This is a genomic window from Spirosoma luteum DSM 19990 (assembly GCF_000374065.1).
GTDB lineage: Bacteria > Bacteroidota > Bacteroidia > Cytophagales > Spirosomataceae > Spirosoma > Spirosoma luteum.
Genome location: NZ_KB893245.1, coordinates 115,344 through 230,686 on the forward strand (window position 1 = coordinate 115,344; position 115,343 = coordinate 230,686).

100 protein-coding genes and 2 tRNA genes (2 of these 102 cut by a window edge) are annotated in these 115,343 nt (G+C 47.8%); 57 read left to right on the forward strand and 45 right to left on the reverse strand.

Annotation, left to right across the window (positions count from 1 at the left end; translation table 11 throughout):
* Positions 1-544, forward strand: partial view of a class I SAM-dependent methyltransferase gene (locus B156_RS0100485; protein WP_018617638.1) — the 3' portion only. The gene continues 191 nt to the left of window position 1, outside the view; the window shows 544 of its 735 coding nt (coding positions 192-735); its start codon lies off the left edge, out of view; it ends in the stop codon at positions 542-544.
* A gap of 207 nt (positions 545-751) precedes the next feature.
* Entirely contained in the window at positions 752-2,251 is a 1,500-nt protein-coding gene (locus B156_RS0100490; protein ID WP_018617639.1) for an oligosaccharide flippase family protein, read from the forward strand.
* On the opposite strand, the gene B156_RS0100495 is transcribed toward B156_RS0100490, so the two are convergent.
* On the reverse strand, positions 2,231-3,040 hold the full coding sequence (locus tag B156_RS0100495; RefSeq protein WP_157626882.1) for a glycosyltransferase family 2 protein: 810 nt from the start codon (positions 3,038-3,040) through the stop codon (positions 2,231-2,233). The genes B156_RS0100490 and B156_RS0100495 overlap by 21 nt on opposite strands.
* Positions 3,041-3,380: 340 nt before the next feature.
* On the opposite strand from B156_RS0100495, the gene B156_RS0100500 reads away from it, so the two are divergent.
* The 7 genes from B156_RS0100500 to B156_RS0100530 all read left to right on the forward strand — a co-directional run bounded on the left by B156_RS0100500 (position 3,381) and on the right by B156_RS0100530 (position 11,531).
* The gene (locus B156_RS0100500) at positions 3,381-4,223 is read left to right on the forward strand and encodes a glycosyltransferase family 2 protein (protein WP_157626883.1); all 843 of its coding nucleotides are present in this window, start codon (positions 3,381-3,383) and stop codon (positions 4,221-4,223) included.
* The gene (locus B156_RS0100505) at positions 4,216-5,109 is read left to right on the forward strand and encodes a glycosyltransferase family protein (RefSeq protein ID WP_018617642.1); all 894 of its coding nucleotides are present in this window, start codon (positions 4,216-4,218) and stop codon (positions 5,107-5,109) included. Before B156_RS0100500 ends, B156_RS0100505 begins: the two co-directional genes overlap by 8 nt.
* Positions 5,110-5,123: 14 nt before the next feature.
* Positions 5,124-6,413: a hypothetical protein gene (locus tag B156_RS0100510; protein WP_018617643.1), complete on the forward strand. Its 1,290-nt coding sequence runs from the start codon at positions 5,124-5,126 to the stop codon at positions 6,411-6,413.
* Positions 6,414-6,445: 32 nt separating this feature from the next.
* Positions 6,446-7,147 carry a glycosyltransferase family 2 protein gene (locus B156_RS0100515; RefSeq protein WP_018617644.1) on the forward strand — a complete coding sequence of 234 codons (702 nt, stop codon included), beginning with the start codon at positions 6,446-6,448 and terminating at the stop codon, positions 7,145-7,147.
* 4 nt (positions 7,148-7,151) lie between these two features.
* Positions 7,152-8,075 carry a glycosyltransferase family 2 protein gene (locus tag B156_RS0100520; protein ID WP_018617645.1) on the forward strand — a complete coding sequence of 308 codons (924 nt, stop codon included), beginning with the start codon at positions 7,152-7,154 and terminating at the stop codon, positions 8,073-8,075.
* A gap of 5 nt (positions 8,076-8,080) precedes the next feature.
* A complete protein-coding gene (locus tag B156_RS28685) occupies positions 8,081-9,097 on the forward strand; it encodes an acyltransferase family protein (RefSeq protein WP_157626884.1) in 1,017 nt (338 codons plus the stop codon).
* Positions 9,098-9,497: 400 nt separating this feature from the next.
* Positions 9,498-11,531: a hypothetical protein gene (locus B156_RS0100530; protein ID WP_157626885.1), complete on the forward strand. Its 2,034-nt coding sequence runs from the start codon at positions 9,498-9,500 to the stop codon at positions 11,529-11,531.
* Positions 11,532-12,129: 598 nt separating this feature from the next.
* Here the strand turns inward: B156_RS0100530 and B156_RS32535 are convergent.
* Complete coding sequence (locus B156_RS32535; protein WP_018617648.1) at positions 12,130-13,215, reverse strand: acyltransferase family protein; 1,086 nt, start codon at positions 13,213-13,215, stop codon at positions 12,130-12,132.
* 339 nt (positions 13,216-13,554) lie between these two features.
* Positions 13,555-15,186 (reverse strand): glycosyl hydrolase family 28-related protein, encoded by a 1,632-nt coding sequence (locus B156_RS0100540; protein ID WP_018617649.1) that lies wholly within the window; start codon positions 15,184-15,186, stop codon positions 13,555-13,557.
* A 940-nt stretch (positions 15,187-16,126) separates the two neighbouring features.
* Here B156_RS0100540 and B156_RS0100545 point away from each other — a divergent pair.
* The 7 genes from B156_RS0100545 to B156_RS0100575 all read left to right on the forward strand — a co-directional run bounded on the left by B156_RS0100545 (position 16,127) and on the right by B156_RS0100575 (position 25,827).
* On the forward strand, positions 16,127-18,073 hold the full coding sequence (locus B156_RS0100545) for a cell division protein ZapB (RefSeq protein WP_018617650.1): 1,947 nt from the start codon (positions 16,127-16,129) through the stop codon (positions 18,071-18,073).
* A 1-nt stretch (position 18,074) separates the two neighbouring features.
* Complete coding sequence (locus B156_RS0100550; RefSeq protein ID WP_018617651.1) at positions 18,075-18,608, forward strand: T9SS type A sorting domain-containing protein; 534 nt, start codon at positions 18,075-18,077, stop codon at positions 18,606-18,608.
* 181 nt (positions 18,609-18,789) lie between these two features.
* Positions 18,790-20,322 carry a capsule assembly Wzi family protein gene (locus B156_RS0100555; RefSeq protein WP_018617652.1) on the forward strand — a complete coding sequence of 511 codons (1,533 nt, stop codon included), beginning with the start codon at positions 18,790-18,792 and terminating at the stop codon, positions 20,320-20,322.
* A 183-nt stretch (positions 20,323-20,505) separates the two neighbouring features.
* The gene (locus B156_RS0100560; RefSeq protein WP_018617653.1) at positions 20,506-21,885 is read left to right on the forward strand and encodes a sugar transferase; all 1,380 of its coding nucleotides are present in this window, start codon (positions 20,506-20,508) and stop codon (positions 21,883-21,885) included.
* Between the two features lie 37 nt (positions 21,886-21,922).
* Entirely contained in the window at positions 21,923-23,443 is a 1,521-nt protein-coding gene (locus tag B156_RS0100565; RefSeq protein WP_018617654.1) for a capsule assembly Wzi family protein, read from the forward strand.
* 141 nt (positions 23,444-23,584) lie between these two features.
* Positions 23,585-24,835, forward strand: a complete 1,251-nt coding sequence (locus tag B156_RS0100570) for a serine hydrolase domain-containing protein (protein WP_026260499.1) — start codon at positions 23,585-23,587, stop codon at positions 24,833-24,835.
* A gap of 68 nt (positions 24,836-24,903) precedes the next feature.
* Positions 24,904-25,827, forward strand: a complete 924-nt coding sequence (locus B156_RS0100575; RefSeq protein WP_026260500.1) for an alpha/beta hydrolase — start codon at positions 24,904-24,906, stop codon at positions 25,825-25,827.
* A 141-nt stretch (positions 25,828-25,968) separates the two neighbouring features.
* Here B156_RS0100575 and B156_RS0100580 read toward each other — a convergent pair whose 3' ends face one another.
* From B156_RS0100580 to B156_RS0100590, 3 genes are all read right to left on the reverse strand, one after another.
* Positions 25,969-26,331 (reverse strand): hypothetical protein, encoded by a 363-nt coding sequence (locus tag B156_RS0100580; RefSeq protein ID WP_018617657.1) that lies wholly within the window; start codon positions 26,329-26,331, stop codon positions 25,969-25,971.
* A gap of 224 nt (positions 26,332-26,555) precedes the next feature.
* The gene (locus tag B156_RS0100585; RefSeq protein WP_018617658.1) at positions 26,556-27,461 is read right to left on the reverse strand and encodes a prohibitin family protein; all 906 of its coding nucleotides are present in this window, start codon (positions 27,459-27,461) and stop codon (positions 26,556-26,558) included.
* A gap of 280 nt (positions 27,462-27,741) precedes the next feature.
* Positions 27,742-28,191: a DUF1573 domain-containing protein gene (locus tag B156_RS0100590; protein WP_018617660.1), complete on the reverse strand. Its 450-nt coding sequence runs from the start codon at positions 28,189-28,191 to the stop codon at positions 27,742-27,744.
* A 242-nt stretch (positions 28,192-28,433) separates the two neighbouring features.
* On the opposite strand from B156_RS0100590, the gene B156_RS0100595 reads away from it, so the two are divergent.
* The 6 genes from B156_RS0100595 (at position 28,434) to B156_RS0100620 (ending at position 36,763) form a co-directional block, all read left to right on the forward strand.
* Positions 28,434-30,854, forward strand: coding sequence for an alpha-ketoacid dehydrogenase subunit alpha/beta (locus B156_RS0100595; protein ID WP_026260501.1), 2,421 nt, complete (start codon positions 28,434-28,436; stop codon positions 30,852-30,854).
* 50 nt (positions 30,855-30,904) lie between these two features.
* Positions 30,905-32,158, forward strand: a complete 1,254-nt coding sequence (locus B156_RS0100600; RefSeq protein ID WP_026260502.1) for a 4Fe-4S dicluster domain-containing protein — start codon at positions 30,905-30,907, stop codon at positions 32,156-32,158.
* Positions 32,159-32,716: an NADH-quinone oxidoreductase subunit J family protein gene (locus tag B156_RS0100605; protein ID WP_018617663.1), complete on the forward strand. Its 558-nt coding sequence runs from the start codon at positions 32,159-32,161 to the stop codon at positions 32,714-32,716.
* Positions 32,703-33,014: an NADH-quinone oxidoreductase subunit NuoK gene (nuoK, locus tag B156_RS0100610; protein WP_018617664.1), complete on the forward strand. Its 312-nt coding sequence runs from the start codon at positions 32,703-32,705 to the stop codon at positions 33,012-33,014. Before B156_RS0100605 ends, nuoK begins: the two co-directional genes overlap by 14 nt.
* A 134-nt stretch (positions 33,015-33,148) precedes the next feature.
* Positions 33,149-35,056, forward strand: a complete 1,908-nt coding sequence (locus tag B156_RS0100615) for an NADH-quinone oxidoreductase subunit 5 family protein (RefSeq protein ID WP_018617665.1) — start codon at positions 33,149-33,151, stop codon at positions 35,054-35,056.
* Between the two features lie 42 nt (positions 35,057-35,098).
* Complete coding sequence (locus B156_RS0100620) at positions 35,099-36,763, forward strand: complex I subunit 4 family protein (RefSeq protein ID WP_018617666.1); 1,665 nt, start codon at positions 35,099-35,101, stop codon at positions 36,761-36,763.
* A 3-nt stretch (positions 36,764-36,766) separates the two neighbouring features.
* On the opposite strand, the gene gldG is transcribed toward B156_RS0100620, so the two are convergent.
* From gldG to B156_RS28695, 3 genes are all read right to left on the reverse strand, one after another.
* A complete protein-coding gene (gene gldG / locus B156_RS0100625) occupies positions 36,767-38,464 on the reverse strand; it encodes a gliding motility-associated ABC transporter substrate-binding protein GldG (protein WP_018617667.1) in 1,698 nt (565 codons plus the stop codon).
* Positions 38,465-38,517: 53 nt separating this feature from the next.
* Complete coding sequence (locus B156_RS0100630; protein ID WP_018617668.1) at positions 38,518-38,766, reverse strand: hypothetical protein; 249 nt, start codon at positions 38,764-38,766, stop codon at positions 38,518-38,520.
* A 109-nt stretch (positions 38,767-38,875) separates the two neighbouring features.
* On the reverse strand, positions 38,876-42,436 hold the full coding sequence (locus B156_RS28695) for a putative LPS assembly protein LptD (RefSeq protein WP_018617669.1): 3,561 nt from the start codon (positions 42,434-42,436) through the stop codon (positions 38,876-38,878).
* Positions 42,437-42,962: 526 nt separating this feature from the next.
* On the opposite strand from B156_RS28695, the gene B156_RS0100640 reads away from it, so the two are divergent.
* The 3 genes from B156_RS0100640 (at position 42,963) to B156_RS0100650 (ending at position 46,613) form a co-directional block, all read left to right on the forward strand.
* Positions 42,963-43,802, forward strand: coding sequence for an N-acetylmuramoyl-L-alanine amidase family protein (locus B156_RS0100640; RefSeq protein WP_018617670.1), 840 nt, complete (start codon positions 42,963-42,965; stop codon positions 43,800-43,802).
* Between the two features lie 164 nt (positions 43,803-43,966).
* Positions 43,967-44,965, forward strand: a complete 999-nt coding sequence (locus B156_RS0100645; protein WP_018617671.1) for an MlaD family protein — start codon at positions 43,967-43,969, stop codon at positions 44,963-44,965.
* 37 nt (positions 44,966-45,002) lie between these two features.
* Positions 45,003-46,613: an acyl-CoA carboxylase subunit beta gene (locus B156_RS0100650; protein WP_018617672.1), complete on the forward strand. Its 1,611-nt coding sequence runs from the start codon at positions 45,003-45,005 to the stop codon at positions 46,611-46,613.
* Here the strand turns inward: B156_RS0100650 and B156_RS0100655 are convergent.
* From B156_RS0100655 to B156_RS0100670, 4 genes are all read right to left on the reverse strand, one after another.
* Entirely contained in the window at positions 46,610-46,828 is a 219-nt protein-coding gene (locus tag B156_RS0100655; RefSeq protein WP_157626908.1) for a Kazal-type serine protease inhibitor family protein, read from the reverse strand. The genes B156_RS0100650 and B156_RS0100655 overlap by 4 nt on opposite strands.
* Positions 46,829-46,891: 63 nt before the next feature.
* A complete protein-coding gene (locus B156_RS0100660) occupies positions 46,892-47,308 on the reverse strand; it encodes a c-type cytochrome (protein WP_018617674.1) in 417 nt (138 codons plus the stop codon).
* 4 nt (positions 47,309-47,312) lie between these two features.
* On the reverse strand, positions 47,313-47,906 hold the full coding sequence (gldD, locus tag B156_RS0100665) for a gliding motility lipoprotein GldD (protein ID WP_018617675.1): 594 nt from the start codon (positions 47,904-47,906) through the stop codon (positions 47,313-47,315).
* Positions 47,907-48,042: 136 nt separating this feature from the next.
* On the reverse strand, positions 48,043-48,333 hold the full coding sequence (locus tag B156_RS0100670) for a hypothetical protein (RefSeq protein ID WP_018617676.1): 291 nt from the start codon (positions 48,331-48,333) through the stop codon (positions 48,043-48,045).
* Positions 48,334-48,678: 345 nt separating this feature from the next.
* Between B156_RS0100670 and B156_RS0100675 the strand changes: the two genes are divergently transcribed.
* Genes B156_RS0100675 through B156_RS0100685 form a run of 3 tightly spaced genes read left to right on the forward strand, consistent with a single transcriptional unit; the run spans position 48,679 to position 51,671 of the window.
* Positions 48,679-50,166, forward strand: a complete 1,488-nt coding sequence (locus B156_RS0100675; protein ID WP_018617677.1) for a flavin-containing monooxygenase — start codon at positions 48,679-48,681, stop codon at positions 50,164-50,166.
* The gene (locus tag B156_RS0100680; RefSeq protein ID WP_018617678.1) at positions 50,163-50,972 is read left to right on the forward strand and encodes an SDR family NAD(P)-dependent oxidoreductase; all 810 of its coding nucleotides are present in this window, start codon (positions 50,163-50,165) and stop codon (positions 50,970-50,972) included. Before B156_RS0100675 ends, B156_RS0100680 begins: the two co-directional genes overlap by 4 nt.
* Before the next feature lie 36 nt (positions 50,973-51,008).
* Positions 51,009-51,671 (forward strand): alpha/beta fold hydrolase, encoded by a 663-nt coding sequence (locus tag B156_RS0100685; protein WP_018617679.1) that lies wholly within the window; start codon positions 51,009-51,011, stop codon positions 51,669-51,671.
* A gap of 159 nt (positions 51,672-51,830) precedes the next feature.
* On the opposite strand, the gene B156_RS0100690 is transcribed toward B156_RS0100685, so the two are convergent.
* The 4 genes from B156_RS0100690 to B156_RS0100705 all read right to left on the reverse strand — a co-directional run bounded on the left by B156_RS0100690 (position 51,831) and on the right by B156_RS0100705 (position 55,120).
* Positions 51,831-52,610 (reverse strand): TIGR00266 family protein, encoded by a 780-nt coding sequence (locus B156_RS0100690; RefSeq protein ID WP_018617680.1) that lies wholly within the window; start codon positions 52,608-52,610, stop codon positions 51,831-51,833.
* 142 nt (positions 52,611-52,752) lie between these two features.
* The gene (locus tag B156_RS0100695; RefSeq protein ID WP_018617681.1) at positions 52,753-53,040 is read right to left on the reverse strand and encodes a hypothetical protein; all 288 of its coding nucleotides are present in this window, start codon (positions 53,038-53,040) and stop codon (positions 52,753-52,755) included.
* 59 nt (positions 53,041-53,099) lie between these two features.
* Positions 53,100-54,641: a glutamate--tRNA ligase gene (gene gltX, locus B156_RS0100700; RefSeq protein ID WP_018617682.1), complete on the reverse strand. Its 1,542-nt coding sequence runs from the start codon at positions 54,639-54,641 to the stop codon at positions 53,100-53,102.
* Between the two features lie 95 nt (positions 54,642-54,736).
* Positions 54,737-55,120, reverse strand: coding sequence for a Rid family detoxifying hydrolase (locus tag B156_RS0100705; RefSeq protein ID WP_018617683.1), 384 nt, complete (start codon positions 55,118-55,120; stop codon positions 54,737-54,739).
* 107 nt (positions 55,121-55,227) lie between these two features.
* On the opposite strand from B156_RS0100705, the gene B156_RS0100715 reads away from it, so the two are divergent.
* From B156_RS0100715 to B156_RS0100745, 7 genes are all read left to right on the forward strand, one after another.
* Positions 55,228-56,376, forward strand: a complete 1,149-nt coding sequence (locus B156_RS0100715) for an App1 family protein phosphatidate phosphatase (RefSeq protein ID WP_018617684.1) — start codon at positions 55,228-55,230, stop codon at positions 56,374-56,376.
* Between the two features lie 100 nt (positions 56,377-56,476).
* A complete protein-coding gene (locus B156_RS0100720; protein WP_018617685.1) occupies positions 56,477-57,328 on the forward strand; it encodes a hypothetical protein in 852 nt (283 codons plus the stop codon).
* A gap of 74 nt (positions 57,329-57,402) precedes the next feature.
* A complete protein-coding gene (locus B156_RS0100725) occupies positions 57,403-57,978 on the forward strand; it encodes an RNA polymerase sigma factor (protein WP_026260504.1) in 576 nt (191 codons plus the stop codon).
* Positions 57,959-59,563, forward strand: coding sequence for a porin family protein (locus B156_RS0100730; protein WP_018617687.1), 1,605 nt, complete (start codon positions 57,959-57,961; stop codon positions 59,561-59,563). The genes B156_RS0100725 and B156_RS0100730 overlap by 20 nt, the downstream gene beginning before the upstream one ends.
* A 44-nt stretch (positions 59,564-59,607) precedes the next feature.
* Positions 59,608-60,138 (forward strand): Rieske 2Fe-2S domain-containing protein, encoded by a 531-nt coding sequence (locus B156_RS0100735; protein WP_018617688.1) that lies wholly within the window; start codon positions 59,608-59,610, stop codon positions 60,136-60,138.
* An 81-nt stretch (positions 60,139-60,219) separates the two neighbouring features.
* Positions 60,220-60,867: a hypothetical protein gene (locus B156_RS0100740; RefSeq protein WP_018617689.1), complete on the forward strand. Its 648-nt coding sequence runs from the start codon at positions 60,220-60,222 to the stop codon at positions 60,865-60,867.
* Between the two features lie 4 nt (positions 60,868-60,871).
* The gene (locus B156_RS0100745) at positions 60,872-61,432 is read left to right on the forward strand and encodes a YceI family protein (protein ID WP_018617690.1); all 561 of its coding nucleotides are present in this window, start codon (positions 60,872-60,874) and stop codon (positions 61,430-61,432) included.
* Here the strand turns inward: B156_RS0100745 and B156_RS0100750 are convergent.
* Together B156_RS0100750 and dnaN are read right to left on the reverse strand one after the other, a co-directional pair.
* Positions 61,429-62,682, reverse strand: coding sequence for a TCR/Tet family MFS transporter (locus B156_RS0100750; protein ID WP_018617691.1), 1,254 nt, complete (start codon positions 62,680-62,682; stop codon positions 61,429-61,431). The genes B156_RS0100745 and B156_RS0100750 overlap by 4 nt on opposite strands.
* A 112-nt stretch (positions 62,683-62,794) precedes the next feature.
* Positions 62,795-63,934, reverse strand: coding sequence for a DNA polymerase III subunit beta (gene dnaN, locus B156_RS0100755; RefSeq protein WP_018617692.1), 1,140 nt, complete (start codon positions 63,932-63,934; stop codon positions 62,795-62,797).
* 159 nt (positions 63,935-64,093) lie between these two features.
* On the opposite strand from dnaN, the gene B156_RS0100760 reads away from it, so the two are divergent.
* Positions 64,094-64,606 carry a DUF2480 family protein gene (locus tag B156_RS0100760; RefSeq protein WP_018617693.1) on the forward strand — a complete coding sequence of 171 codons (513 nt, stop codon included), beginning with the start codon at positions 64,094-64,096 and terminating at the stop codon, positions 64,604-64,606.
* A 115-nt stretch (positions 64,607-64,721) separates the two neighbouring features.
* Here the strand turns inward: B156_RS0100760 and B156_RS0100765 are convergent, their stop codons facing one another.
* Complete coding sequence (locus B156_RS0100765) at positions 64,722-66,971, reverse strand: DEAD/DEAH box helicase (protein ID WP_018617694.1); 2,250 nt, start codon at positions 66,969-66,971, stop codon at positions 64,722-64,724.
* Positions 66,972-67,454: 483 nt separating this feature from the next.
* Here B156_RS0100765 and B156_RS0100770 point away from each other — a divergent pair, with 483 nt between their 5' ends.
* Complete coding sequence (locus B156_RS0100770; protein WP_018617695.1) at positions 67,455-67,688, forward strand: DUF2905 domain-containing protein; 234 nt, start codon at positions 67,455-67,457, stop codon at positions 67,686-67,688.
* On the opposite strand, the gene B156_RS0100775 is transcribed toward B156_RS0100770, so the two are convergent.
* Positions 67,654-69,222 (reverse strand): hypothetical protein, encoded by a 1,569-nt coding sequence (locus tag B156_RS0100775; protein WP_018617696.1) that lies wholly within the window; start codon positions 69,220-69,222, stop codon positions 67,654-67,656. The genes B156_RS0100770 and B156_RS0100775 overlap by 35 nt on opposite strands.
* A 331-nt stretch (positions 69,223-69,553) precedes the next feature.
* Between B156_RS0100775 and B156_RS0100785 the strand changes: the two genes are divergently transcribed.
* Positions 69,554-71,254 carry an amidohydrolase gene (locus B156_RS0100785; protein WP_026260506.1) on the forward strand — a complete coding sequence of 567 codons (1,701 nt, stop codon included), beginning with the start codon at positions 69,554-69,556 and terminating at the stop codon, positions 71,252-71,254.
* A 71-nt stretch (positions 71,255-71,325) separates the two neighbouring features.
* Here the strand turns inward: B156_RS0100785 and rdgB are convergent, their stop codons facing one another.
* From rdgB to B156_RS0100800, 3 genes are all read right to left on the reverse strand, one after another.
* Positions 71,326-71,922, reverse strand: coding sequence for an RdgB/HAM1 family non-canonical purine NTP pyrophosphatase (gene rdgB, locus B156_RS0100790; RefSeq protein WP_018617699.1), 597 nt, complete (start codon positions 71,920-71,922; stop codon positions 71,326-71,328).
* A 61-nt stretch (positions 71,923-71,983) separates the two neighbouring features.
* Positions 71,984-72,910 (reverse strand): FKBP-type peptidyl-prolyl cis-trans isomerase, encoded by a 927-nt coding sequence (locus B156_RS0100795; protein ID WP_018617700.1) that lies wholly within the window; start codon positions 72,908-72,910, stop codon positions 71,984-71,986.
* A 107-nt stretch (positions 72,911-73,017) separates the two neighbouring features.
* Positions 73,018-74,049: a DHH family phosphoesterase gene (locus B156_RS0100800; protein ID WP_211211209.1), complete on the reverse strand. Its 1,032-nt coding sequence runs from the start codon at positions 74,047-74,049 to the stop codon at positions 73,018-73,020.
* A 228-nt stretch (positions 74,050-74,277) separates the two neighbouring features.
* On the opposite strand from B156_RS0100800, the gene B156_RS0100805 reads away from it, so the two are divergent.
* Positions 74,278-74,697 carry a nucleoside-diphosphate kinase gene (locus B156_RS0100805; protein WP_026260507.1) on the forward strand — a complete coding sequence of 140 codons (420 nt, stop codon included), beginning with the start codon at positions 74,278-74,280 and terminating at the stop codon, positions 74,695-74,697.
* Between the two features lie 27 nt (positions 74,698-74,724).
* Here B156_RS0100805 and nth read toward each other — a convergent pair whose 3' ends face one another.
* From nth to B156_RS0100825, 4 genes are all read right to left on the reverse strand, one after another.
* Positions 74,725-75,414 (reverse strand): endonuclease III, encoded by a 690-nt coding sequence (gene nth / locus B156_RS0100810; protein WP_018617703.1) that lies wholly within the window; start codon positions 75,412-75,414, stop codon positions 74,725-74,727.
* A gap of 132 nt (positions 75,415-75,546) precedes the next feature.
* Entirely contained in the window at positions 75,547-75,798 is a 252-nt protein-coding gene (locus tag B156_RS0100815) for a hypothetical protein (RefSeq protein ID WP_018617704.1), read from the reverse strand.
* Positions 75,773-76,372, reverse strand: a complete 600-nt coding sequence (locus tag B156_RS0100820; protein ID WP_018617705.1) for an RNA polymerase sigma factor — start codon at positions 76,370-76,372, stop codon at positions 75,773-75,775. The genes B156_RS0100815 and B156_RS0100820 overlap by 26 nt, the downstream gene beginning before the upstream one ends.
* A gap of 588 nt (positions 76,373-76,960) precedes the next feature.
* Positions 76,961-77,527, reverse strand: a complete 567-nt coding sequence (locus tag B156_RS0100825; RefSeq protein ID WP_018617706.1) for a hypothetical protein — start codon at positions 77,525-77,527, stop codon at positions 76,961-76,963.
* A 206-nt stretch (positions 77,528-77,733) separates the two neighbouring features.
* Here B156_RS0100825 and lpdA point away from each other — a divergent pair, with 206 nt between their 5' ends.
* Both lpdA and B156_RS0100835 read left to right on the forward strand, forming a co-directional pair.
* Entirely contained in the window at positions 77,734-79,134 is a 1,401-nt protein-coding gene (gene lpdA / locus B156_RS0100830; RefSeq protein ID WP_018617707.1) for a dihydrolipoyl dehydrogenase, read from the forward strand.
* An 88-nt stretch (positions 79,135-79,222) separates the two neighbouring features.
* Positions 79,223-80,590 carry a M28 family peptidase gene (locus B156_RS0100835; protein WP_018617708.1) on the forward strand — a complete coding sequence of 456 codons (1,368 nt, stop codon included), beginning with the start codon at positions 79,223-79,225 and terminating at the stop codon, positions 80,588-80,590.
* Positions 80,591-80,597: 7 nt separating this feature from the next.
* Here the strand turns inward: B156_RS0100835 and B156_RS0100840 are convergent, their stop codons facing one another.
* From B156_RS0100840 to B156_RS0100850, 3 genes are all read right to left on the reverse strand, one after another.
* Positions 80,598-82,259 carry a hypothetical protein gene (locus tag B156_RS0100840; RefSeq protein WP_018617709.1) on the reverse strand — a complete coding sequence of 554 codons (1,662 nt, stop codon included), beginning with the start codon at positions 82,257-82,259 and terminating at the stop codon, positions 80,598-80,600.
* Positions 82,260-82,335: 76 nt separating this feature from the next.
* Complete coding sequence (locus tag B156_RS0100845) at positions 82,336-82,827, reverse strand: NADH-quinone oxidoreductase subunit C (protein ID WP_018617710.1); 492 nt, start codon at positions 82,825-82,827, stop codon at positions 82,336-82,338.
* A 119-nt stretch (positions 82,828-82,946) separates the two neighbouring features.
* Positions 82,947-84,911 carry a M1 family metallopeptidase gene (locus B156_RS0100850; protein WP_018617711.1) on the reverse strand — a complete coding sequence of 655 codons (1,965 nt, stop codon included), beginning with the start codon at positions 84,909-84,911 and terminating at the stop codon, positions 82,947-82,949.
* Between the two features lie 177 nt (positions 84,912-85,088).
* Between B156_RS0100850 and B156_RS0100860 the strand changes: the two genes are divergently transcribed.
* Complete coding sequence (locus tag B156_RS0100860) at positions 85,089-85,580, forward strand: DinB family protein (protein ID WP_018617713.1); 492 nt, start codon at positions 85,089-85,091, stop codon at positions 85,578-85,580.
* Positions 85,581-85,657: 77 nt separating this feature from the next.
* Here the strand turns inward: B156_RS0100860 and B156_RS0100865 are convergent, their stop codons facing one another.
* Positions 85,658-87,133, reverse strand: coding sequence for a nicotinate phosphoribosyltransferase (locus tag B156_RS0100865; protein ID WP_026260509.1), 1,476 nt, complete (start codon positions 87,131-87,133; stop codon positions 85,658-85,660).
* A 154-nt stretch (positions 87,134-87,287) separates the two neighbouring features.
* On the opposite strand from B156_RS0100865, the gene rpoN reads away from it, so the two are divergent.
* The 4 genes from rpoN to B156_RS0100885 all read left to right on the forward strand — a co-directional run bounded on the left by rpoN (position 87,288) and on the right by B156_RS0100885 (position 90,583).
* The gene (gene rpoN, locus B156_RS0100870) at positions 87,288-88,736 is read left to right on the forward strand and encodes an RNA polymerase factor sigma-54 (protein ID WP_018617715.1); all 1,449 of its coding nucleotides are present in this window, start codon (positions 87,288-87,290) and stop codon (positions 88,734-88,736) included.
* Between the two features lie 193 nt (positions 88,737-88,929).
* Positions 88,930-89,517, forward strand: a complete 588-nt coding sequence (locus tag B156_RS0100875; RefSeq protein WP_018617716.1) for a hypothetical protein — start codon at positions 88,930-88,932, stop codon at positions 89,515-89,517.
* Between the two features lie 128 nt (positions 89,518-89,645).
* Complete coding sequence (locus tag B156_RS0100880) at positions 89,646-90,443, forward strand: enoyl-CoA hydratase/isomerase family protein (protein WP_018617717.1); 798 nt, start codon at positions 89,646-89,648, stop codon at positions 90,441-90,443.
* A 66-nt stretch (positions 90,444-90,509) separates the two neighbouring features.
* Positions 90,510-90,583: transfer RNA gene (locus tag B156_RS0100885), tRNA-Arg, on the forward strand.
* Positions 90,584-90,921: 338 nt separating this feature from the next.
* Here B156_RS0100885 and B156_RS0100890 read toward each other — a convergent pair.
* A complete protein-coding gene (locus B156_RS0100890) occupies positions 90,922-91,251 on the reverse strand; it encodes a nucleotidyltransferase family protein (RefSeq protein WP_018617718.1) in 330 nt (109 codons plus the stop codon).
* 390 nt (positions 91,252-91,641) lie between these two features.
* Between B156_RS0100890 and B156_RS0100895 the strand changes: the two genes are divergently transcribed.
* On the forward strand, positions 91,642-92,808 hold the full coding sequence (locus B156_RS0100895; RefSeq protein ID WP_040584996.1) for a glycoside hydrolase family 43 protein: 1,167 nt from the start codon (positions 91,642-91,644) through the stop codon (positions 92,806-92,808).
* A 21-nt stretch (positions 92,809-92,829) separates the two neighbouring features.
* Here the strand turns inward: B156_RS0100895 and B156_RS0100900 are convergent, their stop codons facing one another.
* The 7 genes from B156_RS0100900 to ubiE all read right to left on the reverse strand — a co-directional run bounded on the left by B156_RS0100900 (position 92,830) and on the right by ubiE (position 101,201).
* Positions 92,830-93,876 (reverse strand): glycoside hydrolase family 43 protein, encoded by a 1,047-nt coding sequence (locus tag B156_RS0100900; RefSeq protein ID WP_018617720.1) that lies wholly within the window; start codon positions 93,874-93,876, stop codon positions 92,830-92,832.
* Positions 93,877-93,941: 65 nt separating this feature from the next.
* Entirely contained in the window at positions 93,942-95,465 is a 1,524-nt protein-coding gene (locus tag B156_RS0100905; RefSeq protein ID WP_018617721.1) for a RagB/SusD family nutrient uptake outer membrane protein, read from the reverse strand.
* 19 nt (positions 95,466-95,484) lie between these two features.
* The gene (locus B156_RS32030) at positions 95,485-97,347 is read right to left on the reverse strand and encodes a SusC/RagA family TonB-linked outer membrane protein (RefSeq protein ID WP_342664399.1); all 1,863 of its coding nucleotides are present in this window, start codon (positions 97,345-97,347) and stop codon (positions 95,485-95,487) included.
* A 30-nt stretch (positions 97,348-97,377) separates the two neighbouring features.
* Positions 97,378-98,703 (reverse strand): TonB-dependent receptor plug domain-containing protein, encoded by a 1,326-nt coding sequence (locus B156_RS32035; RefSeq protein WP_018617723.1) that lies wholly within the window; start codon positions 98,701-98,703, stop codon positions 97,378-97,380.
* Between the two features lie 829 nt (positions 98,704-99,532).
* Positions 99,533-99,610 (reverse strand) — tRNA-Val (locus B156_RS0100930).
* A 125-nt stretch (positions 99,611-99,735) separates the two neighbouring features.
* The gene (porT, locus tag B156_RS0100935) at positions 99,736-100,458 is read right to left on the reverse strand and encodes a type IX secretion/gliding motility protein PorT/SprT (protein WP_018617727.1); all 723 of its coding nucleotides are present in this window, start codon (positions 100,456-100,458) and stop codon (positions 99,736-99,738) included.
* A complete protein-coding gene (ubiE, locus tag B156_RS0100940) occupies positions 100,455-101,201 on the reverse strand; it encodes a bifunctional demethylmenaquinone methyltransferase/2-methoxy-6-polyprenyl-1,4-benzoquinol methylase UbiE (RefSeq protein WP_018617728.1) in 747 nt (248 codons plus the stop codon). The genes porT and ubiE overlap by 4 nt, the downstream gene beginning before the upstream one ends.
* 211 nt (positions 101,202-101,412) lie before the next feature.
* On the opposite strand from ubiE, the gene B156_RS0100945 reads away from it, so the two are divergent.
* The 4 genes from B156_RS0100945 to B156_RS0100960 all read left to right on the forward strand — a co-directional run bounded on the left by B156_RS0100945 (position 101,413) and on the right by B156_RS0100960 (position 105,377).
* Positions 101,413-102,621 carry a dipeptidase gene (locus B156_RS0100945; RefSeq protein ID WP_018617729.1) on the forward strand — a complete coding sequence of 403 codons (1,209 nt, stop codon included), beginning with the start codon at positions 101,413-101,415 and terminating at the stop codon, positions 102,619-102,621.
* A gap of 133 nt (positions 102,622-102,754) precedes the next feature.
* Positions 102,755-103,186 (forward strand): ABA4-like family protein, encoded by a 432-nt coding sequence (locus B156_RS0100950; protein ID WP_018617730.1) that lies wholly within the window; start codon positions 102,755-102,757, stop codon positions 103,184-103,186.
* 22 nt (positions 103,187-103,208) lie between these two features.
* Positions 103,209-103,985, forward strand: coding sequence for a hypothetical protein (locus tag B156_RS0100955; RefSeq protein ID WP_018617731.1), 777 nt, complete (start codon positions 103,209-103,211; stop codon positions 103,983-103,985).
* 84 nt (positions 103,986-104,069) lie between these two features.
* Positions 104,070-105,377, forward strand: coding sequence for a Gfo/Idh/MocA family protein (locus B156_RS0100960; RefSeq protein ID WP_018617732.1), 1,308 nt, complete (start codon positions 104,070-104,072; stop codon positions 105,375-105,377).
* A 75-nt stretch (positions 105,378-105,452) separates the two neighbouring features.
* On the opposite strand, the gene B156_RS0100965 is transcribed toward B156_RS0100960, so the two are convergent.
* Positions 105,453-105,866, reverse strand: coding sequence for a c-type cytochrome (locus B156_RS0100965; RefSeq protein WP_018617733.1), 414 nt, complete (start codon positions 105,864-105,866; stop codon positions 105,453-105,455).
* Between the two features lie 169 nt (positions 105,867-106,035).
* Between B156_RS0100965 and B156_RS0100970 the strand changes: the two genes are divergently transcribed.
* Entirely contained in the window at positions 106,036-106,773 is a 738-nt protein-coding gene (locus B156_RS0100970; RefSeq protein WP_018617734.1) for a class I SAM-dependent methyltransferase, read from the forward strand.
* An 88-nt stretch (positions 106,774-106,861) separates the two neighbouring features.
* On the opposite strand, the gene B156_RS0100975 is transcribed toward B156_RS0100970, so the two are convergent.
* A complete protein-coding gene (locus B156_RS0100975) occupies positions 106,862-108,550 on the reverse strand; it encodes a VRR-NUC domain-containing protein (protein WP_018617735.1) in 1,689 nt (562 codons plus the stop codon).
* 30 nt (positions 108,551-108,580) lie between these two features.
* On the opposite strand from B156_RS0100975, the gene B156_RS0100980 reads away from it, so the two are divergent.
* The 5 genes from B156_RS0100980 (at position 108,581) to B156_RS0101000 (ending at position 112,655) form a co-directional block, all read left to right on the forward strand.
* Positions 108,581-109,558, forward strand: a complete 978-nt coding sequence (locus B156_RS0100980; protein ID WP_018617736.1) for a DUF2157 domain-containing protein — start codon at positions 108,581-108,583, stop codon at positions 109,556-109,558.
* On the forward strand, positions 109,545-110,735 hold the full coding sequence (locus tag B156_RS0100985; RefSeq protein WP_018617737.1) for a hypothetical protein: 1,191 nt from the start codon (positions 109,545-109,547) through the stop codon (positions 110,733-110,735). Before B156_RS0100980 ends, B156_RS0100985 begins: the two co-directional genes overlap by 14 nt.
* 42 nt (positions 110,736-110,777) lie before the next feature.
* Complete coding sequence (locus B156_RS0100990) at positions 110,778-110,972, forward strand: type II toxin-antitoxin system VapB family antitoxin (RefSeq protein WP_018617738.1); 195 nt, start codon at positions 110,778-110,780, stop codon at positions 110,970-110,972.
* A 206-nt stretch (positions 110,973-111,178) separates the two neighbouring features.
* Positions 111,179-111,382: a PIN domain-containing protein gene (locus B156_RS32040; RefSeq protein ID WP_245563654.1), complete on the forward strand. Its 204-nt coding sequence runs from the start codon at positions 111,179-111,181 to the stop codon at positions 111,380-111,382.
* Between the two features lie 82 nt (positions 111,383-111,464).
* Complete coding sequence (locus tag B156_RS0101000; RefSeq protein WP_018617740.1) at positions 111,465-112,655, forward strand: phosphoglycerate kinase; 1,191 nt, start codon at positions 111,465-111,467, stop codon at positions 112,653-112,655.
* 6 nt (positions 112,656-112,661) lie between these two features.
* Here B156_RS0101000 and B156_RS0101005 read toward each other — a convergent pair whose 3' ends face one another.
* The 3 genes from B156_RS0101005 to B156_RS0101015 form a co-directional block, all read right to left on the reverse strand.
* A complete protein-coding gene (locus tag B156_RS0101005; RefSeq protein ID WP_157626887.1) occupies positions 112,662-114,137 on the reverse strand; it encodes a tetratricopeptide repeat protein in 1,476 nt (491 codons plus the stop codon).
* 89 nt (positions 114,138-114,226) lie between these two features.
* Complete coding sequence (locus B156_RS0101010; RefSeq protein ID WP_018617742.1) at positions 114,227-114,982, reverse strand: zinc ribbon domain-containing protein; 756 nt, start codon at positions 114,980-114,982, stop codon at positions 114,227-114,229.
* A 17-nt stretch (positions 114,983-114,999) separates the two neighbouring features.
* On the reverse strand, positions 115,000-115,343 hold the final stretch of the coding sequence (locus B156_RS0101015) for a Nif3-like dinuclear metal center hexameric protein (RefSeq protein WP_018617743.1). The gene runs 757 nt beyond the window's last position; the window shows 344 of its 1,101 coding nt (coding positions 758-1,101); its start codon lies beyond the right edge, outside the window; the stop codon is at positions 115,000-115,002.

Consider the following 115,343-nt stretch of genomic DNA (forward strand, 5'->3'; position numbering starts at 1 on the left):
GCCAATCCCTTGGCTAACGTATCCATTCATTAACTTCATTGAACCACGGCTGAAAAAAAGCATGACAATGTATGAGTTTGGTTGCGGAAATTCAACGCTGTGGTTTGCAGAACGGGTAGGTAGTGTGCAATCGGTCGAGCACGATAAAGAATGGTATGAAGCAATAGCCCCAAAATTACCCTCGAATGTGAAACTTACTCTCGAAGAAATTGTCAGTGACGAAACCTACTCGTCCATTACTTTTATGGCTGTTTCCGATGAGACTTCCTATTCTTCGGTAGTCTCGCATACAGGTCAATTGTACGACATTATTTTGGTAGATGGGGTATACCGAGCCAACTCGATTGCGCATTCAGTCCATTCCCTTAAAGAAGGTGGCGTTATTATATTAGATAATGTAGATTACGTAGAGTCGCAGGAATGCAAAAATTACATGGAAAAAGATGGCTTTAAAAGACTGGATTTTTGGGGAATGTGCCCTATAGTTCATCACGACTCTTGTACTGCAATCTTTTACAAGGAAAATAATTGCCTGAATATATAGAAGGGTAATAACTGTTATTCAACATATTTACTTTGACCTGAGCAATCTTAGGTTTGAAAATTGCAGGCCTAAATTTTCAAACCTAAGATTGCTTATGTTGGCATTTGCCAAGTGCAGTATTTTAAGTTATATCGATAGTTAGCGTGACCTGTAAATTAATTATTTACTCGCTTTCCCGTTAACGTTTGAACTAACTCAGGTTGGGATATGTGGAAGAATAGTTTTTATAATACAGTGGGTGGAATACTAAAATTGATTTTAGGCCTACTGAGCGTGCCCATTTTAACAAAGACACTTGGCCTTGAAATGTATGGATTATATATTTCAACTAATGCTATACTAAATATTGCTCTATTCGCGGAATGGAGCATTGCCGCTACAATTACTGTATTTTTATCCAAAGAGATACGACCAATTTCTTCGCCGGCAATTGCAGAAGTGAAATATAGTGTGTTTACAAATGCAGCCATTTTTGCTCTTTTTCTGGCTGTTACTGCGGGCTTTATTATGGGTTTCAATGCTGAATGGATTGCTCAACTTTTTGAAAATCTCACGACGAAAGAGCGACTATTACTTAAAAATGCCCTACAGGTTAGCAGTGTGATAGTGGTTTCCCGGCTTATACACCAGTTTTTCTTAGGAATTCTTCAAGCAAACAGCAAGTATGGACTTTTAAACATAATTTCTACTACTTATACCATTATCAGTGTTGCCACCGCCTTAGTCTTAGGTGCTTTAACTGGAGATATTATTTTAATTCAGATATTTCAGAGTGTTTTTGCCATCTTAATGATTGGTGTATATTATAGAAGTTGCCAGAGATCTGGTTTATTCTCTATTCGTTATTTTACAAGGCCTGATTTAGTCCAATTTAAAGAGTTTACTGCTTATGGTACCCGTTTATGGATGCTGGCGATTGGTACGTCTTTTTTTTCACAAGGAGACCGGCTAATTATACTACGTTTATTCGGTACCGAATTGTCGGGTATCTACTCGGCTATTACGACGCTATGTAACCAAATAAACGTTATTTCAGCTATGCCTGTACAACCTTTGCTACCGCTAATGAGTGAAAGTTACGAGAAAATGGCAGAAGGTAACGCGGAAAAAATGCGGTCTTTTTTCATAAGATCTTTTACTGTTATCGTTTGTATTATTGTCCCTGCGGGCGCAGGAGTTATATTTTTTTCAACCCAAATTTCTCAAATACTTTTTAGCGATAGACGGATAGTAGATGCATCTACTATCCGTCTATCGCTCATTATAACTGCCTTTGCCTATGCACTTTACTCGTTTAACGCAGTGGGATATTTTACTTTGCTAGGCATCAAAAAAGAAAAATTTACTACTCAAATTGTATTAGTATCTGGATTCACAGCGCTTAGCTTAATTTATTATTTATCGACTAAATTTGGTATTATCGGTGCTTGTTTAGGAAATCTTGGTTATAGTATTACACTTTTATTAAATTATAAAGCGTCAAGCAAATTGAATATACCGAAATATAGCCTTTTCAAAGAAGAAAGTCTGGTTCTTATGGCTGGCTTGTTGCTATCTTTTATATGCGTAATTTATGATAATTTATTTATAAGTATAGGACTATATATGATTTTACTTATTATTACTTTTTTGTCTTTGAAAAAACGACTAAACATATCTATTCTCTCAATAGATGGCAAAATGAATTCAATTTTTAAACGCTTTTAAGGACTGTTCTATAAAAACTCTTACTTTGTCAATATTCTTCAGCAAATTTCCTTTTATGGAACTAACTAAACCGTTTTTTATTTTAGCCTGATATGTTTCATTAATGGCTTGGTATAACCTAGTGCTACTAACTCCTCCTGAGCGCATTCTGACGGTTGTTTTATCAACGAAGGAAGCAATCAACTGATCTTTGGGGCGCATAAGTAATTCATAGTCCCCACATATTTTATAATGAGGATCAAAAACTCCATACTTGTCAAATAAAATTTTGGCATGAAAGCAGCCAACGTGCCATGTAATCATATTCTTTTTAAATAGGTCCCACTGCCACAAAGCACCTACCGTGCGAATGTATGAAAGGTCGTCATGAACTAATTCAATGCGAGAAGAAACATACTCTAACTGCTTACGATTCGGATGCTGACAAATATGATTCATATACACTTCTATCGTTTCTGGATATAGAATATCATCAGCACCAACGAACGCAATCCAATTGCCTTTAGCCACCGCCAGCCCTTTGTTCCAGGCATCGTAAATACCCATATCGGGCTCGCTAACCCAGTAAGCCAGCTGATCCTGATATTGCATAATGATGTCAACAGTACCGTCGGACGAGCCACCATCAATAATGATGTACTCAAAGCTGGAGTATGTCTGTGATAAGATGCTAAGAATGCAGTCGTTTAAGTAAAGATGTGCGTTATACACCGCTGTAATGACACTTACTTGAGGTCTGTTATCTGGTGTTGAAGATTTGGACATACTGATACTGGTTGGCTTCTTCATGTATATAGCCAAGTTTTATAATTAAATTTGAAATATAAATTATCCTTGTTAAGGCTTAAAATCTTGCTAGGTTGGACCGCTGTTGCGATGTCACTTTATAAAGAAGAGAACCTCCCTACTCTATTGATAACTATATAAGAGTGATATCTTTGCCTCCTAAATGGTTATATGAGGAGGCAAAGACCCGTATCTACAAAGGTTTCTTGCGGAATTGAACTACAACGGCGTACTATTTCAGGCTGTAACATTTTTTAGAAATCTCTAATGTGAGAACATGTATTTTTTGTAAAAATACATGTTCTATTCTATATTGTCAGAAAAGCTATTTAGATTGTATAGTATGCCTGAAAGTCAATCATTAGAATTTCAAACTAACAGAAATCTGGAACTTTTGCCACATACCGTCGGAAAAGAAACAGCAGGCTCTGAACCTGAACCTATTTTGTCTATTGTAATACCAGTATATAATGGAGTCCAGTTTATTGAAGCAGCTATTCAGAGTGTTATCAATCAATGCTATAAAGTTGAATTAATTATTATCGATGGAGGTAGTACTGATGGTTCTCTAGACGTAATAAAACGGTATGCCAACTGGATTACCTACGCTATTAGTGAACCAGATGCAGGTATTTACGATGCAATGAATAAAGGTATTGACAAGGCAACAGGTAAATGGGTATTCTTTCTGGGAGCAGATGACGTTTTACAACCTGGTGTCCTGAAAGAGGTAGCTCCATACCTTTCTAAGGATAAAGTCTTAATTTTTGGAGATGTATTATTTGAAAATGGCTTGAGATTTCCTTCCTTCTTCAGTGCAAGAACAGTTTTTCAGAATACGATTCATCACCAAGGTGCATTTTATCGGTATTCGTTGTTCGATGGGTTTCGGTACAATACTAATCTTCGGATATTATCAGACTATGAATTAAACCTAATTATATACCAACATAAACTACCTGTTCAAAAAGTACCTCTAATAATCGCTTGTTGTAGAGAAGGTGGAGCCAGTAGCCAGATACAATTATCAATCAGTGAAACAAATTATATACGATCATTATATCTGCCAAATAAGACATTAAATTGGGCCCTTGCTAAACTATTAAAAACATATTACGCTCAAAAAAGATTACGCTCATGGTTGATTGGCCTTTTTTATAAAAAAATTAAAAATAACTATGCATGACATTGAACAGGATCTAGTTGGAGAGTTTCTTCAAAATACCCTGATCGTTATCGTATTGTATAACTTTAATCTTTACGACTCTATTACGTACAAATGCTTAGAAGAAGCATTTGTACGTAAGTCAAAACAGAAAATTGATTTATTTATTTATGATAACAGCCCTGTTGCTGATATTCATTTAGGAGAATTTACCAGCAACAGCAAATTCAATTTGTTATATCTTCACGATCCAAGCAATCCAGGGGTCAGCAGAGCATATAATAGAGCAGCAGATTGGGCCAAAAGTAAAGATAAAAAACTATTACTTGTCTTGGATCAAGACACTAAGTTGCCAGCCGAAGGATTAGTGTGTTATGCACAAGCTGTAACATCTTTCCCTGAATTTCCATTATACGCTCCACAAGTATACAGCGGGGGGATACTATACTCCCCCTGTCGATATGTTTTTCAGAAGGGATCTAATCTTAAAGGTATCGACCCTGGTGTTCACCAAACTAGATATCGTAGTGTGATCAATAGTGGTCTATTAATTAACTTGTTTGCTTTTCATAAAGTTGGTGGTTATGATGATGAAGTCCAACTCTATTTTAGTGATCATGTATTTTTTGACAGAATCAAAAAATATTTCCCCAGATTTGTAGTAATAAAATGCCGCTTAGAACATCAACTTTCCAGTGTAGATTATAATGATTTATCAACTGCCTTAATCCGATTTGCATACTACAGCAGAGGAGCAAGGCAGGCTAGCCATAATAATAACTATCAATATGCAAAGCATAGTATTATGGTGGGTTTGCGCAGTTTAGCAATGAGTTATAGGTTTCGATCACTGCAATTTTTGAGTGTGTTTAAAGAGAATTTTCTAATAAATTCTGATAAAGCCTAATTTAAAATTTTTTCATGCAACTAGATTACGATATAATTCCTGAGGTTTTATTATGGGCTACCATTTTTTTTATAATACTGTACGTATTATACCGACGGTATATATATTCTTTTATTGATCCACTTTTTATTTTTGTTTTTACTACTGCCTTCGCAAGTGTACTGGTCATCAACGTTCTAGAAGATACGTCTGCAGTGGTGAGCTTTTTTGTGTGTCAGCTTTTCTTATTTTTAGGCTTTGATAGTGTTCAGCGATTTTCAACACTATCTCCAGCCAGTGACGATAGTGATATTAAGTTTGGAAGTACATCTACGTTAGAAATGACGGTGTACATTTTATTTTTCATGTACGTCATAGGGAACATAGTACTATTTTTCACAAAAGGATTTGCATTATTAAGCGATAACCCAAGTGATTCCAAAGTGGCAGATTTTCGCGGTGGTTTCGGTATAATTAGAAAAATAAACTGGTCTGCTGGTAGCTTTGTTACAACAGGTCTACTCTATTTATACTTGAAAAGTAAACGAAAAAAATATCTTTTTTTATTGCTGATTGTAATTATTTTTACTGCAGTTGAAGGTTCAAAAGGTTCTCTTTTAAAAGTTTTAGCTGCCTTTGCATTCTTAGCATATCACCCTATTTTCAGAGGAAGAGCGGAAATTTTTATTTTATTTAAGCGATACATTCCGATAGGAACTTTAGCGTTAATAACTATATTCTCTGTTGTTTTGCTTAAAGAAAATCAGCAAACAGACCAAGCTATGTTTGCTTTAGCACGTCGTTTCCTGTACAGTGCCGATTCAATATTATATTATTATACGCCTGTTAATATAAACTATTTTTCCCGTTATAATTTCATGGACTATCCAGCTTATTTGGCGAACCCTGTGTTAGGTTTTTTTAGGATCGCCCCTTATAAAGAAGTATTTGGGAATATCATGGTTGAAAATGCGCTCCCGGATTTTGCCAAAGCTGACGTGATAGTAGGACCAAATATTCCTTTTTACATAGAAGGACAGATATTTTTTGGCTATTATGGCGCTTTCATTCATAGCTTTCTCATTGGGGCCTCATATTCATTAATCAGATTATTGTTTTTTTCACTCAAAAGTGGTTCCAGTTTTTTTTTTATATTCCTCTGTACCTTGTCTCAAATAGCAGGGAATATAATTACTGATACATCATTATTTGTAACCATGCTTTCTGATACGTGTGTCTTTGTATTACCCGTTTATATTTTGACTAATTTTATCCTTCACAGCAAAGTCACGATTAAGCATGTAAGCTTTTCAAGAATGATATAAGCTTTAGTAATAGTAAATGACAATCTAATTATATGATTAGTGTATGTATTGCCACTTATAACGGCGAACGTTACGTAACGAAACAGTTGCTCTCTATACTGGCGCAGTTGAGTGAATATGATGAAGTTATTATATCAGATGATAGGTCAACGGATAATACAGTAGCTGTCATCAAAGAAATAAAAGACAGACGCATATCAGTAACAGTAAATGAATATCGTTCCGGTCCAGTCGGAAACTTTGAAAAAGCGCTAAAAAGAGCAAAAGGAGAGTACATTTTCTTAGCTGACCAAGATGATATTTGGTTACCAGGCAAAGTAAATTCTGTCTTACCTCTGTTACATAATTATGACTTAGTATTGACTGATTGTATAGTTATAAACGAAAATAATGAACTTATAATGCCTTCTTTTTTTGAGTTTCGAAAGAGCCAACCAGGCTTTTGGCGAAATCTATATAGGAACTCGTATATGGGATGCTGTATGGCTTTCAAGCGTACAATTCTAACATATACGCTGCCCTTCCCTGATGAAGTGCATATGCATGATTGGTGGATAGGTTTACTTGTTGAAGTTAATGGGTCAGTATACTTCCATAATCAACCACTCATCAATTATGTTAGGCATGGGAGCAATGCATCACCAACAGGTGAAAGCGGATATGGAGCGTTGAGACGATTAAGGAATAGATACTACCTCTTAACTAATCTGTTGTGGCGTTCGATTTCTCTGTAATGACATGTATATTGAAACTATGGTTACTGTAATAATACCTACTTATAATGCTGAAAGGTATCTAAGAACTTTGCTTCTCAAGCTTAGCGAGCAGACATTACCACATCGACTAATTATAATTGATTCAGATTCTTCAGACAGCACAAAAGAGATAGTAATTGACCATAAAGTAGAATTGATTCAAATTGAAAAAGCATCGTTTAACCATGGTTCTACGCGTAACCTTGGAGCTAAACTGGCTAATTCTGAAATAATAGTGTTTATGACTCAAGACGCTCTTCCTGCATCCTCAAACACCCTAGAGTGCCTGGTTGATGCACTGTCAAGCCGGGAAGATATCGCCTTGGCATATGGTAGACAATTACCTTACCCTAATACGAAAATATTTGAGCGTTTCGCCAGGATGACTAATTATCCTGAAATAAGCGTAGTGAAAAATAAAAACTTAATACCAGAAATGGGTATAAAAACCTGTTCCTGTTCTAATTCATTCGCTGCTTACAAGAAGAACGCTTTACTGGCGGTGGGTGGATTTCCGTCAAACACTGTATTAGGTGAAGATGTGTCAGTGGCTGCTCGTTTGATATTAACGGGGAAGTCAATAGCTTATGCAGCAGAGGCCGAAGTATTTCATTCACATGACTACACTGTAGGCGAAGAATTTAAGAGGTACTTTGATATAGGGGCATTTCATCGTGAAGAGCGAGAAATACTGAGCAACTTTTCCAAAGCCGAATCTGAAGGGTTTAGGTATGTACTTCAAGAATGGAGTTATTTGCGGCAGAATGATCAGCTCATATCTATCCCCATGCAGTTGTTACGTACATTTGCTAAGTATACAGGTTACAAGCTTGGGATTTGGCAAAAGTACATACCAAATTATCTAAAACGCAAAATTAGCATGCATAGCTCTTTTTGGATGTTATGACCATAATGAATAAGAATAGTTTTGATTTTTTACGCTTCTTTTTTGCCTACATAGTAGTTATATGTCATATAGCGGACTTATCTCAAGACCAGAATTTTGCTCGATATAGGAATTATATTGATTCATATGTTGCGTTAACTGGATTTTTTATAATTAGTGGCTTTCTCATAGGGAAAAGCTATAATGCATCTAAGAGTGTACTCAACTATTTTGAAAAAAGGGCTAGGAGGCTTCTCCCTGGTTATTTTGCGTCCATTATATTGGCTGCTATGTTACTTTCTTTTTTTAGCAGTTATACATTTATACAGTATTTTACAGATATACAGGTTTTTAAGTATTTATTCTGGAATTCAATATTTTTGAACTTTGTACAACCTTGTTTACCAGGACTATTTGTAACAAATAGAGAATGTGCAGTGAATGGTGCTTTGTGGACTATAAAAGTAGAGGTATTGTTTTATGCATTAGTACCTGTTATTTATAATTACTTAAACAAGATTGAGAAAAAATACTTTGTTTTAATTCCAGTGTATATTTTATCGGTGATCTATAAAACTTATTTGGGTAATTCTGATAGTGAAATGTTGGTTCTACTTAGTCGTCAAACGCCTGGATTTTTAAGTTATTTTGTTTGTGGATTTTCATTCTACTATTATTATGATTTCTATATTCAACATAAAGGTAAACTATTCCTTATTGCACTTCCTATTTTTCTGATTGAGTATCATTTCGGTATAGAACTGTTAAGGCCAATTTCCCAATCTATCATTGTATTTTTTATCGCATACAGCTTGCCGAAGTTTAATAATTTCGGCAAATACGGAGATTTTTCATATGGCACATACATATTTCATTTTTCGTTAATTCAGCTATTTGTACAATACGGGCTTTTTGATTTGTACAACCCCTTCCTAATGGCAGGATTAGTAATATTATTGGTAGGTGCAATGGCTATCTTCTCTTGGAACTTCGTCGAAAAACCATTTCTGATAAGAAAACCAAAACCTATGAACGCATGGTAATTGTTATATCAGTCTAATTATCTAGTGCAGAGCTGCTTTTAATAGTCAATATGCTTTAATTTGATTAAGGCAGTAAGTAACTAACAGCGGATTTACACTCAGACAGGACTGTCTAATAAAAAATGTATTCGCTGAGGATTGACCTATCTGCCTTAGGCTGTCTAACAGGGAATAGTAAATGATTTTGGACGTAAAAATGGAGGATTTTTATTGTCAATTCAGTAAGTTACTTGTATATATGCATATTTGCTGAATTTGTTATTGATCCGTGAGTAAGTCTGTAAATTTCATAACTGATTGGTGTGGCTTTAGAGACCATTCGGCAACTTCTATCAAGCAACAACTTTACGAACTAATTCACGCATCAATATATCGTAACGACTTTAGGATAATCAAACTTATGCGCAATATACTGCTTGTCTTTTCTTTTCTTTTTCCTATTCTAGTAAGTTGTGGTCAGGGAGGAAAGACACCTGCCGTTTCTGATAAAGTAAGATCCAAGATTCAGGAGCCTTCGTCTGGGCAGTCGTTACCAGCCAATGTAGTGGGACTTTCTGAAAAGTTAGCTATTCAGGAACAATCAATTAACAAACGAACTGGTTTTTTTTCAGTCACAGGATTGCGTAGTTATTCGGCTAATGTAGCAACCGCGTTGCCAGTTATCAATACAAGCGATTTTGGTGGGGGCTTATTCGTGCTTGACCCAATGGATGCTAGTACTGCTGATAATACGGGTATGTGCTTAGTAACACGTTCAGGACTACGGTACAAACGACAAATAACTGGGGCAGGTATTAGTGTAAAATGGTTTGGAGCTAAAGGAGACGGAGCTAATAACGACCGACCTTCTATTCAGTTAGCGGTTGATTATGCCCGTTCAATTGCCGTACCGAATGGATCAACCGTACGAACCGAGGTTCTGTTTCCTTTTGGCACTTACCGAATCAATGGCCAGCCCGTCAACGTGACTAATGCCAATGGGGTATACTTAAGAGGTAGTGCGGGACGGGGCTTTAATGTACAGATAAACGGTAACACGGGGGGGGCCATTTTTGACTTTACTGGCGCTACCCTGTCAGGATGCGAAGGCTTCACATTCCTTTCGGCTGCCAATGAAAGTGCCCCTTCGACTATTGGCGTATTATTTGCCCTTTCACAAGATACGAAGGGTAACCGTATTGGTGGTTTAAACTGTACCCTCAATAATTGTTACTTTCAGATGAGCCATTTACCAACAGCAAATGGCGGCTTAGGCAGCATAGCGGTTGTCAATATCCGATCTGAAGAGTTCGGCGTTAGCAATGTATACACCTCATCAACGGTAGGTTTTTTGTACACCAGTAAAAATAATCTTTCAGATTTGGGCGTATCTTATTCTGTACAAAGTCAGTTCACTGCTATCGCTACCGGCATTGGCAGCATGGGTGTCATCGACATGCAGAACATCAGTATCCAGACCCAGACTAAAACTCAGCCCGGCCTGATTCTGCTTGGTACTAACTCGGTGCGCTTTCACGGTTATATTTCCCGTAATAATGAAAAAGGTAAAGGGGAGGAATACGCGATCTGGTTAGTAAACAATAACGATAATCTCAACCTGTCGGGAACGGTTGAATCCTTCTCAAGTATTGCCCGGTTTGGGGCCGTCAACAGCAACCTGAATCTGAATTTCATTACAGCGGGACATACTGATACTAGCAAGCCCATATTTATCTGCACTGGAGCGGTTGTAAAAGATTCACGACTAACTGTTTCGTTTGGGAATCTAAAAGAATTGAATAATGGGCGGTCATTCTTATACCACGCTCCGGTTGGCGGGGGGGATAATCCGGCTACAGGTTATATACTAAATAGCACTCTTTCCTGTGCCGAATGGTCAGATAACCGGTTGTTTATGTCACCAAATCTGGTTAAATCTAGTGCTAACTTTACAGCCAATTCAGGGCAACCATTCGAAAAAAAAGGGCCTTGGATTCACAGCTTAGTCAATTATCCTAAACTCTTGGGGACCGACAAAAAAGGCTCGGTAATAGCATCAATTACCCATTTTAATCAGTGCGATAAAAGGACGAAATCAACAGAAAATGGTGGATATTATGCGGTTAAAATATCCGGTGTAGTTGATGTAGGTGGCTACGCATCGGGTGGTTCCGGCTCGGTACTATTCGAGAGCTCAATTAGCATTCAGCAGCTAGGTAGTGGCCAGTTACAGGTAGCTTCACCAAGTACAACAATTATGTCAAAATCACTTGCTTCACCCTCTTACATAAATATAAGTAGTATTGTTCCGACACTCAGCTTTTCAAACGGTTTGGGTAATGTTAATCTGACTGTCAAGGTGACAGGAGCTAATGCAGGTGAGCCAATCCGGTTTACCGGGCAGGTTTCAATTCTCAGTCAATTTAAGGTCAATCAGTCGATTCTGTTCGATTAATTGTATCGAAAGTAAAAAGCGATTTAAGACTTTTGCGTGTTTATAAAGAGCATTAATAGTTAATTATTTTTCTAGGTTAGAACTTTGAAATTTATTTGATGAGGCTCCAGGCAATGAATATTTTAGACTCAACATTTGTCTTGGAGTAAGCTCCAGATTTTCTATAATCTATGCTGTTGTTCCCCTCCATCAAGACGTATCCTTTAAACAGTCACTTGTTCAGTAGGAGTTAAACAACTCTTTGATTAATCTGTACTGACTTATCTACTCAGTTGCCCTGCCTATATAGAAGAGACTAAGGGATAAAATAGAATACTTAGGTTGTTACTTTACTTTTCAGATGCGCTAGTTCAAGCTATGCCCTTCAGGGCAAAAATCTATTTGCTACACACCTCAATTTTTTTAGTTGTTTTATCGATTGTGGCAAAAGCATTGGAGAACAAATGAGAACAGCACCGTCTTCAGCCGAAACAGCGAACTCAGATACTATGAACTTTCAGCCCACAGTATCTGAGTTCGTGCATAATTAGTGTAATAATCTATGGGTGTAGCCTGGAAGGCTATGAAATATGCTTTACGTTTGGATGCCTAAGGCTCATTAAAGGACTGGCATTATTCTTTTTTGTCTTACTTTTTCAATTTTCTTTGTTACTAATTCATTCAGTATAACTGAAATGATAGTAGTCATCAATGTTAAGGTCAAACCTAACCCTCCAATTATTGGGATTTTCAGCGCGACTATACAAGACAAAATGAAAATGTGTGATATATATATGGGATAAGACAGTTCCCCTATATATTTGTCACGTTCCCAATTTTTAGTCAAAATGAAAATGAAAGGCAGACAAATAAAGAATGCGAATAAATAAGCATATCTCTTTCCTGGTACATGTATAAAACTATAAAGAAAAGTAAATGCTAAAAGGCTTATCCAGCAAACCTTAAGATACAGTACTCTTATTTTTAGTCTTCGAACGTTCGTGTATATATGGTAAGACACTGATCCGATCAGAAAATAGGCTAATTCTGTTGGAAAAAAACGATATGACCAAGGATCAAGATTTAGACCATATTTTGATAAGATAATTCGTAGCGTAAAAGATAATACAATTAGGGTAATAATGATTTTTAGCTTCCTTCTCACGAGAAGAGGAGCAATCAGATAAAAAGCCATCTCAATTCCTATACTCCAAGCTTGGGGAACGAATAAGAATTGATATAGTAAAGGACTTGTCTGTCTAAAATTTTGAGTAAAAAATAAATTTCCAGTTGATGTATTTAATCCCAAAAACATAACACTGTCTTGGAATAAAATAAATACATTGGTGAAAACTAGAAAAGAAAAACTAGTGAAACTCATATCATGAAAATATTTTAAGTAGTAACTGAAAGCAGCATATTCGTTGCCATAGTTGTTTGAAGGATCAATAAGCGAATAAATAAAAGTTAATAGGAGAACTGACCAATAAACGGGATATAATCTTAAAAATCTATTTGTTATAAATAGTCTATAGGAGTTATTTATGCCTATATATTTTTCATTAAGAATTAAGGTCATGTAAAATCCAGAGATGATGTAGAATGCTTGAACTGCCATTTGGCCACCAACAAAGTCGAATCCAATTATTGAACTTGAGTGTGCAATAACAACCGTTATTGCTAATGTAAATCTCAATACGCCCATACCTAATTTTTACAATCAATTATAAATTCACTGATTACAATGTGTAAACTAATATAATACACCACTAACGGCTAAGAAAGTCAGGAGAAACTCATATATTTCTTATCATCTCAATGCAGAAGAGGTGTCTTTCGGCGAGATGATGATAAATATTTCAATAAGACAACCTAAATTAATGTTAATTACTACTCAAGTGAAATTAAAACTTATTTCTTAAGCGTTGAATATCCCCAATAAGAATCTGATAAGATCTTACTTGACTAAAGCAATTATAATAAGTGATGCTAGTCACAGGATTTTAAACCTTAAAAGTTAAATGTTACCCCTAGAATCAATACATTATTTTGCAATTACTGCTTCGTTGACTAAAAAGTCGCTCTGAATTTCAGCATGGCCGTCGTATGAAACTGGTTCTATGGCAACTGATCCCATAACTTTAGGCGTTAGTGTAACTATACCGTAGCCCCCTGAAAAAGATAAATCTAATGAGATTGAGGCTATATCAAGAGCAGTAGGATTGGTTACACTTTTATCAAGTATAATGACAGTATTGGAAAGGGGAGCGTACTGTCCATCGTAACTTTGACTGATCACTATCTGTGCCTGAAAACACAGCACAAACGACACTCCGGAAGCATAAGAGCCCCCCTTTATAACACCGTCGATCCAAATTCGATAGAAACCAGCATTGGTGTTGTTGAAAGGTAGTTGGTTGGCTTCTCTAAACCGTAAAATGACTACTGGCGTAATGGAACCGCTAGTTCCTGCCGATTTGGAGTTGGTAAAAAGTTGTTTTATCCGGCCCCCCTTTTTTTCGTATGGCTGGTCCGAATTCACAATGACATTTTCAGAGCGTTTCAATAGATTAGCAGAAACCGCATACTGATTATCAGTAATATCGAAACAGGTGATTTCACTATTTGTCATAAAGCCAGTGGCCTGCTGATAACCATTACCTATTGGAGCATGATAGATAAAATAGCGTCCGGTGCGTTCTCCAGGATTTGGTAAGGTGACTTTGGCTTTTAGACCCTTAACGCTACATCCAGTCAAGTCTATGAGATCGGTAGTAGGAGCCAAAGAATTTACCATCACCACATTGATTATATTCCCATCGAACCCCCCTAGAGTGGCTCTTAATATTCGGGAATACGATTCAATGGTAGCATATATGTTGATGTTTGTAGTGTAACGTACACATTGAACTGCCGTTTCATTAGCCCCTTGCGCAGTAGAAAGCCGACCCATATACCCATCGAATGTGATACTGTTCGTTCCAACCAGAACTAAGGCTGGTTGTCGTTTTTCGTACGCCTGAAGTGAAGCCCCCTTTATGCTGACAACACCCATTGATCCAACTCCAGTTGAAAGTGTTTGATAAGGACTTGATACAGTAAGGTTATTGCCTGTTTCAGCCAGATTAGTCGTTGAACTAAATACCATAGGCGTATTGGCACGAATAAGACATTCATGGGCGAAGAACTCTTCACTGCGCACATTGAGAAGACCTATTGTTCCGAAATTATTGTTGGCAGTTGCGTAATCTTCTAACTGAAAGTAGCAGTTTTTTATGCCACAGTTAAGACCGCCATTGGCTGTCAATGCGAATAAAACACCAATGGTAGAACGAGTAGCACCGTAGACAGATAGAGAAAGAAATGTAAGGTTCTCACAGCCAGATATATTGGACCCACTAAAATCAAAGATAACCCCGCTGGTTCTGCCAATTATATTCGAGTTCAGGTAACGTCCTCCATCGCCAGTAAGCCATAAGCCATTAACGTTCGTTACATTGATTGGCGAAGAGATATAGTAAAAGCCAGCTGGAAAGTAAACAGTTGCCCGGTAGGCCCCTCCACCCGCAGCTGACAGTGACTTTGCATAATTGATCGCGTTTTGAATAGCGACTGTATCGTCTGTTTGACCATTACCGATAGCCCCAAATGGAGCATCTTTGACATTGACAGGCATAAAAGCTCTCGTTGACAGGTTGAATTAGCTTATTTAAGTAATGTCAATATTACGCCAAATATTTCTATAATCGCGAAACAGTTGTAATTTAAAAAACACCTTTTAGGTGACTTTGCTGCATGAAATATGAGCCTTAATGAACACGTCAGTAGGGGGCTGTAGGGGAGAGAAAATTATAAAATATCACGAATAGGTTTTCTCGCTTGGATATACTAATTGCTACTTTGTCAATTATATTCTCCACTAATGTTTTTATGTATTTTTTTAAAATATTTGGTTGATATTCAGATGTTTAATAAGCGCTTCTCTGTTGAGCTAACTATTATTGAGTTAAAAGGAATACTTCTGAACGGTGCTAATTGACCCACTAGATCTGCCTTTTATTCGCCAATGCCTACGATAACTAGCGAATTATTAAAGATTGTTGTCCATGCTCAACTCTACACTGCCTAACTTTAACTGTGGTACCTTACTAAAATATTGACGATACAATGCTACTTATGTTGACAATATTTGTATAAATTGCTCGATGAAGAATACAAGTAACGGAATGTCGGTAACGGTTCAAAGTATACATAGATATGGTGTGTGTATACTTACACGACGAGATTTTAGGCTGTTGGGACTGAAACATGACAAAATAGTGTGAGCGTGTTTATTCGTAGAAAAGGGGAGGGTGGTTATGTTCAGTTTCATTAATGGGATTGTTTCTACGAAAATTGGTCGTAAACTAAAACTCATGATAACTTCTGCATGATAATTGCAATAATTCTTAGTATGAACAGCTAGGTCAAATTTATAACTGCTGTGATACTCAAGAAACCATATAACCGGTGTTTAACAATGTCCTTTCTCGATTCTTTACCTAAAGCACTATCAAAGAGCGTTCTCCTGAAGGGACAACGCTAATAATTCAACTCTAGCGTAACCAACTTTATTTATGAAAACACTATTATTTTTTGTCTCATTGTGCGTATTGTACGTTACGCAAGGAGCCATGGCACAAACCAATTTTGTCGCCACTACTCCGTCTTCCTCCACTCCCGGTTCCGACAACACTTTGGTTGGTGTCGGGGCTGGTAATCTAAATATGAGTGGAGCCAGTAATCTGTTTATTGGTCGTGGGACAGGTACTTTAAATATGGCGGGCACTCAGAACGTGTTTCTAGGTGCTTTTGCGGGTTATCAGAATCAATCAGGGCAGGGTAATTCGTTTATAGGGTATCAAGCCGGATATACTAACTCTACCGGAAATAATAATACCTTTTCAGGTGCAGGCGCTGGCTACACCAACAGTGCTGGCTATAACAACTCGTTTAATGGATTCAGAGCAGGTTATAACAACACTACCGGATTCAGTAACTTGTTTATGGGCGCAGGGGCTGGTTTCGTAAATGACGTAGGAAACAATAACTCGTTTGTAGGTGCAGATGCCGGTTCAAATAACAAGGGAGGTAACAATAACGTTTTCTTTGGTTCTTTGTCAGGGGCAGCAAACACAACTGGATCTATAAATACATTCATTGGAACTCGAGCAGGTTTGGCAAACACTACCGGGACATCAAATTCATTTGTAGGAACCGAAGCTGGTTACAGTATTATCACAGGTAGAAGTAACACCTTCTTAGGCACTAGAGCTGGATATACCAATAAGACTGGAGTAGATAACGTTGTTGTTGGTGATAGTGCGGGTTTTAAGTCTGAAGTATCACAAAACGTTATGATAGGTGCTAAAGCCGGGTACAATAACTCTACTGGTATTAACAATTTATTTATTGGAAATCGGGCTGGTTATGGTTCGAATGGCTCTACTGCTTACGGTAATGTTTGCGTTGGACCCTACACGGGGACAAGTTTATCTTCTGGTTTTTTTAATTTGATTTTAGGGCCGTATTCTGGGGGTAATATGACTACCGGAAGTAACAATACGCTTGTTGGGTACGGGACCGGAGGTAACAACAGTACTGGGCAGTACAACACACTTATTGGTAGTGCATCTGGTTTTAACCTCAATTCAGATTACAATGTACTCATTGGATCACAGGCCGGATATGCAGTAACAAGTGGTCAGAGTAATGTGAGTGTAGGTGTTAATTCTGGCACTAATATTCAGACTGGAAGTAATAATACATTTTTGGGAACGGGCGCTGGTAGTCCAGCAGGACAACCAGCTTTACAAAATTCGAGTGCACTTGGTGCTTACGCTCAAGTATCCATTTCTAATGCACTTGTTCTTGGCAACAATGCTAACATTGGTATCGGTACCTCCGCACCAGCTAACAAACTGGAAGTGGTAAGTTCTTCTGTCAACACGTCAGGATTACGCTTAACAAATCTGAAGAGTAGTAGTCCGGTGACGATAGCAGCCACTAAGTACCTGACTGTAGATGCCAATGGAGATGTCGTGCTGGGCAATGCCAGTGGGTCAGGCCGGGTAGGAGCTGATGAAGCTGCCTGGCAGTTGGATGGTGAGAATCTAAAGAACACAAATGCTGGCGGAGTTGTCATTGGTTCAGGAGTTGCTAATACGCCCGCTGGCTATCGGCTATATGTAGCTGATGGCATACTTACTGAGAAGGTGAAAGTAGCTATCAAAAGTACCAGTGCCTGGTCTGACCGGGTGTTTGAAGATGGGTACAACTTGCGTAGTCTGGGAGAGGTAGAGTCGTACATTAATCAGAAGAAACACCTGCCCGGTGTGCCCTCGGCCGAAGAAGTTGTGAAAGAAGGTGTAGATGTTGGGCAGATGCAGGCCAAACTGCTGGAAAAAGTAGAAGAATTGACACTTTATGTTATTGAACTAAAGAAGCAAAACGAGTCACTCAAAAAGAAAAGTGTAGAATTAGAGCAGCGGGTTAATAAACTTCAACCAAAAACGCGTAAATAATATGCGACTCTTACTACTATTTATGGGTTGCTGCCTGACATTGACTTGCCTGGCGCAGCAACCGCAACGGACATTACGTATTCAGCTTAGCTATGAGAACTCAGATCAACGGCTGGAGCAAGCTGTTGAAGCGATTGTGGCTACCAGCAGAATTGGTAAAGTTGCTAACGTTGAATACAGAGCGGGTCAGTCAGTAACTATGTTGCCAGGCTTTGACGCGCAGCATGGTAGTGTATTTCTGGCGCAGGTAAAAGAGGTTCAGATAAACGGGGAGCCTTCTTTACAACTGGCTGCTTTTCCTAATCCATTCGAACAATCAACGACCATCAAATACTATCTACCCGCGGATGGGAAAGTAAATTTATGGGTTACCGATGCGCAGGGTAAGGTGGTTGGGCAGTTGCTACGGGATGAAAATCAATCAGCAGGGCAGCACAATTTGGAGTGGAAGCCCACTTCTCTGTCTGATGGGGTATATATCCCTATTCTTGAAGTTAATCAGCAACGGGCTGTTAGTCGAATTGTGAAGAAGTAATAAAGTACCTTTAACGAATATAATGAAAAAGACCCGGTCTGTAAACGGGTCTTTTTTTCGTTATTGCGGGTTGTTTCACTATGTGTTGTCTGGAAAGTAAGGACATTTGCCGTAAAATTGGCGGTCGGCATCATTATTGTTACCGTGCTTATTCACGTTATACCCGACAGTCAATGCGTACTTGCTCAAAGTCAGGTCTTTTCATCGTATTGTTTTTTTTGTCATTATCTCTCCCAGTCTACTGGCTCAGCCAATCCGTAAGCCGGGCCAATATTTTGTCGAAGCAGGCAGCAATCTATCCACTTCCACTGAAACACCATTCTGGCTACGGGCCAACCAGTATGGAATTGTGCCGAATCGCTCCCCTACATCAACCCTGCGCCTGGGCCTATATAGCAACTACGACACCAATAGGCATAGTACCGGACACTGGCGGGACGCGAAGTTTGATTTTGGTTACGGATTAACCGTTGTTACCAACACAACACAAAGCCTTTTGCCGTATGAAAAAAGTGTGTTGTTGCCAGAAGCTTACGTAAAAGTGCGTCGGGGAATCTTTGAAGCGTACATTGGGCGTCGACGCGAGCTGTTTGGACTGGCTGACTCTACTTTGTCAACAGGTTCATATGCCTGGTCAGGGAATGCGATGCCGATTCCCAAAATACAAATATCCATTCCGGATTTCACGCCTATTGGTTTCACAAAAGGGTGGGTAGCCGTTCAGGGTACATTTGCCCATGGCTACCTGGACGCGAATGGCTATATAAAAAATACCATGCTTCATCAAAAATCGCTTTACCTGCGATTGGGAAGACAACGTGATGTGGTTCGTTTATATGGCGGGTTAAATCACCAGGCTGTTTGGGGAGGGCAAGCGGCTGATCCGACGGGTATTCCAGGGACAATACCCGTTGGTGGTAAACTACCTAATGGCCTGGTAAACTATTTTTATGTATTGACTACGCTCAACTATGGTCGGACTGATACGCAACAGTACTCATTTTTTGACTTGACTAATCGGGTTGGGAATCACCTGGGGTCCATTGATATGGCCGTAGAAGTTGATTTAGTACGGCATGTGCTATACCTGTATAGACAAAACCTTTATGAGGACGGGTCGCTGTTTTATCTACTTAATATTGCTGATGGATTAAACGGAGTGCGACTGCGACGAAATAACCCGAAGGCAATTGTACGTGATATTTTGTTTGAGTTTTTCAATACGACCAGCCAGGGGGGAAACGTATTTATATTCGATGATCCCAATCTTCGGGGTAAAGACGATTATTTTAATCATCAGCAGTATCGTGATGGCTGGGCTTATCGAAAACATACCATCGGAACGCCATTTATTGCTCCTGCTTTCGGACCTCAGGACGAATATCCGTACGGTACCTTTACGGCAAATAACCGGGTATATGTATTCCATGCCGGACTGGCAGGGAGTTTGCCCATACGGTGGCGTACCTTGTCTGGCCCGGTGAGTTATCAAACGAAACTTTCGTTCAGCCGCAATATGGGTACGTATGATAATCCCTATCAATCTACTCGAAATCAGTTTTCAGCTTATGTGAATTTAGTTGCTCCCTTGTCCATTCTGGGGGGGCTGCAATTCACGGCAAGCATTGCTGCAGATGCTGGTACGCTCTATCGAAATAGCGTCGGTACGTTTATCAGCGTAAAGAAAACATGGCATTCGGGCGCAGCTAATTAGTTTAGTGAAATAATATCCTGATATATTGTATTTTTTTAAGAACGCATTTGTGTTTAATTTGCGCCCCGGTTCTATGAGCCGTTAGATAATATTCATGTGAAACCGTAAAATTTAACCATTAATTTAGCAAATATAGCTTGGTAGGCTTCTTGCCGAATTCTTGTTGAGAAAAAGTTGAGAGGTATGAGGCATCGTTATTCTATACTGTTCTTTCCGCTCCACGTAATCATTGATTTCCTGAGCCTTAATGCATCATTTGTTGGTGCTTACTGGCTCAAGTTTCAGGCACTGGAACCCGTTTCTGAAGCTCCTTACGCTACGCTTTGGTGGCTTTTCAATATAATATGGTTAGTTGAGATATTAATTTTAAAGCCTTATATCTATCCCCGTCAGCTATTCAAATCAGGGCACTTAATTAAGCAGTTGTTTCTTCTAGTATTTATCCATATTGCTATTATCGCAGTATATTGGGTCATTATTCAGGGGTATTATTATTCGAGAGAGCATCTCTTTATTACGTATGCTCTGTTTCTTTCAGTTGGTATCATTTTTCGAATTGGGGGGGTCGTTTTTCTCAAAGCCTATCGGGCCAGGGGATATAATAACCGGCGCTATATTATAGTTGGCTACGGTAAGCTAGCCAATACCATTCGGGCCTTTTATGATGCCCACCCAGAAATGGGGTTTCACTTCTGTGGTTATTTTGATGAACCGACCACCGAGAATGCTGGCTTACTTAAGGGAGGATATGAATCACTGTTAGAATACATCGGAAATAATCGGATCGATTGCGTTTATTGTTGTATGCCCTATATGGACAATCAACGGTTGAAGTATGCCGTCGATAACGCCGAGGTGGCTGATTATCAGGTAAAGATTTTGGTCGATTTCAGAGGTTTCCTGGCACGGGGTACATCCGTAGAATACCACGATTTCCTGCCCGTATTGAATTTGTCATCGCAAATGTTGGCTGATTTACAGGTCGACGTTCTCAAGCGGTCTTTTGATATTTTGTTTTCGGTGGCAGCCCTTGGCTTAGGAATGCCCTTATTTGTCATTATAGCCATATTGACAAAGGCTACCTCTGCTGGACCAATTTTCTATGCCCAGGAGCGTATCGGACGAGAAGGAAAACCGTTTAAGATATACAAATTTCGGAGTATGTACGTGGATTCTGAAAAATCAGGACCCGTCTTATCCGGTGGATTGCTCGACAGTCGTATTACCCCCTGGGGACGCTTTATGCGTCAAACCCGGCTGGATGAAATTCCGCAATTTTATAATGTACTTATCGGGGACATGTCGGTAGTTGGCCCCAGACCGGAGCGACAGCATTTTATTGATCAGATTGTGGAGATTGCACCCGAGTATCGTTCTCTATTGAAAGTGAAGCCGGGCATTACTTCCATTGGCCAAATTAAGTACGGTTACGCAGCCAGTATTGAAGAGATGGTACAACGACTACGCTATGACCTGCTTTATCCTAAACGCCGGTCCTTTTTATTTGATATGTGGATCATCGCCCAAACGCTGAGGGTAATGGCCCAGGGGCGTGGTAAATAATTGCTGCTGCCGCCCATTCGTCTAACTAGCTTACTATATGAAGTTTTTTTTCGCATGGGTTTGCTATAGCGTACTTGCTTTTCTCTTTTGCATATCTGCTAATGCCCAGCGTATAAATCAGTACAGTGTAGAAACCGGTACTTTATTTTCCTCAAGCCAGACACCTTTCTGGCTACGGGCCAATCAGTACGGGATTATTCCACTGAAGAATCCGGCTCTGCGATTAAATGCAAAAGTATATTCCGATTATAAAGTAGCGGATAGTATCGGCCATAAAGCTATCGTTGACTGGGGTTATGGTCTGAATGTTGTCACGAATATAGGGGCAACAAATCAGGTTGTTATCCCAGAAATGTATGTAAAAGGGCGTTTAGGTGCCTTTGAAATCTACGCTGGTCGTAGAAGAGAGCTCATTGGCCTTGTCGATACGCTGCTCACAAGCGGCTCTTATATTTGGTCTGGCAATTCGCTGCCATTTCCTAAAATTCAAGTTTCCTTACCTGCTTTCACGTCCGTACCTTTCACAAGCGGCATTGTATCCATTATGGGTACTTTCTCGCACGGCTGGTTTGAAAATGCTAATCGGTTGGTGAAAGGCTCCTACTTACATCAATCCTCTTTTTATGGCAGATTGGGTAAACCATCATGGCGCGTGAAGCTCTATGGAGGGGCCAATCACCAGGTTATGTGGGCTGGCCATTCCGACTACCTGGATCCCACAGTAGCTGCCAATGGTCAGCTACCATCCGGCATTAAGTATTTTCCGGCCGTTGTGCTGGGGACTCAGAATCCATTCCCTGGCGACCAGACTATTCAGACAATCAGCCGCTTCGAAGAAAATCGTATTGGTAACCATCTTGGGTCGATTGATTTAGCGGTTGAGGTCAATTCAACCCATTGGAATTTATTCGCTTATCGGCAATTTGTTTATGATGACGGCTCGCTGTTTTATGGTACGAACCTGGATGATGGATTGAATGGCCTACGTATAAGAAACAACCATCAGCCCGGCAGGCCAGCATTTTTTCTACGCCAGATTACCGTAGAATATCTATTCACCGGTAGCCAGGGAGGTGATGTATTTATTCTTGAAGATCCCCAACGGCGAGGCCGGGATGATTATTTTAACAATGCTCAATACCTCGATGGGTGGACTTATTTTGGACGAACTGTTGGTACACCGTTCCTGACCCCACAACAAGAGGTAAATCCATCTTTACCACCTCATTATGGAATTGCAAATAACCGTGTCAGTGCATTCCACGTTGGTTTAAGTGCATTAGTATGCAATAAAGTGGATATCATGTCCCGACTATCACTTAGTCGCAATGCGGGGACATACGCGGTCCCTTATCTTCGTGTTCCTAGCCAATTTTCGGGCCTGATAACGGCATCACTACCCATAAGTTTATTAGGTGGAACAGTATTAACTGGTTCTCTTGCTGTAGACTCTGGTGGATTATTACCCAATAGCGTCGGTGGATATATCAGTCTGCGTAAAACGGGTGTACTTAACAGGAAGCGCCCAACTGTAAATTCAACCGACAAATATTTTTGATTAACGCCACATCCCTGTTTTCTTTGTAGCCACTAAAGAACTTCAACGCAGTTTTACAGGAAATTGAACGGTATCTTTTGTATATACTATTTTTGCCGTAATCAGGTTGATATAATAATCGTATAGTAAAAAGGTGTGAGAATGGTGCGGAAAGGGAGAATATGGAATTGGTTTATACTGGTAGTTTTAGTGGGAGCGGGGATTTCCTGCGGCCAGGACGCTCAGAAGAAATTAAATCAGTCGACTCAGAACATGCGAACGTGCGCCGACGAACAGACGCTTACTCGCATTGAGCAGGAGAAAGTCCGGCAACAGATACGTGCGGATGATAAAGCCCGGCAGATTGAAGAAATATTTCGGCAAAAAGTAAGAAGTGGGCTCAACGGAAATGTGCTGGTTGCTCAAAAAGGAATAGTGCTGTACAAAAATTGTTTTGGATTGGGCCATTTCGAAAGAAGCCAGCGCGATACCTTGGTTGACGATTCAAAATTTCAATTAGCCTCACTATCCAAAACGTTTACAGCCGTTGGTACCCTGAAACTTATTCAGGCCGGAAAATTAAGTTTTGAGGATACCATTCAAAAATTCTATCCAGATTTTCCCTATCACCGCATAACCATTCGTGAACTGCTGAGCCATCGTAGCGGCTTGCCAAATTATCAGTACGCGTTTGATGACAGCATGAAGGTTAATTTTTACAAGAGAGAAAAACCTTACCCATCCAATGCAACGATTATGCATTGGTTTGCAATGGTAAAGCCAACCCCCAAAGCCTACAATATTCCTGGTCGTGGCTTCAGCTATAGTAATACCAACTATATGGTTTTGGCTTCTATCATTGAGAAGGTGAGCGGTCAAAGCTACGAAGCTTTCATTCATAGGAATATTTTTGAGCCGTTAGGAATGCACCAGACATTTGTGGCTACTACCAAAAATGATTCGATTAATCATCACCGAACCGCTGGTTATCAATGGAATCGGCGGATTCCTAAAGATTATTACGATGATGTAGTTGGGGATAAGGGAATCTATTCTACCACCGGTGATTTATTTAGGTGGTACCGTGCCCTGAATGGAGATTGTCTGTTACCGAGAAAGATGCTTGCCGAAGCTTTTATTCCCCGCAGTTTCGAGCGAAAAAGTACCAAAAACTACGGGTATGGGTTTCGGATGATGCTGAACGAGACAAATCAACCCGAATATATTTATCATTCTGGTTGGTGGAAAGGATACAATACCATGTTCTGGTTTAGCCCCAAAGATGAGTATGTAATCATTATTCTCGGAAATCGCTATAACACAACGGTGTACCGAGTTAAGGAATTGATTGATATATTGCACGGAAGCTCTAGTAATCAATCATCAGGGACGGATGCTGAAGTAGAAATATGAGTAGGGCCGACTAACCAGTCGGCTTTTTCTGTTTTTACACTGTTTCTGGCCTTAATCGACCGTTTCTTATGCGATTTTCTCTGTTGGCTATTCTTCTTATAACTACTTTGCCTGAAGTTACCTTTTCTCAGGAAGTGATTAATCTCTGGCCTGACAACGCTGTTCCAAACGCAATTTCCGGGGCCAGGATTCAGGAAAAGTCTGAAACAGACGCTAATGGCATTCTGCGAATTAGTAACGTATCCGTGCCTACTATAACAGCATACCTCCCTACTAAGGCGAAGATGACCGGTGCGGCCGTCATGATTTGCCCCGGTGGGGGATATGGCATTCTGGCGGCTAGTCATGAAGGCTCCGACATAGCCCAATGGTTCAATGAAATGGGTGTAGCCGCTTTCGTGTTGAAATATCGGCTTCCAAATCCTGAGATTATGACCAGTCAGCAGGAGGTCCCCTTAATGGATGCTGTACAGGGGATGACACTCATCCGGCAAAATGCGGGTAAATACGGTATTGACCCCACTAAAATTGGCGTAATGGGTTTTTCGGCGGGTGGGCATTTAGCAGCAACACTATCAACGCATTACCACCTCGATACCAAAACCAGCGAAACAGCAAAGCCCAATTTTGCTATCTTGCTTTACCCGGTCGTAACGTTTGGCGAGAAAGCGCATGTAGGCTCACGGAATAATTTGCTGGGTAAATTGAATGCTTCTCCGGAAATGATTGCCTACTATTCCAATGAATTACAGGTAACGAATCAAACACCACCTACCTTTCTGGTACATGCCGAAAATGACAAAGCTGTTCCGGTGGAAAATAGCATCAGTTTTTATCTGGCCTGTCTAAAAAATTCGGTTCCGGCCGAAATGCACCTATATCCAGTCGGGGGGCATGGATTTGGGATGCGTACCGCAAAATTTGGTTCGCTTAGTACTTGGCCGGAAGCATGCAAAGCGTGGTTGACAGCTTTGACCAGTTCTAAACTGTAAATTTCCGACGGGGAAATTGTCAGTTGTCCGTTCATTACGAAATGGCCTCCTGAATCATATAATCAGTTGATATATGATTCAGGAGGCCATTTCGCATACCAAGTTACCATGTACTCAAAAGGCAAGCAGCATTAAATGTGTTTAGCTGGCCAAAAAATCAACGGCTTGCTTAAGTGTGCGCTCGTTGTTTGTTTCAGGGTCAGTGTATGACCGCTCACCTACTTCTATAGTCAACTCTTTACCAACAAGCTGTTTGGTATCCAGTTCCTTATTTGCTTCGGCATGGATACCCACCCGCTCAAATAAGCTGATGATGGCTGGCATACCGGCAGGCGATTGGTAAAACCGGTGTGATACATAACCTTCGTCATTTTCAAACCGAACGGCAAAGAAAGGGATGCCTTTATACTCACTCGACCCCTCCTCAATAGCAGTTATCGATACCTGCTGCTGCCCGTTAGGTAGCAACGTTTTATCCTGTCCTTTTTCTACTGCAATTTTCATAACGGAAATTTTATATTTTATTTATATTATAAAAACTGAAACTATAGCTATTTGTTTCCGGAGAAAGTAACTTTTGGTAAAATATTCCTCGAAATATCTAGCTAGGAACAGAGTTGCCTTACCCTTATAATTTACCTGTATTATAAGTTCTGAAAATAAAACGACTAAAACCGTTTATCTGGGCCTGTAGGGACGCCGATAAACGGTTTTAGTCGGGTGTAGAACTACTTGTCGTTCAGAATCAATGGAACACTCCCACGACCATTCATAATGACAATTTTAGCGTTCGGAGAGGCTGCCAGTTCTTTCTGAGCTTTTATTTGCTCATACTGCAACTGTTTATCACTCAGGCCTGTCGACAGTATCTTCTGATAATCGGCAATTCCTTGAGCTTCAACCCGTTTCCGTTCGGCTTCCTGCCGCTCTTTCTGCAGTACGAACTGCATCTTTTGGGCATCCTGCTCGGCATTTATTTTTGATTCGATGGTCTTTTTAACGGATGCGGGCAGATCGATATTACGAATCAACAACTGTTCCAGCAACAGTCCACGCTGCTTGAAGTCAGCTTCAATCGTTTTATAGATACGGGTCTGAAATTCATCACGGCGGGTTGAGTACAATGCAACAGCATCGTAGTAAACGGCATTATCCCGTATGCGAGTACGCGTAATGGGACGCACTATTTTGTCCATATAATCTACACCAATCTGCCGATAAATCTTTGGCGCATCTGCGGGAACAAGCCGGTAAAGTACAGTAAGGTCTATAACAACTTCCAGTCCGTCGGCAGTGAGTACCCGAATGGCATCGTCACCCTGTTTCTGACCCTCATCGCGTGCGGCCGACATGGTATAATTCTGCGTTTTTACGTCAAACTCCGATACATCAGCCAATGGATTAACGAAGTTCAGACCAGCGTTCAGCGCGTGTTCGTTTACATTACCAAAAAGAGAAACGACCCCAACCTGGCCGGCATCAATTTGCCGGACACCTGAGGTAAGCGCGCCCACCACAATCATAATAATACCAACTATTTTGATGGGTCTGGAAAAATGGGCAATAGCAAGAGCAGGAGTATTAATTGCAAAACCGGCAATTAATACGAGCATACCAAGTATGATAAAAAACATTGTATTGTGAGTATAAGCCGTCCAACGCGGGCTGCCTTGGGTGAAAATAATGATTAAATTGCTATAACCTGGTGGTTGTCAGTTCGTTTTTCCGGGAGGATCGAACTGTATGCTGGTCATAGAATTAATCAAATATAGCTGAATAGCAGGGGGTAAAAAACGGTATTCGTAAGAACGGGTACCCGGTTATCCAATCGGTTTAGAAATAGGATAACAAAAAAAGGCATCCGGTAAACAACCAGATGCCTTTCTTGACCACACTGTATAACCCTTCAGTAGATTATCGTGAAGTTTTGGTACTCTTTTTCTTGTCTTTAGGCGTTGTCGCTTCCGGTGCTGCCGCAGCAGAAGCTTCTTTCTGCGTAGCAACTTCCCCTTTCAGATACAAAACTGTTTGGCCTGCTTCGGCATTGCTCGTTACCGTTACTGATTTGTTGAAAGGACCAGCAGCCGCTGCATTGAATGTAGCCGATACAGTCCCTGTTTTACCCGGCATAACCGGTTCACGTGTCCAGCTTGGCTTGGTGCAACCACAAGATGCCTGTGCATCATTGATAACGACTGGGTCAGAGCCTGTATTCTTGAATTCAAATACATACGTCACTGGCTTTCCCTGTTCAACTTTGCCAAAGTCGTGCGTTTCTTTCGCAAATTTCAGAACTCCCTTCTGGGCGTAGCCAACTGCGACAAACACAAATAAAGCTACGAAAAGTGAAAAAGTCTTTTTCATTATACTAAACGGAATTATGATTTGGTTATTAAAATACTGAGCCTTGTACCAGTAGCTTAAGCAAACATTCTGCCAGAATGCGTACTGCTGGCTGATTTGTTAACAAAGAAACAGATAAAATCGTTTTTTTGAAAGCTGACTTGTTTTATCTTACTTTACTTTCGCTTGGTAATCGATAAATGGCTTGCCAGCGGCTTCATTGACAAATTGATTGTTATACGATTTCAATCCGTAGCCCTGTTTTGATAGCAAACGAACAACTCCGCTCGACTGATATTTTAAGTCGTGAAAAAATCCTGTTAGATTACCGAATGGCTTGCGAAAGCCGACAGGTTAGTCTGTTGGGTCGGCGCGATGTGATGGGAGGTCGGGCGAAATTTGGCATATTCGGTGACGGAAAGGAACTGGCTCAAATGGCAGCTGCACGGTTCTTTGACCGGGGCGATTATCGTTCGGGTTACTACCGTGACCAGACTTTTGTAGCGGCTCTGGGTGAGCTTACCTGGCAGGAATTTTTCGCGCAACTCTATGCGCATACGGATGTTAAAGCCGAGCCCAGTACGGCTGGTCGTTCTATGAACGGGCACTTTTCCACCCGCTGGCTCGATGAACGGGGACTTTGGCGTAATCAGACCGAACTCTATAACTCCGTGTGTGATATTTCGCCCACGGCAGGGCAGATTCCCCGGTCGGTAGGACTTGCGTATGCGTCAAAATTGTTTCGCCATAACCCCAATTTAGCGGGCTTAACCAATTTTTCCCGAAAAGGCAATGAAGTGGTTTTTGCCAATATTGGCGATGCCTCTACCTCGCAGGGTATGTTCTGGGAAACCATGAATGCCGCTGCGGTACTACAGGTTCCTTTACTGACCTCCGTTTGGGATGATGGCTATGGCATTTCTGTTCCTACTGAATACCAGACCGTCAAGGGGAGCATATCCAAAGCATTAACCGGATTTCAGCGGGATGATTCCAGCGAAGGTACCCACGCCAAAGGCTTGGAAATATTTACGGTGAAAGGCTGGGATTACATTGGCTTGCTGGAGACCTATCAACAGGCAGCGCATATATGCCGGGAAGAGCAGGTGCCCGTGCTGGTTCATGTGGAGGAACTTACGCAGCCGCAGGGGCACTCATCATCGGGTTCGCATGAGCGGTATAAATCAAAAGACCGGTTGGCCTGGGAAGTTGAGCATGATTGTAACCGGGTGTTTCGGCAATGGATCCTGGAAAATGGATATGCCACCACCGAAGAACTGGAAACCATTGAGGAGGAAGCAAAACAAGTGGCTAAGCTGGCCCGGCTCGAAGCGTGGAAAGCATTTCAACAATCCATGAAGTCGGATTTTGACAGCGCACTTGAGTTACTTCAACAGGTCGCCCGCCATAATTCAAAATCGGCTGGGTTGATGGCTATTCGGGAAGAGCTGCGAAAAGGATTCTCTCCAATTCGCCGGGATGCCGTTTCGGCCGTACGGAAAGCTCTTCGGCTGCTTCGAACCGATTCCAGTACCGGAAAACAACGGTTAGCAGACTGGCTGAAGCGGACGAATGCCGATAATGAAGAACGATATAGTTCGCATCTGTATAGTGAGTCGCCCGATTCGCCAATGCTGGTGAAAGGCATTCCCGCACATTTTACGGATGACAGTCCGGCCCTGGATGGGTATCAGATATTACAGCGGTATTTTGATAACCTGTTCACCCGGGATCCGCGTGTGGTGGCGTTGGGTGAAGACGTTGGCATGATTGGCGACGTAAATCAGGGTTTTGCCGGTTTACAGGAAAAGTTCGGCGAGATTCGTATTACGGATACGGGCATTCGTGAAACTACTATCATTGGACAAGGGATAGGAATGGCCATGCGGGGGCTGCGTCCTATTGTCGAAATTCAGTACTTCGACTACATCTATTATGCGTTGGCCACGCTCACCGACGATTTAGCTACGTTGCTCTATCGCACCAAAGGAGGGCAAAAAGCACCACTAATCATCCGCACCCGTGGTCATCGACTGGAAGGGATCTGGCATTCCGGCTCACCACTGGGGGCCATGCTGGGTAGCCTGCGTGGATTACACATCCTGGTGCCTCGCAACATGACTCAGGCAGTAGGTTTTTATAACACACTCATTAAAGGAGACGACCCGGCCCTGCTCATTGAGTCGCTCAATGGGTACCGGCTCAAAGAACTGTTGCCAGATAATCTGAGCGAATTCTGTGTGCCACTGGGTGTGCCGGAAACGCTTCGTTCGGGTACGGACTTTACAATTGTTACCTATGGCTCTATGTGCCGGATTGTTATGGAAGCGGCCAGCCAGTTAGAGCAAATGAATATAAGTGTCGAAGTTATTGACGTGCAGACGCTTCTCCCGTTCGATGTGCATCATGTAATTGCCGAATCCATCAGGAGAACCAATCGGGTGCTGTTCGCCGATGAAGATGTGCCGGGTGGCGCGTCAGCCTATATGATGCAGCAGGTCATTGAAGGGCAGGACGGGTATCGTTACCTGGATTCTGCTCCGCGCACCCTGTCGGCCAAAGCACACCGGCCACCCTACGGTTCTGACGGGGATTATTTTTCCAAGCCTAACGTTGATGATGTCATCGAGACTGTGTACGCGCTTATGAACGAAGTCGAGCCGGCACGCTTTCCCAAAATTTAGCGAATGAGCGAATCTAACGTGTACATTTATTCGCTCGTTTACTCTCAACCATGTCATATTTCCAAGACATAAAGACCGGTATTTTAACGTCAATCAAAGGGCTTAGTCTCACGCTCAGGCACTTGCGGAACGCCACAAAACGGCGCACGCCCGAAGGTGTTGCCAGTGACAACTACTTCGAATTGCAGGATGGTCTGGTTACGTTGCAGTACCCGTACGAACAGTTACCAATCCCCGACAACGGACGCTATCGGCTCCGCAACGAGATTGAGGATTGTATTGTGTGTGACAAATGTGCCAAAGTTTGTCCCGTTGACTGCATTACCATCGATGCGATCAAAGCGACGGAAGAGGTCGGCCGCGCATCAGACGGGTCGCCCATTCGGTTGTACGCAGCTGCCTTTGATATCGACATGGCCAAGTGCTGCTACTGTGGTTTGTGCACCGTCGTTTGCCCAACCGAGTGCCTGACGATGGACAAGAAATTCGACTACAGCGAATTTGAACTGGGTAAACTAACTTACGAGTTCTCAAACCTTAGTAAAGAACAGGCCGACGAGAAGCGGATATTGTACGAGCAGTTTTTACAGGAAAAAGAAGCCGCAAAAGCGGCTCAGGTTTCGGCTAAAGCAACGGCAGTTCCAGCTACGGAGGTAGATTCCGTTCCTCCGAAGGAAGCACCCAAACGGCCCGCGTTCCGACCAACGGCAAAGCCAAAAGCCCCGATACCCGCCGAGCCGGTACTCAACAAAGACAGCTTGGAAGAAGCGACTGTTGAAAATCCGGCTACAGATGCTACTCCCACCGAGATGGAGCGAATTGCGCAGGGAGGACTGGAATCAGCGAAACACCCTACTTTTGAGACAGCCCCGGCAACGGAAGGCCTGCCTACGGATGAAGTAGTGAAGGATGTGCCCGCTGTAGTTGAAAAGCTAGCAACGTCGAAGCCTGCGTTCCGGCCTACTATGAAACCACCCGTTGCCAAAAATAAGGACAAAGTGGAAGGAGAGCCTGAACAGGAAGTTCCAAAATCAGCGGGTAAGCCAGCCGGTTTTCGTCCTACTATGAAACCGGCTGCGAAAGAACCCGATGTTCCTGCTGCCAACGAAACGCCCAAACCGAAACCGGCCTTTAAACCAACCATGAAACCGTCGGTTCCGAAGGGTGATGAGCCAGAAATGGACGCAACGACACCCACCGAAGCGGTGGCACCACCGAAGCCAACGCCTGCCTTTCGGCCTACCATGAAGCCAAAAGTAAAGCCAGACGAGGCTACTCAAAGCAGCCACAAAACAAACGAATAAATGCTCCAACTTGCCTTCTACGCGTTTGCGGCTCTGACGATTATTGGCGCGTTTGCGGTTCTGGTTACCCGTAATGTGCTCTATGCAGCTTTTTTTCTGTTGCTAACCCTACTGGGTACTGCCGGGTTATTTGTACTGTCCAGTGCTGATTTCCTGGCTATTGCCCAGATAATGATATACGTGGGGGGCGTACTGGTGCTGGTGATTTTTGGGGTGATGCTCACCCACAAACCGGATTCGTCTACCGACGTTAGTAATCAACAACAGAACCGTATCCCTTCCTCAAATCGCAGGGGGGCAGGTTCCTCCTGGGTTGTTGGTGCACTGGTGGCGGGGAGTTTGTTCGCGGCTTTGTTTATGGTGTTGGTCCGGGCAAATTTCAGACTATTGAATCAGCCCGTTGGGTGGAAAAGTACCGTCAATACCATTGGGATGCAGCTAATGACCGAATACGTTGTCCCTTTCGAAACGGTCGCTATTCTACTGCTTGCCGCGCTCGTAGGGGCTACGTACCTGGCTTCCCCGCTTGCTAAACCTACCCGATATGCAACCCGTTGATAGTTTTCTTTTTTTGCTGGTGGGGGCTGCTTTGTTCTGCATCGGCCTGACCGTCGTGCTGCTCAAACGACACGCTATCGTGGTTCTAATGGGTATTGAACTGATGCTCAATGCGGTGAATATTAACCTCGTCGCTTTCAGCCAATATGACCCCGACCGAATACAGGGGCAGATGCTGGCTTTGTTCGTTATCGTTGTGGCGGCTGCCGAATCGGCCGTTGCGCTGGCGATTCTTATCCAGGTTTACCGCCATTTCCGAACGGCCCAGCTGGATGAACTAACCGAATTAAATCAATGACTATACTACACGCCAATTCTTCTGACAAAGAGTGTGGCTATAATCCGTAGAGAGCTGCTTAAGCCGAAGCACACGGCTATTTGCTTCCCTGTCAGATAATCGGGATATTTGCGGCCAATTCTGCCCGAATACGAATGCCCGTTGATACCTTCCAACTACTCCACCTGCTTACTGCTTTCTTAGTAGGATTGCCCTTTGCGGGCTTTCTGGTTTTGGTACTGGTAAGCCGTCGGGTGGCGGGTTCGCTGGCTATCTTACTGACTACAACCGGGCTTATTCTATCCGTACTGCTGGCTATAAACCTCCCCAAACAGGCACTATCTATTCAGGCCGACTGGGCTACGTTATCGGGTTTATCGTTCCCAATCAGTTTTAACGTCGATGCGTTGGCAGCTCTGATGCTGGTGGTGGTTCATTTTGTAGCGTTACTTGTACAGATTTACTCTATATCCTACCTGCACGATGAGCCGAAGCTAAGCCGGTATTTTGCCTATCTACAATTGTTCATTGGTGCCATGCTGGGTATCGTGCTGGCGGGGAATCTGCTGGTTATGTACGCTTTTTGGGAGTTGGTGGGGCTAGCCTCGTATCTGCTGATTGGTTTTTATACCGAACGCCCGGCAGCATCTAAAGCCGCCCAGAAAGCGTTTCTAATGAATCGGGTTGGCGATGTTGGGTTTCTTATTGGCATTTTCCTTACTTATTACTACTTCGATACGCTTGACCTCGCACTCCTGACCGCCAATAGTAGCGCTGTCGTAGCCCCAACTGCGCTGGGGTTGTGCCTGTTTATGGGTTGCGTGGGTAAATCGGCGCAGTTTCCACTGCTCACCTGGCTCCCCGATGCCATGGAGGGCCCAACACCGGTATCGGCCCTGCTGCATGCGGCTACGATGGTTGCTGCGGGTATCTTCCTTCTCGCCCGAATTCACCCCCTGCTCTCACCCGATGCGCTGATGGTGATAGCTTTAATTGGTACGATAACTACCATTTGGGGTGGTTATTCAGCCCTGTTCCAGACAGATATCAAAAAGGTACTGGCTTTCTCCACAGTGTCGCAGTTGGGCCTGATGGTAGCCGCCATGGGGACTGGCAACGTGCAGGGCGCTATGTTCCATTTGCTGACTCATGCATGTTTCAAAGCGGGCTTGTTTTTAAGTGCAGGCGCGGTAATCCATGCCGTACACACGCAGGATATGCGAATGATGGGTGGATTGCGTCATTTTCTGCCGACTACCTTTCTGGCCTATACCGTTTGTGCGGCCGCGCTGGTTGGGTTGCCCTTTTTCTCTGGATTTCTGTCAAAAGAAACCATGCTGAATGGAGCTTTTAGCTGGGCGGGTGAGCAGAAGACCTTCCTGGCATACCTCGTTCCGGTGTCGCTTTTACTATCGTCAGCATTAACGGCTCTGTATATGGTCCGGCAGTGGCGACTCATTTTCTTTGGTCAATACCGAAACGAACTTATTCCGGTAACGCAGGCGCACGAACCCGACTGGCTGATGCGTGGACCAGTGGTCTTGCTGGCGATTTTATCGGTAGGATTCTGGTTTTCCATAAACCCACTCTCCGCTCATGAAAGCTGGTTTTTCCGGATTTTCCCGTCAGCAACGGAAACCACTTTCTGGTGGATGGCTCCCCTTTCTATTTTTCTGGTGCTAGTGGGTGGATGGCTTGGGTTTCGGATACAGGACCCCCGTTCCGACTCCAGCGTCGTTCAGCTTTCGCTCCGGTACGGCTTCCTTGACTTTTTTTATCAACACCTAGTAATCAAGCCAACACTCAGACTGTCGGCCCTGCTTAACCGGACAGACCATCGCGTGGTCGACGGACTGGTTGATGGTTTTGGCGTATCGGTAGTTGTTTTGGCGCATATTACCCGCGTTGTCGATAAACTGGGCCTCGATGGTCTTGTCAACCGAATTGTCTGGTTGGTAGGCCGGTTAGGAAGCCTGACGCGTTCCGTGCAAAACGGCCGGATTCAGTCTTATATTACAGCGGCAGTTGTCGGGTTGTTAGTTGTACTTTGGTGGATTTTATAAGCATGCCGGTAGCCCAATAAAGTGGCACTACCCGTGATAACTATGATTCTTTCGCTACTTATTTTGCTTCCGTTACTTGGCTCGCTGGTTGTCGCGTTATTGCCTGACAATCAGGAAGCAACGTTTCGCTGGATTGCTTTACTAATTACAGTGTTGGATGTTGCCCTGGTGGCAACCGCGTACATGTCTTTTGATACAGCCCTTGCCGGATATCAGCTGGTAGAGCAGGCTAACTGGATAACATTGCCCCTGGGCGGATTGGGTGTTGCCTCTATCGATTATCTGGTTGGGATTGATGGAATAAGTATGCCGCTGGTTGTTCTATCGGCTATAGTCATGCTGGTGGGTGTCGTTGCTTCCTGGCAACTAACGCATCGGCTCAAAGCCTATTACTCCCTGTATCTGCTGTTGACGGGAACAATCATGGGCTGTTTTGTTGCGCTTGATTTCTTCCTGTTTTTTCTGTTTTTCGAGTTCATGCTCCTGCCCATGTATTTCCTCATTGGTCTGTGGGGCGGGCCGCGTCGGGAGTATGCATCCATTAAATTTTTCCTGTACACGTTGCTCGGCTCGCTGCTGATTCTGCTGGTTATGATTAGCCTGTACCTATCGGTTATGGACCCCGTTAGTACGGCGGTGCTGGCCGGGCTAATTAATAACCCGGCGGAAGCAACGGTCGATGTCGTCCGGAGTGTACAGACGTACCTTCAAAATGGACAGCTGAACCCCGCCCAAATCGTCCATACGTTCGACATGCGTTATCTGGCCGACGGAGGGAACTACCTACCCGGTGCTTTTTTGAATCCTGCCGCTGAACCCATTATACTAGGCTTTCCAGCCCGCCTGCTGGCTTTTTGGGTAATTTTTATTGGCTTTGCCATCAAGCTTCCTATCGTGCCGGTGCATACCTGGTTACCCGATGCGCACGTAGAAGCATCAACGCCCGTATCGGTCGTGCTGGCAGGCGTATTACTCAAAATTGGCGGTTACGGTTTCCTGCGAATCGTTTGGGACTTTTTCCCTGATGGAGCTGCTGAGTACGCCAGAATACTGGCCGGGTTAGGGGTGTTATCCATCGTATATGGCGGTTTAAATGCGCTGGCTCAGTCCGACATAAAGAAGATGATTGCTTATTCGTCCGTGTCACACATGGGGTTTGTACTGCTGGGAGTGGCTTCTCTAACAGCCGAAGGGGTCAACGGGGCTATCTACCAGATGGTTAGCCACGGGGTATTATCGGCCATGCTTTTCCTCCTGGCCGGTGTCCTGTACGACCGCACCCACGACCGGCGTATCGACTCCTACCGGGGTTTGATGCAGCCCATGCCTCAGTACACCATTCTGACGGCCATTGCCTTTTTTGCTTCCCTGGGGTTGCCGGGTTTTTCGGGATTTGTGGGCGAATTGTTTACCCTCATGGGCGGCTTTCAATCGGCATGGCTGCCCGGCTGGCTTACGGCTCTGGCGACGACGGGTATTCTACTGGCAGCTGCTTACTTTCTGTGGACCCTCCAGCGAATGTTTTTCGGACCTTATTGGTCCCGACATGAAGGGACTAGCATATTGACCGACCTGACCTTTCGTGAAAAAGCCTTGTTGATTCCTTTGGGCGCAATGGCACTAGGATTGGGTCTTTTCCCGAATCTTATCTTTAATCTGAGCGGTGCTACAGTAGCACAATGGCTGGTAAAGTTCGCCGTTGAATAGTGGCTAGCGCCCGTATTGGCTGCGCCTAACAACTTGCCAGACGAAGCCAATAAGTCCGACCAGTGCCAGCGGTCCCAGCAGGTTAAGCAACTGCAAACCAGTTCGATTGGCATCGACCCGAATTTTGTCCAGCGGACGCAGGGTAACGGAACGGGATCGGGCGGCAATAACACCATTTGGGTCGATTAAATAATCAATCGCATTCAGCGCGAAATCCTTATTGGCGTACGTGTTTCGCGTGTAGCGATCAAAGCCGAGCGGGTAGGGTGCATTACGCTTGTAATCGACATCATTGATAATCAAATCGCCGTCGGAGCAAATCAGGATACGCGATGCCGCACCCTCCGACTTAAATCCACTGGCTCGCGGGTCGCCGGGGAAAATACGGTTGGCAAACAGCGATTGAAATTTCCCTTCTAGTAAACAGCCAATGATGTGTGCTCCATCGGTATAGGTGCTGGGGTCCGGTTGCTGACGGGCCTCGTTATACGAAATGAGAGCCGGCGTTTTCAGGATTTTAGTGTAGGCGGAGGTAAGTAGCAGCGGTGTTTTCTGAATCAGCCGACCGTCTCCCCCCATTGCTCGTACAGTGTCCAGTGTACTCACGAATTTACCCAGCACGGCATCGAGATTACGGACAACAGGGTTAGCTGATGTTCCGAAATTGTTGAGTAGTGGGTAGAACCGCCAGGGTACCAATTGAATATTGGGCTTGTCTCCCAGATTACCGACGTTAAGCGGAATAGCCGCGCAGTAATAATCCTTTACAACGTCGCGGTTGACGCGAACACCCCAGCGGAAAAATAAGTCATCGAGATTCAGACTTAAGGGTTGGGCGTAGGTGCCTTGGTTATTAACACTATCGACCCGTTGCCCATCGACAAAAAACAAGGCCCGTCCACCATTGACGACAAACTGGTCCAGCTTAAAAGTTTCTTCTTCCGAAAAAGCACTGTCAGGTTTAGGAACGATGACCAGATCAAGACCCGTAATAGGACCGGGCTTGGCCATGTCGATAAAGAACAAATCATACTGCTGCTGCACGGAAGCCAGCAGGTCAGAAAAACGGGAAGGGGGCACGTTGGTGTGGCTGTACAGCAGGCCAACCCGTTTGCGGTCTTCTTTGGTTTGGGTAAGTTTTTGGATGGCCGAAGCCAGTTGAAATTCAACGCCTTCGTAGGATTGATTCAACTGCTCCTCCGCCGTAGCAGTCTTGTTGCCCTTTAAGAACTGAACGGGGGTTTCCCGGCCTTTGTAGGAAACAATAGCCCCCGGGAAAACCAGTTTCTCCGTCCGTTTTCCGCCCTCACTCGCGTAGAGGTTGGTAGGTAGCAAACCCTTTTGCTGGAGTTTATCAATCAGTTTGTTCTTCTCGTCAGTATTGGTAACGTCGTCCGGGTTTATGAACCGATACGTGATTTTCCGGTTAGCTATTGCGAGTCCACGCCGGGCCTGAAATCCGTCCAGTGTTTCGCGAACCGCATTTTCGAGCCGTTTAAATCCGGGCGGTAAATCACCCGTCAGGTAAACGTCAATATGGACATCGTCGGGCAGGTTAGCCAGCAGGCGTTGCGTGGCTTCGGAAAGCGTAAATCGTTTTTCCTGCGTGAGGTCGAGCCGAAAAAAAACGAACGCCGACAGTACATTAACGACCACCAGGGCAGCAATGATAGTAAGCGTTCGCAGAAGAGAAGATTTCATACGGACTATAACGAAAGAACGCCTTATCCTATACCCTTGGGCGCTGGTTTTCTTCAGTTCAACTGCTGAAAAGGAATTTGGGCCATGTTTATTGCCCTGGCGTCGTTTTTAATCGTTTGCAGGGATTCAATAAGCTCCGGGTCAATGTCGAGCTCCTGCATGAGCCGATGCAGGCGCGTTTCCAAAAACACTAACCGGGCAATCATATGCTTCATTTGCACGTCCTGCTCATCTTGCCGGGCCAGTAAATAATCAGCTTTCGCGTCCAGTTCATCCAGGCATCGTTTTTCGTAGTCAGTCATGGGTGTTCGTTTAAAGGTGGGTAATTGCAAACATGATCGTACTGGCAAAATACTGCTTTTAAGACTTTCAGATTGCTTTTGGTCACGATGTCAACCCTGAGACTTCCAGTTACCGACCATAAAATCCACCATTATCGTAGAAGCTCCTGCGTCGGCTCAGCTTAAGTTCCTGCAAAATAGATGACCGGGCCCGCAGATCGAAGGAGTAGTTGCCGGAGCGGAAATTATTCCCCGAATAGGGTGTCCAGTTAAACGCCATCTCCCAGCAGTGCAGGTCGCGGTTTATTCCGATGGTCGTTAGCGTTGGGCTTTTAAACACGAAGTCATACCCAGTGTTGATGGTTACCTTCCACTTGGGCGTCAGGCTCAAATCACCCGTTAGGGTCAGTGCCTGTATTACCTGCGATTGTTCGGGCGTCAACTTCGTCAGACCAAATGTATAGCTGACGTTCATGGACCAGGGCACATTAAAGTCAACGTATAATTCCGGGTTGTTATTAATGGCTTTCATCGTAGCATCCGATGCGTTCGGGCTTGTTTTGGGTTTTTTGCCCTGCTTGGGAGCAAACCGCGCGCTCAGGTACGCTTGTAAATTGGTCAGGCGGAGCAGTCCTTGTCCAGCCTGAAACGCATACAGATTAGGTACCCGTATGAACTGCTGATTGACGTAGGGTACTTCAGCATTCAGGGCCTGTATGGAAGGCGAATAAGACAGGGGCGTTAACATACTGGTCGTGGTAGGAAAGTAGTATTGAGCCGTACCCCCGTAGGCCCGGAACGCATAGGGGTCGAAGGTGGAGGAGAAGTTGAAACTGATGTTCTTGAAAATCTGCGTGTTGGCGCTGACGGCAATGGGGGATAGCTTATAGTCGGGAGCCAGTAGATTATAACTTCCGTTGAGGCTTAGGTTATCAAAAATTGGAATCTTTTTGAACTCCTGCCCCGCCGAATCACTCCGGGTCCGGACTTTCATTTCCAGTTGATTGACTATCCCAAATGAGATAAACGCCGACTGCGTGCTTGATGCACCACTACTACTCCCGCTCCCATCCACCCCCCGGAATACGGAAATGGTCCGGCGGTAGAGGGGCAAATTGGCTAGTGCTCCTTTCGCATCCAGTACAAAGAATTGGCCGAATGAAGGGTTGGTAAAGTCAGGTACGTAACTGAATGAAACGGAGGGGGCAACGGTGTGCCGAATGGCTTCAATCCGCTTACTGCGGATGAAATACGTGCCGTAGAAACGGGTATTCATACTGGCATTGACCGAGAAGTTATAGGACGGGAAGAAACCACGAATGGTGTCAATCTTTACGTCGTTATGGGTGGCGTTATACGCCAGGTCGGGGTTTAACTTCTTGCCGTATATATTGCCCTGAAGCGAGAAGCCCGGCGTAACGTTTATGTACCGTAACAGCTTGATGTTTGGCAGCGAAATGGGAATACTATACCGGGCCTGCACCACGCGGTTTGCATAAATCTGACTGGCATTGGCCAGGCTAAACGCAATAAGGTTCGGATCGGCCTGCACAATACCCAGCCGAAGATTAGTGGCCCGGGTAATACTATCCTGAATGCGCTGAAGGCTACTGATGGTTGTTAAATTAGTAACAACCGGAAAGCCAAGTCCGGTCGTGTCAATCTGCCGCCGAATGGTATTATTCACGCTAAAAGACCCACTCACATCCAGCCCGACCCGGAAGCTTTCGTACCAGCGGCCCGAACCACCTTTGAGAGCGAAGGGTGAAATCTGGTTGAGACCAAAGTTGAAATCGGTCGATACGTCGGTCTTGCCATTTTCCCGAACCCCCGTTAGCTGGTTTACCTGTCCGAACTGCTGGTTGACCCGCACGTTGGCCCCCGCCCGCACATACTGCCCAAAACTGCGGCTATACTGCACGGATGAGCCAGCCACATTGGAAATGTAGGACTGGGTATTATAGGAGTTGAACTGGTTATAGCTATTGCTGCTCACGTTCACGTTAGCCGAAAAACTCCCCCGGCCCCTGGGAACCGGTGAGTGAGACCAGGTAAAGGAAAAGTCGTTGCGCGGACTCTGCGTGGTATCGACCCGGTCGCCGGAGCGGTTGCGGTTGAATTGCAGGTTTACCCCTCCACTATACCGGTATCGCTTGTTGTAGGCGGACGATAAACCCAGCCCCCAGCTCCCGCGCGAGTAAATTTGCCCTTTAAATTGAAGACCCAGATTTTCGTTGACAGCCCAGTAGTAACCGCCATCACGCAGGTAAAATCCCCGCCCATTCGGTTCTTCCCCATACTGCGGCACAATAATGCCGGACACGCCAATTTCCTTTTGCTTCGGAAACGGGAAAAAGCCGAAGGGTAACCCAATAGGCAGCGGAATCTGATTGATAACCAGGTTGAACGGACCAGCCACTACCTGTTTACCATGAATAACTTTCAGCTTACTGGCGTTGATATGAAAGTGTGGGGTCGCCAGATTACAGGTTGTGTATATCGCTTTGCCGATGTACAAATTATCTTCGTCGTCTTTCTTGACGGTTTGTCCCCTGATATTTCCTTCCCCCTGCTGTGTGATAACGCCCTGAATCCGTCCTTTCCGGGACTTGAAGTTATAGCGAATCTCTTTCGCGTCGTATTTTCCCTCGCCATCCTGGAAAATGGGTCGACCGATTAATTTTTGTATCGTTGAATCATAACGCCCCTTTGCATACACCTCGTTTGTGAGGTAATTCATGCGGATGTAATCAGCTTTGAGCGAAATATCGCCGTAATCGACACTGGCATCACCAAACAACTCAACTGTCTGCCCATCAGCTGCGTAGATGGTAGAATCTTTGGCTTGATAATTGACCGTTGTTTTAAAATCATCGGTAGTTTTTACCGAATCAATTTGCACGGAATCGATAGTGGCAACCGTAGCCGTTAGATTCTGCGGACGGACAATATTCGGCGACACAATACCTGGCTTGACTGCTTTAGGGTTTGTCAGCACCGGCTTCGATGGAGTGGCCGCAATTTTTTTGTCGGTAGCAGGAGTCGTTGTGGGTTGGGTAGGGCTAATTGGGGTCGTAGGTGGTGAATAGGGCACTTGCTGAGCGGGTACCGTAGCCGGGGGAATACCACCCTTTGCCGGATTGACAGGCAACGGCTTAGCCTGAACAACAGAAGGAGTAACGGGAATCGGTGCGGGTTTTACCGCCACTGGCTTTGGGGACGGAACCGTTTTGGCCGAATCTGTAACGGCAACCCGTACGGGAGTGTAAGGAAGAACGGCAACCGGTTTGACCAGGCCCGGGGACAACGAAACGGGTTTGGGACGCGGAGTACGAACCTGTTTTGGTAGTACACGACCAACCCGAATCTCCTTTACTGATTCGTGCTGGATGGCGTTCCGCGTGGCGGTCAAAATCGAATCTTTGTTGATGGCAACGGGTTGGATGGTGCCAACGGAACGGGTTAGCCTGGTGGTTGATGGCACCGAAAGGGTTCGCACGCCCCTGGGTTGTAGCGGGGAAACTTTAATTGCACTGGTCAATTCGCGTTGACCGAAAGCATTGGCCGCAACGCGTATCGAGTCAATATTAACCGGAATAATGGCTATAGGCTTAACCAGGTTAATCGAAACCGGCAGAATAAGCACCTGAACTGGTCGTATACGTTTAGGTACCAGTCCCGTAACCTGCATCTGCCTCTGTTCTGCTAAACGGATGGAGTCGCCCGTAGCGATTACTTTCTGTATCAGGAGGGAATCAGCATTTGGCGGACGAACTACTACGTTGGGTGGGCGAGCTGGTACATCAGCAGGTGGTATGGTATTAGTCGGTACGGTGTTCTTGTTGGATGGAGAAGGGCCCAGTCGGCCGGGGACGGCGTTAGGGCGGTTAAGCTCACGCTCCAACTCGCTCTCCTGAGGTGTTCGGGTTGGTTTAGGTGTGGTAGTAGTAGATGATGGTTTGCTCTGACCCGCGGCACTCAACGTGATGAAGAATAAGGCAACGCAAAACGCTGCACTCATTCTGCTTGTTCGTGTAAGTAAGTGCCACAAAATAAAGTATCCTTTTTTTGAGTTTATTAAAAAAATTATATTTGCCAATATATCGTTAAGTCTATGACTTACAAAGGTATCCACGAACCGCAATTCTACTACCGCTTTGAAACGTTTTCCGCTGTTAAAAATTATTAAACTGATGCGTTATCCAACTCCCGGAATAATGAAAACTCTGGTGTTGGCAGTGCTGCCTTTACTCGCACTAAAAACACCAGTTTCTTTAGTTGATGGCCTGACTCAGGACACTATTCGCCGGGCCGAAGCCCAGGAGACGAATCAGCCCCAAAGCATACCTAATCAACTTCGAACGGTGGTACTCGATGCTGGTCATGGCGGAAAAGACCCTGGCACGCATGGACGGTACGTTAAAGAGAAAAACATCAACCTTGAGCTTATCCTGCAACTGGGCCGGAAAATAAAGCGTAACCACCCGGATATTCGGGTAATCTACACCCGCTCAACCGACCATTTTGTTGATTTATACGAGCGGGGTGCCATTGCCAACCGAAACCGGGCCGACCTATTTATTTCTATTCACTGCAATGCCAGTCCATCAAGTAGTCAGGTACATGGCACCGAAACATATACGTTGGGGCTGCATCGAACGGAACGAAATCTGGACGTTGCCCGGCGTGAAAACGCCGTAATCTTGCAGGAAAAAAATTACCAGCAAACCTATAAAGGCTTTGACCCCAATTCGCCGTTGGCCACCATCATGCTGGCCAATTATCAGCACGCCTTTATGGGGAGCAGCATCAACTTCGCCCAAAAAATAGAGCAAAGCTTCCGGCGTAATGCGGAGCGTAGAAGCAACGGCGTAAAACAGGCCGGCTTTATTGTGCTTTGGAAAGCAACGATGCCCAGCGTTTTGATTGAAAGTGGCTACCTGACCAACCCTGCCGAAGAAGATTTCCTTCGATCCGGCGATGGGCAGGAAGAAATCGCGGAGGCTATCTACAAAGCATTTGACCGTTACAAAGAGGAAATTGAAGCGGGAGGGTAATCGGCACAACCCTGGCATGTTTTTAGCGCCATTATCTTGCGGCCTTCTGCACAACCACTCATACGAAAACCACCGATTTTTGAGACAAACAATCCCGAAAGTTGGTTATACCAATAACCAAACGGAATGGTAATGCCTTACAGGCAACTTACCATCACACACGCATGAAAGTTTCTAAGGAAGTAAAAGTAGGCTTGTTGGCTGTTGTCTCGCTGATGATGCTCTATTTCGGGTTTCGATTTTTGAAAGGATCTGATTTTTTTTCCTCCAATCACACATACCAGGTTGTTTACGATAATATTGATGGGTTGACCGCTTCTAATCCGGTTCGGATTAATGGTTTATCGGTTGGCCGGGTGAAGACCATCGAAATCTTGCAGGATAAGAACAACAAGCTGCTGGTTACACTGGACCTCAACAAGAACATCCGGGTAACAAAAGGCACAGAAGCGATTCTGGCTGATAACGGGCTGTTGGGTGGCAAAGAGATTCTGCTGAGTATCAAGGCTGGCCAGCCGGAACTGGAAGAGGGCGGTATGCTGATAGGCACAAAAGAAACGGGATTGACCTCACTAATCCGGGAAAAAACCCTCCCCGTACTGAATAACGTAGACTCACTTACCTATCAGTTGAACCGGGTTGTGGCTCAGTTCGACCAGACAGGGGCAGTATTAAAACAGACTCTCCGCAGCGCCGATGCGGGTATGAAAACGCTCGACTTGACTGTTTCCGAAAACAGGGCTGGCTTGCGGGCTACCCTTGCCAGTGTAACTAATCTGGCAAATTCACTGGCAGAGACCGAGAAGCAGCTTAATCCAATTTTGACTAAAATGGATACGTTTGCTGATTCCCTTCAGGGGCTCCAGATGAAGCAGACGTTGCTTACGGTGAATAAAACGGTGGGGAATCTGCAACGGATGCTGAGCGATATAAGCGATGGCCGTGGTTCGTTAGGGAAACTGGCTTCTGACGAAGCCCTTTACCGGAACGTGAATGCCACTACCATGAGCATGGAGCGACTATTACGTGACCTGCGCGAAAATCCAAAACGCTATGTTCATTTCTCGCTGTTTGGTCGTAAGAACAAGGAGTTACCGGGTGGAACGGACACCCTATTTTTGGCGACACCAGCCAAAGTCATGGTGGCTGACTCTGCACGGTAGCCATCACCGTTGACCGCATCATTACGTAAAAGACCCTATGCAAACTCTGCTCGATGAACTGGCTCAGCGCACGACAAAAACCCAATTGGGTGGAGGCCAAAGGAAAATTGATGCCCAGCACAAGAAGGGTAAATTAACGGCCCGTGAGCGAATTACTTACCTGACCGACTCCGAAAAGCCGTTTGTAGAAATTGGGCTGTTCACCGGCGAGGGTATGTACGCCGAACATGGCGGCTGCCCCTCCGGTGGTGTTGTTGTGGGTATTGGGTACGTATCGGGACGGCAATGCGTAGTGGTAGCAAACGATGCGACGGTGAAAGCAGGCGCCTGGTTTCCGATTACGGCCAAAAAAAACCTTCGGGCGCAGGAAATAGCGATGGAGAACCACCTGCCCATCATTTACTTGGTGGATAGTGCGGGTGTTTACTTACCCCTGCAAGACGAGGTTTTTGCCGACAAAGAACACTTCGGCCGGACGTTTCGAAACAATGCCCACCTCTCGGCAATGGGAATTTTGCAGGTGGCTGCCATCATGGGCAGTTGCGTGGCCGGTGGTGCTTACCTTCCCATCATGTCGGACGAGAGTTTGATTGTAGAAGGCACAGGGTCCATTTTTCTGGCGGGCCCCTATCTGGTGAAGGCTTCGATTGGTGAAGACGTCGATGCCGAAACGCTTGGGGGAGCAACGACCCACACGGATATTTCTGGGGTGGTCGATAATAAATACCCCGACGATAAAAGCTGTCTGGATGCCATCAAACGCATTTTTGATAAACTGGGCCACCACCAAACGGCGGGTTTCGACCGGGCAGTGCCTGCCCTACCCGCTAAAAATCCCCAGGATATTTTCCAGATACTACCCGCCGACCGCGTCAAACCTTACGACATGCAGGAAGTTGTGGATAGGCTGGTGGATAACTCGGCGTTTGATGCCTATAAACCGGATTACGGCCAAACGCTCTTGTGCGGATACGCCCGTATTGACGGTTGGGCGGTAGGCATTGTGGCTAATCAGCGCAAAGTAGTAAAAGCAAAAGGGCGTACCGGTCAACCAACGGAGATGCAGATGGGGGGGGTTATCTACGGCGATGCGGCCGATAAAGCTGCCCGGTTCATTATGAACTGTAATCAGAAGCGGATCCCGCTGGTGTTTTTGCAGGATGTGTCGGGCTTTATGGTGGGTAGCCGGGCAGAACAGGGCGGCATTATTAAAGACGGAGCCAAAATGGTAAGCGCCATGGCCAATTCCGTTGTGCCTAAGTTTACGGTGGTTATTGGAAACAGTTATGGCGCAGGTAATTACGCCATGTGTGGCAAGGCTTACGACCCTCGCCTGATGCTGGCCTGGCCAACGGCGCAAATGGCTGTAATGAGTGGTGCCTCGGCCGCAAAAACGTTACTTCAAATTCAGGTGTCGGCGCAAAAGGCAAAAGGTCAACCAATGACCCCGGATGAAGAACAGGCGCAACTGGATAAGATTACCGATCAGTACAACGCGCAGTTATCTCCTTACTTTGCAGCCGCCCGTCTTTGGGTCGATGCTATTATCGACCCACTTCAGACCCGTCAGATACTGTCGGAAGGTATTGCTGCTGCCAATCACGCCCCTATCACAAAGGCGTATTCAGTAGGGGTGATTCAGACTTAGTCATTACCGCATTCTCCCTGTTTCACAACGCTGATACCCACCGTAGCAGCAATGCAGGCATTCCCATATGTTTTACCATTGCAGCCACATACAGGCTGGTATATAAACGTACAGGCACGGCCGTCAGCCGGTTTTTCTACGCAATTCGGGTCAATTTCCTTATGGCATCCGGCTCCAATGCCGAGCCAGAAAAGTAATATCAGCAAGTTTCTCACAGCTTTCTCTTTCAAGCCATGACCCAGGCTGAAAACGAATGGTTGGAAACTAAAGGCAATTTTTTACTTCTCCCGAAGGGCCTTTACTTCCTCTGCCGTGATGGCATCGGCTTTGTTGCCAAAATTACTTCGTATGTAGGTTAGTACATCCGAAATCTGAGTGTCATTCAGGAAGGCGTGGGCGGGCATCGCATTATCGTACATGTCGCCTTCGATTTCCTGGCCCTGCAATCCCTTCAATACCACGTTGATGAGCCTGGTTTTATCCCCTAATACCCAGTCGGTTCCGCGCAAAGGCGGATTAAGGTTAGGAACACCTGAGCCACTGGCCTGGTGGCAGGTCAGACAATTCTGTTCGTATACGAGTTGGCCCGGCGATTTGGTCGCGGCTGGTTTGGCGGTTTTTGCCGCCGGTTTTTTGGTCTGTGCCATCCCAACGGATAATAACAGGCAGGCGAAGAGGGTAAGTATTGCTTTCATAAATTCAGGGTTGTTTTCTCCAGGTTAATGTGTTGAGTAAGTGCATAATATCTTTACGAATATACTGAATGACGGGTTGCAGTGAATCGTTCTCGGTAGCGGTATTGAAGTATAAAGCTCCCCGCAAAAAATGGGTCGTCGAGTCCGTCGTCACAAACTGTACCTGGCTTGGTACTTCGCCCGACAAATCAATTACACTGGCTTCCAGACCCGATTTTAACCGAATCTGCCGCTGTTCAATCGAGTAGGCCTTAATGTTGTGTCGGGCCGCTAGTTTATAGGAGTCCTCCAGCATAGCTCTCAACCGATTCATGTCGCCACGAACGGGTTTGTAGGTCAACTGCACGCTGGCGTGAAAGGTTGGATAGTTAATGAAAATCCAGTTTGGTTCCGACCGGGCAAACGTATCCGGCAGAATCCGGGCGGCTTTATTATACTCAAACTGATAAGGATACGCAGGGTCGAGGAGTGTATAATCGGCTACTGGCAAATCGATTCGGGGAAATCCCTTCGGTTTGGGTATATAATTCTCCGACGAGTTACTACCACAGGCAGTAAGCAGGAAACCAGTAAGTAGTACAAAAAAAAGCCTAACCACGTATGCAGGGTAGTCTGGACGGCTACGTCCGGTTTAGATTAGTTGATAGTTGCGGGATGTAGCCCTCCTGGCTATGTATGAACGCAGAAGCCTGGCTGTTTGGTACCAGGCTTCTGCGTTCTACAATCGAGTTCACTTACGCATTTACGTCTTCCATTTCCTCCTGCCGAACGGGCTGCCCCATCAGGGTAGCAAAGCGGTTGACGTTGAATGTGGGTTCAAACCAGACTTCGCCCATTACCGGATGCTTTACCGGGACATCGGGGTTCTTTATTTCGTTTAATAAGATTCCGGTTTCGCCGGTTGTGTGACGTTTTACCTGGCGTACCGTGTACATCTTATCACGTTTGGGCGTCTGAATGCCAAACTCCGCGTAAAAGGCCAGTACGGGAGCGGGGAAATTGTCGTTGGTGCAAATAACTTCCATTCGTATAGTTTGTGTTAAGCGATACCAGGTTGTGGTGATACATTGCCGGATATCGCGGGATTTCGTTCCTTATTAGGGTTCAACAAAGATAAGTGGATAGAAATTTCTTCAGTTGTCAAATTTCCTTGCGGGTCTTTTGCCTGTCCCGAAACTACTTCGCCAACAATACATTTATTGACTACTGAAATTTATTATCAGCATCCTTGCATCTGCCTATCCTTTTCCCAAAAGGCATTACTAAATTTTCCACAGTTCACCGTGCCAAATCAAACTAGATAGGGTAAATTGTCAGACTAATACCGAACAGATTCCTGGTTATCTGCTTATTCTGACACTCGCTATTTCATGGCTACTGCCCAATTTCCTCAGCCGGAAAATCCGCTCGATGTATTGATTGTAGGGGCCGGTCTGTCCGGGATAGGCACTGCTCACTGGCTACAGGAACAATGCCCAAACAAGAAGTACGCTATTCTGGAAGCTCGGGAAGCCATTGGCGGCACCTGGGACCTCTTCCGCTATCCGGGTGTTCGTTCCGATTCGGATATGCACACGCTGGGGTACGGGTTCAAGCCCTGGAAAAACCCGAAAGCTATTGCCGATGGCGCATCCATCCGACAATACATTGAGGAAACCGCCCGGGAAAGTGGCATCGTTAACCACATTCATTTCGGGTATAAGGTGACAGGAGCTTTTTGGTCGAGCCAGGAAGCTTGCTGGCGTGTTGAAGCCGTTCATCTGTTAACGGGCGTGGCCCATACCTTACAAACCCGGTTCCTGCATATGTGCAGTGGCTACTATAGCTATGAAGAGGCATACCGCCCGGAGTTTACCGGAGAAGCCGACTTTAAAGGAGCGGTTATTCTTCCGCAATTCTGGCCTCAGGCCTTGAACTACACCAACAAGCGGGTAGTGGTCGTTGGCAGTGGAGCGACCGCAGTAACGCTGGTGCCATCTATGGCCCAGTCGGCAGCGCACGTAACCATGTTGCAGCGGTCGCCCACGTATGTGGTAGCGCTGCCCGGACAAGATGCAATTGCACTCCGCCTACGGCGTTATCTACCTGAGCGGTTAGCCTATGGGCTCACGCGCTGGAAAAATCTGCTGCTGAGTATGGCCGCGTACAAGTTAACCCGCCGGTATCCTAAGCAAATGAAACGGCGAATTGTGAATATGGCGGCTAAACAGCTTGGTCCGGACTATGATGTCGACACGCATTTTAGCCCACATTACAATCCGTGGGACCAGCGACTTTGCGTGGTGCCGGATGGGGACCTTTTTCAGTCAATTAGCCAGGGGAAAGCATCCGTAGTTACCGATGAAATTGATCGTTTCACGGCTACGGGATTGCGGCTCAAATCGGGTCTGGAGCTTCCGGCCGATGTGGTAGTATTGGCAACGGGGTTGAAAATAAACCTGTTTGGAGGCATGTCGCTAACCGTCGATGGGCAGGTCTACCGCCCGAATCAGTTAATGGCTTATAAGGGAATGATGCTTGGCGACGTGCCTAACTTCGCCCTTGCCTTCGGCTATACCAATGCTTCGTGGACGTTGAAAACTGACCTAACAGCGGGCTACGTGTGTCGGCTGCTCCGGTACATGGACCGCCACGGTTACTCGATTGTTGTACCGCGTCGACAGGACGACGTACAGCCCGAACCGTTGCTGAGTTTTTCGTCTGGTTACGTGCAGCGTGCCTTAGAGCTACTACCCAAACAGGGTTCCCGTCGGCCGTGGCGTGTGTTCCAGAATTATCTACAGGATATGCTTACCATTCGCTTCGGCCGCCTGGCCGATGGCGTATTACACTTTGGACCGAAAGGCGTACTCCCATGAACCTGACCAACAAAGTGGCCTTGGTTACCGGCGCGGGTAGCGGCATAGGCCAGGCTATTGCCCTGTCGCTGGCCCGGCGTGGCTGCCACCTGGCCCTGGTAGACATCAATCCGAAGACGCTGGAGCAAACGCATCACCAGGTCCAGGCTATGGGTACGAGGGTCACCAGCCACCCACTTGATGTAACGAGTCGCGAAGGAGTGAATGCTCTTCCCGGTCAGGTTATAGCGGCTCACGGATACATTGATTTGTTGGTCAATAACGCTGGAGTGGCCGTAGGTGGCACCTTTGAGCAAGTGAGTGAGACCGATTTCGATTGGGTCATTGACATTAATTTTCTGGCGGTGGTGCGCATGACCCGGGCGTTCCTGCCCTACCTGCACCAGCGCGAAGAAGCGCGTCTTGTTTACCTCTCCAGCATATTCGGTATCGTTTCGCCCCCCGAGCAAAGTGCGTACTCGGCCAGTAAATTTGCCGTTCGGGGATTTGCCAACGCGCTGCGGCACGAACTAGAAAACACGTCTATCGGGGTAACGGTGGTGCATCCGGGTGGGGTGGCTACGGCTATTGCCCGGAATGCGCGGGTACCGGCGGGAACCAGTCCGGAAGTAATTCGTCAGAAGCAGGCACTTCAGGAAAAAATGCTGCGAATGCCACCAGAACGGGCCGGCGAAATCATCGTGAATGGTATCGAACAGCGACGCGCTCGGGTTATGGTGGGCACCGATGCCAGGGTGATTGCGTGGCTCGAACGACTTATGCCTGTGGGATACTGGCAGGCCATGAAAAAGCTTTTACGAGAATGATACCGCTGGTAAGTCTAATTCCTAAAAACGACCCCTATGCGACTGATTTTTATTCCCGGTTTCGGCGAAACACAATACATATTCAGTCAAATAGCCCCACAACTGCCGGGCGAACACCTGTTTATTGAGAATTCAGATTTGCTGGACAACCAGCCCATACCTCTGCTCACCGCCATCGGGTACGCCCGGATGCTGATCGACCAGCACCATATAACATCAGCAGACTGGGTGATTGGGCATTCTATGGGTGGCTGGACCGCTTATGCCATCAAGCATCTAACCGGCTGTTCAATTGTGCAGATTGCGTCCTGGACTAATCCGGAAAAGGTGGTACGACTGGTCAAAAATCCAGCGATCATTTATTGGTTGGTTCGAAAGGGCTGGTACTTGAATCAGTTCAACAAACGACTCCTGCTGCGGCTGGGCTACCGGAACAAACCCTCCGCTCAAATCTTTGGCGAAGTGTTCCAACACCTAATCGACAGCCCGACTGACTACGTTATCAATCAACTACAGATTATTCTGAATCCGCTGGAAGAACGGATTGACAACCAGCCAGAGGTAGTCATTCACGCAGAAAAAGATACGATTGTTCGTTATCCGGATAATCGCGTAACTACCGTTTCCGGCGACCATTTTACGCTGATTACCCACCCCAATGAAGTTATTAAAGCTATCCGTCCTTTTCTAACTCCCTGATTGTGTCATGACCAGATGTCGTCAGTATGTTAATACTACCAGCCTGGAATTTTCGACGAAGCCTTGGCTGAATGTCTGTATGTATAGGCAATCAACCAGAGCTTTGCGAACAAAGATGTATAGAATCCAGGGGCTACTAACGGCTCTTTTGATGTTGGTTTATCCTTCAAACAGATTTCCTAGTTGCCCCAAAACGGAGCCGCCCTCTTTATGGCTCTGGGCACTATTAGGGGCTAAACGCTGTACCAGTTTCGAAATCGGCATCGACTGAATCCATACCTTCCCGGAACCACGAAGGGTAGCCAGAAACAGTCCTTCACCACCGAATACCATGCTTCGAAGGCCACCCGCCCGCTGAATATCGAAGTTGATGCTGGGTTCAAAACCAACCACGCAACCCGTGTCCACCCGAAGGGTTTCATTATTCAGTGTCCGCTCAATGACTACCCCACCGGAGTGAATAAACGCCATACCATCACCCTGTACTTTCTCCAGAATGAAGCCTTCTCCGCCGAAAAAACCGGCTCCCAGCCGCTGATTGAACTGAATACTCAGTTTAGTGCCGAGGGCTGCACACAGGAACGCGTCTTTCTGAACGATAAGTGTGTTGCCGTAGATACTAGCCAAGTTAACGGGCATAATGGTGCCGGGATACGGAGCGGCAAAAGCTACTTTCCGCTTACCAATGCCCCGGTTGGTAAAGTGCGTCATAAATAACGATTCACCCATAACCATTCGTGAACCCGCCTGAAGCAATTTGCCCAAAAAGCCCTGATCAGGTTGGGAACCATCCCCCATTTTGGTTTCAAACGTGATGCCATCCTCCATAAACAGCATAGAACCCGCTTCGGCAATAACGGTTTCGTTGGGGTCCAGTTCTATCTCGACGACCTGGATATCTTCGCCAATAATTTTGTAGTCGATTTCGTGTGAGTACATAGCAGTAATCGTTAAGCGTTTATCGTCTGGATTTTACGAGCGAAAACTACGGAATCGTACGCATTTCATCCAGTAGTTTTCTGACAAACGGTGCGAAAATTTCCCAGTCGGGCCTTTTTGCGGATTAGGCTACCATGTAAACCTACTTATCGTCATCGTCCAGCAAATCCTTATCGTCGATGAGTTCATCATCGTCTGCTGCCGTTTCCTCGGCTTCATCATCAGGCTTCGGGGTACCTTTCAGATTCAGATCGGTACGGTGACGTAGTTTCTTATCGTCGACCGTTTTGTTTAGAAACTGGTTGATCTTGTCGATGTCGAAGCTAGTCGTGATTTCGCCGAACGAGTTAATCTGAATATCAAACCCTTCCAGCTCTTTATGAACACGGGGTTTATCGTTTTCGTCGGGGTTAACTTTTTTCTTAGCCATTGTATGTTGTGTTTGACGTATAAATCTAAAAGGTACAAAAGCCCTTTTAGGTTTAAAAATTAGCTCGTTAACACTTTCAGGTTGTCCATCGCTACTTCCAGCCGCTTAATCGTTTCTTGCTTCCCAATAATTTCCATCGTCAGCATCAGGTCAGGGCCAGCACCGGAACCGGTCAGGGCCAGACGCATGGCCTGCATGATTTTTCCCTGCTTGATGCCCGCCTGCGTCATGGCATCGGAAAGTGTGTATTTGATATTTTCGGCTACAAACTCTCCCTCGAATGGAATTAGTGCATCCCGGAAAGCGGTTACGGCTTTCACGGCGTCGTTGTTCCACTTAGCCGTAGCGATAGCTTCGTCGTAACCCGTTGGTGCGTTGAAAATGGTATCGGCTTCCGTGAAAATCTCCTGAGCAAAATTGACGCGGCCTTTTAGCAGGGCCGCAATTTTTTCGGCTTTCTCCAGCGGGCAGGCAAAACCGGCGGCTTCGGCCTGTTGCTGAACGACGGGAGCCAGGGAAGCATCGGATTGCTGACGAATGTACTGATGATTGAACCACTGCGCCTTCTGAATATCAAAACGGGCACCCGCTTTATGCACCTGCGTCAACTCGAAACTGGCGATCAACTCATCCATCGTAAACAGCTCCTGTTCGGTACCGGGATTCCAGCCCAGCAACGCCAGAAAATTAATCGTGGCTTCGGGCAAATACCCCTCTTCCCGAAATCCTTTGGCCACCTGTCCGGTAACCGGGTCTGTCCATTGTAAAGGGAAAATTGGGAACCCACCCAGGTCAGCATCACGCTTGCTGAGTTTACCGTTTCCTTCGGGTTTCAGTAGCAGGGGTAGGTGCGCAAACTGCGGCATGGTAGATTCCCAGCCCAGATAGCGGTACAACAATACGTGTAGCGGTGCCGATGGAAGCCATTCCTCTCCCCGAATAACGTGGGTAATTCCCATCAGATGGTCGTCTACAATGTTGGCCAGGTGGTAAGTAGGCAGGCCGTCGGATTTCAGCAGAATCTTATCGTCGATAGCGGATGAATGGACGTTTACCCAGCCGCGAATCAGGTCATTTAATCGGACTTCTTCCTTCCGGGGCGTTTTCAGCCGAATTACATACGGCTCCCCAGCCTCCATACGGGCGCGCAGGTCGTCGGCCTTCATGGTTAGTGAGTTACGCATCTGCATCCGGGTAATGGCATTGTACTGAGCCGCCGGGGCATTGGCTTCTTCGAGCCGTTTCCGCATCGCATCCAGTTCGTCGGCACTATCAAACGCGTAATAGGCTTTGCCTTCATCAACCAGGCGCTGGGCTTCTTTCTGATAAATAGCCCGGCGTTCTGACTGACGATAAGGGGCGTGGGGACCACCGGTTCCCTGACCTTCGTCAATCTCGATACCCACCCACCGGAGGGCTTCAAGAATGTAGTCTTCGGCACCGGGCACGAAGCGATTCTGGTCGGTATCCTCAATGCGAAGGAGCATTTTACCGCCCATTTTCCGGGCAAATAAATAATTATACAGCGCAGTTCGCACGCCACCAATGTGTAGGGGACCGGTAGGACTGGGCGCGAAACGAACGCGAACGGGAATTGACATTTTTAAAGAGTGAAAGAGCGGAAGAATGAAAGAGTGAATGAGAAAGAGAGGGTTAATCAGCGCACTACTCTTTCGCACATTCACTCTTTCACTCTTTATTGTACAGCTATTACTGAAATTTCAACGTTAACATCTTTAGGGAGCCGGGCTACTTCAACCGTTTCTCGCGCTGGTGGTTCACTCGTGAAGAACTGCCCGTACACTTCATTGATGGACCCAAAATTAGTCAGGTCTTTCACGAAAATGCTGGATTTTACAATGTGCCTGTAATCCATGCCGGCTGCTTTTAGAATCGCACCGATGTTTTCCATTACCTGTTGTGTCTCGGCCCGAATATCACCGCTAGTGGCTAAGTCAGCGGCAATCTGTCCGGATACGAACAGCATGCCCGCCGGGGACCCACCAGTAACTTTTACGGCCTGACTGTAAGGCCCAATGGGAGCTGGAGCTTGCTCGGTATAAACAATTTGTTTGTTCATGATCTTTAAATTCTACTTTCGCCTGCAAGTTACCACTAAAGGCGGGAAGGCCGAAAAACTGCGGAGCTCTTCCTGCTGAAAGCCTGTACCTAAAAAGACATCTGATAATGGCATCGTGGAAAGAATTACTAACCAATACGTCTACCGACATCGAAACGCAATTCGACCGGTTAAAAACCCGGCTTTTCGGACGGCTCGATGCGGATGAACCATACAAAATTATTTACTACCGTGGCTTTGGCAGTCCGGAAGCCGTCTGGCTGAAAGGCCGGGTGCTGCGCCAAAAATGGCTAACGACGCCCAGCGACCGCGATACGTTCTGGCATAATATGCTGGCTACCTATCAGCGCTTTGACAGTGATGAAGTCCCAAACGTAACGGTACGAATAGAAGCTTTTGGTCAGACGCATACCACCGTGACGGATAAAAGTGGGTATTTTGAACTGACCATTAACCCGCCGAATGACCTACCCCCCGGCCGGGTGTGGTTTCCGGTTCGTTATTCGGTGGATGGACTGGTACAGCCTGCCTCGCCAAATGGAGCCGGTGGCAAGCCCATCGTGAAAGATGGCTACCTGATGGTTTCGCCCACATTTAGTCAATTTGGGGTTATCTCCGATATTGACGATACCGTTTTAGTGACCGATGCAACGAATCTGCTTCAAACGGCAAAACTTACGTTTCTGGGCAATGCGTACACCCGATTGCCCTTTGCCGGCATAGCCGCTTTTTACCGGGCATTGCAAAGTGGTCCCGTCACGACGTTGTTCAATCCCATTTATTTTGTGTCCAGCAGCCCCTGGAATCTTTATGACCTGCTGGTTGATTTCTTCCGGATTCAGGGAATACCCAAAGGGCCAATTCTACTTCGTGATTATAGTTTAAGCACCAAGCTGTTCGCATCTGAAGGTCACCATACGCATAAACTAGCCATGATTCGCAAGGTGCTGGATGTAAATCCACACCTATCGTTTGTGCTCATTGGCGATAGTGGCCAGCAGGACCCTGAAATTTACGCGCAGGTAATACGTGAAAACCCCAACCGGATTCGGGCCGTTTACATTCGGGATGTGTCAGAAGACCGGCGCGATGAATCGGTTCGTGAGCTCATCCGAACTACCGAAGCTTTCAGTGTACCCATGTTGCTGGTATCTGACACGGTTGCCGCTGCAGAACACGCGGCTTCAATGGGACTTATTGACCCGGATACGCTCCCCGAAATCCGGGCTGACCGGCGGTCCGACAAGGAAGATTAATAATTTCTGCCGGTACGCAACCCTTTTTCAACGTACTCCGTATTGACGAATGAACCGGTTCAACTGTTCTTTTTCTCACCCTAAAAACACAGTTGATACAATGAAAACATTCGTTTACGTAAACCGCCTTGCCTTGCTTACTTTCGTGTGCGCAGGATCTTTGCTCGGTTGTAGTCAGGAAGAAAATCCTACGACAGTAGCCAGCCTGGAATTGCTGTCGACTTCGTTAGGCCAGGTTATAACTGGTGATGCGGGTAAAACATTATACTTTTTTGCCGGGGATGCTGCCGGAACGGCCAATTGCACGGGTGGATGTACCGGGACCTGGCCTGTTTTTTATCAGGAGACTCCTACCGTTGGCAAAGGTCTGAAAGCGATTGACTTTGGAACTATTACGCGTACGGATGGCAATAAGCAGACAACCTTTAAAGGCTGGCCGCTGTACTACTTCAGTAAGGATGCGAAGGCAGGCGATGTAACAGGCGAAAACGTGGGAAATGTCTGGATGGTTGCCAAAACGAATTATACGGTGTTACTGGCTTCGCAGCAGTTGGTCGGTAATGATGGAAAAAACTATACCTTCGATACGAAAGAAGGAACAGGAAACTCTCTATTCCTGGTAGATAGCCTCGGTCGCACCCTATATGCCTTTGCCAATGATAAGCATAACGTTAACAAGTATACCAAGGCGGATTTGAGCAACAACAGTACCTGGCCCATATTCGAGGCATCATCTGCAATTGGCGAAATACCGTCGGCCCTTAAACGAACTGACCGAACTGACTTTGCAGCCATTACAGCAGTAGGAAAAACGCAGCTGACCTACAAAGGCTGGCCACTGTATTATTTTGGACCGGACCAGGGTGTACGGGGCAATACGAAAGGTGTCAGCGTACCGAGGCCGGGTGTTTGGCCGGTTGTTAATGCTACCTCACCCGAAGCACCAAACTAGCCAATAATTTTGCCCGACGACTGACAATCAACCCCAGGAAATACATAGTTGACCGTTCTCATAAACTAAGTCCTTTGGCTAACGCTCCTAACATACCGGCATTGTCCGATATTCTGGCGGGTTGTCTGCGCAACCACCGGCAAAGTCAGGAATTGCTCTACCGGCAGTTTTATGGGTATGGTATGAGCGTGTGTCTGCGATATACCCCTACCCGCGAAGGCGCACGGGAAGTGCTGAATGACGGTTTCCTGAAGGTGTTTACCCGATTGGAACAGTACGACCCAGCGCAGCCGTTTAAAGGCTGGCTCCGGCGAATCCTGATTAACGCAGCCATCGACCATTACCGGCAGGAAGTACGTCATCAGCACGAAACGGTTGATCCGTTTGAACAAACTATCGTTTCAGAAGCACCTGACGCGTTTAGCCAGTTGGTCCATGATGATTTAATGGAATTGATTCAACGATTGTCACCGGCCTACCGGCTGGTTTTTAACCTGTATGTTATTGATGGATTTACGCACGAAGAAATTGCCGGGCAACTGGGTATTTCAATCGGTGCGTCGAAATCGAATCTGGCGCGGGCACGCGAAAACCTGCGCCAGTTAGTAAAGCACTTAAATAACGATGAGTATGTCAGAGCTAACCGATGACCAATTGGACGGGCTCTTCAGAAAGTCGGCTGAAGAGTTCCAAACGCCGTTCGATCCGGCGGCCTGGCAGGACATGAAAGCCCGCCTTGATGCAAACGATCAACAACCGCTCACCGGCGGAGCTTCACAGGTGAAGAACATCCTGCGCTGGGGCTCACTTTCTACCTTGCTGTTACTACTTATCGCTGGAGGATGGTCTATTTATCAATCCGGCAGTTCGGCTTCTACTGCTACTAAGCAGGAACGTAAGTCGGGTATGGTAAAGGCAGTAACGGACAGACCGGAGAAGTCAGATGCCGCTAACCTACTGACTAATGAGAGGGCGGCACCTACACAGTCGATTCGTACGCCGGAACAGGGGGCCATAGACAGCGGGCCAGCAGTTGACCCGGAGAAAGTAACCCCTGGCCGGAGTACGCTGGAGAGTCATAAAGACGCGATGCCTTCAATGGCGGCAACAGGAGGAGTTATAACGGAAAAAGTAAGCTCCGCAAGACCCCTTGCGCGAGAAGAAAGCGAATATGATGCATTCGCATCGGCGGCAGAAAAGAAACGGGTAGCCCACCAATCGCTGGATAAATTACCCATAGTGGCTTCCAATGTGCCGACAGCTTCCAGCCGTAACTTGAGCAAAGGAAATGCGCCAACAACTAACTCTTCTGGCAGAAAATGGCGGAAGAGCGCGGCTGCCAGCGATTTAACGGCTGATCTGGACCGTACGTATAGGTCAAAGGCCAGGCCAAAAACGGATAGGCAGCCTGATACAAATATGCGGGTAGTAAAGCCCCTAAGTCAGGCAACTGGTAGTGAAGATGACTTGTTTGAAGAAGTAAATGAGCCAACGGCTGTATCATTACCATCGCTAACGGAACTAGCTATTCTACCCGCAAAATGGGCACAGCCGCAGGGTTCTATTAACCGTTCAGTTGAGGAGCAGCCTAGCACGGAAGATGCAAAAATTGCCCCTCGGCCGGCATCCATGCGTGGATTGAGCGTTCGGTTTGCGGTGTCACCGGATTTGAGCGGGATTGGGCTGAAGAACTTCGCCCGCCCGGGTACCAACATAGGACTGATGCTGGAATACAGGCTGGCGTCGCGCTGGAGCGTTCAGGCTGGATTGATCCAGAGTACGAAAGTTTACAAGGCCTCAACCAGCGACTACGAAGTGCCTGCAGGCTGGTGGAAAGCACCCTTGAAAACACCTGAGAGTGTTGATGGACGATGTACTATGGTCGATATTCCCATAAACATACGCTATGACGTTGTTATAAAGCCCCGCCTGAATGGGGCCTTACCTAGCCGTTGGTTTGTGAGTGGTGGGGTGACCAGCTACATCATGGAAAATGAAAATTATTACTACTTCTATCCACCCCATACATATAATCAGCCCACTGAATACAGTGTGAACTCTGGCGGATATGGTTTTAGCAATCTGAACCTATCGGTAGGTTATGAACGATCCATCAGCCGACGGCTATCGTGGCAGATTGAACCGTTCATGAAAATCCCTCTAAAGGGAGTGGGCACGTTCAAAGTCAGGCTGTTAAGCACCGGTACATTCTTCTCCCTGCGTTATAAACTTTAGTGAACCATCTCATCGCCTAACCAAAAAGTAACTATTGTATCTGTATGAAAACGAACAACCAAGTGGAAAGCAATTCAACAACGGACCAAATGAAGCGTGGAGAATTTTTGCGCAGCCTGGGTATGAGCAGTGCCGCATTGATGGCCTTTTACTGCATGGGTACCGGCCTGACTGCCTGTTCAAAGAGTAGCAATGATCCCACGCCCGCCCCCAATCCAACAAGTACTGCTTTCACGGGTAATGCTGATGCCTCTAAGGGAGCAATTAATTTTACACTTGATCTGACAAGTACAGATTATGGTAAGCTCAAAACAGTGGGTGAATTTGTTAGCGTCGGTAGTGTTGTTGTGGCCAATGCAAAGGGTAACAAACTGATAGCAGTAGGGCGGGTCTGCCCTCATCAGGGAGGAAACCTGGAGTACAAACTACAGCAGGACCTTTTTAAGTGTAATCTGCATGGTAGTGAGTTTAATGACGCCGGAAAGGTGCAGCCTGGCTGGGATGCTAAAAGTGACGTAGCGCAATACAAAACATCCCTCAGTACCGATGGGAACAAATTGACCGTTACGGCGTAACGTCAATTGTGGGTTCTTCTTAGGCATTTTACTCCTCTTCTTATGAAATACGTTTGCCTGATCTTGTGGCTAACTCTTGCAATGGGCACTCTACATGCGCAGGATTCCACCGCTGTACGCCGGGACACGACCATTGCTCCGGTAACATCAGGAGCTGATGAAGCAACTGACCTACTGACGAGCCTGACCGACTCTGCCGAGACGCAGCCTTTGTTGCCTCACAAGATGATTTTTACCCAACGGGTATTCTGGGGGCCGAAAGGATTATTACGAACAATGAAGATTGCCCCGCTAACGCCAGAGGGGCGTATTCGTGAATTAAAGGTTAGGCGTACGATGCTCGTAGCGCACCAGATTGGCGGATTTATTACGCTGGCAGGCTTTGTGGCTCAAGGGCTACTAGGAGCAAAGCTGTACAACGCACAAGGCCAGGAATATGTGGATACCAAACGATGGCACGAACGGTCGGCTACACTGATCAATGTTGCCTATGGTACCACACTGGCCCTTTCACTAACAACACCGCCCCCGGTGGTAGGGGCGAAAAAAGGGTTCACATCCATCAAACTTCATAAGTATCTGGCTATTGTTCACCTAACCGGTATGGTGGCTACCAACGTGCTGGCTGGACTGATTGATGAACATTATAACCTAAAACCCTACCACCGGGCGGCTGCTTACACCACTTTTGGGGCTTATGCCGCTTCTATAATCGCCTTAACATTTTAAGACTATGAACTATGCTGTTCGCTGTAGCTGCCTGCTGGCCGTGTGGATTTCCGTTGCCTTCAGCCCGGCGCCGTTGGCCAAACGTAAATTGTTGGCCGATAAATCTCTGTCAACCGTTACCTATGCGGCCAAACACCCGTTACACAAATGGGAAGGTGTAAGTCATGATGTGAACGGGGCTATTATCTATAATGAGGACACGAAGCAACCCGAAAGTGTGGCCATTGCGATAAAAGTAGCCTCGTTCGATAGTGACAACAATAATCGGGATTCGCACGCCATCGAAGTACTGGAAGGGATAAAATACCCCACTGTCACATTCGTTAGCTCGGACATCAAAGCAGGCCCAACGAATACACTGTCAGCTAAAGGAACATTGACCTTTCACGGGGTTGCTAAACCTGTAACCTTACAGGCTACCCGTAAAGATTCGGGTGGAAAGGTGGTGCTGACCGGGGAGTTTCCGGTGAATATGTCTGATCATAACATCGAACGACCGTCGCTAATGGGTTTAAAGACGGAGGATGAGATGATGCTCCGGTTTAACGTCGCATTTTCACTCTAGACCGGCAAATCCATTATCGGCGCCGATTCTGCTTTGCGGATACCGTTTCGTTTCAGCCCGCGCCGGGCCAGGACGGCACTGATCAGTACCAGAAGAGAACCCAGGAAATAGGGGGCACCAGGCAAATAAAGGGGTGTTTTGACATCGGTGAAGTACGAAAAGAGATTTGTCATGATAAGTGGACCAAAAATAGACGTTGTACTGGTCAGGCTGGTTAAGGCACCCTGCAATTCCCCCTGCTCATTGGGCGGCACCTGATTCGATATAATCCCCTGAATAGATGGCTGAGCAATACCTCCCATGGCGTAAACAGCCATAAAGGCAAACATCATCCAGCTTTGGCTGGCAAAACCAAATAGAGAAAGCCCGATAGCACTAAACAGCAGACCAACGTATACGGACCGTTCCTGCCCTAGTTTCGGAATGATAACCCGGCTTAATCCACCCTGCACCACGGCAAACGATACACCAATAGCAGCCAGGGATAAACCAACCGTTTTTTCATCCCACTTAAACTTCTCCATGGTGTAGAACGTCCATGTACCCTGCACGGCAAACCCGGCAATATAAACTAATACCAGAGAGGCTACCAAGCCAAGAATAATTGGGTACTTACCCAACCGCATCAGCGAACCAACCGGGTTAGCCCGTCGCCAGTCGAAGGGTCGGCGATTTTCAGGAGCGAGAGATTCGGGCAGAATGAAAAAGCCGTATATAAAATTAACCATTGTTAATCCGGCTGCTACAAAGAAGGGGACGCGTGGGCCGTAGGAGCCCAAGAAACCCCCGACGGCGGGGCCAAGAATAAAACCTACGCCGAAGGCGGCACCGACCAGCCCAAAATTCTGCGCCCGTTTTTCGGGTGGACTAACATCGGCGATGTAAGCGGAAGCAGTCGTGAAACTCGCGCCGGTAATACCCGCCAGTACGCGCCCAATGAACAGCCACTCGATGGTTGGCGCAAAGCCAGTCAGGATATAATCCAGCCCAAAGCCAAACAGTGAGAAAAGCAGTACAGGCCTGCGCCCGTAGCGGTCGCTCAATCCACCCAGCACGGGAGAAAAAACGAACTGCATAATGGCGTAGGAAAATATCAGCCAGCCCCCCCAACTAGCTGCCTGGCTTAGGTTGCCATGAATAAGCTGTTCGATTAATTTTGGGAAAACCGGAATGATAATACCCAGTCCTGTAACGTCAATCAACAGGGTAATGAAAATAAAGACAAGAGCCGGAGCCGGACGGTTTTTCATAAATGATAAGTGGTAAATGATGACCGGGTCGCCGGAGCGATAGTGAATGTAAGCGCCAGCCTATTCATCATCGCTCCGGCGACCCGGTCATCATTTACCAGTCATAATTGGTTTACGCGTATGTATTCAGCATAACCGGCATAACCAGCATCAGAATATCCTCATTTTCTTCTTTGTCAGCCGGAATCAACAGGCCTGCCCGGTTAGGGGCCGACATCTCGAGTGTAACCATCTTGGCACTCAGATTACTCAGTACTTCGGCCATGAGTTTGGCATTGAAACCAATTTCCATCGGCTCGCCATCGTAGTCGCAGAGGAGCTTCTCGTTGGCTTCGTTGGAGTAGTCCAGGTCTTCGGCCGATATCGTTAGCGCGTTTGGTTTGAGCGACAATCGAATCTGGTGCGTAGTCCGGTTGGCATAAATCATAATCCGCTTCAGCGAGTTGAGCAGATCAGTACGGCCAATGGTCATCACGTTCGGGTTATTGGTCGGAATCGCATTTTCATAATCGGGGAAACGCTCGTCAATCAGGCGGCAGATTAGCTGCGTTGGTCCAAACGTAAACGAAGCGTTCGATTGACTGAATTCTGCCGTGACAGGCTCGTTTTCGGGCAGTGATGACTTCAGCAATTGCAGGGCTTTGCGCGGAATAATAAAAGAGTTACTGCCCGATGCACCGAGGTCAGTCCGGCGGTAGCGGATAAGTCGGTGGCCATCTGTGGCCACAAAGGTTGCATTGGCATCCGTCAGTTGCAGCAGTACTCCTGTCATGGCAGGACGCAGGTCGTCGGTACTGGTAGCAAAAACGGTGTTATTGATTGCACTTAGCAGCACATCTGAGGTCATGTCAACTGACATGCTCTTGGTTACAATTGGTAACTTGGGGAAGTCAATTGGATTTTCGCCCGATAGTTTATACCGCCCGTTGTCCGTAAGGATTTCAGTGCCAAAGGTTTCTGTGTCAATATTGACCGTTACGGGTTGCTCTGGAAGGCTACGAAGGGTATCCAGCAACAGTTTGGCCGGGATAGCAATGGCTCCGCTCTCACTGGCATCCACCGGAATCTGGGTAGTCATGGTCGTCTGTAAATCCGAAGCCGTTACGGTAAGCGTACCACTCGATGAATCCTCCCCAACGTCGATGCGAAACAGGAAATTTTCGAGGATGGGAACAATCGGATTTGTAGCGACAACGCCGTTAATATGCTGAAGGTTTTTGAGCAGTACAGAGGAGGAAACGATGAATTTCATGAGCCAGTAGATTAAGGCGTTTTATTGACAGATATAAGGACAAAAGTAGCAAAAAAAGCCGACTCATTTGTGCGTTTTTTATCAACAGTAACGAGTAAATAGCTTGCATTGAACGGCCTTACGATTGTGGTTGTTTACAGCGTATTAGCAATAGAAAGTATGGAAGCCGAAATAGTGAATCGCGTTGCCGGTAGTGGACTGGTTACCCTTGATCTGGAAGACTATTATCACCCCGGAGAGCGGGTCGTTTATGACCTGAAGGATAATCTCTTCATGGGATTGATTTTAAAGGAAAAGGACTTTCGGGCGTTCTTGAAAGAACACGACTGGAGCCAGTATGCGGGCAAAAATGTAGCCATTACCTGCACTGAAGATGCCATTATTCCTACCTGGGCGTACATGCTACTTACGTTACAGTTACAGCCTCATGCGAATACCATCGTATTCGGCCACCTGACTGACCTGGAAGAAAAATTGTATTTCGATGCTATCGCCCGCATCAACCCGGAAGACTACCGTGATGCCCGCGTTGTGGTAAAAGGCTGTTCCAACGTACCCGTACCAACGGCGGCTTATGTGGAAATTACGCGGGTACTGCGCCCCGTGGTGCAGAGTCTGCTCTTTGGGGAGCCGTGTAGCACTGTTCCCCTTTATAAACGCCCGAAAGGATGAGAACTGAAGGGCGTGGTTTCATTAAGTTTTGAAACGGGATTTCTTTGCAAAACCCAATAAAAACGGCTTCGGTATTGTACCGAAGCCGTTTTTATTGATTGTCCCGAGCCAATGACTACTTAGCTACTTCCACATTTACGCGGTGCCCTTTGATGGTATTACCTTCCATAGCATCTACAACACGGTTGGCAATGTCCTTCGGTACATCTACGTACGTAAATTTATCGAAAATGTCGATGCTGCCGATGCTGCTGCCCGGCACGTTGGCCTCGCCCGCAATGGCTCCGACAATATCACCCGGACGGATGAAGTCCCGACGACCAACGCTCACCATCAAACGGGTCATGTTGGCTTCCCGTTCCCGTGGAACCCGTTTGTCGTCCCGATCAAAGTAGGGTTTGCCAGCCCGGTCTGGGCGAGCATCGCCCTCATTCCGGTTGAAACGCGGACGGTCACCACCCCCTTCACGGCTGAAACGGCCCGTTCCCCGGTCATCCCGGTTACCGTAACCGCGGGAGGCCGCATCACCATCGTTTCGACCACCAAAGCGCGACTGGCCTTCGCCACGTCCACCCCGGTCAAACCGACCTGAGCTCTCACCCCGGCCCCGGTCAAACCGGCCTGATCCTTCACCGCGCCCCCGCTCTTCGCGACGACGATCATCTTCAAGACCCAGGTTCTGATCGGCAAATTCGTTTTTCTCCAGACCCATGCTGCGCTTTACCAAAGCGGACACAATTTGCTCGTTTGAGAAACCGGCGTGCTGCAACTGGGTAAGGGTATCTTCATACAGGTTCAGGTCTTTGCTTTCCTTAATGGTTTGCTGAACCTGCTCGATGAAACGCGCCTTGCGCACACCAACGATATCTTCAAAGGATGGTATGACACCTTTGTCAACCCGTACTTTGGTGTAGGCCTGAATTTCGCGGAAACGGTATTTCTCGTCGCGACCAACCATAGAGAAGGCCCGGCCCGATTTACCCGCGCGGCCTGTCCGGCCAATACGGTGTACGTAATACTCCTCGTCGAGGGGAATATCAAAGTTGAATACTGCATCCACATCATCCACGTCGATACCACGGGCAGCTACATCGGTAGCCACCAGTATGCTCGTTGTGCCCGAGCGGAACTTACTCATCACGTTGTTCCGCTGTGCCTGCCGTAAGTCGCCGTGCAGGCCTTCGGCCTGATAACCGCGAATCTGTAAATCTTCAACGATCTCGTCGACTTTACGCTTCGTATTACAGAATACCAGCAGCAATTTCAAGTCGTACATGTCGATCAGACGGCACATCACCTCTACTTTCGCTTTCGGTTTCACTTCAAAGTATACCTGCTCAATATTGGTGGCGGTCAGCTCTTTCTTGACAACTTTCACCAGCACAGGGTCCTGCAGGAATTTCTGCGTAATCTGCAAAATCGGCTTCGACATCGTAGCTGAGAACAGAATCGTCTGCCGCTCTTGGGGCATATCTTCCAGAATACTCTCAATGTCCTCACGGAAGCCCATATCGAGCATCTCATCGGCTTCGTCAAGAATCATCATCTTCACGTTGCCAAGCTTGAGTGTGTTCCGCTCCATGTGGTCCATAACCCGGCCTGGTGTGCCAATAACGATGTGAACACCGCTTTTAAGCGACCGAATCTGCCGATCAATGGAGTCACCACCGTAAATGGCTTCGATCCGTATACCGCGCTTGTGCTTGGCCAATTTCCGAATCTCGTCGGCTACCTGTAAGGCTAACTCACGGGTGGGGCATAGGATAAGGGCTTGCACCGAACGATCCTGTACATCGATTGATTCCAGCGCCGGAATACCAAAGGCAGCTGTTTTACCCGTACCGGTTTGTGCCTGACCAATCACATCCCGACCAGCCAGAATGGGTGGAATAGCCTCGGCCTGAATGGGTGATGGGCTGGAGAAACCCATGTCGGTAACGGCTTGCAGCATTTCGTCGGAAATGCCGAGACTTGAAAATAAGATCTGGTTGGGGTCCACTTTAGGAGCAGGCTCCGTTATGGCAGCGGGCTGCTCAGCAACGGGTGCTTTCAGAGCCTCTTCCAGCGTAACAGGAGCAACTGGCTCATCAGCTACCACAATAACTTTATCGGCCACGCCTTCTACTACTGCGTCAATAGCTGAATCACTAACAGGTGTTTCTGCAACAGCCTCAGCAGCGGCAGGAACTTCGGCGATTGCTTTCGCTACTTTCTTTTTAGGGACTTTAGCTGTCTTGACCTCTGGCGCGCTGGTTTCAGTACTCGGGCTAGCGGGTGCTACCGCCATGGCAGCCATCTCAGTGGCTACTTTTTCAATGTCCAGAAGATCATTTTGATCAACGGCTTTGGTTGTTTTCGTTTTCATTAACTTGGGAATGATTAAATAAAGTAAATCATCCAAGCGAAGACGAGTGTGTGCCAGTGAACGGCGCGATAATGCGAGAATTGCCCAACGAACGAAGCTGCCCAACGACCTGATAAGGTCCCCAAAGCTATCCCCTCTATAACAGGGAAAAGACAACGACTGATGTGTCAGTCCAGCGCTATGCCAACCCTGTGGCATTAACCTGGTACGACCGATTGACGATTAGCCCACGCGCAAATGTTCTGCTCTCGGCAGAACGTCCACTCAGAAACCCATCCTGTACATCCGTACATTGGCTCTGTCAGACTGCACTCCGCGTGATAAAAAAGGAGGGAAACAGAGACGCGACGGATGTCGCTTGTAAAATCTGGTGCAAAAGTAAGTTATATTTGCCGATAATGCAAGCAGGCGCGTAGTAATTTTGTATTTATTTTAGAAATAGCACGTTACTAAGCCGTACCCGCTGTTGACTATCCTGTTACTATGAATCCATCCATCGGCAAATACATTGTTCTGATCGGCGCTACTATTGTGCTGGTAGGCTTGGTTGTATACTTCTTTGGAGACAAGCTTTCCTGGTTGGGACGCTTACCGGGCGATATTCGGATTGAGGGAAAAAACGGTAGTGGGTTCTATTTCCCTATTGTCACCTGTATTATAGTCAGCATTCTGCTGAACCTGATTATCGTTCTGATCCGTCGTTTTTTCGGGTCGTAGCATTGGCCGATTTTCCGGCTGGCTCTTCTTCACGATAGGTGAGTTTATTCAGGTAAAACACCTCGCGCTGGTTGGCATAGTTTTGCGAGGGGGCTATTTTCTGAAAACCGTACGCCAGAAAATGCTGACCATACCAGGCCATCAGGTTGTCCTGCGCGGAAAAGGTCACCTTTTCGTTTTCAACATTCGTCTGGAGCCTGAATTTTTCGGCCCCCTTTAGAACTTTACTACCCTGAATCACTTCCGTTGTAATTTCGCCGTCGTTAGGATAAGCGAGTACAATCCGGTCGCCCTGCTGCGATACCTGCACCATTTCGGTCAGGTCTTTACTAAGTAGTTCTTTAATCGGAAAGCAATTGTCCCACAAGAGTTTGCCCTGCTTATCAAAGCCGCAAATGAACGCGTGGGTATAGTGAAAACCTTCATATCGATCGGAACCCCGCATGTACGCTCCATACCCGAGGGTGCTGCCCCGGTATTGTGGATAGTAAACCTCCGCAACAAGCGTAAGACCATCAGGTGTGGGTTGCAGGTCGTGTACCAGCAACCGGTAATGAAATTTATAATCTTTACCTTCTTCCTTTTTCTTTAAAGCCCGTGCCATCAGTTTTTGCTGACGATTGGGTTTCAGATAATTAAAGAAGTTCTGAAGCTGTGAAAACTCGATGTACTGAATGTCGTTGTCTGCCTCATTTTCCTGCGATTTACCCGCTTCTCCGTGGTGAATTCGGGTGACGTAAATGCCTTGAGAATAAGGGGTACAGTCTGTTGAGTAATTACCAACTAGTAAGGATTCATTTTCATTTACCGGGAGTAGTTTCCCCGTAATCAGGCTATTTTCGGCCCCATCGAAATCCTTTATACGAAGTAGCTTACAATCGTAATTGTATGTTCTGATTGAGAATTTGCAGTGTCGTTTCAGGGAATGAACCAGCACGTTCACTTCCTGGTGGACTTCGTCAACTTCCAGACTATTTATCTCCATCCGATTGACGTATAGGCCAGGTAGTACTTTAGCAGACTGGTCAAAGAAGGAAAATGCCATCACCACGGGTCGGCCGTGATGATAACCACCGACAAAAGCCTGACTACCCAATACTTTGAACTGACGCACATCGAACTGGTCGATCAAGCGACTTTCAAAGAGGTCTATGGCCCCGTCGTCCAGATGCAATCGTATAAACTGGTACCGGTCGGTGTCGTATTCACGGAAAAGATGATAGGCGTACTGGTCTGTATTATAAGTTAGTATTGGTTTAAGCTTCAGATCCTGTTTAAAGGCTACCTGCCAGAGTAATTTCAGGTCAACGTCATACTTTTTAAAATGGAGGGTAACAGGAGTGTTATCATAAAAACCCCCTGTTCGAACCGTCATCAACACACCCCGCTCGGCTAAGGGCGTAACATCAAACGATTCGGATGCATTCGGGTCAGAGGGAATTTCAATACGCAGGGCCTGAGCCAATTGCGCTAAGGCTGGCTGCACGGCCAGCAAAGTGAGCAGGCAAACAACAGTATGAAGGATACGAATCATGTAGCCTGGTCAGTGAACGCATGGACGGACACGGTTATATGAAGTTACGAGTAAAAGAAGACATCGCAAAAGCGTATGGTAAACAACGACAATTTTTATGCCATCGTATCGCACGTTTACAAGCTTTCGGATTGGATAATTGCTTCGGGGGATAATGTACTCAAAACATAAAAATCGATCGTGGATTTCATCTGCGGAACAAATGATTCCATTTAGAGTCACTACCTCTTATCAGGTGAGCAGAAAGAGCCATATATTCTTGTATTGAGTAAATTTTCCTTATTTTTAGCTGATTATACCTGGAAAGGCAACATAAAATTTGGAAATACCAATGAGAAAATGCAATAATCTACTAATTATCTTCCTGCTGACGCCTGCTCTTTTGTTCGGCCAGGCAAAAAGAGTAAAACCCAGTGACAACCGACTCGAAAAACTTAAAGCCGAGGCTGTTGCCGCTGTTGAATCCCGTAAAGACCAGGCTCAGCAAATCAACGATATGCTGTTCAGTTTTGCCGAACTTGGTTTTCAGGAAGAAGAGTCATTCAAGTACTTGACTAACCTGCTTGAAAAAGAGGGGTTTACCGTAAAGAAAGGTATTTCGGGTATTCCAACAGCCTGGATGGCTACCTGGGGATCGGGTAAGCCACTCATTGCCGTTGGCTCCGATATCGACTGTATTCCTAAGGCGAGCCAGAAACCAGGTGTGGCGTATAAGGATCCTATTGTGGAAGGGGCACCGGGTCATGGCGAAGGGCATAATTCTGGTCAGGCACTTAACATTGTGGCCGTACTGGCCGTAAAACAGCTCATGGAGCGGGAGAAAATCCCGGGAACACTCATGCTTTGGCCCGGTGTGGCTGAAGAACTGGTGGGCACTAAAGCGTTCTACGTGCGGGATGGCTATTTCAAGGATGTAGATGCCTGTATTTTTACTCACGTGGGTAACAACCTGGGAGTATCCTGGGGTGATAACGGCAATAATGGACTGATTTCAGTGAAGTTCAATTTTGAGGGGCAGGCGGCCCATGCCGCAGGAGCTCCCTGGCGCGGCCGCAGTGCACTGGACGCCGTCGAGCTAATGAACATTGGCTGGAACTTCCGGCGCGAACACCTTGAATTGACCCAGCGCTCACATTACGTAATCTCCGATGGTGGCGACCAGCCTAACGTGGTGCCATCCAAAGCCGCTGTCTGGTATTACTTTCGCGAACGAACCTACCCCAAAATCAAAGCACTTTTTGAGAAGGGTATGAAAATGGCAGAAGGAGCCGCTTTGATGACCGATACCAAATTTACATACGAAATTCTGGGGTCAGCCTGGCCAGTGCATACAAACCGACCTATGGCGGCTGCCATGTACGACAATATTAAAAAAGTTGGTTTACCTACCTGGTCAGAAGATGATCAGTTATTAGCGCGGGCTTCGCAGCTTGAGTTACAGGCTCCTAAACCGGATGGTTTGGCAACGAAACTGGATTCGATGGGTATGCCCACTTCTTCAGCTCCCGTTGTAATGATGGGTGGTCAGGCTATGACACCCATGGGCGGTGGCTCCGACGACATTGCGGACATCTCCTGGTCATTGCCAACCATTGTACTGCGTTATCCGAGCAATATTCCGGGCTTACCCGGGCACCACTGGGCCAATGCTATTTCGATGGCTACCCCCATTGCTCATAAGGGTATCGTGTATGGTGCCAAGGCCGAAGCTATGACCTTGCTGGATTTGCTGTTGAAGCCCGAAATTATCAAGGAAGCCTGGGCCTATTATAAGGATGAGCAGACGAAAGACATCAAGTATGAACCCCTCATCAGTTCAAAAGAACAACCGGCCATTTATCTGAATAAGAAGATTATGGACGAGTTTAAGCCAAAGCTTTCGACGTTTTACTACGATCCCGGCAAGTACAAATCGTATCTGGAGCAACTCGGTATCAAGTACCCGACTGTACGAGATGATCAGCGGGAAGCCGTGAAAAAAGCGGTCGAAAAAGCAGCAGCGGCTAAAGTAGGGTCATCCCGGTCAGAATAGTATTTGATACTGACATTTCATGCTGGCTCGGATCAAACGGACCGAGCCAGCATGAAATGGTAAGCAACGCCTTAATATGCCTGCTTCTCCAGATAAGCTATCATTTTTGCTAATGCCCGTGACCGATGACTCATGCCATTTTTTTCTTCTTCGCTCATCTCGGCAAAAGTACGATTGTGTCCATCAGGCTGAAATACCGGATCGTATCCAAAGCCCCCACTCCCCCTTGGCTCGGTCAAAATCTGCCCTGCTATCCGACCTTCAAACTGATGCGTAACTGGTACGGCATCCCGACCGTGAAGAACGAGCGTGAAGACCGTGACAAACTGTGCCTTACGGTTGCTGTTTCCAGCCAGTTTTTCCAGTAGCTTCTCCATGTTTTTTTGCGCATCGCGACTCCCCGAATAATGAGCAGAGTCGACACCCGGTTCACCACCGAGGGCTTCTACCTCCAGCCCCGAATCATCGGCGAAGCAGGAAATGCCAAAACGCGTCCAGATATAGTTTGCCTTCTGGCCTGAGTTACCCGTTATGGTGCCGGATGTTTCGGGTAATTCATCCGTACAGCCAATATCGCGAAGTGTTTTTAGGACAAACGAGTTACCAAGCTGGTGAGAAACTTCGTTCAGTTTGTGCTGGTTGTTGGTAGCGAAGCAGAGTTCGATCATAAACAAAAAAAGCCGTTCACAGCGGTAACTGCAAACGGCTGACTTAAAAAGTTACATCCTTTTACCGACCCGAAGGTTGCTGTGGCATTTGGGGCATACCGGGCTGTGGTGCCTGGCCCTTCTGAATATCCATCAGTTCAATATCGAACAAAAGCACTGCATTGGGTGGTATCGCCTGGTTACCGCGAGGGCCATAAGCCAGCGTTGAGGGTATAACCAGCGTAGCGTTTTCGCCTTTGTGTAGTTTGCTAACCCCTTCTTCCCAACCAGGAATAACCATACCCACACCTAACTGAAACTGAGCAGGTTTCCCTCCCGCCTGAGGATTAGTCCGGGAGCTATCAAACACCTTGCCATCCAGCGTCTTACCAGTGTAATGTACGGTTACCACTTCTCCCTTTTGAGGTGTAGGGCCACTACCCGGCTTCGTGACAACGTAGTACACGCCCGAATCTGTTTTCTGCGCTTTACTGGTCAGGCCGTTTTTGGCAAGGTAATTCTGAATTACTTTCTCATCTATACCTTTCTGTTTATCAAAGTCGGCCGCCTGTGTCTTCTTGTATTCTTCTTCGGACTGTACGTTCATCATTTTAACCGCAATACCAATGTCTGTTCCTTTCTGAACGCCTGGAGGCAGCGGCTGCATAGCCTTCGTAAACAAAGAATCGGCACTGACGTAGAATGTTGCGCTGTCGCCTTTGCCAAGCATGGTTAGCCCTTCTTCGTAAGAGCCTTTGAACGGTGGAACCTGCAGCAACATCTGAAAGGGAGCTCCTTCTTTGTGAGTGTCGCGTAATACGGAGTCTTTATTATTCATCAGCGTAAGGTGCAGTGTTAGAATATCACCGACTTTACCTTTGCGCGTTCCTTCCGTTTGTTCGTGAATTTTGTACTTCAGGCCGTTGTCCGTCACCTGTACGCGGTTTTTACCGCAGGCCGCTACAATAGCGACGAGTAGGGCGGCTTTCCCGAAATTTTTAAGAGACATGAGAAATTAGTTGATTTATTCTTGAATGAGTTTACAGTATTCAATTTATGGTAATGGCATTCAGTTCGCATTGGCTTATTACCATAAGTCCAATACGGTAAATCGGCCTAAACAGTTTCCAGTAGCTGTTGCTGATACAGGGGTACTACGGCTAAAAGTTTCTCTTCGGTTTCGGCTAAAGACAGCTTAGAACGCCCTCCTGCAGCATTCCGATGTCCTCCTCCACTGAAATGCGCACTGGCCAGGTCCCGAACGGAAAAGTCCCCTATCGACCGAAATGAAATTCGAATTTCGTCCACCCGATCAATTAGAATAGCGGCCATAACAACCCCTTCAACGGCCAGCGCGTAGTTAACCATACCTTCCGTATCACCGGTTTTTGAGCGATATTTTTTCAATTCGGCGTCAGTCAGAATAATATAGGCAAACTTATATTCGGGTAGAACCTTTAGCTTCTCGTTTAGAATGTAGCCCAACAAACGAAACTTATCTAGGGATACATTATCAAAAATACGTCGGTGAATGTTACTGACATCAATATGGAGGTCCAGCAACACGGCAGCCATCCGATGCACATCGCCGGTAGTATTTGAATGACGGAAAGAGCCTGTATCAGTCATCAACCCAGCGTACAGGCATTCGCCCATTGGGATATCAATCAGGTCTGTATCGCCTAGCTGCACAATCAGCCGGAAGACCAATTCAGCCGTTGCCGCAGCTTTGGGGTCCCACAGTGCCACATCCGCAAAGGACTCTGGTTCCAGGTGATGATCAATCAGTACCTTACGAGCGCGGGACTGGCGAACCATAGGTGCCAGCTCACGAATTCGGTCAAGACTTGAAAAATCAAGACAAAAAATAATATCAGCCTCGTCAAAAAGTTGACTCACCAGCACCCGTTTTTTTTCGTCAAATGCAATGACGTCATCGTTACCTGACATCCAGTGAAGGTTCTGCGGGTAATCGGTTGGTGTAATCACTGTAACCTGATGGCCTTTTTTGCGAAGGTACCCCGCCAGCCCCAATGATGATCCCATGGCGTCGGCATCGGGATTCTGGTGAGTCGTAATCAGCATGGTGTATTTGGGGCTATCTGATAGTTGCCCTATAATTGCACCAATTGCTTCAATATCTTGCATAAATAAACAACCGTAGTTGTAATCGAAACCCAAAAGTACGAATAATAGTAATTGCGACGGATGATTTGCCCATTAGGATACAAAGCTGTAAACCTGATTCTGAACTCAGCTAGTTTATGAAGGGATGCTCGTAAGGTGGCGATTGCAATGTGGGTTGCTAAAAATCTGGGTTTTTAGCTGAAAGTCTGTACCTTCGCGCCCAATAAAATTTGGATAATACTACGTAGAATGACAACCAACCAAACATTTACTATGATTAAGCCCGATGCTGTAGAGGCCGGGTATACGGGTGCCATCATCAAAATGATTGAAGAAGCAGGTTTTCGAATCGTAGCCATTCGGAAAACACAGCTAACAGCTGAGCGGGCAGGACAGTTTTATGCCGTTCATAGCGAACGCCCATTCTATAACTCTCTTTGTGCCTACATGTCATCTGGTGCTATCGTACCGATAATTCTCGAAAAAGAGAATGCCGTTGCCGACTTCCGTAAACTAATCGGAGCCACTAACCCGGCTCAGGCCGAAGAAGGTACTATTCGTAAACTGTATGCTAAGTCGCTGGAAGCCAACGCTATTCATGGGTCAGATTCAGATGAGAATGCCCAAATAGAGGGTAGCTTCTTTTTCGCCGGTACTGATCAATATTAAGCTGTTCGGCCAGTTTGTAACAATGAGTTAATCAGTACCAACGAGTTCGCCACTGACTAACTCATTGCTACAAACTGGCCGACTCTTTTCATAGTATTTACAAAATTCGCTCAAAGGGCACTCCCCGCATTTAGGTGAGCGGGCCAGGCACACGTAACGCCCATGCAAGATGAGCCAATGATGCGCTTTTGGCACGTATTCTTTAGGAATGTGCCTCATTAGAGCCTTCTCTACGGCTAGTGGTGTTGTGGTTGTTAGCGGGGCCAATCCTATCCGATGCGAAACCCGGAATACATGGGTATCTACAGCCATAGTTGGCTCATTATAAACAACTGACAATATTACGTGTGCTGTTTTGCGGCCTACTCCGGGTAGTGTCTGTAATTCTTCTACAGTTGCCGGGATCTCTCCCCCAAACTTTTCCAGAAGTGTTTTAGCCATGCCGACCAGATGCTTTGCCTTATTATTAGGATAGGAAACACTGCGGATGTAACTGAACACTTCATCAATGGAAGCGGCTGCCAATGATTCTGGCTCTGGAAATCGAGTAAATAGCGCGGGCGAAATTTGGTTGATTCGCTTATCCGTACACTGAGCCGACAATATAACTGCGACCAGTAGTTCGTAAGGACTGGAAAAGTTCAGTTCCGTTTTCGGATCAGGGTAGTGTTGAGTAAAATAGTCTATGAAACGACGAAAGCGCTCTTTCTTTTGCATATGATGAAATGGATACAGCCCAGGCAGCAATGTCTGAAGGGTAGGTTCACCCGGTTGTACAGTACAACCAAGAAATAGCCTAGCCTACAGAGCACAACTGCCCAGGCCGTAAAAGCAAAACGCACCTACCCTTTACGAAGGTCGTAAACGGGCAAGTGGATTAGCTGAATGATTTTTTGAGTAATTCAGAATAGTCTGAACCGTGTTGGGCCTTGGCTGACGCTCTATCTTGTTCATTAAAGCTCTTAATTCAAGCGCTTCCAGAAAGAAGGTCATCAGATCCGGCTCCGACATGAGGGCGTCTTCAACAAGCAGACTCTCCTCAGGAGAGGTCTCTTCATAGACATACCGGACTACATCATCTTGGGTAAATGTTTTTATCATAACTCGGCGAACGTTTACTCAGCTGTTTGCGCAAATTGATTAACGCATAACGCATACGTCCCAAAGCCGTGTTGATGCTGACGCCGGTCGCATCGGCTATCTCTTGGAAACTCATTTCCTCGTAGTGCCGCATGATAAGCACCTGACGTTGTTGTTCCGGCAATCGCTGAATCAACTCGCGTAAGTGCTCGTGTGTTTCCTGCCGAATCTGGAGTGATTCAACGGAATCCTCCGCAAACTCAAGCGTATTAAACACACTGCTTCCGTCTTCAAACACCACACTGGGGTAGCGTTTATCTTTTCGGAAATAGTCAATCGCCAAGTTGTGAGCTATTCGGATAATCCAGGGTAAGAATTTTCCCTCCTCGTTGTATCTACCCGACTTGAGCGTGTCCACGGCTTTTATGAACGTGTCCTGCATCAAGTCTTCTGCTACATACTGGTCTTTTACGATCAGATAAATAGTAGTGTAAATCTTCGATTTGTGCCGTTGCACTAACTTAGCAAAGGCTTTTTCATTACCACGGATATACAGGGAAATCAACTCACTGTCGTTTACCTGGGCTTTTTCCATTTTCAGTAAGACAATTAGGTAACGTAGAGTTGTGTTTCGATAGTGTATATGAGGTTATGTTTTTTGTGAACTTACTACTATTCAAGACTTGAAAATAAACGAAAACTATGTTAAAATCCAAATATATATAGCAAAAAATCTGCCAAGACGTATGTTTTCTTAAAAAAAGTCAATTTATATCGAGAAAAAATACTCTATTGCTATCGTTATGCAAATATAGCTTATTCAGAGAAATAATTGTACTTACGTTATGATTACATCCTTTGGATTCGGCTGGTCCCCATTTAGTTTAACTTCCTTTTATCTTTTTATTGCTCCTTCTACTGAACAGCCACTGTAGGTATGCTGGAGTACCTTAGGCGAATAGAGGAATTATGTTAGCTATGCAGAAAGAGGTAGGCTATAGATTAGGTCCTCACGGTTGCTGAAAATGAGCGGTACTTAAAGCGGTAATGTAACGGACCTAGGGCTGAGGAATATTCAGGTCTGAATAGGATTAATTCAGGAAATTTATGAAATCCACTCTGGCGCGGGCGCGAAAATGACCTTTGTTTTTCTATTATCGAACAAAGCTTAGCCACGGCTTATTTAATTAACCTGCCCTTCTACCAGAAAGCTGTTTTTTTCGAAATACGGAAGTTTCTGGAACCCAGATAGCCTGTAATAGTTTACACGCCATTGCCCTTCAGTTGGGCCACTTTCCAGCAGAAGATTACGCTTGGATGAATACAGGGGATTACTGGTTTGCAAGACTGCTTCAATCCGGCGTGGCTGGTGCGTTACAGAATCGACCTGTACGGTAAGAGACTGGACGGTTAGCTGATCGGCCGAATTTTTCAGCGTGTACTGATACGTTAGTGAATCGGGTCGGTTAATCTGATAACTGGTCCGAAGTGCCGGTTTGTTGATGTCGGCCTGGGTAAATAACGCCAGTTCTCGGCTCCAGTTGATATCGCGGGTTTGCTGCTGACTTCGGGTTTCGTTGATGCCAATGGACTTTCTTACCAGTGGTTTCTGCACCGATAAATCCGTAATCTGCTGTTTAACAAACCCCAATACATCGTAATAAACAGTTGGCTGATCTTGTCGGGCGGGATTGGTGCAACTACTAATGATGAATAGCAACAGTATGATAATAAGGGAAATAAAACGCATAAATCAGGATAAAACAGTACTGGTATTGGAGAGACCTTACAAAACTTCCAACACGTTTTTTGACAAATCGGTTTGGGTAATCATTTTCTAACCCAAATTTGCATTTAGTTTAAAGGAAAGGTGTTCTCCATGAGAAGAAAGATGCGGAATCGCTCTTTTACTTTCCTTCTTATATCTTCTGTTTAGTCGTCTCTTTATTTGATTCTATGGAATACGATGTGATTTTTATAGGTTCGGGGCCCGGTGGCTATACCGGTGCCATTCGTTGTGCCCAACTGGGCCTGAAAACGGCCATCATTGAAAAATATTCGACCTTGGGCGGGACGTGCCTAAATGTTGGCTGCATTCCGTCGAAAGCCCTGCTCGACTCGTCGGAGCACTACTTCAATGCTGCTCATACCTTTGCCGAGCATGGTATCAAGTTGAATGACCTGCAGGTTGATTTGGGACAGATGACCGCACGTAAGGCTAGTGTTGTCGATCAGACTACAAAGGGGATAGCCTACCTGATGAAGAAAAACAAAATTGACGAGTTACACGGCGTGGGTTCATTTGTTGATCCTCATACCATAAAAATAACCAAAGATGATGGGTCAGAACAGACCATCAAAGGCAAAAATATTGTGATTGCTACCGGCTCCAAACCGTCGTCATTCCCCTCCATGCCGATTGACAAGAAGCGGGTCATTACCTCTACCGAAGCGCTAACGCTTACCGAAATACCTAAACACATGATTGTGATTGGGGCGGGGGTTATTGGGGCCGAATTAGGCTCAGTCTACGCCCGGCTCGGGTCCAAGGTGTCGTTTGTGGAATTCTTCGATTCCATGATTCCGACAATGGACAAAACGATGGGCAAGGAATTGCAGAAATCCATCAAAAAACTCGGTGCCGATTTTTACTTCAGCCACAAGGTGACTAATGTTGAAAACAAAGGCGACGAAGTTGTGGTGACGATGGATACGCCCAAAGGCGAAAGTACTACCCTCACCGGCGACTACTGCCTGGTTTCGGTAGGTCGGCGGCCGTACACCGATGGCTTGAATCTAGAAGCCGCCGGTTTGAAAACGGATGCGAAGGGCAAGCTTGAAGTCGATAACCACCTGCGTACCAGCGTACCGCATATTTACGCCTTAGGCGACGTAATTCGGGGGGCTATGCTGGCGCACAAGGCGGAAGAAGAAGGCACATTCATTGCCGAAACCATCGTGGGTCAAAAACCGCATATCCACTACAAACTGATTCCGGGTGTGGTGTACACCTGGCCGGAGGTGGCCTCAGTAGGCTACACCGAAGAAGAAGTGAAGCAGGAGGGCCTTCCCTATAAAGTGGGGTCTTTTCCGTTTAAGGCACTAGGCCGGGCGCGGGCAAGTATGGACATTGATGGCTTAGTAAAGGTATTGGCGCACAAAGAAACCGACGAAATTCTAGGGGTCCACATCATTGGAGCCCGTGCCGCCGACATGATTGCCGAGGCCGTAGTAGCTATGGAGTTCCGGGCATCCGCAGAAGATGTCTCGCGCATGTCACACGCGCATCCAACCTATACCGAAGCCTTCAAAGAAGCTTGTCTGGCCGCAACAGACAATCGGGCGATTAATATGTAGTTTAGTTTGCCTGAAAGAACAAAAGCCCGGCTACTGTGAGGTAGCCGGGCTTTTCTGTATCTTGCCCGCTTATCTATACAACGCCTGAATGATGAAGAGAACGCTTACATTTCTCCTAAGCCTGCTTATTAGTTATGGCTACGCTCAAAATCCGGACTCGGTTACCATCCGAAAAATTTATAACGAGGCTCTCTCGAATGGTAAATCCTATGAGTGGCTCCGACACCTTACCAAGCAGATTGGTCCCCGGCTAAGCGGGTCAGCGGGTGCCCAAAAAGCTGTCGACTGGACGAAACAGGTAATGGATCAACAGGGATTTGACCGGGTGTTTTTGCAGGACGTTATGGTACCCCACTGGGTGCGTGGCGCCAAAGAGGAAGCCTTCATTCACATCGGGAAGCAGAAAACAGTGGTACCCATCGCGGCTTTGGGAGGTTCGGTTGCGACACCGGCGAAAGGGATTGAAGCGCAGGTAATTGAGGTGAAAAGTTTCCCCGAATTACGGGCATTGGGTGCTGACAAAGTAAAGGGTAAAATCGTGTTTTACAACCGCCCGATGGACCCGACGAAAATTAACACGTTCGAAGCCTACGGTGGTGCTGTAGACCAGCGCGCTAATGGGGCAACCGAGGCTGCTAAACTCGGCGCAGTGGGGGCTATTGTCCGCTCCATGACCAATGTACATGACGATAATCCGCACGTAGGCGGTATGCGTTACGGCACCGGCGTTGCCCTGATTCCAACCGCAGCCATCAGTACGAACGGGGCTGATTTGCTGAGTAAATCCTTACAGGAAAACCCGGCCCTGACATTTTATTTCAAACAGAATTGCGAAACCCTGCCTGATGCTAAATCCTACAACGTAGTCGGTGAAATAAAGGGAAGTGAAAAGCCCGATGAAATCATTGTGGTAGGTGGGCATCTGGATTCATGGGATCTGGCCGAAGGGGCCCATGATGACGGTGCGGGTTGTGTGCAGTCGATAGAAGTGCTGCGAATCATGAAGGCGCTGGGTATCAAGCCAAAGCATACCATTCGGGCGGTCATGTTCATGAATGAAGAGAATGGCCTGCGTGGTGGCGTTCAATATGCTGACTTAGCAAAGAAAAACAATGAAAAACACATTGCCGCCGTTGAGTCCGACAATGGTGGTTTTACCCCGCGTGGTTTTGGTATTGTGGGTAAACCCGAACAGCGGGAAAAAATCATGGCCTGGAAGCCATTACTTGCCCCCTATGGCCTAACCGAAATCGGGCCAAGTGGGGGAGGAGCTGATATTGGTCCGTTAGCCCAGACTGGTACCGTATTACTCGGATTCAAGCCCGACTCACAGCGGTATTTCGATTATCATCACACAACTATTGACCGGTTTGAAGCCGTTAGCCAGCGCGAGCTGGAGTTGGGGGCGGCTTCAATGGCGGCAGTAATTTATCTGCTGGACGCGTATGGTCTGTGAAAAGAGTCTAAAGGCCTTTTTCAATGATTTTTGCTGCTTCTTCGAGCGCGCCCGGCAAGGGCGCGTTTCGTTTTATAACCTTACCGGTTCGGTTAATGACCATAGCCGAAATTTCGTCATTGGCTCTGAATCGACTAACAGCATCCATAAGCTGATTCTCCGTTAATAGCACATGATCGCCGGAGAGATTATACCGGGTGGCCAGCTCGGGCCAGAGTGCTTTGTCGTTGTCTGGCATGGGTACATACACCAGGGCAAAATCGCGCAGACTGTATGTATTACGTAACCGCTGGGCATCGAGCGCGGCCTGTCTGCCAGCCTCATTGCCAGGAGAGGTGAGCAACAGGTAAATTACCTTTCCCCGGTTGGCATCGATAATCTGGTCCAGAAGGGCCGAACCACTGGCCGAATTATTCCGGGTAACAAATACGCCGGGCGATATTTCCAGGGCATTGGTTTGCGTACTGGCTTTGCGCAACGTTTGCATAGCAGATCGGATTCTGGTACTATCTTTTATTTCCAGCGAGTACAACTCGTCCAGCGATGCCGCTAATTTTGAGTCTTTAATCTGAGGGCGGGCGTAGTCATAGAGCAATCGGGCAAAATTGAGCGTCAAACCGGGCAGCGTAGTAGTCAGCCAGTAAGCGGCCAGGTAATCGACGGCCGTGCTATCATACTGCCGTATACTTCGCTGAATGAGTGTTTCGTAATTGACCAGTCGCTGGAGCGTATCAGGGCTTCGTTTCACCAATTCATCGAAAAATCGCAAATCGGCAGCGCGGGCTGAGTTTTGCTGGGCATAGCCTCGGAGCCTGGTGCGCTCGTCGGTCGTAATACTCTTGCCGTAACGCTCAAGCAAACTAGCCAGTGCCCGCACCGTGATACCGTTTGCACGGGTGGCATCATTGGTGAGCTGCTGGGTAGCATACGTGGCAAATCGGTTCATAGCCGATGCGCGGGCCGCCGTAAGGATCACGTTATTGGGGGGGCGTAGCGAATCGTCCAGCGAAACAGGTAGTTTTCCATTTTCGTAAAACGCTTTGTCGTACACAAAGGCAGCCGCATTGTAGGCATTGTTGCTCATGATCCAGCGGGTAGTGAGCGGAAAAGGCTGTTCCATACGGCCGAACTTCTTAAAGGCTCCCTGATATGCAGTCGACAAAACATTGAAGGCATCTACGTCATCCTGGGTAGCCAGCTGTTCCGACAGCTTACGGGTATCCGGTTTATCGGGGTATGTGGCCTCGAAGGCTTTATACCGGGCAAACTGTTGGTTCACCTGCGCGTTTACACCACCGAACTTAAAGGGAACGGCCATCGAGAAGAGTGAGTCGGCATTCAGGTCAAGCGTGAGCGTACCGGGAGCAGCCAGAAAAGCGGTTGAAATGCGTCCGTAGTTGAAATACATTTCCTCCTGCGGATAAATCAGCGGCATCGCCACCCGGAATGTTCCGTCAACACTCAGCGGAGCGGGCCGTACCAGCTCTCTGCTGGCCTGCAACACGTTGTTCCGACTGATTGATACCAAAGAGGCTTCCCGGTACATACGGGCCGTCAGATTACGAATACGACCCGTCACGATAACAGAGTCGGTTTGGGCCTGACTTGAAAAAGGTAGGAGAAAGGGTATAATGAGTAAGCCAGCCAGAACACAAAACCGTTTTTTCATTGCTTTAGTAAGAACAGACAAAGCAATAACAAACGAAAACCCCAAACAGTCAACTGCTCAGTAAAAAACTGTCGGCTCACTTCGTTTTTATGCCATGATAAACCTCTTGCTCCTGATAGTCGGTGCGAAGGGGGTGCCCAATCCAGTCGGTAGGAAGCAGGATTCGGCGCAGGTCGGGGTGGTTATCAAAATGAATACCAACCAGGTCGAAGGCTTCGCGTTCGTGCCAGTCGGCAGTACGCCAGATGTGAGCAATACTTGGCACGGATGGCAGTTGGACCGAACCAGTAGTGCGGGGTATGATAATCTTCATCATCAGGTCGTGCTCATACGGAATGGAGGTTAAATTATAAATAACCTCCATTGTATTGGCTTCCGGGCCATTGTCAATGCCTGTAATGCAGGCCAGCAAGTCAAAAAACAACCGGTCATCGTCGCGTAAAAACTGACAGATAGCCACTAACTGCTCCGCCGGAACAGTGACAAACGGCTGCAAATTCTGGGTATTAGCCTGAATATCGGGACCAAATTGGCCGGTAAGGAGGTTGACTATTTCGGGAAAGGTCATTTGGTTAGTAGAAGAATAAATGCAGTATAATAAAAGTGTTTAATTATTTTCTGCCGCACCGGTCGGAATGACAGAAAACTTGAATTACAATGTACTAACTATATTTCGCTTGTTTTTCCTTACGCCAGCCATGCCAGCCACTGCATCCAGTTCTCGACCCAGAACAAAAACTTCGTAGCAAATTTTGCCGCTGGTGCTGATGATGGTTCCAGGGTCAAACTGTTGTTGTTGAAATTGGTATCCATGTAAATTTTCTGCTTTGGGTCAACGGTTGCCCACACCGCTTTGGCATTTTGGGTAAGGGTAAACTGGCGCTGGTGATCTTTACCGTCCCAGTGTAGCATGACTTCTTTATCGTTGTCAAAATGCACCAGAATATCTAGCGGCATTATGCCATCGCCATGGCGTTGCACAGTAACGATGGTCTGTTTCTGTTTGTCGCGCGTCCTGTTCCTGAGCGAATGTAACGCATAATCCACAACAGTCTCGCCGTACAAAACCTGCCTAAAAAACCAGTTCATGTCGGCCCCGTATTTACTGCCCAGCCGTTTCGGAACGATTTCGTTAACAATGTCGATGAATTTCTGACCATTAGGGTGTTTGAACCGCCAGCGGATAAAGTACGTCTGCATGATTTCGTCCATCACGGGGCGGCCTACCAGTCCCTCCAGCGTCCGAAGCCAGGTAGCCGTTTTAAAGTACGTGAGCACCCCGTATTGCCCGTCGGGTAATTGCCACGTATTGCCAAATGACGAGCCAATGGCCGGATTGTTCTGGTGCACGTACCCATCCCGTGAGCTTTCCATATCGCCCATTCGGAACCCCAGCAAGTTCATTTGCGACGAGCGGGGGCCGTAGGTTTCGTCCATCATCCGGCCTTCGTAGTACTGATTGAATCCTTCGTCGAGCCAGGCTTCCTCAAACTCATTGGTAGCTAGCAGTTGCATGAAGTATTGGTGGCCAAATTCATGAATCGCTACCTGCTCCGGAAAGCGTGCGCCATCAGGCATAGCCCAGACGGTACCGGCGGTGATGAATGTGGGATATTCCATCCCGTAAGAGCCACTGGCGTGCAGGGGTGGGTCAACGATGGTTAGGTTGGGGAACGGATAGCGACCCAGGTGTTTGTCGAAGTAGGCAAGGGCTGCTTTGGCCGCATTGATATGGCGTTGCGCCTGATTCCGGTGTTCCGGCTGCATCACTAGCTCGATACTAACCTCCCCGCCCGAAGGACGTTTCCATTTGTCGTTTATCACCTCGAAATGCGGAGAAGCCGTCCAGGCAAAGTCTACTACATCTTCGGCATGATAAAGAATAGTTTTAGTGCCGTTCTGGTGCAGTTTCTCCGATTGAAACAGGCCCGTAGCGCTCACCCAATAGGCCTTTGGTGTGGTGATGTTTACGTCGTACACCCCATAGTCGGCGTAGAATTCGGAGTTTGCATGGAATTGATGGCAATTCCACTGACCTACCGTAGCATAGCGGGTACCGGCCGCTTCGTAGACGCCAATTTTTGGGAACCATTGGCCCACCAGAAAGAAGTCGCGGCTAAACCCCGTACGGGCAAAAATCTTTGGCAGTTTAGCCTTAAAGGCAATATCTAGCACAATAGTCTCGCCTGGCCCAACAGGCTTGCTGAGTGGCACCCGGATTACGGTATGGTCACTGGTGTTATTATTGTCGGGCTGGATGTACTGGTACACGAGTGTTTCTGAAGCAGTATCCCCGGAGCCGCGTCGTTTCATGGATAGTATATCAATGGAACCATAGGCATTCTCTTTTGCATCCTGGTCGATGGTTACTCCCCGCAACTGCCCCCCCGATTCGCGCATGAATGACGATTTATCAGTACGAAACGCGTTGAGGTACAAATGAAATCGTAGTTCGCGAATGACATCAGGGGATGCATTTTTCCAGGTAAGCGTTTCGAGCCCGGCCAGCTTTTTAGTGACCGGGTTGAGGGTAACGTCAATCTGGTAATTAGCTAGCCTTGGGCTTAATGGCTCCGGAAAAATGGACTTCACCGACTGGGCTGAACCGGTCAGTGTGAAGCCAATAAGCAGGAAAAATAAGTAGTATTTCATTGGCGTTTAAGGGCAGCCGTGAGAAACCGCATTACACGGGATGATTAACAAAACCCGCCTTGCCATATCGCTGCAAAGTAAGTGGAAAATTGCTTCGTACTCCCTAAACCCTGCTGACATAGGGCTGTCACACCCGCCATTTACCTTTGTTTCGAACAATAAACCAACCGAAGTCGCATGGAATTGATACCGATGTTTTTACGCGAAATGGAGCAGGAAGCGCAAACAACCCGCAATATGCTGGCACGTATCCCGGATGATAGATACGGCTGGCAACCGCACCCCAAAAGCATGACCATCCGGCAGTTGGCGACGCACATCGCCGAATTACCCACCTGGGTAACGATGGTGCTGACAACAGACGAACTGGATTTTGCCACCAGCCCTTACCAGCCGACCGAGATAAATACCACTGCCGACCTGATGAACTGCGCTGAAAGCTGCCTGGTCAATGGCCGCTCGCAGTTGGTGCCGGAAAAGGAAGCCCTTTTGACCAAAACGTGGACACTGCGGGACGGAGAGACAATCTACATGGCTTCGACTAAACACGAGATGATTCGAACGACGTTTTGCCAGATTGTGCATCACCGGGCTCAACTGGGAGTGTACCTTCGATTACTGGATATTCCGATTCCCGGCAGCTACGGACCCAGTGCGGATGAACAGTAAATCATTGCTGATATAACCCCACTTAACTCTCCCCAGTAGGGAGAGTTAAGTGGGGTTTACACTTATACAGAATTGACCTATTGATTTCCTTCCCTTATGGCCAGAATCAACGCTGTTTTCAGTTCGTGAAGTTGTTTTTCCAGCCCTACCGGGTAGGTGTGTGGATTCACAAAGCGCTTCACGCCCGGATGCAGTCCGGCCAGTTGCGCTTGCACCCGCGCCCGCACCGAATGAATATCGGGCAGTTCATACACGCATTTGCCCGCGTCAAAAATGGGTACCAATAAATCTTCGTAAGACTGGGTGGCCTCAAAACGCCGACGTTTGGTGAAATCGAGTGGGTCAATCATGGTTACATCCCCGTCCATCCGGGCTTCTTCCTCGGTATTGTAAACCATGTCGGACATAAACCCGCGTTCATCCCGAAACCGACGTACCTGCTGAATACCGGGGGTCGAGATTTTAATGGCCTGCTCTGAGAGTTTCATTTTGTAAGACCACTGGCCTGTTTCGGTATCTTTCAACGCGGCCAGTTTGTACACACCACCCAGGGCGGGCTGATCAAAAGCGGTGACGAGTTTGGTGCCCACGCCCCATACGGTTATTGCCGCTCCCTGTTGCTTGAGGCTACCAATAATTGTTTCGTCGAGGTCGTTACTGGCTACAATTGCCGTATCCTGAAAGCCGGCTTCATCCAGTAATTTACGGGCTTCGATACTCAGGTAGGCCAAATCGCCGGAGTCGAGCCGGATACCGGCTAGTGTATGCCCCTGCTGTTCCAGTTTTCGCCCCGTTTCTATTGCGTGCCGAACGCCCTGCAGGGTATCATAGGTATCGACGAGCAGGGTTACATTGTTAGGTAGTGCCTGCGCATAGGCGTCGAAGGCTTGCTGCTCATCGGCAAAGGCCATTACCCAGCTATGAGCGTGGGTGCCCCGCACGGGGATATCATAGAGTTTACCGGCCAGCACATTCGAGGTGCCATCACAACCCCCAATGTAAGCCGCCCGGCTGGCGGTCATACCTCCATCAACACCCTGTGCCCGGCGCAGACCAAACTCCAGTACCGTGTCAGATTGGGCTACCAACCGCAGTCGGGCAGCTTTAGTGGCAATCAGTGATTCAAAATTGATAAGGTTCAGCAGGGGCGTTTCCAGCAACTGACATTGCAAAATGGGGCCGCGTACCCGCACCAGCGGCTCGTTGGGAAACGCGACCGTTCCTTCGGGCATCGCATCGACGCTGCACGTGAGCTTCAGCTTAGCCAGGTACGCCAGAAAAGCCGGTTCAAACAGCGGTTTTTCGTCATTGCCGGTCAAACTTCCCAGATAGCGAAGATCTTTTTTTGAGAAACCAAAATTGTCGATGTAGCCGATTACGTTTGCCAGCCCACAGGCTATCGTAAAACCACCACTAAATGGATTCTTTCGGAAATACAGATTAAAAACTGCCTCTTTTTCAGCCGTTTCTGATTTCCAGTAAGCATACGCCATTGTAACCTGATACAGGTCTGTCAACAGACTTAGAGAGGTGTCGTAAAGCTTGTTTGTCATACAGGGCGAAAGTAAAACAAGATGGCTTTATAGAAAATTTATGAGGATAAAAACAAAATGGGTATTACTTTGGTCTGATAATTGTGAGGGGCTGTTTCGCTGTCACCCTAATCGATTGACAATAGGATAAATATCTACCGCTCTCAGGACCACCATGCAGAAGTTAAGCTTGTCTCAATCGCTCCAGCAGAAGTTATCTCCGCAACAGATTCAGTTTATCAAGCTGTTGCAGATTCCCACGGTTGAGCTGGATACCCGGATTGAAGAGGAACTTGAAATCAATCCGGCATTGGAGGAGGGTATGGACGAGGAGTATGATCAGAAAGAGGAAGATGACTCCTTCGACGAGGCAGACGAGTATAAGGAGCGTGACGATGAGCTGGATATAGACCGGTACATTCAGGACGAAGACTACGGCGGGTACAAGATGCAGGGGGACGGCAATTATGCGGAAGAAGACCGGGATATGCCGCTGGCAACCAGCTCGAGCTTGATGGACGCCCTGCTTCAGCAATTTGGATACCTAACCCTGTCGGAGCAGCAGCGAACCGTTGGGTTACAGCTCATTGGCAGCATTGAAGCCGATGGCTACATTCGGCGGTCATTACAGGCTATCGTGAACGACCTCGCCTTTGGTCAGAACGTGTTCACCGACACCGAAGAAGTAGAGGATATGCTGCAGAAAATTCAGTCGTTCGATCCACCGGGTATTGGTGCCCGGACGCTTCAGGAATGCCTGATTCTGCAACTGAAGCGTAAAGATACCACCGACCCCTACAATACGCTGGCTATTCGGATCATCGATGATTTCTTCGACGAATTTTCCAAAAAGCATTACGATAAAATTCAGCGTCGGCTGGGTATCAGTGACAATTCGCTGAAAAAAGTGATTGATATCATCATTAAACTCAATCCAAAACCCGGCTCGGTAGATGGCGAATCCAGCACGGCCCAGTACCTGGTTCCCGACTTTATTCTGACCAACAGCAGTGGTAAGCTGGAGCTGACGCTAAACTCGAAGAACGCGCCCGAACTGCGCATCAGCCGGTCCTTTGCCGATATGCTCGACACCTACGACAAGAGCAAAAAGCAGAATAAAAACCTGAAGGAAACGGTCACGTTTGTTAAGCAGAAACTGGATGCTGCCAAGTGGTTTATCGACGCCATTAAGCAACGCCAGCAAACGCTGCTCAGGACCATGAACGCCATTGTGCGCTTCCAGTTTGATTTCTTTCAAACGGGCGACGAATCCCGGCTCCGGCCTATGATTCTGAAAGATATTGCGACCATGATTGATATGGACGTTTCGACCGTATCGCGGGTGGCCAACAGCAAAGCCGTACAAACCGAATTTGGCATTTACCCGCTCAAGTATTTCTTCTCCGAAGGGATCTCGACCGATACGGGCGAAGATGTGAGTAGTCGGGAAGTAAAGAATATTCTGAAAGACCTGATTGATACCGAGCCTAAACTGCACCCCTTATCGGACGATAAACTCGAGAAGATTCTGAACGATAAAGGCTACAACATTGCCCGCCGGACCGTTGCCAAATACCGTGAGCAACTCAATATTCCGGTGGCCCGGCTGAGGAAGCAGCTTTAAAATAATTATGAATTATGAATGACTAATGATGGATGGTAAAAGTCAGTACGTTTACCTTTGCATCTGTGGTGCCACCGCGTAACGGCACGGCAACGGCCGACCGTCGGAGGCCCGGTCATACTTTATAATTCATCATTTATCATTGACTTCGTCTTTAGCCCGCTTCCTCTCGGTCGTTCTTCATCCGTTGCTGATGCCGACTTTACTGTTTGGCCTGCTCCTGTTTCAGGTTCCGGCGGTATTGGGGATGGACGCTTTTTCCGGCTCATTGCGTCTGAGCCTGCTGGTGCTGATTTTTGTTGGCACCTTTGCCGTACCGTCTCTCCTGATTTATTACCTCTTTCGTAGCGGCTACGTTCAGAGTCTATACCTGAACACCCTGGCCGACCGTCGGTTGCCTTTTTTTCTGACGGCCCTTATCTATCTCTTTCTAGCCTATCTCTTCGCCTTCCGCATGGAGGGGATTTCCAGCCTTGCTCCCGAAATTGGGATTCTGCTGGGTGGAATCGCCGTCTCTATTCTCCTGGTTGGTATTATCAGCTTATCCTGGCAAATCAGCGCGCACAGTGTTGGTATTAGTGGAGTTGTCGGTATTATTGGTAGTATGATGCTCCGGTTTGGCCTGACCGACTTATTCTTCCCGTTGCTTTTGCTGGTGTTACTAGCGGGCTTTGTTGCCAGTGCCCGATTGAAACTCAATGCGCACACGCCTGCCCAGATTAGCGTTGGTCTGATGCTGGGACTTACCGTCAGTTTTCTGACGGTTTACTGGTTATTGTAAACGAGGGAATCAGTATACTGTTTTTGTCCTGAAGGGGGCATACTGGTTACGAGCGAGTGACGGGCTAACTTAATTTTGCCAACTCCGTCAAAAGCCGTATGCTTGCCTACTGTTTCCCCAAAAACACTATGTCTGATACTCTTCTCTACGAACGGCAGGGTGCAGTTTGTCGCATCACCCTCAATCGTCCTCAGGTGTACAATGCCCTCAGTGCCGGGCTGATCAATGACATTACGGCGGCTGTAGAGGCTGCGGGTGCTGATGAACAGGTACGCGTTGTCGTACTGACCGGCGCGGGCGACAAGGCATTCTCCTCGGGCGCTGATTTGAAAGAGGGCTTTGCGCAGACTGCATCCACAGGTGGTCAACTGACGTTAGGCGATTCGCTTCGTCGTACGTATCACCCCATGATTCAGGCCATTCGCAACCTGCCTAAACCCGTTATTGGGCGGATTAATGGTGTAGCGGCCGGAGCGGGTTTCTCATTGGCGCTGGCGTGCGATGTGATCCTATGTGCCGATGAGGCCTATTTCAGTCAGATATTTGTGAACATCGGCCTGATGCCTGATGCCGGTTCTACCTTCTTTTTACCCCGGCTCATTGGCGCACAACGGGCCTTTGACCTATGTAGCACCGGCAGGCGGGTCTATGGCCCGGAAGCCGCTCAAATGGGCCTGGTGAGCCGGTCTGTTCCAGCGGCTGACCTGGATGTGGCTGTTGCCGATGTAGTAGCCTACTACGCTACAGCCCCTACCCGTGCTATTGGTGCTATGAAACGGGTTCTTAACCAATCCCTCTACGCTACTCTCGACAACCAACTGGAACAGGAAGCGGTTAATCAGGAGACTTTGGGCGGCTCGGCCGATGCTGCCGAAGGCATTGGTTCCTTCCTGATGAAGCGAAAAGCAAATTTTTCAGGAAAATAGATTGACAGACACGCTTTTTCTCCCTACTTTTGCACTCCCAATTCATGGGAAATGCCACAGAGCAATGCATTCGTAGCTCAATTGGATAGAGCACCTGACTACGGATCAGGAGGTTTGGGGTTCGAATCCCTACGAGTGCACGAAGCCGCTTCAGAAGAAGCGGCTTTTTTATTGTCTGCTGCGTCGCTCACTTGGATAGAGCCCCTGAGTAGAACGCCACCCCGGTACGAATCAGGAGGTTTGGGCCGGGGGCGCGTTCGCCTTCAAATCCCTACGAGTGCACTTGATTAACGCCACTTACGAGATAATTCTTGTGAGTGGCTTTTTATTTGCATACTGCCTGCTCTATTTAGTCGACTCACATCCTACAGAGGAAAATGACGATAATGTTAGCTGATCTACCATAAGCGGCATTGGTATGATGTTGTAGAAAGGTATGTCCTTCTCTCCTAAGGCGTAACTAATTCCTTTTGAATTTTTACGAATAGTGTTTGGTGGTCTGTTTCTGGCGGCTGTAGAGCGTAACGCCTACACGGTCGATGTGTTCGCGCAGGGCGGGTTCGCTGATTTGCCGGTACACAACGAGGTCGAAGAAAACCGGCAGATCGAGGTCGTCCAGTTCATTGTCGAGCCGGAGCCGGTCGGCAAATTGGAACGTGTCGCCTATCAAAGCCAGGTCAATATCGGAGCCGGGCTTGTGAGTGCCTTTGGCGCGGGAGCCAAACAGCACCGCCCGCTCCAGACGGGGCGTTTGGGCCAGCACCCGCTGAATTTCAGTAATCTGAGTATCAGTCAGTCCGTAGGGCATGGGTTAGTTGTTTGTTGCTGGTTCATCAGTCTGTTAATAGTGTTGTCAAATTTCGGGGTGCAGAGCGGATGCGGCCTGAAGCTTGCACCTATGAGTTACTGGCTCATGGCTAAACAGTAGGGGAATTAAGGTAGTTGAACCAGTATTAGTGGAAGTAAGTCCTGAGTATTGTCGAACTTCGGAAAGGTATAGCGATTCAGAGAAAGGTTGGCAAAACTTGCTGTTACTTTTGGGCCACCACAAGACGAGCAAGCGCAAATGAATGTCTATAGAAAGTTTGGAGGCTATGCTTCAAATGGCCTTTATTTTCGTTATCCTAAAGCGCTTCGCCAGATAAACTTACAAAACAAGCCCTAACAGGTTTACTCAGATTTAATGAAGATCGTTATCATGAAAAAATCACTGCTGCTGTTTTGTCTCTTCACCTCCCTGGTTATTAGCCATTCCCCGGCACAAACGACACAACCTATTACCAGGGCTAAAACCACTTATAGCAATCCCCTGCAAGTTCAATTTGGGGACCCTTACGTTCTGTACACCCAGGGTACCTACTATATGTACGGCACAGGCGGTGGTGCGCATAGGGGATTTGCCGCGTATTCATCAAAAGACCTGGTTAACTGGCAGCCGGAAGGGCAGGTATACTTTCACAATAACAGGAATGCCTGGAGCGATTCAACAGCCAGTTGGGGCGGTGCGTATTGGGCGCCTGAGGTCTATGAAGTAAACGGGAAATTTTACATGGTCTATAGTGCACAATGGCGGGTAAATCCAACGCATGAAGTGGAAAACTTCCGTATTGGGGTGGCTGTTGCCGATAAGCCCACCGGCCCGTTTATCGACCTGGCCAACAAGCCGATTTTTGATCCCGGATATCCTATTATTGATGCCAACGTGTTTTTCGATACCAATGGCAAAGCCTATTTATATTTCTCGCGTTGCTGTTACAAACATCCGGTCGAAAGCGAAGTGGCCGATTTGGCCCGGCAAAAAGGGTGGTTCAAGGAAATTGAAGAAAGCTGGGTATACGGCATTGAGCTTAAACCCGATTTTTCCGGCGTCATTGGTGAACCGGTTTTACTGCTAAGGCCACCCGTTAGCCTCAGCGACAAACAAGCCGCCTGGGAAAGCAGGTCTGTTACGGCCCGGGAAGTGAACCGACGTTGGACAGAGGGTTCCGTTACGTTTAAAAAAGACGACATGTATTACATCATGTATTCGGCCAATCACTTCGGCGGTCAGTACTACGCTATTGGGTACGCAACGTCCGGTTCGCCTTTGGGTCCCTACACAAAAGGGGCTAATAACCCGATATTGCAGAAAAATACCGACCAGGGGGGAGCCATTACGGGAACAGGGCATAACAGCGTTACTTACTCGCCAGATGGAAAAGAGATGTTCTGTGTCTACCACGCAAGAATTGCCAAAACCGGCGACGAACGGGTTGTTTGTATTGATCGTATGACGGTGAAAAATGGGAAAATAACGATTGACGGCCCAACGACTACGCCCCAAAAACTTCCCTCAGGTGTAACAACGGGCCTTCCTGAAAAATAACTGGATTGGGATACCGGTAAGCTACTCGCCCGACGGTCGTTTGAGGTAATCGGTCAGGTTAACGGGAGAGCCAAAATTGGGTGAACCGTCGGCTTTCCAGCCGAAGGGCTGCATCCGCATGGAGCGGAAATCGCCACAGCCCTGCCCCGGTGCCGGGTTGGCATGGTACACCAGCCAGTTCTCTTTCGCGTCGGGGGTGGTGAAAAAACTGTTGTGCCCCACGCCGTAGGTGCTGCCACTGGCATACGGACCAAAAACCGGATTCTGCGCTTTAGTCCACGACGTTTGGACGATTAGATTGGCGCTGGTATCGGCAGAGAGCTGCCCCAGGGCATACTGGTCGGTACCGCAGAAGCTGGCCGAATAAATGAGAAATACCTTGCTGGCATGGGTCAAAAATTCGGGGGCTTCGTTGACGCCGAATCCTTGCTTTTCCCAGGTCAGCTCCGGCGACGACAACCGAACGCGCGGCCCCCCGGCGGTGTAGGGATTCGTTAGTGTACAGATATAAATGTGTTGTGAGCCGCCCAGATCGTTTTCCCAGCCCGACCAGGCAAAATACAATTGGCCGTTGAGTTGGCCCAGGGTGCCGTCTATGGCCCATTTATTGTCGGGCAGATTAAGCTGGCCCCGGTCTGTCCAGGTGCCGGTGGTTGGATCAGCCGCTTTATTTTCCAGTACAAACATGCGGTGAGTGGCATCGACCCCGTTATTGTCGGCTGCGTAATAGATGTACCAGGTGCCGTTGACGTTATGGAGTTCGGGAGCCCAGATGTCGCGGGAGTTAGGACCCGTGGCTGGTGGTGTCCAGACCGTAACGGGCCGGGCCGCAGGCAGGCGGCTCATGGCAGCCGTTTTGTAGATGCGCAGGCTGTTGCCAGTGGTATGCATCACGTAGTAAAATCCGTCTTTATAGGTTACCCAGGGATCGGGGGCGGGGGAGAGGAGGGGGTTTTTGAATTTGCCCACCGTATCAACCGGTGTGACGGGCGTTTTTGGCGTAGTTACAGAGGTGTCCGCTGATTTACAGGCGTAGAAAGCCAGGAATAGGAAGAGGCAGTTTTTCATCGTTAAGACGAATGTTAACCTGGCGGAACGGAATCCACAGAAATCCGTTCCGCCAGGTTAAAAAATCAGTAATTCGGATTCTGTGTCAGGTTCGGGTTCAGGTCGCGGTCAAGTTGGGGAATGGGTAATAATTCGCTTTTCCCCTTCACAAATGTGGAAAAGGCCGGGTCGCGGCTGGCCAGTTGCGGCCCCAGGTCGCCCCAGCGCGCCAGGTCGTTCCAGCGGTGCCCCTCGCCCGACAGTTCCGTTACGCGCTCATGCTTGAGTTGCGCCAGAAACTGTGTTTGTGTCAGGCCGGGCCGGGCCATGGTGAGCGTTGGCAAACCGGCCCGTTGCCGTACCTGATCGACGTAGGGATACGCCTGCGTGGTTTTTCCGGTAGCGTTCAGCGCTTCGGCGTACATCAGCAGCACATCGGCGTAGCGGATATACCGCCAGTTGTTGGGCGAACGGTACCCTTCCTCATTTTTCCAGTGATCGTTCTGAAACTTACGAAACCACACGCGCTTGTTATCGCGCCCGTACCGCTGGGTAAATGTCTGGCCATAAATAATCGTCGAATCCGGCCCTTTTACGTTCGTTGAATCGAAGAGAAACGACGCGGCCAGGCGAGGGTCACGGGCACCGGTCGTTGTTTTATCGTAGAACTCCCGCGTAGGCCAGCGCTGGGCTTCCCCATCCGACCAGCCAATGCCGCTCGGCCCAAAAAACTGCGCAATGGATGTCCCGTAATTCTGATTCGGTGTCTGGCTATCATCGTCGGTGTACTCCGCCGTATTGATCTGGAATTGCCATTCGAACACCGATTCCCGGTTGTTTTCGGTGGTAATCAGGAAGTTGTCGCGGTAGTTGGGTACCAGCGCATAAACCGTTTTGCCTTCGCCCTCCACCAGCCACTGCAACGGCGTCAGCGACTCGGTGTATTTCTGTTGCTGCATGTAGGCTTTGGCCAGCAGGGCGTAGGCAGCGCCTTTGGTAGCCCGGCCCACATCGGCACCGCTATAAGTCGTTGGCAGCACGGCAGCCGCTTCGGTCAGGTCTTTTTCGATCTGGGCCCATACCTGCGCCATCGTTGCCGAAGCGGGTTTATCGCCCACGACCGACGTTTGCAGAATCAGCGGTACGTTCCCCCACAGCGTGACCAGGTGGTAATAATACATCGCCCGCAGAAACTTGGCCTCGCCAATGTAGCGGTTGCGCAGGGTAGCGTCCATCGGGATGTTCGGCACGTTATCGATCACCTGATTGGCCCGGTTCACGCCGATGTAATTATCGTTCCAGACCGCTACCGCATTGCCGTAGTTGTAGTCGGTAATTAGAAACTGATCCATGTTGTTCACAATGTCGGTAGCCGGACTCTGGCTGCGGCCTTCATCGGACCGGATGATATAATAAAACAGCATCCAGCGGGAAATACCGCCCCGGTGCATGGTGCTGTATACGGCATTGACGCCCGCCAGCGCATCGGCATCCGTTTTCCAGAACGATTGTGCCGTTAGCTGGTTGGGGTTCACAATATCCAGGTTTCGGTCGCAGGCCGTCAGGAGCGATACGGCTATCAGGCTCAGATAGAGAAGTTTATTTTTCATGGTTGAGTGTCGGTTTTGGTTAAAAATCACCGGTTAGGCCTACAGACATCACGCGGGGGGAGGGCCAGTGCCCATTATCGACCCCGCGCTCCTGAATGTTCGCACCCGTTACGTCCGGGTCCAGGCCCGAATACTGGGTAATGGTAAACAGATTCTGACCACTCACATACAACCGGACGTTGCGGATGCTCAGTTTGCTGAGTAGTGTTTTCTGGAATGTATACCCCAATTCTACGTTACGGAGCCGCACGTACGAGGCATTTTCGAGCCAGCGGTCGGTGTAGGAAAAATTGTTGGAAATGATGCCCTGATCGCCTGATCCAAGTCCGATGCGTGGGTCATTAGTGCTGGTATTCGTTGGTGACCACGGGTTGAGGTCGGCCCGGAAATTGGTGTTCTGGTAGCTGTCCAGCCCCCGCCGAACGTCGTTATACACCGTGTAGCCAAACACGCCAATAAACTGTACGTTTAAACTAAACTGGTTATAACTCCCATTGAACTGGGCACCCGCCTGGAGTTTCGGCCAGGGTGAACCCACAAACTGCCGGTCGTCGTTCTGAGTAATCTGCCCATCGTTATTGGTATCCACGTAGCGAATATCACCGGGTTTGGCATTGGGTTGAATCAGCGATCCATTGGGGCCTTTGTAATTATTTACCTCTTCCTGCGTTTGGAAAATACCCGCCGTTTTCAGGACGTACCACTGCCCAACGGGCCGACCCACCTGCGAGCGGGTGTTGCCACTCTGGATATAATCCACGTTTTGCCCCTGATTGCCCACGTTCTCAATCCGGTTTTTGATGGTCGTGAAATTGCCCGACACGTCCCATTTGAAGGGGTGTTCATTGTTGCGGTACGTAAGTGAAAACTCGATGCCCTGGTTGCGGATAGACGCCGTGTTTACGTACGGATTACCCTGGAGGTTACCCAGATAACCCGGTACGGCCAGATTCAGAATGGCATCCGACGAAAGCGAGTTGTAGTAATTGATTTCGGTCGAAATGCGGTTGTTGAGGAAGCTGGCCGTTACCCCATAGTTCTGCGATAGTCGTTGTTCCCACCGCAGGTCGGGGTTAGCCAGCTGGGCCTGATAGGCCCCCACGTTGGGCGTTTGATCGCCCCCGAAAATGGCGCGGGGGTTATTGTTGATAAAGGCTGTATACGGAAATGAGCCGAGCGTTGGCACCACAATGCCGAGTTTGCCGTAGGAGGCACTGATTTTTAGATCCGAAACCCAGTTGGCGTGAAAAAAATCTTCCTCACTAATGCGCCAGGCTCCGGCGATTGAGGGGAAGAAACCCGTGCGGTAGTTGGACCCAAAGCGCGAATCCTGATCGACCCGGCCCGTCAGGGTGAGCAGGTATTTGTCGTTGTAGGCGTAGTTAACCCGGCCCAGATACCCCAGGATCCGGTAATCGGTGCCGGTGCCACCCGCCGAGTTAGAGATACCCGTTGCTGCATCGATGGTGCTGAAGTACTGCCCGCCCGACTGGGCCAGGTTTGTTCGGGAGCCCGTAGTGTTATCCCGCCGGGCGGTTTGCTGACTGACACCAACTACGCCGTTGATGCTGTGCGAACCGAAGGCTTTGGTAAAGTTCAGCGTGTGTTCGAACAGCAGGCTGTAATAGCGCGACCGATCTTCGCTAACCGAACTGGGTACCGGCGACGCACTGTATTGATAAACGCCAAGCTGACGAAGCCCCTGGTTATAGTCATAGCTCACTTCCAGTCCCGCATTGGCGCGGTAGGTCAGCCAGTCCGTTAGCCTGACGTCCAGATAAGCATTCCCCACCAGCTTGGCAAAGTTGCTTTTGTTGATAGACAGATTGCGGGCGGCTACGGGGTTAAACGCGTACGTGATGGCATCCGGATTGGTACCAATGCCGTAGCCAAGCGGATTGCTGGCGTTGACTTAGCGCGGGTCCTGCACCGGAATGACGGGCAGCATCCCGGCCATATCGTAAATTGGATTGATACCGGCGGGTGGATTCTGAATGTTCGAGCTGGTCAGGAGGATGTTCTCGCCAACCGTAAAACGCCCTAGTTGACTCTTCGTGTTGATACGCAGGCTCGCCCGGTCAAAATTACTGCCGATGACGTAGCCGTCGTTTTTGAAGTAACTGCCCGAAATCAGGTATGAGCTGGTTTTGGCACCGCCCGACAGCGTCAGGTTGTAATCCTGCAAACTACCCGTATTCAGCACCTGATCCTGCCAGTTGGTATTAATGTTCGGGTTAAAGGTGCCCGTAGCCACGCTGGCCGGTGGTGTCTGGCCGGAGTTCTGATACTGCTGTCGTTGCAGGGCGGCAAAGGCGGAGGCATCCGTCACGTTCCAGCGTTTGTAGAGTTGCTGTACGCCATATTTGGCCGAAAACGACACCCGGGCGGGACCTTCCTTGCCCTGTTTGGTGGTAATGATAATCACACCATTGGCGGCTCTTGACCCGTAAATAGCCGCTGCCGACGCATCTTTCAGCACCTGAATCGACTCAATGTCATCGTTGTTGATGGTTGGATTGGCATCGGCAATCATGCCGTCGATAACGTAGAGCGGATCGGTGTTGAGAAAACTGGCCACGCCCCGGATCTGAATCGACGCCTGCTGACCCGGCACACCCGTATTCCGCACGGTTACCCCCGGCGACAGGCCCTGAATGGATTCGGCCAGCGAGTTGGCGGTCACTTTGTTGGCCTGAGCGGGACTGATTACATCGTTGGCACCCGTCACGTCCCGCTTGCGAACCGTCTGGTAGCCAATCACGACAACTTCGTTGAGTGACCGCGCATCTGGCACCAGTTTAACACTAACCGTCGTGAGGTTAGCAATAGACACGTCCTGGGTCGTATAGCCTACACTCGATACCGTGAGCGTTGTGGCATCATCGGCTACGTTCAGCGAAAAATTACCATTGGCATCGGTCGTGGTGCCGTTCGGCCGGGCCGACGTCCCGGTGCCTTTTTCAACAACCGATGCGCCCGGCAAACCCGTGTTGTTTTCGTCCAGCACCTGCCCGGTAATTCGTTTTACTACCGCTGGTGAAAGGAGGGAAGTTTGGGTGCTTAAGGTCGTTGGATTACTGCCCTGGCTTTGACGGGTAGCTTCTGGGATTTGGGCTAATCCGGGGCTGTCGATTCTGGAATTATGCCGCGTCAGCAGGGGTGCCGTTGAACGCTGGGCAAGACTGTCCAGTGTTAATCCCAGCAATAAGATGAACAAGGGTACGTACCGATTTTTCATAAAATTTGAGTAAGTTGGTAAGGAAACAAGTCGTTGCCTGAATAGGAGTGTATCAGCTGACTGATTGTGTTTCGTTGAAACCCTTAAAACTTTAGTCGAATAATTATGTTTTGCTGAAAAGTCCTCAGGAGCTGTTTTGAGTTAGCAGTTTGAGACGGATTTTGGCGGTAGACAAGGTACTTTTTGCAGGCCGCAACCATAACAAACCAAAAAAGTAACGTAGCATCAGGCCGGAGACGAGTTTTCGGGCCAAAGCGACAAACGGAAATCGCTTCTCAACCAGGGTAACTAACGGGAAGAACAGTACATGAATAAACTGTTCATATTGTGAGGGAACGGTCTTTCGGATGGTTTTATGACCAATTGGTTTTAGCTGGTTCGTAAATAACACCGAGTACTCAGTCATGCGCAACGGTCAGCATTTATAACCTCGGCTATTACGATCAGGCGCCTTTTATCAGGGAATTCAAAATGACGTACGGCCAGCCTCCGGCAGTCCGACTGGGTAGCCGGATAGCCACCACTTTCATTACCTTGACCCTGCTTCTGAGCGTTGCCAACCTAACCATTTGGTGAACGGTTTTCTGGAGATTTATGAAAAGGAGATAACAGGCTGTTTTGAAGAAATTTACGCGTTTGTTGAACGCGTAAGCTGGGCCTGAAAACCCTACGCGATTTGTTCAATGCGCTGGGAGGAGAACTTTACGTAGAATTTCGGGAGAAATAGAATTAACGGTTAGCCCTACCATCAAGGAGGCTTGTGTTATCAAAGGTGTTAGCCGGAAATAAAAAAGCACTTAACATTAGATGCTAAGTGCTTGATTTTCACTGGTGGGAGTTGAGGGGTTCGAACCCCCGACCCTCTGCTTGTAAGGCAGATGCTCTGAACCAGCTGAGCTAAACTCCCTTTTTCTGCCCTTACGCCGTTGCGTTTGGGAGTGCAAATATAACAGCCTCAATTGGCTTTATGCAACCCTTCGCCCGAAAAAAGTTGAAGTTTTTTGCAAGTGGCTGACACCCAATCATCTGTTTTTATTCAAAATTCAGGTATAGCGTCACCGAATGGCTGGTCAGTCTGCTAATGCCCACGCTGGCTGCATTAGTGCCGGGGTTATAGAGGTTGACAAGTCCGTGCGAGAAGCGTAGTTCGGGGGCGAATTTGAAAAACTCGAAGAACTGCTCAAACCCGACGCCGTATTCGATAGCAAAATCCATAGTGCCGGTGCTTAGTTTGCTTGCTCCCACAAGCTCTTTCTTGCGTACGTTACTCTCGATGCTGAATGCGCCACCCGCCAGCAGGTACATACGGCTGTTGTTGCGCCGTTCGGATTTGTACTTGAGCAATAACGGGAAATCAATCCAGGTCGATTCGCGGGTTTCGATTTTTGAAGTGCCACCTGGATAGTCATAGTGGACCTCCCGGCTAAAGAGCGATACGGAAGGGGTCAGGCGTAAATCGAACCGATCATCCAGGAAGGTATTAACCACAAAACCAACCCGGAAAGCCGGCTTGTTGGGCGAGTAAATCCGGCGGGCCGAATCGGCGGTCAGGAAGGCTGGACTATACGTTACGCTGAACCGGGTAACGGGCATGGCAAAGAAAAAACCGTAGTGGATGGTTTTGTCATCGTACCGTTCCAGATGCTTGCGCACGTATTTGTACGAACTCTGGGCGGATACCTGACCACACACGAGGATGCTGATAAAAAGCCCCATACTCAGGCGTATCCCTGCCTGCGTAATCTGTTTAATCATGGCTGGGCCAGCTTGTGGCCTATGTAAATTGACGCAACGCCGAAGGTAAGCGGTATCCATTTGGTCTGTTTGAATCCAGCTGCTTCATAAATCCGCAGGAAGTCGGGACCGTCGGGGAACGCCTGCACGGATTCGGGCAGGTAGGTATAGGCCGATGCGTCTTTGCTTACCATACGCCCAATGAGCGGCAGGATAGTCCGGGAGTAAAAACCGTACAACTGTTTGAACGGAAACTGACGCGGATTCGAGAATTCCAATACAACGCATACCCCACCGGGACGCGTAACGCGGTGCATATCGGTTAAGCCCTTGAGCAGGTTCTCGAAGTTACGTACACCAAATGCAACGATGACAGCATCGAAATCATTGTCTGGCAGGGGTAAACCTTCCGAATCCCCCGAGCGCATGTCGATAACCTGGTCGACGCCCCGCTTCTTCATTTTCTCGCGTCCAACGGCCAGCATACCCTCCGAAATGTCCATACCCACAATCTTTTCGGGTTTCAGCGCGAGGGCTTCCAGAGCAAAATCCCCCGTTCCGGTGGCAATATCCAGTATCCGTTTCGGCGTTTTGGGCGCGAGGGCTTTGCGGAGTTCCCGAATAGCCCGCTTGCGCCAGAGGATGTCGATACCACCACTCAGCACGTGGTTTAACAGGTCATATTTGGGTGAAATAGTGTCGAACATCTCTGCGACCTGTTCGCGTTTAGAGGTGTCTTTATCTTTATACGGAACAACAGCCATAATAAAAGAGTGAAAGAGTGAAAGAGCGAATGGGTGGGCCGCCGATGCCGTGAAAATGAGAATTGTGCGTGCGCCAGCTATTCGCTCTTTCGCTCATTCATCCGTTCGCTCTTAACCATCCTAACCCCGCGTGGATTCTGAAAGTTTGCCATTATGCTGGGCAATGCGTAGTTTCGACCAGTACAGTTTCAGTCTACAACCTTAACAAACGATGCTCTCCCTCTTTTTTTCAACCCTGCTAACGCTTAATTCCCTGGTAATTCAGTTATCTGGTCCCGATGATCCAATTGCACAGAAGGCCCGTAAAATTCACCAGCGCGTACTGACGCTCGATACCCACGCTGATGCTCCCATTATGATGCAGAAGCCCGGATTCGACGTCGGTGTGTCGCACAACACCAAAAAAGACGGTTCGCAGATTGATTTTCCCCGGATGAAGAAGGGGGGGATGGACGCCATGTTTTTTGCCGTATACACCGCACAGGGGCCGCGCACCGACGAAGGTCATGCCGAAGCCAAGCGCAATGCGCTGAATCAGTTTGACCTGGTGCATCAGGCATTAAAAAAATACCCTGCTCTGGCCGAGCTGGCTACATCCCCCGCCGATGCGTACCGGATTCAGAAAGCGGGCAAGCGGGCCGTCTTTATCGGGATGGAAAACGGGTATCCCATCGGGAAGGATTTATCAATGCTTAAAACGTACTACGATCTGGGTTGCCGTTACATCACCCTTACACACTTCGCTAACAACCTCATCGGCGATTCCTCCACCGACCCCGACGGTCCGATATACGGCGGACTGAGCGATTTTGGAAAGCAGGTAATACCCGAAATGAACCGGCTGGGTATTCTTATCGACGTGTCGCACGTAGCTGACAGTACATTCTACGACGCGTTGGCCCTCTCGAAAGCTCCCGTCATTGCGTCGCACTCTAACTGCCGCGCTCTCTGCGATTTTCCGCGTAACATGACCGACGATATGATTAAGGCTATTGCCGCCAAAGGGGGTGTAGTGCAGGTAAATTTTGTGAGCGATTACCTTAAAAAGCCGTCGGATGCCCACCGGGCGGCCAAGACTAAAATCCGTATGGCCGGTGTGGGAAAAGTGCTGTCGGGCGATATGAAAGCGCGGCTGGAAGCCCAGAGCGACTCGGTAGCGAAGGTGTACGCATCCGAGCGGGCCAGCCTGTCGGATATTGTCAATCACATCGACCACATCGTTAAACTGGTCGGGATTGACCACGTAGGCATCGGCTCCGACTTTGATGGGGGTGGGGGTGTCAATGGCCTGGAAGACGTGAGCGAAATCGAAAACCTCACCGCTGAACTGGTGCGCCGGAAGTACTCGGAAGCCGACATCGCCAAAATATGGGGCGGTAATCTACTACGAGTGCTGTCGCAGGCGAAGGTGGTAAATTAGTTTGAAGTTTACAGTTTGAAGTTTACAGTTTGAGGTTTACAGTTGGCTGACGCAAATGATTTGCTGACGCGTCTTTGTTTCTTGCGTCAGCCAACCGTAAACCTCAACCCTCAAACCGCATAATTCAACTCCCATGCCTCCCGAAACCGTTTTCCAGCTAGTCAATGCCCTTGTGCTGCCGCAATGGTTACTGATGATCGTTGCACCACGCTGGAGTGTGACGAAGTGGCTGATGAATTCGTACCTGATCCCGGTAGTTCTGGCCGTTATCTATGTGATTTATCTGTTCAGCGGAGGCCCCCTTGACTTTGCGGCATTTGGATCACTGTCGGGCGTGAAAGGGTTGTTTGCCAACGGGGGCGACGGGGTGATGCTGGCGGGGTGGGTGCATTACCTCGCCTTCGACCTGGTAGCCGGTGCGTTTATAGTGGGCGATGCGGAGGAAAGAGCCATTCCCCACTGGCTCATTATTGTCCCCCTGATTTTCTGTTTTATGCTGGGGCCGGTTGGTCTGTTACTGTATTGGGTCATTCGGACTGTTCGCATCCGAAAAGTCACTACTTAATCAGGGAATAAAGGCTAAAACTATGACTGCATTTATAGCAACGCTCAAAAATCAAAATGCCGTTTTGTACTGGTTCGGGCTGTTTTGCCTGATCAGTTCGGTTGTGTGCCTGGTATTGACCGGAGTCACAACAACCCAGGTAGTAGGTATCAATGCATTTATCAAACCAGCTAAATTCTTTATATCGGTCGGGATATTCTGCTGGACTATAGGCTGGTATATGAGTTTGCTTTCCCGGCGCAAACGTGTGCTGGTGTATAGCTGGGCGGTAGTTGTGATTATGACGTTTGAATTGGTCATTGTTACAGGGCAGGCTACTCTGGGTAAGTTATCCCACTTCAATATTTCGTCGGCCTTAGATAGAGTGCTGTTTTCGCTCATGGGTATAGGCATCACCGTTTTTACCGTCTGGACGGCTTACATCGGCTTTTTGTTTTTCAGGATCAAGCCAGTGGGAATCGCACCCACTTATTTATGGGGCATTCGACTGGGAATCCTTCTGTTCGTCATCTTTGCGTTTGAAGGCTTTATGATGGCTTCGCGGCTTAGGCATACGGTGGGAGCACCTGATGGCGGGCCGGGGCTACCCGTCGTTAACTGGAGCACGCGCAATGGCGATTTGCGGGTGGCTCATTTCTTCGGAATGCATTCCCTGCAACTGCTTCCCCTGTTTGGCTATTACCTTGCCCGGCGTACCAGCCAGGTTATTTTAGTAGCAGCAATTTATTTTTTGCTCGTTATGACGCTACTGTTTCAGGCATTAGCCGGTACACCTTTACTGGCTGGCCTGATGAATTGACGGTAAAAAAGTGGGTCTATTTGCTTTGATAGAAGACAGGTTTACCCAGAGTACTCCGCCTTGTACTCCTAAATCCTCTATAAAATGAACCGTACTGATTTTCTGAAAACCTCCGCAATCGCCGGAGCTACGCTTATCACTGACCCCCTTCAGGTTCGGGCGTTTATCACACCAAAAAAAGCCCAGAAATACCGCACGGCGGTGGTGGGTACGGGCTGGTGGGGCGGTAACATCATGCTTAGCGCCATTCAGGCGGGCGAGTCGCAGATTGTAGCGCTCTGCGATGTGGACACGCGGCAACTCAAAAAAACCAGCGAAGACCTCAGCAAACTCACGTCCGACAAACCTAAACTATACCGGGATTACCGCGAGATGCTGGCGAAAGAAAAGCCCGAAATCGTCATTGTAGCTACCCCCGACCACTGGCACCCGCTCATTGCTATTGCGGCCATGCAGGCAGGGGCAAACGTATACGTCGAGAAACCCATTTCGCATACCATAAACGAGGGTAAAGCAATGGTACACACCGCCCGCCAAACCGGTAAAATATGCCAGGTAGGGTTGCATCGGCGCATATCGCCCCATAATGTATCGGGGATGGATTTTCTGAAATCGGGAAGGGCTGGTAAGATTGGTATGGCGCGGGCGTTTGTGTATTATGGCGGTGGGGCCGGTCAGCCGACACCTAATACCGAGGCACCTCCGGAAATGGACTGGAATATGTGGTGTGGCCCCGCACCATTGCGTGCCTTCAACCCAGCCATGCACCCGCGCGGCTGGCGTAACTTCTTAGATTATGGCAACGGTGTGCTGGGCGACTGGGGTGTTCACTGGATGGACCAGATTTTGTTCTGGACCGAAGAAAAACACCCGCGTAAAGTCTATTCGACCGGTGGCCGGTCCATTCTGCAAAACAGCACCGATGCGCCTGACCATCAGGTAGCTACATTCGAATTTGAGAATTTTACCGCCGTTTGGGAGCAGCGTACGTTTGCGGGCAACCGCGCCGAAAAAACTCATCCCGACCAGGCCGTAGGCGTTTATTTTTATGGTACCGAAGGCACCCTGCACATTGGCTGGCTCGATGGCTGGACGTTTTACCCGGCCGATAAAAACAAGCCGGTTATCCATGAAGAGGCTAAACTCAATAAACCCGACGACCAGAATATATCCGAACTCTGGGCCAACTTCCTGAGCAGCATCAAAACCGGTAAATTGCCCGTTGCCGACATTGAAATTGGCCACCGTTCTACCAATATGGCCCTGCTGGGTATGCTGTCGCTGAAACTCGGTCGGAGCGTGGCTTGGGATGGGAGCCAGATTCCAAATGACCCCGAAGCCAATAAGCTCCTCAGCCGGGCGTACCGGGGCGACTGGCAATATCCCACCTGATACCGCTGAAAGGGTGCTATAAAAAAACGGCTCATCCTGTGGAGGATGAGCCGTTAAACTGATATGAGAAAACGCTTACGACTTTTTGGACGTCTTACTTGACTTGCTCGTCGTTTTCTTGGTAGACGTTTTCTTCGTCGCCCCCTTCTTGTCACCATCCAGCGAGTTGATCCAGACGGCCAGTTTCATGGCATCATCTTTAGGAACCTGCTTCATGGCCATCATTGGGGGATAACCCGGCCAGTGGGCTGGAATCGGATTGTAGATTAGGTTGACGATTTCCTCGTTCGAGTAATTTTTCTTCGCTACATCAGCGTAAGCAGGACCAACCAGCCGTTGGTTCGGGCGATGGCAGGCAATACAGGTATATTTGCTCATCAGGGCATTCATGTCAGCCGGGATATCGGCAGTAGAAGACTGCGCGTTCGCACTGAACGAAAGAGCCGTAAAAGAAGCCGCAGCTAAAAGAGTACCAAGTAATTTTTTCATGAGAATCGGGTAAACAGTAAATGAACAAACAAAATAAAGGAGGGCGATAGGTTACCGCACAAAAATAGATGCTTTCAACAGATAACCCAATTTTGCACTGGTTTTCCTATAAACCCAACTATTAGACAGTTGTTAGTCGAAAACGTTTAAAATTGCAAAAGAAAAAAATATGCAACCCCTTGATCGCTTCTCCGGTCACGCCGATTTGTACGCCCAATACCGAATCGACTACCCGCCCGAACTATACGATTTTATAGGCTCACTGGTCCCGAATCGGCATACTGCCTGGGATTGCGCTACGGGAAATGGGCAGGTGGCTAGTGCTTTGGCCAACTTCGTTGAGCAGGTTGAAGCAACCGATATCAGTGAAACGCAACTTATTCTGGCCGTTCAGAAACCAAATATTCATTATCAGACGGGCTCTGCCGAGCAGTCTCCTTTTGCCGATAGCACGTTCGACCTCATTACCGTAGCCCAGGCACTCCATTGGTTCGACGTCGATGCTTTTCATCGGGAAGTTCGTCGGGTAGCTAAGCCCGGTGGAATCATTGCCGAATGGGGTTATGGTCTGGTACAACTGGGCCCCGGCCTCGATGGCATTATGCTCGATTTTTATCGAAACCGCATTGGCCCCTACTGGGACCCGCAGCGTGTTTATATCGATGATGAATACGCTACCATCCCTTTTCCGTTTCTGGATGCTCAACGGGCTACCTTCACGGCACGAAGAAACTGGACGCTGGACCGGTTCCTGAATTACCTGCGCACCTGGTCGGCGGTGCGGCAGTACCTGTACGAAAACGAGAGCGACCCCGTAACCGAACTGGGGGAGGAACTAAAGTCGATTTGGGGGGAGCAGGAGCGCGAAGTCCGCTTCTCTATATTTCTGCGCGTGGGCAGGGTCTAGAGCCGTATACTTGATACTTGCGGCTCACATTCGCCACTAATTCGTCTGTAAAGTTGCTGACCCGTATAAGACGCAACGTGTTGCGTCTCTACAGTTCCCAGACTACCCGAATCACTTTACCATGCACACCAATGGTCTGGAAAAACTCCAGCCAGTGCAGTTGTTGCGGACCGAGGTGGTCAGTAGGGGATTTAACTTCCACAAATTCGTACTCGCCCTGTTCATTCCAGATGAGCAGGTCCGGAAAACCACGGGTGTGCTCCCGGACGTTGCGGGCCATTTCGAGCAAAATCAGCCGAAGCTGTTCGATATCCAGTAACTCAATCATGCGCTGTACCAGCGTAAGCAACTCATCCGACCAGTCCACCAGCACATTAGTAATGCCATACTTGGCGTTGAACATCCGCCCGGTGTGCCGTCGCCAGTCGTCTTTGGTAGTTAGCTCGGTCAGGCGGTTTTTCAACAGATTTTCCCGCTTCAGGTAAAAATCGGGCAGGTAAAAATCCGACGGAGCACGCTGCAGCGGGTGGTGAATGGCCGACACGTTGGCATCGTAAATGATATCCCAGAAAACCAGTCCGAACAACCCGCGCCAGGGGTAATTCTCGGTGAAAGCCGCATCGAAATCGTGCTCTAAATAATAGTTCATCACCCCCGCTTCGACGTGGTGACGATAAGCGGCTGGTATGTTTACACTCCCGGCATCGAGCAGGAAGCGGGTGGTGGCTTTTCGGGTGCGTTTTTTATCGCCCACGCTCAGAATTTTCTCCCGAAAGTCGTTGGCAAAGTAACGCTCTTCGGCATTGAGCGGACTGACCGCAATTTCGTCGCACAGGGCGAGGGCTTCTTCTACCGCCCCGTTTTTGAACAACAACCGGACGCGTCGTTCGCGGGCGGGTACCCGGTCGGATAGTTCGTAGACTGATAATGCCTGTTCGGGTAGCTTCTGGCGTTCCAGGTACGCCCCCACCCGGCATACCAGTTTCTGGTAGCCCGGAATGGCAATTTCGGTCAGTTCGGGCCGGGTCTCGTTCCAGTTCAAAAACCAGTTGTAAATATCATCCGCGGGAGCTTCCGCTTCTTTCAGGCCGTAAAACTCCTCGTTAGTGAGTGAAATCAGAAGTTTGTCTTCTACTTCTTTGCGGGTACGGAACCGGGCGGTTAGTTTGCTTTCGTCATACCGTTCAAAATTGACCATACCGAGGTCGCGCACTGCAAATTCGGTCATGCTACCGCCCCGATGGCCGAAAAACAGGTACTTAACCATCATGCCCTCGGCTTCGAAGTTCATTTTTACCACCGATTCATGCGTTGCCAGGCTGGTGACAATTTCCCCGAAATCAAGTTCGTTCAGGGCGTAACGGACTACGTACTCTTTCTTTTCCTTACCCAGTGCTTTCGTTTCTTCCGGCTCCAGGGGCAACAGGTTCAGCAGTTCAGGCTTGGTGAAAACGCTGAGTGCTTCTTCGCCCTGGAATACATGATGCGCTGATAACGAGTCGATGAAGCCGGTACGAAGCAACTCTGCCGTAGCGGCCGGTATGTCAGTTATTTCGGTATACTGTAGTTTATTGGCCCGAAAAAAGAGTCCTTTGCGATTGCTGAAGCGTACATACAGGCATTGGGCGTCGAGGGATAACTCCTCAAAGCGGTTGATAAAATCCGATTCGGCATCGGTCAGTAAATTGCCGTATAGCCGCTTGACAAAGTCCAGCACATAGCGGAAATTGTCGAGGTAATAACGTGGGGTGAGAATGATTTTCTGCTGTCCGACCATGCTGGAATAATAACACTAAAAACACCGTTTATGTCCCCAAACGATGTCCTGAACGAGCTGGAAAACCAGGGTATTTTGCCCGCCAAACAACGGGCCGATATAGCCGAAGTAGAGCAACAGAGGCCATTCTCGCTCCACTGGGAGCTACGGGCCATGCTGTACATCGGCATACTGTTGCTGAGTTCGGGGCTGGGCTTATTGGTTTATGACAACTTCGACCGGATTGGGCATGGAGCGTTGCTGGCCTCCATCGCCGTTGCCTGTGTCGGTAGTTTTGTGTTTGCCTGGCGGAATCGTCCTGAATGGACCATAAATCAGACAAAAAGTCGCTCCAGCTTCGGCGATTACGCCCTGATTCTGTCCTGCCTGCTGTTCCTGACCCTCGAAGGCTACGCGCAATATGCATATAACGTTTTTGGTGAACGATACGGCCTGGTTACGTTGCTGCCCGCCCTGCTATTTTTGCCACTAGCCTATCGGTTCGACCACCGGGGGGTACTGGGCATGGCACTGACGGCCCTTGTATCGTGGGTAGGGGTAACCGTTCGCCCGTTGGAGTTATACGTTAAAACTAACTTTTTCAACCGCGTCACAGTCTTTTCCGCTATCGGTTTGGCTCTTGTCTTACTAGGGGCGGCCTTTTTACTGGACCGAAAGCGGATTAAACCGCACTTTACCTATACCTACCTGACGCTGGCCGGCAACCTGTTGATGGTGGCGTTGCTGGGGGGCTTGTTTAATTTTGGTGAAATCCGGCTGTGGTTTGCAACGGGGCTCGCCGTTGCCTGTTTGTTGCTGGATGCCTACGCCCGTCGGGGAGGGTTCTTTGTCTTTTTGCTGATGAGTGTGGTGTACGGATACATTGGCATTACATACCTGTTTTTTCACTACCTGCATCCCACCAATGACGATAGCTATTACTGGTACTTTATCATTACAGGTATTGCCGCCGTGTATTACCTGATGAGTCAGCTACCCAAACAGAACCGTGCGGATGAAAGCGTATAACGAACAGTGGATTTACAACCGGACTATGCTGGAACAGGCCGGACGGTGGCATCGACAAAAGTTATTGTCCGATACCCAGATGAAAGCGGTGCGAAAAACGTACCCGGTTGAATTTCGGCAGACGAATGGCTTCCTGGAAATTGGGTTGTTTCTGTTTACTACGGTGGCTATTCTGGCTTGTTACCTACTACCCGCCAGTCTGTTTATGGTCCTGACTGAGTCGTCGGTCGTCTATGGTTTATTCAACATGGCCGCCGGAGTTGTCATTGGCCTGGTAGGTAATTTGCTGATAAAGCGTCGGCTACTATACCGGAATGGTATAGACAATGCCTTCGTGGTAACGATGGCGGGATTTCTGGCATTCGGTTTCAATCAACTGATCTCCACCGAACTGTCCATTGCGGCACACTGCTTTCTAACGTTGCCGCTGCTGTTAATTATTCTCTGGTATTATGGCGATACGCTGATTGCTTTTTTTGTTGTCGCCACGTTTTACACCGGCGTTTTCAACGGTTTGCTGACATATGCCTGGGGTAAAGAAGCAATGCCTTTCGTGATGATGGCTCTCTCCCTTGTGCTCTATCTTGGTACCGTTCAAATCCAGCGAGCCAACCCGAAAGAAACTTACTATACCGACCCACTGAACCTCATTCAGTGGTTTTCGCTGATTATGCTGGTTGCCGGTGGCAACTATTTTATAGTGCGCGAACTCAACGGCTTACTACTGGAACGCAGACCCGGTGTCCCGTTGCCGAAGGAGGCTCCTGAGATTGCCCTGTCCGGTTTGTTCTGGCTGCTCACCTTCCTTATCCCCGGTATGTACGTCGGTCGGGGATTCGCGAAGAAAGACCGAATGCTGCTGGTACTGGGCCTGTTGGGGCTGATTGGTGCTGCGGCAACAGTGCATGCGTATGCCGCGCTGGTCCCGCTCAACGTGGCCCTAACGCTGGGAGGACTTATCCTGATTGGACTGGCGGTAGTGGGTATTCGTTACATAGCCCAACCGAAATATGGATTTACAGACGAGCCGGATGATGATTCACCCAACGAGTTTTTTACCAATGTTGCCACAGTAGCCGCCGTTCAGGCAACGGGCGCAGCTGTTCACGGACCAAAAGATAACCTGCGTTTCGGCGAGGGTGATTTCGGGGGTGGTGGCGCGGAGGGGAGGTATTGATGTGTATGAAACGGTGTATATTTGTGTATAAAAAGGTATCGCATGGAAACGAATATAAAACTGGATGATCGGTTACTGGATAAAGCTAAACAACTTAGCCATATTCAGAATACAGATGAGGTCGTTCGGTATGCACTGGAGCAGTATGTCGTTAAGGCACAGGCATTTAAGCAATTATTGGATATGCGTGGAAAAGTCTCATTTTGGGGCGACGAAGGTACGGCTTCTGCCCAGTAAGTTATGGCAGTTCTAGTCGACACGTCGGTTTGAATTGATTAGTTTAACGAGAAGAAAGTTACCACAGAGCAAACCAATCTGCTCGAAACGTATTTCACACAGCAAATCTCTGTTTATATCGTGCCCGCAATACTTCAGGAGGTATTGCAGGGAGTACGCAGGGACAAAGATTATACAGTAACAAAGGGTTATTGCTGGCTATGTCCATGCTCCAACTTAATCCCGTAGAGGCTGCTGTTGAAGCTGCCCAACTGTATCGTACCCTCCGCAAAAAAGGCGTAACGATTCGGAAGCCAAACGATTGCCTGATTGCCCAATATGCCCTGTTTTACGATTTGCCAATCCTGCACAATGATAGCGATTTTACGCAAATTGCCCTCTATACAGCTCTCCGGGTTGCGGTATCCTGAATACGAATAGCAACGTTCGCGTTCACGTCTGCCGAAAAACCGTTAAGTTTGACCCCGCAAACCAACGACCATACGCCGTCGCATGAAAACCGTAGACTCCTATAATTTCGCGGGTAAAAAAGCCCTTGTTCGCGTTGACTTCAACGTACCCCTCGACAAAGATTATACCATCACCGACGATACCCGCATCAAGGCTACCATCCCAACCGTCATGAAAATAGTGAACGACGGAGGTTCGGCCATTCTGATGTCCCACCTCGGCCGGCCGAAGGGGGGACCGGAAGAGAAATATTCACTTAAACACCTGTTGCCCGCGTTGAAAGAGGCCTTTGGACAGGAAGTGAAGTTTGCGGATGACTGCACCGGACAATCGGCTACTGATATGGCCGCCAGCCTGAAACCGGGCGAAATCCTGTTGCTCGAAAACCTTCGTTTCTACAAAGAAGAGGAAAAAGGCGACCTGGAGTTTGCTAAGAAATTGGCTAAACTGGGCGATGTGTGGGTGAATGATGCGTTTGGTACCGCGCACCGGGCACACGCCAGTACGGCCGTAATGGGTCAGTTTTTTGAGGATCGGGTAGCGGGTTACGTAATGAATGCAGAACTGGCCAACGCTAAGAAAATTCTGGAAGAAGCCGAACGTCCGTTCACTGCTATTATGGGTGGAGCCAAAATCTCGGATAAGATCCTCATCATTGAAAAACTGCTCGATAACGTCGACAACCTCATCATTGGCGGGGGCATGACCTACACGTTCACCAAAGCGAAGGGGGGACAAATAGGTGGCTCATTGCTCGAAGCCGATAAGCAGGAATTAGCCCTTGAACTGCTGAAAAAGGCAGAAGAAAAAGGGGTGAGAATCTACATGCCGCTGGATAACCTCTGCGCTGACGATTTCTCAAACGATGCCAACCGGCAGGTGGTGCCAACCGGTCAGATTCCTGATGGCTGGCAGGGGCTGGACATTGGTCCGAAAACGATTGAGTTGTTTAAGAAAGTTGTGATGAAATCGAAAACTATCCTCTGGAATGGTCCGATGGGTGTATTCGAGTTCGAGAATTTTGCCGAAGGAACCAATGCTATTGCCGAAGCGGTGGTGAAAGCTACCGAAGAAAATGGCGCATTCTCGCTCATCGGCGGGGGCGACTCGGCATCGGCCATCAATCAGGCGGGCTACGGCGATCGTGTCAGCTACGTATCGACCGGTGGTGGCGCGTTGCTGGAATATATGGAAGGCAAAACGCTTCCGGGTGTAGCTGCGCTGGAGCAATAGTTTAATTCAAAACTGACTTAAAGCCGCCTTCGCTTTATTGTCTACGCTGTTTTTGTACTCGTGGTGCTTGAAGCTGAGGGCTTTCTGGAAGAACGACCGGGCCTGCGTCCGGTCGTTCTTTTGTTGATAGATATACCCCAGTTGTAACGCGGCCGTTGCGCCAAATGACAACTGATTGGTTTCGCTGAGCGCGAGGGCACGGGTTAGGTAGGGAACGGCGGAATCCGGGCTTTCTCTTCGCTGATAGATGCGCCCCAGGCGGTAATTGTACTCGGCCTTTTCCGCCGTTGTTGAAAACGACGCTTCATTATAAGGCCGCAGGTACGTTAGTGCCTGATTCGTGAAACCACCGTCCGACGCTAACCGCGCCTGCATCAATACTTTTTGACTTGGGGCGGGCGATTTTTTTAAACTGGCTTCGGCGAATTTCTGCGCTACTTTATCCGATTCTACCGTCGTTCGGCCAACGGACAGTACTTTTTGCAGGAGGTTTCGGGCTATTGTATCGGATGATCGGGCGTTTTGAGGGCCAGCCAGCCAATGGCACAGGAACAATTTGTAGTAGGTATCCTTCAGGAAGTTCTGCCCCCTGTAGGTATGTAGAAACTGGTTAAAATGGGAAGAAGCCTTTCCATACTCGCCTTTTTGCAGATAAATATCACCCAGTACGTTTTCCACAACCGGCAAAGGCTGATAGCTTTTATCGACAGGGCGGTTAAGCAGATAGGTGAGTGCCTGCTCCCCGCGCCCGTTTTTTTGTTCGATGGTGACACCAAAGAAATGGAGTAGGAGGTTGTCCGGATGCTGACTCACTAAACGGGCCAGCGTCAGGCTGTCTGCATTGGTAAATTTCAACACGTAAGCCCGCACCATTAAGTCGATCAATTGCGCTTCCAAACCAAGATTGGCGTCGCGCTGGGCGCGCTGTAGTTCCTGCTGCCCCTGCCGAATGCTGCCCTGCATACCTAATAGCTTTGCCACCCACGCGTAACTCTCCGGCACGGAGCCGATCATGATATGCAGTGTACCCAGTGATTTATACGTAGGCAGAAAGTCCGGGAAACGCTGCTGGTTTTCGCTGAGCAGTTTATAAGCCCGAATTACATCCCAACTGGCACTTACTTCTTTGCCAAACTTCAACTTCACGAAAGCCCAGTGCAGGCGTACCTCGGCCATCAGTACGCGTTGCCAGGGAGAGGTGTCGGATAGCTTTTTCAGCGCGTCGAGCCGGTCGCTCTCCCGGTCGCTGTTAGCCGCAAACAACCGGTCATCGTCTGACGTAACGAGCAGGAGCATGTCGGCGTAATCGTCCAGGAAAATTCGTACGCCATCCGTTGCCGACTCGCGGGCCATGCGCTGTTGCGCCGACTGGATTTTTAACTTTTGCAGGTCTGTATGGGCCGACTTCAAGCCGGGTGTCCACACAAAATCTTGTGCGTAACCCGCACTAAGCGAGAGCAGGAAGAGGAATACGTAACGCATCGGAGCAACATAAAGAAAAAACGTAACGCTCATTATAACGCAAAAAGGTCGCCTATACGACGACCTTTTTGCGTTATGACTGGTGAAAACTACCGGCCACGGCCCGTTGGGGCGGGTTCCGGCATACCTTCTACATCGGCGAAAATGCGTCCGCAATGTTCGCAAACGATGATTTTCTTCTTGTCTTTAATATCAGCCTGACGCTGGGGGGGCACTACGTTAAAGCATCCGCTACAGGCTCCGCGTTTAACCATTACCACTGCCAGCCCGTTCAGCGCATTGCCGCGAATTTTGTTGTAGGAATTCAGCAGCCGTGGCTCAATGGTCGTTGCCTGATGGTCGCGCTGCTTAATGATTTCCTTCTCTTCCTCCTGACTTTCCGAGGTAATCTGGTCAAGCTCCTGCCGTTTGGCCTTCAGGTCTTCCTGCCGCTCATGCAGGGCTGCCTGCGTCGTCTTGATTTCTTCTTCCTTACCCCGCACCCGAAACTGTGATTCGTTCACCCGCTTCTCAACCAGTTCGATTTCGAGCGACTGAAGTTCTATTTCTTTGGAGATAGCATCGAATTCGCGGTTGTTCCGCACGTTCATTTGCTGATCCTTATATTTGGTTATCAGCTTTTCGGCATCTTTCTTAGCCACACGATTTTGCTCAATTTCTTCTTCCAGCGTCTTGATTTCAGCCTGAAATTTACCAACGCGGGTTTCGAAGCCAGCAATATCGTCTTCCAGATCACGGACTTCTTCAGGCAGGCCGCCACGAATCTTGATCAGTTCGTCTAGTTGAGAATCAAAAGATTGTAATTGCAGAAGAGCGTCTAATTTTTGCGCAATCGTTAGTTCCATTCGGAAATTTGTTAGTGCTATATGAAGTATCGAACCGGATTTGTGTCAGATTCAGATAAAATTACCGCAAAAGTAGTGAATTTTTTTGCCAAATGCCCGCAAATCAAGTCTTTCGTAAAGACTTCGCTCTCGTAGTGACCAATATCGCAGATACCAATTCGGCCGTCGGCATCGAAAAATTCGTGGTATTTGTAATCCGCCGTCACAAAAACGTCGGCTCCGGTGCGAATGGCATCGGGCAATAAAAAGCTACCTGCTCCTCCGCATAAAGCTACGCGTTGAATAGGCCGGTTGGGCAGGGGGGTGTAGCGAATCAGGGTCAAATTCATGTGCTTCTTCAGGTATGCCAGCCACAACGGCC

Bases quoted from the DNA above. Each gene is read 5' to 3' on its own strand.
- B156_RS0101000 (WP_018617740.1), top strand. From the start codon at position 111,465: ATGAAAACCGTAGACTCCTATAATTTCGCGGGTAAAAAAGCCCTTGTT.
- B156_RS0100660 (WP_018617674.1), bottom strand. From the start codon at position 47,308: ATGAAAGCAATACTTACCCTCTTCGCCTGCCTGTTATTATCCGTTGGG.
- B156_RS0100785 (WP_026260506.1), top strand. From the start codon at position 69,554: ATGAGAAAATGCAATAATCTACTAATTATCTTCCTGCTGACGCCTGCT.
- B156_RS0100775 (WP_018617696.1), bottom strand. From the start codon at position 69,222: ATGATTCGTATCCTTCATACTGTTGTTTGCCTGCTCACTTTGCTGGCC.
- B156_RS0100765 (WP_018617694.1), bottom strand. From the start codon at position 66,971: ATGAAAACGAAAACAACCAAAGCCGTTGATCAAAATGATCTTCTGGAC.
- B156_RS0100605 (WP_018617663.1), top strand. From the start codon at position 32,159: ATGCTCCAACTTGCCTTCTACGCGTTTGCGGCTCTGACGATTATTGGC.
- B156_RS0100735 (WP_018617688.1), top strand. From the start codon at position 59,608: ATGAAAACGAACAACCAAGTGGAAAGCAATTCAACAACGGACCAAATG.
- B156_RS0100945 (WP_018617729.1), top strand. From the start codon at position 101,413: ATGCTCTCCCTCTTTTTTTCAACCCTGCTAACGCTTAATTCCCTGGTA.
- B156_RS0100760 (WP_018617693.1), top strand. From the start codon at position 64,094: ATGGAAGCCGAAATAGTGAATCGCGTTGCCGGTAGTGGACTGGTTACC.
- rdgB (WP_018617699.1), bottom strand. From the start codon at position 71,922: ATGATCGAACTCTGCTTCGCTACCAACAACCAGCACAAACTGAACGAA.
- B156_RS0100640 (WP_018617670.1), top strand. From the start codon at position 42,963: ATGAAAACTCTGGTGTTGGCAGTGCTGCCTTTACTCGCACTAAAAACA.
- B156_RS0100745 (WP_018617690.1), top strand. From the start codon at position 60,872: ATGAACTATGCTGTTCGCTGTAGCTGCCTGCTGGCCGTGTGGATTTCC.
- B156_RS0100620 (WP_018617666.1), top strand. From the start codon at position 35,099: ATGATTCTTTCGCTACTTATTTTGCTTCCGTTACTTGGCTCGCTGGTT.
- B156_RS0100590 (WP_018617660.1), bottom strand. From the start codon at position 28,191: ATGAAAAAGACTTTTTCACTTTTCGTAGCTTTATTTGTGTTTGTCGCA.
- B156_RS0100880 (WP_018617717.1), top strand. From the start codon at position 89,646: ATGTCTGATACTCTTCTCTACGAACGGCAGGGTGCAGTTTGTCGCATC.
- B156_RS0100805 (WP_026260507.1), top strand. From the start codon at position 74,278: ATGACAACCAACCAAACATTTACTATGATTAAGCCCGATGCTGTAGAG.
- lpdA (WP_018617707.1), top strand. From the start codon at position 77,734: ATGGAATACGATGTGATTTTTATAGGTTCGGGGCCCGGTGGCTATACC.
- B156_RS0100865 (WP_026260509.1), bottom strand. From the start codon at position 87,133: ATGACAAACAAGCTTTACGACACCTCTCTAAGTCTGTTGACAGACCTG.
- nth (WP_018617703.1), bottom strand. From the start codon at position 75,414: ATGCAAAAGAAAGAGCGCTTTCGTCGTTTCATAGACTATTTTACTCAA.
- B156_RS32535 (WP_018617648.1), bottom strand. From the start codon at position 13,215: ATGGGCGTATTGAGATTTACATTAGCAATAACGGTTGTTATTGCACAC.
- B156_RS0100675 (WP_018617677.1), top strand. From the start codon at position 48,679: ATGGCTACTGCCCAATTTCCTCAGCCGGAAAATCCGCTCGATGTATTG.
- B156_RS0100960 (WP_018617732.1), top strand. From the start codon at position 104,070: ATGAACCGTACTGATTTTCTGAAAACCTCCGCAATCGCCGGAGCTACG.
- B156_RS0100850 (WP_018617711.1), bottom strand. From the start codon at position 84,911: ATGAAATACTACTTATTTTTCCTGCTTATTGGCTTCACACTGACCGGT.
- ubiE (WP_018617728.1), bottom strand. From the start codon at position 101,201: ATGGCTGTTGTTCCGTATAAAGATAAAGACACCTCTAAACGCGAACAG.
- B156_RS0100580 (WP_018617657.1), bottom strand. From the start codon at position 26,331: ATGAAAATTGCAGTAGAAAAAGGACAGGATAAAACGTTGCTACCTAAC.
- B156_RS0100950 (WP_018617730.1), top strand. From the start codon at position 102,755: ATGCCTCCCGAAACCGTTTTCCAGCTAGTCAATGCCCTTGTGCTGCCG.
- B156_RS0100975 (WP_018617735.1), bottom strand. From the start codon at position 108,550: ATGGTCGGACAGCAGAAAATCATTCTCACCCCACGTTATTACCTCGAC.
- B156_RS0100965 (WP_018617733.1), bottom strand. From the start codon at position 105,866: ATGAAAAAATTACTTGGTACTCTTTTAGCTGCGGCTTCTTTTACGGCT.
- B156_RS0100825 (WP_018617706.1), bottom strand. From the start codon at position 77,527: ATGCGTTTTATTTCCCTTATTATCATACTGTTGCTATTCATCATTAGT.
- nuoK (WP_018617664.1), top strand. From the start codon at position 32,703: ATGCAACCCGTTGATAGTTTTCTTTTTTTGCTGGTGGGGGCTGCTTTG.
- gldG (WP_018617667.1), bottom strand. From the start codon at position 38,464: ATGAAATCTTCTCTTCTGCGAACGCTTACTATCATTGCTGCCCTGGTG.
- B156_RS0100545 (WP_018617650.1), top strand. From the start codon at position 16,127: ATGAAAACACTATTATTTTTTGTCTCATTGTGCGTATTGTACGTTACG.
- B156_RS0100895 (WP_040584996.1), top strand. From the start codon at position 91,642: ATGAAAAAATCACTGCTGCTGTTTTGTCTCTTCACCTCCCTGGTTATT.
- B156_RS28695 (WP_018617669.1), bottom strand. From the start codon at position 42,436: ATGCAGGTTACGGGACTGGTACCTAAACGTATACGACCAGTTCAGGTG.
- B156_RS0100835 (WP_018617708.1), top strand. From the start codon at position 79,223: ATGATGAAGAGAACGCTTACATTTCTCCTAAGCCTGCTTATTAGTTAT.
- B156_RS0101010 (WP_018617742.1), bottom strand. From the start codon at position 114,982: ATGGAACTAACGATTGCGCAAAAATTAGACGCTCTTCTGCAATTACAA.
- B156_RS0100495 (WP_157626882.1), bottom strand. From the start codon at position 3,040: ATGAAGAAGCCAACCAGTATCAGTATGTCCAAATCTTCAACACCAGAT.
- B156_RS0100645 (WP_018617671.1), top strand. From the start codon at position 43,967: ATGAAAGTTTCTAAGGAAGTAAAAGTAGGCTTGTTGGCTGTTGTCTCG.
- B156_RS0100585 (WP_018617658.1), bottom strand. From the start codon at position 27,461: ATGTTTTTTATCATACTTGGTATGCTCGTATTAATTGCCGGTTTTGCA.
- B156_RS0100720 (WP_018617685.1), top strand. From the start codon at position 56,477: ATGAAAACATTCGTTTACGTAAACCGCCTTGCCTTGCTTACTTTCGTG.
- B156_RS0100860 (WP_018617713.1), top strand. From the start codon at position 85,089: ATGGAATTGATACCGATGTTTTTACGCGAAATGGAGCAGGAAGCGCAA.
- B156_RS0100540 (WP_018617649.1), bottom strand. From the start codon at position 15,186: ATGCCTGTCAATGTCAAAGATGCTCCATTTGGGGCTATCGGTAATGGT.
- B156_RS0100690 (WP_018617680.1), bottom strand. From the start codon at position 52,610: ATGTACTCACACGAAATCGACTACAAAATTATTGGCGAAGATATCCAG.
- B156_RS0100730 (WP_018617687.1), top strand. From the start codon at position 57,959: ATGTCAGAGCTAACCGATGACCAATTGGACGGGCTCTTCAGAAAGTCG.
- B156_RS0100505 (WP_018617642.1), top strand. From the start codon at position 4,216: ATGCATGACATTGAACAGGATCTAGTTGGAGAGTTTCTTCAAAATACC.
- B156_RS0100685 (WP_018617679.1), top strand. From the start codon at position 51,009: ATGCGACTGATTTTTATTCCCGGTTTCGGCGAAACACAATACATATTC.
- B156_RS0100490 (WP_018617639.1), top strand. From the start codon at position 752: ATGTGGAAGAATAGTTTTTATAATACAGTGGGTGGAATACTAAAATTG.
- B156_RS0100630 (WP_018617668.1), bottom strand. From the start codon at position 38,766: ATGACTGACTACGAAAAACGATGCCTGGATGAACTGGACGCGAAAGCT.
- B156_RS0100900 (WP_018617720.1), bottom strand. From the start codon at position 93,876: ATGAAAAACTGCCTCTTCCTATTCCTGGCTTTCTACGCCTGTAAATCA.
- B156_RS0100845 (WP_018617710.1), bottom strand. From the start codon at position 82,827: ATGACCTTTCCCGAAATAGTCAACCTCCTTACCGGCCAATTTGGTCCC.
- B156_RS0100515 (WP_018617644.1), top strand. From the start codon at position 6,446: ATGATTAGTGTATGTATTGCCACTTATAACGGCGAACGTTACGTAACG.
- B156_RS0100500 (WP_157626883.1), top strand. From the start codon at position 3,381: ATGCCTGAAAGTCAATCATTAGAATTTCAAACTAACAGAAATCTGGAA.
- B156_RS0100680 (WP_018617678.1), top strand. From the start codon at position 50,163: ATGAACCTGACCAACAAAGTGGCCTTGGTTACCGGCGCGGGTAGCGGC.
- B156_RS0100530 (WP_157626885.1), top strand. From the start codon at position 9,498: ATGCGCAATATACTGCTTGTCTTTTCTTTTCTTTTTCCTATTCTAGTA.
- B156_RS0100770 (WP_018617695.1), top strand. From the start codon at position 67,455: ATGAATCCATCCATCGGCAAATACATTGTTCTGATCGGCGCTACTATT.
- B156_RS0100970 (WP_018617734.1), top strand. From the start codon at position 106,036: ATGCAACCCCTTGATCGCTTCTCCGGTCACGCCGATTTGTACGCCCAA.
- B156_RS0100875 (WP_018617716.1), top strand. From the start codon at position 88,930: ATGCCGACTTTACTGTTTGGCCTGCTCCTGTTTCAGGTTCCGGCGGTA.
- B156_RS0100510 (WP_018617643.1), top strand. From the start codon at position 5,124: ATGCAACTAGATTACGATATAATTCCTGAGGTTTTATTATGGGCTACC.
- B156_RS0100905 (WP_018617721.1), bottom strand. From the start codon at position 95,465: ATGAAAAATAAACTTCTCTATCTGAGCCTGATAGCCGTATCGCTCCTG.
- B156_RS0100890 (WP_018617718.1), bottom strand. From the start codon at position 91,251: ATGCCCTACGGACTGACTGATACTCAGATTACTGAAATTCAGCGGGTG.
- B156_RS0100840 (WP_018617709.1), bottom strand. From the start codon at position 82,259: ATGAAAAAACGGTTTTGTGTTCTGGCTGGCTTACTCATTATACCCTTT.
- B156_RS0100795 (WP_018617700.1), bottom strand. From the start codon at position 72,910: ATGTCTCTTAAAAATTTCGGGAAAGCCGCCCTACTCGTCGCTATTGTA.
- B156_RS0100695 (WP_018617681.1), bottom strand. From the start codon at position 53,040: ATGGCTAAGAAAAAAGTTAACCCCGACGAAAACGATAAACCCCGTGTT.
- B156_RS0100980 (WP_018617736.1), top strand. From the start codon at position 108,581: ATGTCCCCAAACGATGTCCTGAACGAGCTGGAAAACCAGGGTATTTTG.
- B156_RS0100570 (WP_026260499.1), top strand. From the start codon at position 23,585: ATGGTGCGGAAAGGGAGAATATGGAATTGGTTTATACTGGTAGTTTTA.
- B156_RS0100990 (WP_018617738.1), top strand. From the start codon at position 110,778: ATGGAAACGAATATAAAACTGGATGATCGGTTACTGGATAAAGCTAAA.
- gltX (WP_018617682.1), bottom strand. From the start codon at position 54,641: ATGTCAATTCCCGTTCGCGTTCGTTTCGCGCCCAGTCCTACCGGTCCC.
- B156_RS0100670 (WP_018617676.1), bottom strand. From the start codon at position 48,333: ATGGAAGTTATTTGCACCAACGACAATTTCCCCGCTCCCGTACTGGCC.
- B156_RS0100615 (WP_018617665.1), top strand. From the start codon at position 33,149: ATGCCCGTTGATACCTTCCAACTACTCCACCTGCTTACTGCTTTCTTA.
- B156_RS32035 (WP_018617723.1), bottom strand. From the start codon at position 98,703: ATGAAAAATCGGTACGTACCCTTGTTCATCTTATTGCTGGGATTAACA.
- B156_RS0100565 (WP_018617654.1), top strand. From the start codon at position 21,923: ATGAAGTTTTTTTTCGCATGGGTTTGCTATAGCGTACTTGCTTTTCTC.
- B156_RS0100740 (WP_018617689.1), top strand. From the start codon at position 60,220: ATGGGCACTCTACATGCGCAGGATTCCACCGCTGTACGCCGGGACACG.
- B156_RS0100560 (WP_018617653.1), top strand. From the start codon at position 20,506: ATGAGGCATCGTTATTCTATACTGTTCTTTCCGCTCCACGTAATCATT.
- B156_RS0100985 (WP_018617737.1), top strand. From the start codon at position 109,545: ATGAAAGCGTATAACGAACAGTGGATTTACAACCGGACTATGCTGGAA.
- B156_RS0100820 (WP_018617705.1), bottom strand. From the start codon at position 76,372: ATGGAAAAAGCCCAGGTAAACGACAGTGAGTTGATTTCCCTGTATATC.
- B156_RS0100715 (WP_018617684.1), top strand. From the start codon at position 55,228: ATGGCATCGTGGAAAGAATTACTAACCAATACGTCTACCGACATCGAA.
- B156_RS0100600 (WP_026260502.1), top strand. From the start codon at position 30,905: ATGTCATATTTCCAAGACATAAAGACCGGTATTTTAACGTCAATCAAA.
- dnaN (WP_018617692.1), bottom strand. From the start codon at position 63,934: ATGAAATTCATCGTTTCCTCCTCTGTACTGCTCAAAAACCTTCAGCAT.
- B156_RS0101005 (WP_157626887.1), bottom strand. From the start codon at position 114,137: ATGCGTTACGTATTCCTCTTCCTGCTCTCGCTTAGTGCGGGTTACGCA.
- porT (WP_018617727.1), bottom strand. From the start codon at position 100,458: ATGATTAAACAGATTACGCAGGCAGGGATACGCCTGAGTATGGGGCTT.
- B156_RS0100520 (WP_018617645.1), top strand. From the start codon at position 7,152: ATGTATATTGAAACTATGGTTACTGTAATAATACCTACTTATAATGCT.
- B156_RS0100575 (WP_026260500.1), top strand. From the start codon at position 24,904: ATGCGATTTTCTCTGTTGGCTATTCTTCTTATAACTACTTTGCCTGAA.
- B156_RS0100955 (WP_018617731.1), top strand. From the start codon at position 103,209: ATGACTGCATTTATAGCAACGCTCAAAAATCAAAATGCCGTTTTGTAC.
- B156_RS0100750 (WP_018617691.1), bottom strand. From the start codon at position 62,682: ATGAAAAACCGTCCGGCTCCGGCTCTTGTCTTTATTTTCATTACCCTG.
- B156_RS28685 (WP_157626884.1), top strand. From the start codon at position 8,081: ATGAATAAGAATAGTTTTGATTTTTTACGCTTCTTTTTTGCCTACATA.
- B156_RS0100815 (WP_018617704.1), bottom strand. From the start codon at position 75,798: ATGATAAAAACATTTACCCAAGATGATGTAGTCCGGTATGTCTATGAA.
- rpoN (WP_018617715.1), top strand. From the start codon at position 87,288: ATGCAGAAGTTAAGCTTGTCTCAATCGCTCCAGCAGAAGTTATCTCCG.
- B156_RS0100800 (WP_211211209.1), bottom strand. From the start codon at position 74,049: ATGCAAGATATTGAAGCAATTGGTGCAATTATAGGGCAACTATCAGAT.
- B156_RS0100550 (WP_018617651.1), top strand. From the start codon at position 18,075: ATGCGACTCTTACTACTATTTATGGGTTGCTGCCTGACATTGACTTGC.
- B156_RS0100705 (WP_018617683.1), bottom strand. From the start codon at position 55,120: ATGAACAAACAAATTGTTTATACCGAGCAAGCTCCAGCTCCCATTGGG.
- B156_RS32040 (WP_245563654.1), top strand. From the start codon at position 111,179: ATGCTCCAACTTAATCCCGTAGAGGCTGCTGTTGAAGCTGCCCAACTG.
- B156_RS0100650 (WP_018617672.1), top strand. From the start codon at position 45,003: ATGCAAACTCTGCTCGATGAACTGGCTCAGCGCACGACAAAAACCCAA.